At 64.3% G+C, this 113,399-nt stretch carries 92 protein-coding genes, 1 other RNA gene and 1 pseudogene (1 of these 94 running past the window's edge); 37 read left to right on the forward strand and 57 right to left on the reverse strand.

Annotated elements, in window-relative coordinates:
- Positions 1–202: 202 nt before the first annotated feature.
- Positions 203–1,036 (reverse strand): L,D-transpeptidase family protein, encoded by an 834-nt coding sequence (locus tag DESFRDRAFT_RS08720; RefSeq protein WP_005993104.1) that lies wholly within the window; start codon positions 1,034–1,036, stop codon positions 203–205.
- Positions 1,037–1,259: 223 nt separating this feature from the next.
- Here DESFRDRAFT_RS08720 and DESFRDRAFT_RS08725 point away from each other — a divergent pair, with 223 nt between their 5' ends.
- Complete coding sequence (locus DESFRDRAFT_RS08725) at positions 1,260–1,667, forward strand: bacteriohemerythrin (protein WP_005993106.1); 408 nt, start codon at positions 1,260–1,262, stop codon at positions 1,665–1,667.
- A 128-nt stretch (positions 1,668–1,795) separates the two neighbouring features.
- Here DESFRDRAFT_RS08725 and DESFRDRAFT_RS08730 read toward each other — a convergent pair whose 3' ends face one another.
- The 5 genes from DESFRDRAFT_RS08730 to DESFRDRAFT_RS21640 form a co-directional block, all read right to left on the reverse strand.
- The gene (locus tag DESFRDRAFT_RS08730) at positions 1,796–3,007 is read right to left on the reverse strand and encodes a GAK system CofD-like protein (RefSeq protein ID WP_005993108.1); all 1,212 of its coding nucleotides are present in this window, start codon (positions 3,005–3,007) and stop codon (positions 1,796–1,798) included.
- A 68-nt stretch (positions 3,008–3,075) separates the two neighbouring features.
- Positions 3,076–4,179 (reverse strand): HprK-related kinase B, encoded by a 1,104-nt coding sequence (locus DESFRDRAFT_RS08735; RefSeq protein WP_005993110.1) that lies wholly within the window; start codon positions 4,177–4,179, stop codon positions 3,076–3,078.
- Positions 4,180–4,207: 28 nt separating this feature from the next.
- Positions 4,208–4,873 carry a phosphate signaling complex protein PhoU gene (gene phoU / locus DESFRDRAFT_RS08740; RefSeq protein WP_005993112.1) on the reverse strand — a complete coding sequence of 222 codons (666 nt, stop codon included), beginning with the start codon at positions 4,871–4,873 and terminating at the stop codon, positions 4,208–4,210.
- 92 nt (positions 4,874–4,965) lie between these two features.
- Entirely contained in the window at positions 4,966–5,727 is a 762-nt protein-coding gene (gene pstB, locus DESFRDRAFT_RS08745; RefSeq protein ID WP_005993115.1) for a phosphate ABC transporter ATP-binding protein PstB, read from the reverse strand.
- 209 nt (positions 5,728–5,936) lie between these two features.
- Complete coding sequence (locus DESFRDRAFT_RS21640; protein ID WP_005993117.1) at positions 5,937–6,119, reverse strand: hypothetical protein; 183 nt, start codon at positions 6,117–6,119, stop codon at positions 5,937–5,939.
- A 223-nt stretch (positions 6,120–6,342) separates the two neighbouring features.
- Here DESFRDRAFT_RS21640 and DESFRDRAFT_RS08755 point away from each other — a divergent pair, with 223 nt between their 5' ends.
- Positions 6,343–8,814, forward strand: coding sequence for a glycosyltransferase (locus DESFRDRAFT_RS08755; protein WP_005993119.1), 2,472 nt, complete (start codon positions 6,343–6,345; stop codon positions 8,812–8,814).
- 202 nt (positions 8,815–9,016) lie between these two features.
- Positions 9,017–9,712 carry a class I SAM-dependent methyltransferase gene (locus DESFRDRAFT_RS20720; protein ID WP_005993121.1) on the forward strand — a complete coding sequence of 232 codons (696 nt, stop codon included), beginning with the start codon at positions 9,017–9,019 and terminating at the stop codon, positions 9,710–9,712.
- A 124-nt stretch (positions 9,713–9,836) separates the two neighbouring features.
- Here the strand turns inward: DESFRDRAFT_RS20720 and ligA are convergent, their stop codons facing one another.
- Genes ligA through uvrB form a run of 5 tightly spaced genes read right to left on the reverse strand, consistent with a single transcriptional unit; the run spans position 9,837 to position 17,336 of the window.
- Positions 9,837–11,918 (reverse strand): NAD-dependent DNA ligase LigA, encoded by a 2,082-nt coding sequence (gene ligA / locus DESFRDRAFT_RS08765; RefSeq protein WP_005993123.1) that lies wholly within the window; start codon positions 11,916–11,918, stop codon positions 9,837–9,839.
- Positions 11,915–13,483: a glycosyltransferase family 2 protein gene (locus DESFRDRAFT_RS08770; RefSeq protein WP_005993125.1), complete on the reverse strand. Its 1,569-nt coding sequence runs from the start codon at positions 13,481–13,483 to the stop codon at positions 11,915–11,917. The genes ligA and DESFRDRAFT_RS08770 overlap by 4 nt, the downstream gene beginning before the upstream one ends.
- Before the next feature lie 13 nt (positions 13,484–13,496).
- Positions 13,497–14,246: a glycosyltransferase family protein gene (locus tag DESFRDRAFT_RS08775; RefSeq protein ID WP_005993127.1), complete on the reverse strand. Its 750-nt coding sequence runs from the start codon at positions 14,244–14,246 to the stop codon at positions 13,497–13,499.
- Positions 14,243–15,295, reverse strand: coding sequence for a potassium channel family protein (locus tag DESFRDRAFT_RS08780; RefSeq protein ID WP_005993129.1), 1,053 nt, complete (start codon positions 15,293–15,295; stop codon positions 14,243–14,245). Before DESFRDRAFT_RS08780 ends, DESFRDRAFT_RS08775 begins: the two co-directional genes overlap by 4 nt.
- A 1-nt stretch (position 15,296) precedes the next feature.
- Positions 15,297–17,336 carry an excinuclease ABC subunit UvrB gene (gene uvrB / locus DESFRDRAFT_RS08785; RefSeq protein ID WP_005993131.1) on the reverse strand — a complete coding sequence of 680 codons (2,040 nt, stop codon included), beginning with the start codon at positions 17,334–17,336 and terminating at the stop codon, positions 15,297–15,299.
- Between the two features lie 118 nt (positions 17,337–17,454).
- On the opposite strand from uvrB, the gene DESFRDRAFT_RS08790 reads away from it, so the two are divergent.
- The 3 genes from DESFRDRAFT_RS08790 to DESFRDRAFT_RS08800 all read left to right on the forward strand — a co-directional run bounded on the left by DESFRDRAFT_RS08790 (position 17,455) and on the right by DESFRDRAFT_RS08800 (position 19,665).
- Positions 17,455–17,940, forward strand: a complete 486-nt coding sequence (locus tag DESFRDRAFT_RS08790) for a hypothetical protein (RefSeq protein WP_005993133.1) — start codon at positions 17,455–17,457, stop codon at positions 17,938–17,940.
- 72 nt (positions 17,941–18,012) lie between these two features.
- The gene (locus DESFRDRAFT_RS08795; RefSeq protein ID WP_005993134.1) at positions 18,013–18,597 is read left to right on the forward strand and encodes an LOG family protein; all 585 of its coding nucleotides are present in this window, start codon (positions 18,013–18,015) and stop codon (positions 18,595–18,597) included.
- Between the two features lie 309 nt (positions 18,598–18,906).
- A complete protein-coding gene (locus DESFRDRAFT_RS08800; protein WP_005993136.1) occupies positions 18,907–19,665 on the forward strand; it encodes a Rossmann-like domain-containing protein in 759 nt (252 codons plus the stop codon).
- Between the two features lie 18 nt (positions 19,666–19,683).
- Here the strand turns inward: DESFRDRAFT_RS08800 and DESFRDRAFT_RS08805 are convergent, their stop codons facing one another.
- Both DESFRDRAFT_RS08805 and nhaA read right to left on the reverse strand, forming a co-directional pair.
- The gene (locus DESFRDRAFT_RS08805; protein ID WP_005993138.1) at positions 19,684–20,907 is read right to left on the reverse strand and encodes a C45 family autoproteolytic acyltransferase/hydolase; all 1,224 of its coding nucleotides are present in this window, start codon (positions 20,905–20,907) and stop codon (positions 19,684–19,686) included.
- 474 nt (positions 20,908–21,381) lie between these two features.
- Positions 21,382–22,785: a Na+/H+ antiporter NhaA gene (gene nhaA / locus DESFRDRAFT_RS08810; protein WP_005993140.1), complete on the reverse strand. Its 1,404-nt coding sequence runs from the start codon at positions 22,783–22,785 to the stop codon at positions 21,382–21,384.
- Positions 22,786–22,983: 198 nt separating this feature from the next.
- Here nhaA and DESFRDRAFT_RS21240 point away from each other — a divergent pair, with 198 nt between their 5' ends.
- The 11 genes from DESFRDRAFT_RS21240 to DESFRDRAFT_RS08860 all read left to right on the forward strand — a co-directional run bounded on the left by DESFRDRAFT_RS21240 (position 22,984) and on the right by DESFRDRAFT_RS08860 (position 35,243).
- Entirely contained in the window at positions 22,984–23,127 is a 144-nt protein-coding gene (locus tag DESFRDRAFT_RS21240; protein ID WP_005993142.1) for a DUF3096 domain-containing protein, read from the forward strand.
- Between the two features lie 57 nt (positions 23,128–23,184).
- Positions 23,185–24,180, forward strand: a complete 996-nt coding sequence (locus DESFRDRAFT_RS08815; RefSeq protein WP_005993143.1) for a tRNA dihydrouridine synthase — start codon at positions 23,185–23,187, stop codon at positions 24,178–24,180.
- Positions 24,177–25,046, forward strand: coding sequence for a 4-hydroxy-3-methylbut-2-enyl diphosphate reductase (gene ispH / locus DESFRDRAFT_RS08820; protein ID WP_005993144.1), 870 nt, complete (start codon positions 24,177–24,179; stop codon positions 25,044–25,046). Before DESFRDRAFT_RS08815 ends, ispH begins: the two co-directional genes overlap by 4 nt.
- A 28-nt stretch (positions 25,047–25,074) precedes the next feature.
- Positions 25,075–26,064, forward strand: coding sequence for a chemotaxis protein (locus DESFRDRAFT_RS08825; protein ID WP_005993145.1), 990 nt, complete (start codon positions 25,075–25,077; stop codon positions 26,062–26,064).
- Positions 26,065–26,299: 235 nt separating this feature from the next.
- Positions 26,300–27,820, forward strand: coding sequence for a hypothetical protein (locus DESFRDRAFT_RS08830; RefSeq protein WP_005993146.1), 1,521 nt, complete (start codon positions 26,300–26,302; stop codon positions 27,818–27,820).
- A gap of 128 nt (positions 27,821–27,948) precedes the next feature.
- Positions 27,949–28,611, forward strand: a complete 663-nt coding sequence (locus tag DESFRDRAFT_RS08835; RefSeq protein WP_005993147.1) for a tetratricopeptide repeat protein — start codon at positions 27,949–27,951, stop codon at positions 28,609–28,611.
- A gap of 191 nt (positions 28,612–28,802) precedes the next feature.
- The gene (iorA, locus tag DESFRDRAFT_RS08840; protein WP_005993148.1) at positions 28,803–30,644 is read left to right on the forward strand and encodes an indolepyruvate ferredoxin oxidoreductase subunit alpha; all 1,842 of its coding nucleotides are present in this window, start codon (positions 28,803–28,805) and stop codon (positions 30,642–30,644) included.
- Positions 30,641–31,243, forward strand: coding sequence for an indolepyruvate oxidoreductase subunit beta (locus DESFRDRAFT_RS08845; RefSeq protein ID WP_005993149.1), 603 nt, complete (start codon positions 30,641–30,643; stop codon positions 31,241–31,243). The genes iorA and DESFRDRAFT_RS08845 overlap by 4 nt, the downstream gene beginning before the upstream one ends.
- Positions 31,240–32,847 carry a sigma 54-interacting transcriptional regulator gene (locus tag DESFRDRAFT_RS08850; protein WP_005993150.1) on the forward strand — a complete coding sequence of 536 codons (1,608 nt, stop codon included), beginning with the start codon at positions 31,240–31,242 and terminating at the stop codon, positions 32,845–32,847. Before DESFRDRAFT_RS08845 ends, DESFRDRAFT_RS08850 begins: the two co-directional genes overlap by 4 nt.
- Positions 32,848–32,923: 76 nt before the next feature.
- Positions 32,924–34,657, forward strand: a complete 1,734-nt coding sequence (locus DESFRDRAFT_RS08855) for a phosphoenolpyruvate carboxykinase (ATP) (RefSeq protein ID WP_005993151.1) — start codon at positions 32,924–32,926, stop codon at positions 34,655–34,657.
- A 106-nt stretch (positions 34,658–34,763) separates the two neighbouring features.
- Complete coding sequence (locus tag DESFRDRAFT_RS08860; RefSeq protein ID WP_005993152.1) at positions 34,764–35,243, forward strand: hypothetical protein; 480 nt, start codon at positions 34,764–34,766, stop codon at positions 35,241–35,243.
- A 216-nt stretch (positions 35,244–35,459) separates the two neighbouring features.
- Here DESFRDRAFT_RS08860 and DESFRDRAFT_RS08865 read toward each other — a convergent pair whose 3' ends face one another.
- From DESFRDRAFT_RS08865 to DESFRDRAFT_RS08935, 15 genes are all read right to left on the reverse strand, one after another.
- A complete protein-coding gene (locus tag DESFRDRAFT_RS08865; protein ID WP_005993155.1) occupies positions 35,460–35,849 on the reverse strand; it encodes an OsmC family protein in 390 nt (129 codons plus the stop codon).
- 118 nt (positions 35,850–35,967) lie between these two features.
- Positions 35,968–38,604, reverse strand: a complete 2,637-nt coding sequence (locus tag DESFRDRAFT_RS08870) for a M16 family metallopeptidase (RefSeq protein WP_005993157.1) — start codon at positions 38,602–38,604, stop codon at positions 35,968–35,970.
- 95 nt (positions 38,605–38,699) lie between these two features.
- On the reverse strand, positions 38,700–41,273 hold the full coding sequence (locus DESFRDRAFT_RS08875; RefSeq protein ID WP_005993159.1) for a TIGR03960 family B12-binding radical SAM protein: 2,574 nt from the start codon (positions 41,271–41,273) through the stop codon (positions 38,700–38,702).
- A 158-nt stretch (positions 41,274–41,431) separates the two neighbouring features.
- Positions 41,432–41,779 carry a hypothetical protein gene (locus tag DESFRDRAFT_RS08880; protein ID WP_005993161.1) on the reverse strand — a complete coding sequence of 116 codons (348 nt, stop codon included), beginning with the start codon at positions 41,777–41,779 and terminating at the stop codon, positions 41,432–41,434.
- Between the two features lie 86 nt (positions 41,780–41,865).
- On the reverse strand, positions 41,866–42,957 hold the full coding sequence (gene gmd / locus DESFRDRAFT_RS08885; RefSeq protein WP_005993162.1) for a GDP-mannose 4,6-dehydratase: 1,092 nt from the start codon (positions 42,955–42,957) through the stop codon (positions 41,866–41,868).
- Positions 42,954–43,934: a GDP-mannose 4,6-dehydratase gene (locus DESFRDRAFT_RS08890; RefSeq protein WP_005993164.1), complete on the reverse strand. Its 981-nt coding sequence runs from the start codon at positions 43,932–43,934 to the stop codon at positions 42,954–42,956. Before DESFRDRAFT_RS08890 ends, gmd begins: the two co-directional genes overlap by 4 nt.
- A 60-nt stretch (positions 43,935–43,994) precedes the next feature.
- On the reverse strand, positions 43,995–44,489 hold the full coding sequence (locus tag DESFRDRAFT_RS08895; RefSeq protein ID WP_052303462.1) for a Fur family transcriptional regulator: 495 nt from the start codon (positions 44,487–44,489) through the stop codon (positions 43,995–43,997).
- Between the two features lie 7 nt (positions 44,490–44,496).
- Entirely contained in the window at positions 44,497–45,315 is an 819-nt protein-coding gene (locus tag DESFRDRAFT_RS08900) for a metal ABC transporter permease (RefSeq protein ID WP_005993168.1), read from the reverse strand.
- The gene (locus tag DESFRDRAFT_RS08905) at positions 45,312–46,103 is read right to left on the reverse strand and encodes a metal ABC transporter ATP-binding protein (protein WP_005993170.1); all 792 of its coding nucleotides are present in this window, start codon (positions 46,101–46,103) and stop codon (positions 45,312–45,314) included. The genes DESFRDRAFT_RS08900 and DESFRDRAFT_RS08905 overlap by 4 nt, the downstream gene beginning before the upstream one ends.
- A complete protein-coding gene (locus DESFRDRAFT_RS08910) occupies positions 46,100–47,053 on the reverse strand; it encodes a metal ABC transporter solute-binding protein, Zn/Mn family (RefSeq protein ID WP_005993172.1) in 954 nt (317 codons plus the stop codon). Before DESFRDRAFT_RS08910 ends, DESFRDRAFT_RS08905 begins: the two co-directional genes overlap by 4 nt.
- Before the next feature lie 162 nt (positions 47,054–47,215).
- On the reverse strand, positions 47,216–48,370 hold the full coding sequence (locus tag DESFRDRAFT_RS08915) for a glycosyltransferase family 4 protein (RefSeq protein ID WP_005993174.1): 1,155 nt from the start codon (positions 48,368–48,370) through the stop codon (positions 47,216–47,218).
- Positions 48,367–49,254 carry a glycosyltransferase family 2 protein gene (locus DESFRDRAFT_RS08920; RefSeq protein WP_005993175.1) on the reverse strand — a complete coding sequence of 296 codons (888 nt, stop codon included), beginning with the start codon at positions 49,252–49,254 and terminating at the stop codon, positions 48,367–48,369. The genes DESFRDRAFT_RS08915 and DESFRDRAFT_RS08920 overlap by 4 nt, the downstream gene beginning before the upstream one ends.
- Positions 49,248–51,839, reverse strand: a complete 2,592-nt coding sequence (locus DESFRDRAFT_RS08925) for a glycosyltransferase (RefSeq protein WP_005993177.1) — start codon at positions 51,837–51,839, stop codon at positions 49,248–49,250. Before DESFRDRAFT_RS08925 ends, DESFRDRAFT_RS08920 begins: the two co-directional genes overlap by 7 nt.
- Before the next feature lie 365 nt (positions 51,840–52,204).
- Positions 52,205–53,590 (reverse strand): ABC transporter ATP-binding protein, encoded by a 1,386-nt coding sequence (locus DESFRDRAFT_RS08930; RefSeq protein WP_005993178.1) that lies wholly within the window; start codon positions 53,588–53,590, stop codon positions 52,205–52,207.
- Entirely contained in the window at positions 53,580–54,446 is an 867-nt protein-coding gene (locus DESFRDRAFT_RS08935; RefSeq protein ID WP_005993179.1) for an ABC transporter permease, read from the reverse strand. Before DESFRDRAFT_RS08935 ends, DESFRDRAFT_RS08930 begins: the two co-directional genes overlap by 11 nt.
- A gap of 112 nt (positions 54,447–54,558) precedes the next feature.
- Here DESFRDRAFT_RS08935 and DESFRDRAFT_RS08940 point away from each other — a divergent pair, with 112 nt between their 5' ends.
- The 3 genes from DESFRDRAFT_RS08940 to DESFRDRAFT_RS08950 all read left to right on the forward strand — a co-directional run bounded on the left by DESFRDRAFT_RS08940 (position 54,559) and on the right by DESFRDRAFT_RS08950 (position 59,598).
- On the forward strand, positions 54,559–56,553 hold the full coding sequence (locus DESFRDRAFT_RS08940) for a glycosyltransferase (protein WP_005993180.1): 1,995 nt from the start codon (positions 54,559–54,561) through the stop codon (positions 56,551–56,553).
- A 4-nt stretch (positions 56,554–56,557) separates the two neighbouring features.
- Positions 56,558–57,664 carry a glycosyltransferase family 4 protein gene (locus DESFRDRAFT_RS08945; RefSeq protein WP_005993181.1) on the forward strand — a complete coding sequence of 369 codons (1,107 nt, stop codon included), beginning with the start codon at positions 56,558–56,560 and terminating at the stop codon, positions 57,662–57,664.
- A 239-nt stretch (positions 57,665–57,903) separates the two neighbouring features.
- Entirely contained in the window at positions 57,904–59,598 is a 1,695-nt protein-coding gene (locus DESFRDRAFT_RS08950; RefSeq protein ID WP_005993182.1) for an FAD-dependent oxidoreductase, read from the forward strand.
- 137 nt (positions 59,599–59,735) lie between these two features.
- Here the strand turns inward: DESFRDRAFT_RS08950 and DESFRDRAFT_RS08955 are convergent, their stop codons facing one another.
- The 12 genes from DESFRDRAFT_RS08955 to DESFRDRAFT_RS09010 form a co-directional block, all read right to left on the reverse strand.
- On the reverse strand, positions 59,736–60,152 hold the full coding sequence (locus tag DESFRDRAFT_RS08955; protein WP_005993183.1) for a secondary thiamine-phosphate synthase enzyme YjbQ: 417 nt from the start codon (positions 60,150–60,152) through the stop codon (positions 59,736–59,738).
- 173 nt (positions 60,153–60,325) lie between these two features.
- On the reverse strand, positions 60,326–61,972 hold the full coding sequence (locus DESFRDRAFT_RS08960; protein WP_005993184.1) for an alpha-keto acid decarboxylase family protein: 1,647 nt from the start codon (positions 61,970–61,972) through the stop codon (positions 60,326–60,328).
- 86 nt (positions 61,973–62,058) lie between these two features.
- Positions 62,059–64,674 carry an ATP-binding protein gene (locus DESFRDRAFT_RS08965; protein ID WP_005993185.1) on the reverse strand — a complete coding sequence of 872 codons (2,616 nt, stop codon included), beginning with the start codon at positions 64,672–64,674 and terminating at the stop codon, positions 62,059–62,061.
- Complete coding sequence (gene ehuB, locus DESFRDRAFT_RS08970) at positions 64,671–65,510, reverse strand: ectoine/hydroxyectoine ABC transporter substrate-binding protein EhuB (RefSeq protein WP_005993186.1); 840 nt, start codon at positions 65,508–65,510, stop codon at positions 64,671–64,673. The genes DESFRDRAFT_RS08965 and ehuB overlap by 4 nt, the downstream gene beginning before the upstream one ends.
- 238 nt (positions 65,511–65,748) lie before the next feature.
- Positions 65,749–66,192, reverse strand: coding sequence for a DUF3795 domain-containing protein (locus DESFRDRAFT_RS08975; protein WP_005993188.1), 444 nt, complete (start codon positions 66,190–66,192; stop codon positions 65,749–65,751).
- A 114-nt stretch (positions 66,193–66,306) separates the two neighbouring features.
- Positions 66,307–67,515: an acyltransferase family protein gene (locus tag DESFRDRAFT_RS08980; protein ID WP_005993190.1), complete on the reverse strand. Its 1,209-nt coding sequence runs from the start codon at positions 67,513–67,515 to the stop codon at positions 66,307–66,309.
- A gap of 4 nt (positions 67,516–67,519) precedes the next feature.
- Positions 67,520–68,167 (reverse strand): TetR/AcrR family transcriptional regulator, encoded by a 648-nt coding sequence (locus tag DESFRDRAFT_RS08985; protein WP_005993191.1) that lies wholly within the window; start codon positions 68,165–68,167, stop codon positions 67,520–67,522.
- 178 nt (positions 68,168–68,345) lie between these two features.
- Positions 68,346–68,864 carry a DUF2867 domain-containing protein gene (locus DESFRDRAFT_RS08990; RefSeq protein WP_005993192.1) on the reverse strand — a complete coding sequence of 173 codons (519 nt, stop codon included), beginning with the start codon at positions 68,862–68,864 and terminating at the stop codon, positions 68,346–68,348.
- An 8-nt stretch (positions 68,865–68,872) separates the two neighbouring features.
- Positions 68,873–69,637 (reverse strand): enoyl-ACP reductase FabI, encoded by a 765-nt coding sequence (locus DESFRDRAFT_RS08995; protein ID WP_005993193.1) that lies wholly within the window; start codon positions 69,635–69,637, stop codon positions 68,873–68,875.
- Positions 69,638–69,786: 149 nt separating this feature from the next.
- Positions 69,787–70,422: a TetR/AcrR family transcriptional regulator gene (locus tag DESFRDRAFT_RS09000; RefSeq protein WP_005993194.1), complete on the reverse strand. Its 636-nt coding sequence runs from the start codon at positions 70,420–70,422 to the stop codon at positions 69,787–69,789.
- Between the two features lie 10 nt (positions 70,423–70,432).
- Positions 70,433–70,852 (reverse strand): MauE/DoxX family redox-associated membrane protein, encoded by a 420-nt coding sequence (locus DESFRDRAFT_RS09005; RefSeq protein WP_005993195.1) that lies wholly within the window; start codon positions 70,850–70,852, stop codon positions 70,433–70,435.
- The gene (locus tag DESFRDRAFT_RS09010) at positions 70,849–71,349 is read right to left on the reverse strand and encodes a rhodanese-like domain-containing protein (RefSeq protein WP_005993196.1); all 501 of its coding nucleotides are present in this window, start codon (positions 71,347–71,349) and stop codon (positions 70,849–70,851) included. The genes DESFRDRAFT_RS09005 and DESFRDRAFT_RS09010 overlap by 4 nt, the downstream gene beginning before the upstream one ends.
- Before the next feature lie 113 nt (positions 71,350–71,462).
- On the opposite strand from DESFRDRAFT_RS09010, the gene DESFRDRAFT_RS09015 reads away from it, so the two are divergent.
- From DESFRDRAFT_RS09015 to DESFRDRAFT_RS09025, 3 genes are read left to right on the forward strand one after another with little or no spacing between them, the layout of a single operon-like run.
- Positions 71,463–72,305 carry a rhodanese-like domain-containing protein gene (locus DESFRDRAFT_RS09015; RefSeq protein ID WP_005993197.1) on the forward strand — a complete coding sequence of 281 codons (843 nt, stop codon included), beginning with the start codon at positions 71,463–71,465 and terminating at the stop codon, positions 72,303–72,305.
- A 15-nt stretch (positions 72,306–72,320) separates the two neighbouring features.
- A complete protein-coding gene (locus DESFRDRAFT_RS09020) occupies positions 72,321–72,728 on the forward strand; it encodes a YccF domain-containing protein (RefSeq protein WP_005993198.1) in 408 nt (135 codons plus the stop codon).
- Positions 72,729–72,743: 15 nt separating this feature from the next.
- Positions 72,744–73,184 carry a DMT family transporter gene (locus tag DESFRDRAFT_RS09025; RefSeq protein WP_005993199.1) on the forward strand — a complete coding sequence of 147 codons (441 nt, stop codon included), beginning with the start codon at positions 72,744–72,746 and terminating at the stop codon, positions 73,182–73,184.
- Positions 73,185–73,685: 501 nt separating this feature from the next.
- Here DESFRDRAFT_RS09025 and DESFRDRAFT_RS09030 read toward each other — a convergent pair.
- From DESFRDRAFT_RS09030 to DESFRDRAFT_RS09045, 4 genes are read right to left on the reverse strand one after another with little or no spacing between them, the layout of a single operon-like run.
- Complete coding sequence (locus DESFRDRAFT_RS09030) at positions 73,686–74,282, reverse strand: NAD(P)H-dependent oxidoreductase (RefSeq protein ID WP_005993201.1); 597 nt, start codon at positions 74,280–74,282, stop codon at positions 73,686–73,688.
- 11 nt (positions 74,283–74,293) lie between these two features.
- Positions 74,294–74,515, reverse strand: coding sequence for a helix-turn-helix domain-containing protein (locus DESFRDRAFT_RS09035; RefSeq protein WP_005993203.1), 222 nt, complete (start codon positions 74,513–74,515; stop codon positions 74,294–74,296).
- An 8-nt stretch (positions 74,516–74,523) separates the two neighbouring features.
- Complete coding sequence (locus DESFRDRAFT_RS09040) at positions 74,524–75,069, reverse strand: DUF2975 domain-containing protein (RefSeq protein WP_005993205.1); 546 nt, start codon at positions 75,067–75,069, stop codon at positions 74,524–74,526.
- Positions 75,070–75,084: 15 nt separating this feature from the next.
- Positions 75,085–75,690, reverse strand: a complete 606-nt coding sequence (locus tag DESFRDRAFT_RS09045; protein WP_005993207.1) for a hypothetical protein — start codon at positions 75,688–75,690, stop codon at positions 75,085–75,087.
- Positions 75,691–75,915: 225 nt separating this feature from the next.
- Here DESFRDRAFT_RS09045 and DESFRDRAFT_RS09050 point away from each other — a divergent pair, with 225 nt between their 5' ends.
- Complete coding sequence (locus DESFRDRAFT_RS09050; RefSeq protein WP_005993209.1) at positions 75,916–76,797, forward strand: AraC family transcriptional regulator; 882 nt, start codon at positions 75,916–75,918, stop codon at positions 76,795–76,797.
- 260 nt (positions 76,798–77,057) lie between these two features.
- Here DESFRDRAFT_RS09050 and DESFRDRAFT_RS09055 read toward each other — a convergent pair whose 3' ends face one another.
- Positions 77,058–78,062 carry a metal-dependent hydrolase gene (locus tag DESFRDRAFT_RS09055; RefSeq protein WP_005993211.1) on the reverse strand — a complete coding sequence of 335 codons (1,005 nt, stop codon included), beginning with the start codon at positions 78,060–78,062 and terminating at the stop codon, positions 77,058–77,060.
- Between the two features lie 138 nt (positions 78,063–78,200).
- Between DESFRDRAFT_RS09055 and DESFRDRAFT_RS09060 the strand changes: the two genes are divergently transcribed.
- From DESFRDRAFT_RS09060 to DESFRDRAFT_RS23105, 4 genes are all read left to right on the forward strand, one after another.
- A complete protein-coding gene (locus tag DESFRDRAFT_RS09060; protein ID WP_005993213.1) occupies positions 78,201–79,727 on the forward strand; it encodes a 30S ribosomal protein S1 in 1,527 nt (508 codons plus the stop codon).
- 236 nt (positions 79,728–79,963) lie between these two features.
- Positions 79,964–81,649, forward strand: a complete 1,686-nt coding sequence (gene ettA / locus DESFRDRAFT_RS09065; protein ID WP_005993215.1) for an energy-dependent translational throttle protein EttA — start codon at positions 79,964–79,966, stop codon at positions 81,647–81,649.
- A 223-nt stretch (positions 81,650–81,872) separates the two neighbouring features.
- Entirely contained in the window at positions 81,873–82,154 is a 282-nt protein-coding gene (locus DESFRDRAFT_RS22105; RefSeq protein WP_144004987.1) for a hypothetical protein, read from the forward strand.
- Between the two features lie 99 nt (positions 82,155–82,253).
- On the forward strand, positions 82,254–83,999 hold the full coding sequence (locus DESFRDRAFT_RS23105) for a methyl-accepting chemotaxis protein (protein WP_005993217.1): 1,746 nt from the start codon (positions 82,254–82,256) through the stop codon (positions 83,997–83,999).
- Between the two features lie 89 nt (positions 84,000–84,088).
- On the opposite strand, the gene DESFRDRAFT_RS09075 is transcribed toward DESFRDRAFT_RS23105, so the two are convergent.
- From DESFRDRAFT_RS09075 to argF, 4 genes are all read right to left on the reverse strand, one after another.
- Positions 84,089–85,648, reverse strand: a complete 1,560-nt coding sequence (locus DESFRDRAFT_RS09075; protein ID WP_005993218.1) for a sigma-54-dependent Fis family transcriptional regulator — start codon at positions 85,646–85,648, stop codon at positions 84,089–84,091.
- Positions 85,630–87,012 carry an argininosuccinate lyase gene (gene argH / locus DESFRDRAFT_RS09080; protein ID WP_005993220.1) on the reverse strand — a complete coding sequence of 461 codons (1,383 nt, stop codon included), beginning with the start codon at positions 87,010–87,012 and terminating at the stop codon, positions 85,630–85,632. Before argH ends, DESFRDRAFT_RS09075 begins: the two co-directional genes overlap by 19 nt.
- 326 nt (positions 87,013–87,338) lie before the next feature.
- Complete coding sequence (locus DESFRDRAFT_RS09085; protein WP_005993222.1) at positions 87,339–88,532, reverse strand: argininosuccinate synthase; 1,194 nt, start codon at positions 88,530–88,532, stop codon at positions 87,339–87,341.
- Between the two features lie 20 nt (positions 88,533–88,552).
- Positions 88,553–89,461: an ornithine carbamoyltransferase gene (gene argF, locus DESFRDRAFT_RS09090; protein WP_043794354.1), complete on the reverse strand. Its 909-nt coding sequence runs from the start codon at positions 89,459–89,461 to the stop codon at positions 88,553–88,555.
- A 240-nt stretch (positions 89,462–89,701) separates the two neighbouring features.
- Between argF and DESFRDRAFT_RS09095 the strand changes: the two genes are divergently transcribed.
- The 3 genes from DESFRDRAFT_RS09095 (at position 89,702) to DESFRDRAFT_RS09105 (ending at position 92,651) form a co-directional block, all read left to right on the forward strand.
- Entirely contained in the window at positions 89,702–90,073 is a 372-nt protein-coding gene (locus tag DESFRDRAFT_RS09095; protein ID WP_005993226.1) for an SH3 domain-containing protein, read from the forward strand.
- A 303-nt stretch (positions 90,074–90,376) separates the two neighbouring features.
- Complete coding sequence (locus tag DESFRDRAFT_RS09100) at positions 90,377–91,531, forward strand: SGNH/GDSL hydrolase family protein (protein WP_005993227.1); 1,155 nt, start codon at positions 90,377–90,379, stop codon at positions 91,529–91,531.
- On the forward strand, positions 91,497–92,651 hold the full coding sequence (locus tag DESFRDRAFT_RS09105) for a DUF459 domain-containing protein (protein WP_005993229.1): 1,155 nt from the start codon (positions 91,497–91,499) through the stop codon (positions 92,649–92,651). The genes DESFRDRAFT_RS09100 and DESFRDRAFT_RS09105 overlap by 35 nt, the downstream gene beginning before the upstream one ends.
- 8 nt (positions 92,652–92,659) lie before the next feature.
- Here the strand turns inward: DESFRDRAFT_RS09105 and DESFRDRAFT_RS20725 are convergent, their stop codons facing one another.
- The 3 genes from DESFRDRAFT_RS20725 to DESFRDRAFT_RS09120 form a co-directional block, all read right to left on the reverse strand.
- Positions 92,660–95,653 carry a PAS domain S-box protein gene (locus DESFRDRAFT_RS20725; RefSeq protein WP_005993232.1) on the reverse strand — a complete coding sequence of 998 codons (2,994 nt, stop codon included), beginning with the start codon at positions 95,651–95,653 and terminating at the stop codon, positions 92,660–92,662.
- A 347-nt stretch (positions 95,654–96,000) separates the two neighbouring features.
- Complete coding sequence (locus DESFRDRAFT_RS09115; RefSeq protein WP_005993234.1) at positions 96,001–97,368, reverse strand: sigma-54-dependent transcriptional regulator; 1,368 nt, start codon at positions 97,366–97,368, stop codon at positions 96,001–96,003.
- A complete protein-coding gene (locus DESFRDRAFT_RS09120) occupies positions 97,361–99,106 on the reverse strand; it encodes a PAS domain-containing sensor histidine kinase (RefSeq protein ID WP_233489590.1) in 1,746 nt (581 codons plus the stop codon). Before DESFRDRAFT_RS09120 ends, DESFRDRAFT_RS09115 begins: the two co-directional genes overlap by 8 nt.
- A 347-nt stretch (positions 99,107–99,453) precedes the next feature.
- On the opposite strand from DESFRDRAFT_RS09120, the gene DESFRDRAFT_RS09125 reads away from it, so the two are divergent.
- Entirely contained in the window at positions 99,454–101,523 is a 2,070-nt protein-coding gene (locus DESFRDRAFT_RS09125; RefSeq protein ID WP_005993237.1) for a HAMP domain-containing methyl-accepting chemotaxis protein, read from the forward strand.
- A gap of 93 nt (positions 101,524–101,616) precedes the next feature.
- Here DESFRDRAFT_RS09125 and DESFRDRAFT_RS09130 read toward each other — a convergent pair whose 3' ends face one another.
- Together DESFRDRAFT_RS09130 and DESFRDRAFT_RS09135 are read right to left on the reverse strand one after the other, a co-directional pair.
- Positions 101,617–102,618, reverse strand: a complete 1,002-nt coding sequence (locus tag DESFRDRAFT_RS09130) for an Lcl C-terminal domain-containing protein (RefSeq protein WP_043794316.1) — start codon at positions 102,616–102,618, stop codon at positions 101,617–101,619.
- A 106-nt stretch (positions 102,619–102,724) separates the two neighbouring features.
- Positions 102,725–103,015: a YciI family protein gene (locus DESFRDRAFT_RS09135; RefSeq protein ID WP_005993241.1), complete on the reverse strand. Its 291-nt coding sequence runs from the start codon at positions 103,013–103,015 to the stop codon at positions 102,725–102,727.
- 172 nt (positions 103,016–103,187) lie between these two features.
- On the opposite strand from DESFRDRAFT_RS09135, the gene DESFRDRAFT_RS09140 reads away from it, so the two are divergent.
- Positions 103,188–103,667, forward strand: coding sequence for a cyclic nucleotide-binding domain-containing protein (locus tag DESFRDRAFT_RS09140; RefSeq protein WP_005993243.1), 480 nt, complete (start codon positions 103,188–103,190; stop codon positions 103,665–103,667).
- Between the two features lie 159 nt (positions 103,668–103,826).
- Here DESFRDRAFT_RS09140 and DESFRDRAFT_RS09145 read toward each other — a convergent pair whose 3' ends face one another.
- Entirely contained in the window at positions 103,827–105,437 is a 1,611-nt protein-coding gene (locus DESFRDRAFT_RS09145; RefSeq protein WP_233489593.1) for a methyl-accepting chemotaxis protein, read from the reverse strand.
- A 1,014-nt stretch (positions 105,438–106,451) separates the two neighbouring features.
- Here DESFRDRAFT_RS09145 and DESFRDRAFT_RS09150 point away from each other — a divergent pair.
- From DESFRDRAFT_RS09150 to DESFRDRAFT_RS23250, 3 genes and pseudogenes are all read left to right on the forward strand, one after another.
- On the forward strand, positions 106,452–106,697 hold the full coding sequence (locus DESFRDRAFT_RS09150) for a hypothetical protein (protein WP_005993247.1): 246 nt from the start codon (positions 106,452–106,454) through the stop codon (positions 106,695–106,697).
- Between the two features lie 52 nt (positions 106,698–106,749).
- Positions 106,750–107,106, forward strand: a transfer-messenger RNA (tmRNA) gene (gene ssrA, locus DESFRDRAFT_RS21250).
- Positions 107,107–107,278: 172 nt separating this feature from the next.
- Positions 107,279–108,091, forward strand: a pseudogene (locus DESFRDRAFT_RS23250) (tyrosine-type recombinase/integrase).
- Between the two features lie 280 nt (positions 108,092–108,371).
- On the opposite strand, the gene DESFRDRAFT_RS09160 reads toward DESFRDRAFT_RS23250, so the two are convergent.
- Both DESFRDRAFT_RS09160 and DESFRDRAFT_RS20740 read right to left on the reverse strand, forming a co-directional pair.
- On the reverse strand, positions 108,372–109,796 hold the full coding sequence (locus tag DESFRDRAFT_RS09160; RefSeq protein WP_005993253.1) for a sigma-54-dependent transcriptional regulator: 1,425 nt from the start codon (positions 109,794–109,796) through the stop codon (positions 108,372–108,374).
- 26 nt (positions 109,797–109,822) lie between these two features.
- Positions 109,823–111,769: a hybrid sensor histidine kinase/response regulator gene (locus DESFRDRAFT_RS20740; RefSeq protein ID WP_005993255.1), complete on the reverse strand. Its 1,947-nt coding sequence runs from the start codon at positions 111,767–111,769 to the stop codon at positions 109,823–109,825.
- Positions 111,770–112,130: 361 nt separating this feature from the next.
- Between DESFRDRAFT_RS20740 and DESFRDRAFT_RS09170 the strand changes: the two genes are divergently transcribed.
- On the forward strand, positions 112,131–113,399 hold the 5' portion of the coding sequence (locus DESFRDRAFT_RS09170; RefSeq protein ID WP_005993257.1) for a CoB--CoM heterodisulfide reductase iron-sulfur subunit A family protein. Its footprint extends 756 nt past the window's final position; the window shows 1,269 of its 2,025 coding nt (coding positions 1–1,269); its start codon is at positions 112,131–112,133; its stop codon lies beyond the right edge, outside the window.

Consider the following 113,399-nt stretch of genomic DNA (forward strand, 5'->3'; position numbering starts at 1 on the left):
AAACCTTTTGAAAGGGGACTCCGGGGCATTCCCTGTCACATCAGAAAAAGCCCCCGGCATTTCCGAAGAAATGCCGGGGGCTTTTTTCAGAAGGGCAAGACGTCGCGGCTGTACGCTCCAGGGAGGTCTTCGCCGGCCAGGCAAAAGAGGCTCTTCGCTTTCGGCCAGCCAGGATCGCGTTCCCCTCCGTTTCTCGGCGATTTTAGGATGCATCCCCGAAAGCCAGTTCCGGCGCGCCCCAGATCGGGGCCAGCCTTTGCAGCTCCGCCCTGGGCAGTTGGACCACCACCGGCTTTTTCGCGGCGTCGATCCAGCCGAGCAGGGTCAGCATGGACGACTCCCGCATGGCCGTGCAGCCGACGGTCGGCGCGCCCGGGCGTCGCCAGAGATGGAAAAAGATGCACGAGCCCGCGGCGGGCTTGGTGTCGGGCGCGTTGTGCTCGACCATAAGGCCGTAGCGGTACAGGCCGTCGGGCCGCAGCATCCGGTCCGGACTCGTCCAATCGTGCACGGGGACGGTATTTTCATCCACGATCCGATTATACGAGGCGGAGGTGACGGTCTCCACGCACACGGTCTGGTCGGTGACCCGGTGCATGGGCATCTTGACCGGACGGGGCAGCGTTTCCGGCTGGTAGGCAAAGGCCGTGCCAAAGGCGAAGACGCCGGCCGGAGAACGGCCGTCGCCTTCGACCTTGATCGGGCCCTCCGTCGGCGTCTCGACGAGAAGCCCCCTGCCCCAGGCCATGCCGTTTTTGCCGATGGTCACAGGCACGGCCGCTCCGACCGGTCGCCAGAGGCCGTCACCGGATCGTTCGAAGCGACGCATGGCGGCCTGGTTGTCGTCGAAGCCGTCGGTCACGACCAGTACAAGTTGTCGTGCGCCGGCCAGTGGTGAAACGGTTTGCCCGGTCACCGGGGCCTTGGGCGGCATCCGGGAAGAAATCACCTTCGGGCCGGGAGCGGCGGCCTGGCAGGCCGCCAGTAGCAAGCAGGAAAACAGGCAGGCAAGCAGGGAAACGTACGCACGGGGCATAAAGGCTCCAATTTTTTTGGGGTAGCGGCGAAAAACATGCGCCAATCCCGTTGCGAAAAAAAACGCGCCGGCGCGGAAAAACCGCCTTGCCCTGTCGGATGTGTCTCACGGACAGGGGCCTTGACTTGGGACGCGTCCCCGGCGACAACATTAATGTCTGCTCTTTTCTCCGCCAATGGGCGGCCCGGCAACGACACCACCAGTCCACCACAGGGAGCACCGCATGATTGCATGGGACCCGGCCCTGGCCCTTGGCCTCCAGGAAGTCGACGCGCAACACCAGAACATCATCCGGCTGATCAATGAGTTGGACGCCAACCGGGGCGGCGGGAAAACGCAGCTCGCCGCCGAGACGTTACGATTTTTGCACGACTATTTAAACAGCCATTTCGTCCTTGAAACCAAACTGATGCGGGATGTCGGCTATCCCGATATCGAGAGACACCGGGAAAACCACGAGCTGTTCGCCAACCATGTTATTTTTTTCGAAATCGAGAAGGAATTCGGCGTGGTGACGGACCAGATGCTCGACGACATCCTGGCTTTCCTGTTGGAGTGGTTCCTCCACCACATCACCACCGAGGACAGGGAGCTGGCCAATTTCGTGCGCACCCGGGCCGCCGCCAAGTAACGACGTGCTGCCGCCCCTATAAGGAGCGATGCAACCGCCCTTGCGTGTTGGAAATTTGAGGAAAGGGGGCGCGAGAGGGAAATCCTTTCCCTCTCGCGCCCCCTTTCACGCTTGTCCCCTCGTTCCAATCACGTCAGGGACAGCAGCAATTCGCACACCCGACGGCTGTCGGCCTTGCCCGGTTCATCCTCCCGGGCCATGGGCACATCCACCACCTCGACGCCGAGCTTGCGGATGGCGGTGAGGTCCAGCGGATTTTCGTAACGGCCTTTTTTGCTGTCCACCAGCACGAACCGCAGCAGATCCTCGGTCCGACAGGACCTGGTGCAGCCGGCGCGAAGCGTTTCCAAAAGCCGCTCCACCTGCCCGGCCACGGTCATGCCGCGCTGTTCCGGGTCGTGGCCGAGGTTGGGGATGTAGACCTTGGGACAGTGGGTCGCGGCCACGGCATCCCCCACGCCCTGGGGAAGCAGGTTGGCGAGCAGGCTCGAATAGAAGCTGCCGTACGGGTAGCAGATCACGTCGGCCTGCCGGATGAGGACTTCGGTTTTTTCCCGGATGCGCACCGAGGCCGGTGTTGGGTCATGCAGGTTCGCCACCAGCCACTGTCGCGCGATGGGCGCATCGATGGGCGCGGTCTCCTTGCCGGTCATGAGGTGCTGGCCCAGGAGCACGCGGCCGTTTTCCAGCTGGCAGGCCAGATGCAGGTCGCAGTTGACGATGGGCCGCACCACGCCACGCGCCTCGACCAGCTTCATGAACAGGTAGATGACCGGGTCGAGCATGCGGTTGTAGTTGAAATAGCCGCCGGTCAGGATGCAGTTGCCGATGCTGGCCCCACGCAGGTCGAAGGCATCGGTCCGTTTCTGCTCGAAAAAGCGCAGATGCGTGCGGATGATCTTGCGCATGGGATCGGGAATGTGGCGCACGAGCGGATCGTCGCCGGTGAGCATCCTGCCGAGCCGCGCCGCCAGCTCTTCCTGGGAGGCATCCTTGGGCAGGCGGTAGGCGAAAAGCTCGAATACGGCCGGGTTGCCGGTGATGGAACGATCGGCCAGGGCCATGATGCGGTTTCGCAGGTCGCCCACGGCCGGCATGTGGAAGGCCTTGCGCAGCACGGCCGAGGAACCGCCCGAGTCGAAGGGCGTGATGAGGTGGATGGAATTGGAAGTGTATTCAATGAGCGTTTCGCTTAAGTGTCGCAGCGCCGTGCCGCCGCTGAAAAAAAGGATTTTGGGCCCCAGTTCCGGGGCGCGGCGGTAAAGCGCCGCCTTGGACAGATCGGGCAGGTTGACGGAATGGGAGATGTTCACGCGCGGAAAGGATTTCGAGTCGGCCACTGGTATTCCTCTGTCCCGATGGGAAACGGATCGATGACGTCGTCAGGCGGGCGCGGGGGCGTCGCGCCTTATACACAACAGGGAGCGTCGACCGGCTCGGCGGCCGAAGCGGAAAGCGGACCCAGCACGTCCAGGCACAATGCGGCGGCCCGCTTGAAATCCACGCCGCCGTGGATGACCAGCACCGGACAGTCCCCGAGCAGGACGCGGTAGGCGTCCGCCTTGGCCCGGCGCGGCCCTTGCTCGAAAAACACGCCCACATCCTTCGTAAAGGCCGGCAGCAGATGCGGGGCGGCGTCGATGTCGGTCCAGGTGGCGCGCAGTTCGCCGCCGCCGCGCCGCCAGCCGAGGACCACCAGCGCCCGCAGCCCCGCCCGGAGCCGAAAGCGGCCGGGACCGAAACAGTCGCGGATGCGCACGTCGTACTTGCGCTCGACCCGCCACAGCGCGTCGGGCGTAAGCCCGGCATAGGCCTCCCGCTCGGCTTCGGTCAAAATCGGGGCCAAGGCCTCGTTATGGAGCAGCGTGCCCGGGTTGATCCGGGGCATGCGGGCGATGCCGGTCATGGTGAGCCCGGCGTCCCCGGGGCCGATAAGCAGCCGGTCGTTGGAGACGAACGAGGCCCCGTGGCGCATGATCTCCAGGGCGAGCGTGGATTTCCCGGCCCCGGCGAAACCGGACAGGGCCAGCCCCCGCCCGTCCAGGCACACGCCGGCGGCGTGGAAGAGCAAGGCTCCGGCGCGCATTTCCCTGTCTTCGCAACGGGCGTTCACGGCGTTTACGACTTGATCGACGTTTTGGCGGCAGGGGCCGAGCACGTAGTTCCCGCCCCGGCCGAACACCAGCCACAGGCCCGTGCGGCGCTTGCGCACCACGCGGCCGTCCGGCAGGTCGACGTACTCTTCCTTGGCGTCCTCCTCCCCTGCGCGCAGGGCGAAAGCCAGGGCGTTAGCCACCGGACCGCCATCCAGGGCCGTGACCACGATGTCGGGATCGCCGCCGTCGTCAAGGAAATCCTGGTAATGGACGGTCAGGGCGTCCATGAGTTCGCGGGAATTCGAGCGCACCGCGACACGGGTATCGGCAAGATGCAAACCGAGCGTGAACGACGGCGTCATGTTTTGCTGATAGGCCGCGACAATGTCGCGGCAGGTGACTCCACCGGCCCCCATGCGTTCTCCAATGGTCCTCAACCGAACTTTAGCGGGGTTGGCACTGCTGGCTCAGCGTGGCCCCTTTGAGAATGAAAACGATAGTTTCCGCGAGGTTGGCGGCGTAGCCGCACATCCGCTCGAAACAGCGGGCGGCCAGGATGGCGCGCACCGAGGCCTCGGGCGCGACGTGGGACTCGGAAAGCGCCGCGGTGATGGCGCGCATGGCCGTGACGACCAGTTCGCGGCCTTTCTCCTCAATATGGCAGACTTCCAGGGCGTCGTCGATATTGTCGTCGCTAAAGGCTTTGGAGGCCAGCTTGAACATACGGGCGGCATGCCCGGCCAGCTCCTCCAGGGACTTGTCGCAATCCCCGGGGAGTCCGGCGCCCGTCAGCGCCCCTTCGGCCACCACCACGGCCTCGTCGGCCAGCCGCTCCAGATTGATGACCGCCCGGGCGTAGCCGACAATGCGGCGCAGGTCCAGGGCCACCGGCTGTTCCAGGGCCAGCATGTGCAGGCAGGCCTCGTCGATGTCGCAGGTCGCCTGGTTGATTTCCCGGTCGCCGTCGATGACCTTGCGGGCAACGCTCGTGTCATGGCGCAGATAGGCGTCCGTGGCCCCCTTCCTGGACGCCTCGACCAGTTCGAACAGGGCGATGACGCGCCCCTTGAGGGCATCCAATTCGGCGTGAAAATGTGCTCTGGTCTCCATTGTGTCTCCCGCGCCCGGTTTCGGGCTCGTCGTTGCGTCTTGTTTGAGTGTTGCTCACGTAACCGGCATACACGTGTTTCGAAAACAGGGCACTAACCGAAACGGCCGGTCACGTAATCCTCGGTCTGCTGGTTGGCGGGGCGTGTGAAAACGTCCTCCGTAGGGCCGACCTCCACCAGCTTGCCCATGAAGAAAAAGGCGGTCCGGTCCGAGACGCGGGCTGCCTGCTGCATGCTGTGGGTGACGATGACGATGGTGTAGCGGCGCTTGAGGGCGGCGATGAGCTCCTCGATCTTCTGGGTGGCGATGGGGTCGAGGGCCGAGGCCGGCTCGTCCATGAGCACCACTTCCGGCTCCAGGGCCACGGCGCGGGCGATGCAAAGTCGCTGCTGCTGGCCGCCGGAAAGGCCCAGGGCCGAATCGTACAGCCGGTCCTTGACCTCGTCGAAAAGCCCGGCGGCGATCAGGCTCTTTTCCACTTGGCTTGAGATATAATCCTTGTCGCGCACGCCGTTCACCCGCAGGCCGTAGCCCACGTTTTCAAAGACGCTTTTCGGAAAGGGATTGGGCTTTTGAAAGACCATGCCCACCTTGCGCCGCAGTTCCACCACATCGAGTTGGGGGGTGTTGATCTTGACCCCGTCAAGGAGCACGTCGCCGGTGGTGCGCGCTCCCGGAATCAGGTCGTTCATGCGGTTGAGGCAGCGCAAGAACGTGGACTTGCCGCACCCCGACGGCCCGATCAGGGCCGTGACCCGGTTTTCCGGGATTTCGAGGTTAATGCCTTCCAGGGCCTTGAATTCTCCATAGTAGAAATCGAGGTGGACAGCGGCCATTTTGAGGTCGTGCTTCATATCGCCTTCTTTGCCTGACGCATGGGACGGCTAATCCGCCGGATTGCGCTCGTTGCTGTGGCAAACCCCCATGACGATCGCGCCATGGAGACGTGGCGAACCCGTGACAAATCACGTCCGACCGATGGCAACCGCTTGAAAATCTGTAAGTTACGAAAATGACGCCACCGCGCCAAGGCGGCTTCTTTGGCGCGGTGTCTCTCGTTCGGCTATCGGACGCGGCGTCTGACGATGCAGTCCAAAAGCGCCGCGACAAGCGTCTCCCGGTCCGATGCGCTCCCGGCCAGACGACAAAATTCCCGGGCCAACCGCCGCTCGCCCAAAGCCATGAGCACGGCCCTGCCCTGTCGCGTTAGGCCGTCGCGGCCGGCGGCCTCCGGCAGATCGGGCATGGCAAGGAGCGGCCTAGTATCCATCACCGCACCATGCGCGGCCGCCCTCATCGAAACAAGCGACGTTTGCGTGACAATACCCTCCGCCGCGTCAACAAAAGTGTGGCCAAACGCAATCCGACCGCAACAGGCTCGGAGATAGAAGGCCCAAACGCCGCCCGACGCCAGCCCCTCCCTTTCGGCGTCCCCGGCCGCACCGCCAGCCTTCGCCGAAGGAGAGACCATGAAGATCGATATGCACGTGCATTCCAAGTATTCCACCAGGCCCTCTCAATGGGTGCTGCAGAAGCTCAATTGCCCGGAGAGCTTCACGGAGCCCATGCGCATCTACGAGGAAGCCAAGCGCAAGGGCATGGGGCTGGTCACCATTTCCGACCACAACCGCATCGAAGGCGCGCTTTCCATCGCCCACCTGCCGGACACCTTCATCAGCGAAGAAGTGACCTCGTATTTTCCCGAGGACCGGTGCAAGGTCCACGTGTTGGTCTACGACATCAATGAAGCCATCCACCGCGAGTTGCAGCGCATCCGGGAAAACGTCTACGATCTGGTCGACTACCTGCGCCGGGAAAAGCTCCACCACGCCGTGGCCCACCCGCTTTTTGGGGTCAACGACCGGATCACGGTGCCCAATTTTGAAAAGCTGTTGCTGCTCTTTCGCAATTTCGAGATCAACGGCGCGCGCGACGCCTGGCAAAACGAGTGCCTGCGCGAGATCATCCCCTCGCTTGGCGAAGAGACCCTCTGGCGGCTGGCGGAAAAATACAAGATCGATCCCGGCTACGAACAGCCCTGGCGCAAGAACCTCATCGGCGGCTCCGACGACCACAGCGCCCTGTATATCGCCTGCACCCACACCCAGGTGGAAGGGGCGGGCAATCTCCAGGAGTTTCTCTCCGGCATGGAAAACGGCGCGTCCCGGGCGCTTGGCGTCTCTTCCACCCCGCGCACCATGGCCCGCACCCTCTACAGCATCGCTTACCAGTTCTACAAACACCGCTTCAGCATCGACCGCTTCCTGGACAAGGACGTGACCCTGAAGGTCATCGACCGCTTCCTGGAACCGGAGCATCAGGGCAGCGCGGGGCTGGCCTTCAAGCTGCGCACGCGCATCGTCCGCACGCTGACCCGCCGCCGCCCGCGCGCCAACACGCCGCTTAAGGACCTCATCCGCTCCGAGACCGAATCGCTGATCCGCTCCGATCCCATGCTCATGGAATTCGCCCAGGCCGGCGTCCTAAACGGCGAGAACCTGGAAACCGGCTGGTTCTCCTTCGTCAACCGGGCCACCAACCGGGTGGCCTCCCATTTCGCCCGCACCCTGCTCGACCATGTCAGCGGGGCCAACGTGTTCGACATCTTCGGCACCCTGGGTTCGGCCGGGGCGCTCTACACCATGCTCGCCCCCTACTTCGTGGCCTATTCCATCTTCACCAAGGAACGCCAGTTCAGCAGCGAGGCGCGAAAGGCCCTGATCGGCAAAAACGGTCACGGCCACGACATCAAGGTGGCCCACTTCACCGACACTTTCCACGAAATAAACGGCGTCTCGGGCACCTTGCGCCAGCAGGCGGAGCTGGCCATCCGCACGGGCAAAGGGCTTTCCATCATCACCTGCGACCACGGCCAGCGGGTGTTCGAGCCCGGGGTGCAGAACTTCAAGCCCATCGGCGTCTACCACTTCGACGAATACCCGGACCAGAAGCTCTTCTATCCGCCGCTGCTGGAAATGCTCCATTACGTCTACGCCGAGGGATTCACCCGCATCCATTCGGCCACGCCCGGCCCCATCGGCCTGGCCGCGCTGTGCATTGCCAAGACGTTGCGCCTGCCCATCTACGGCACCTACCACACGGCCCTGCCCCAGTACGCCCAGATACTGACCGGCGACGAAGCCATGGAAGACCTGACATGGAAATTCATCATCTGGTATTATAACCAGATGGATTTGGTCTACATCCCCTCCCGCGACACCGGCCGCGAGCTCGAGGAAAAGGGACTCGACCCGGCCAAGCTGCGGCTTTTCCCGCGCGGGGTCGACGTCGCCCGCTTTCATCCCGACAAGCGCTCCGACGACGTCGCGGCCAAATACAACATGGGCGACGGCGTGCGCCTGCTCTACGCCGGCCGGGTTTCCCGGGAAAAGGACCTGCACTTGCTGGCCCAGGCGTTTACGGAACTGTGCGCCAGGCGGCCGGACGTGACCCTGACCGTGGTCGGCGACGGTCCCTACCTCGACGACCTGCGCGCCGCGCTTGCAGGCACGCCGACGACCTTCACCGGCTACCGCGAGGGCGAGGAACTTTCCGCCCTTTTCGCCACCTGCGACCTGTTCGTCTTCCCCAGCGCCACCGACACCTTCGGCAACGTGGTGCTGGAGGCGCAGGCCTCGGGCCTGCCGATCATCGTCACCAACCAGGGCGGGCCCATGGAAAACATCCTGCCCGGCGAGACCGGGGTGGTCGTTCCGGCCGGGGACGGTACGGCGCTGCTGTCCGCCATCGAAGGCATGCTGGCCGACCAGGAGCTCATGCGGGCCATGGGCCGGGCCGGCCGGACCTATGCCGAGGCGCGCACCATCGAAAAGGCCTTCGAGGCCTACTGGGACATGTACTCGGACAGCATGCCGACCGCGATGGAAGAACCCGCCGCCGCCAAGCCGGAAAAGTCCCAGCGCATGGTGTACGCGGCCTAAGCCTTTCCCGGACGCTCCTCCTGACGTCCGCGCGCCGGGGCCCATTGCCGAGGGTTCCGGCGCGCGTTTTTTTTGCCCGTGCGCCCCTCCCCCCACACCGGAATCGCGGGCCATGCGTCCGGCGTTGACCCTGCGGCAAGGCGCGCCTATCCTCGCGGCAACACCCGGCTTTTCAACCTCCCGATCAAGGAGCATCGCCGACATGACGCGACAGGGAGCCTACAGGAATCCGATCGCCAAGTACGTCCACGAGTATATGTTCTGGAAAAAGGAGCTGGCGGAGAAGGGATTCTTGCCGAACGGGCATTACGAAGCGCTTTTCACCACGCTTTTCGGCCTGGAGAAGACCTTTTACGACGGCAAGCGCCTGCTCGACATCGGCTGCGGCCCCTGCGGGTCCCTGGAATGGGCGGAGAACGCCGCCAGACGCGTCGGGCTCGATCCCCTGGCCGAGGCCTACCGGTTTCTCGAAACCGACCGGCAGCAAATGGAATACACGCCGGATTTCGTGGAAAGCATTTCCTTTCCCGACGCCTCGTTCGACGTGGTGACCTCGATCAATTCCCTGGACCATGTGGACGACCTGGCCAAAGCCACGGCTGAGATGGCGCGCGTCGTCACGCCGGGCGGCCACGTCCTGATCGCCTGCGAAATAAGCCCCGCGCCCAAGCCCTGCGAACCGACCCTGGTCGGCTGGGACCTGGCCGCCCGCTTCCCGGGGACATGGCGCATCCTCGACGTCTCACGCTTCCCCTTCACCGGGAACGTGTCCGCCTCCATCCTCCAAGGGCGTCCCTTCGCCCCCTCCGCCCCTATCCCCACGCACGGCGTCCTGCGCTTGATGCTGCAAAAGGGAGGGGAGAGCTTTGAGAAGGATGCCGGGGGGAAACCTTTCTGAAGAAAGGTTCTCCCCCCGGGCCCCCTTTCCAAAGACTTTCCCCTTGGGAGGGGGCAGATTTGTAACCCATCAAAAAAGTAAAAAGTTTAGGAAGGGGAGAGCGCGAGAGGGGCTACTGCCCTTTTCAAAGGGTTTCCCCTCTCGCATTCTCCTCTCCCAATAATTCCTGAAACGCCTCCGCATCGAGAATCGTGATGCCGAGGGATTGCGCCTTGGCCAGTTTGGAGCCCGGGTCCGCGCCGACGACGAGGTAGTCGAGCTTTTTGGAAATTGATTTCATTACCCTTCCTCCAGCCGCCTCTACTAAGGCCTCAGCCTTTTCCCGGGACATGCCGGGCAGCGTGCCGGTGAAAAGGAACTTCTTGCCGCCAAGGGGCGTGGCTTCGGGGGGAACGGCCGTTTTGGGCTCGCTGACGGGCCACAGGCCGATCTGCCGGAAGCGTTCGATGAGTTCGCGGTTGGCGGCGTTGTCGAAGAACTCGCGGATGGACCCCGCCACTTCCGGGCCGATGTCCGGCAAGGCGGTCAGATCCTCGGACGTGGCTGCGGCAAGTCCGTCGAGGTCGCGGAAATGTTCGGCCAGGGTCCGGGCCGTGCGCGTGCCGACCTGCCGCATGCCGAGCGCGGCGATGAGCTTGGCCAGGGTGGCGTTTTGCTGGGCTTTTTCCACGGCGGCCACGAAATTGGCGGCCGACTTCTCGGCCATGCGCTCCATGGGAATAAGGTCCATCTCGGTCAGGTTGAAGAGATCGGCCGGAGTTTTCACCATGCCCTTGTCGATGAGCGTTTTCACCCACTTGTTGCCGATGCCTTCGATGTCAAGGCCCGACTTGGACACGAAATAGGCGATGCCCCGGCGCAGCATGGCCGGGCAGGCCAGGTTGACGCAGCGCCAAGCCGCCTCGCCCGGAGCGCGCACGGCGGGCGAATGGCACGACGGGCAGATGTGCGGAAAGGGGAAAGGCTCGGCGTCCGCCGGCCGCTTTTCCGGCACCACCCGGACCACCTCGGGGATGACGTCCCCGGCCCGGCGCACCACCACCGTGTCGCCCGCGCGCAGGTCCTTGGCCTTGATCTCGTCCTCGTTGTGCAGCGTCGCCCGGGACACCGTCACCCCGGCCAGGGATACCGGCTCGAGAATGGCCACCGGGGTCAAAACGCCCGTGCGCCCCACCTGCACCTCGATGCGCTTAAGCACCGTCTCGGCCTCGTGGGCCGGGAACTTGAGCGCGATGGCGAAGCGCGGGGCCCGGCCGGTGAATCCGAGCGCCTCCTGGTCGGCGAGGCTGTCCACCTTGACCACCACGCCGTCGATCTCGAAGGGCAGGTCCGGCCGGCGCACGCCCATGGTCTTGAAATAAGGATAGACCGCGTCTTCCCCGGCGACCTTGCCTTCCCTGGCCACGGGCAGGCCGAGCTTGCCGAGCCCGGCCATGATGCCGGAATGGGTGGTCCAGCCCGGGTCCGCGCCGGCCCAATCCTGGGCGCCGATGGCGTAGGCGAAAAAGGTCAGGGGGCGGCTGGCGGAAATTTTCGAATCGAGCTGACGCACCGAACCGGCGGCGGCGTTTCGCGGGTTGGCGAAAATCTTCCCCCCCTGCTCCCGCTGGCGTTCGTTGAGTTCGTAAAAATCCTGGCGCGTCATGACCACTTCGCCGCGTACCTCGAGCAACGCCGGCACGGGCAGGTTGGCCCTTACCGCATGGGGCCGCAAATCGAGCGGCACGTTTTTGACCGTGCGCACGTTTTCGGTCACGTCTTCGCCCACTTCGCCGTCGCCGCGCGTGAGCGCCCCGGCATAGACGCCGTTTTCGTAAATGATCTCCAAGGCCAAGCCGTCGAACTTGGGGTCGACCCAAAAGGTGCGCGTAAAGGGTTGCCCTTCCCTTTCCAGCTTGTTGGCCGCCCGGGTCACGAAATCCCGCCACTCCTCCTCGCTCATGGCGTTGTCCAGGCTGTACATGGCCAGCCGGTGCGGCTTGGAGACAAAGGCCGGCAACACCGTGCCGCCGACGCGCTTGGTCGGCGAATTGGGGTCGTCGAGTTCGGGATGGGCCGTTTCCAGTTTCCTGAGCTCCCGGTAAAGGGCGTCGTAGGCCGCGTCCTCGATGACCGGGTCGTCCAGGACGTAATAGCGGTAGTCGTGTTCGTGGATTTGCGCCCGAAGCTCGCGCAGGCGCGCGGCGGCGTCTTTTTCCTCGCTCATAAACCCCCATCCTTTGGCGTTTCACCGTCGCGCGCGGTCTCGCGGCGGGAGAGCCAGATGGCTTTTTTGCGGATATCGGTCAAGAGCCGGATGCGCTGTTCCCGGCGCAGCCGCTTGATCTCGCCGGCGTCGTACTTGCCTTGGAGTTTGAGCATATTGCCGTGGGCGTTGGCCCCGGCCGCGCGGTTTTTGCGGGTGTCGGTCCCGCTTTTGCGGGCATGGCCCACGGCCAGATGCCCCTGGCACACGGCGAAACGGCCGGCCAGGGCGGCGCGCAGGTCGCGGTCGAAATCGTCGAACTGGGACGGTGAAAAGCGGATGTCGAAATCCCCGCCGGCATCGAGGGCTTGCCGGGAAAAGAGGTGGCAACAGCCGGTGACGCTCAGGCACGGCCGGCAGGAGGTGAACTGGCCCAGGTCCGGGCCTTGCAGATGCAAGTCCGTGGCGGCAAAGGGCTGCCCCGGGGCTCCAGGCGCGAGATGCAGTTCGGCCGCCTGGAGCACGGCCGGGCTGCCGGCGTCGCTGATGCGGCAGCCGTAGACCCCGGCTTCGGGATAGGCGGCCACGGCCGCGCCGAGGCGAAGCGCCCAGTCCGGCGGAAGTGTCAGGTCGTCGTCGAGATAGGCCACGAAATCGGCCCCTTGCGCCTCGGGCAGGTGCCTCAGCCAATTGCGGCCGGCCGGCGCGCCCACATTGACCGGCGCGCGTTGGGTGAAAAACCGCTCCGGCCCGATACGGTCGCCAAACGCGGCCAGCACCTCGGGCGTGGCGTCGGTGGAGCCGTTATCCAGCACGAAAATCCGGTGCCGGCCAAGGTCGCTCGCCAGCACCCCGTCAAGGGTCCGGCCCAGGTCGTCGGCCTTGTTGAACGTGTAGAGGAAAATCGCCAGTTCGCCGGGGAGCGGCACAAGCGCCGTGTCCAGGCCGCGTGCCAAGTCGTGCAGGGCAAGCAACGCTCCCACGTTCCAGGGCCAGCGGCCGAGATGGTCGCGAAGCGCCCGCATGCCGGCCTCCCGGCCGCCCAGACGCATGTCGGCCTGGACCGCAAGCCAGTGCAGCCCCGGCGTGGCCGCGGAAGCGAGACCCTTTCTCCAAGCTGCGAGACGGTCAGGGTCACCGCTGGCCACGGCGGCCAATCCCAGCACCCGCGCGGCCAGCGCCGCGCCGTCCGTCGGCCAGGAGGCGTCGTAGCGCGCGAGAAAGCCAGCCCAATCCCCGGTCCGGCCGGCGTCGTCCAGCGCCTGTCGCCACATCGCGGCCCACGACGCATCGGCCGCCGCGCCAAGGGCGGACCGGTCGGCCTCGGAGAGAAACCCTTCCCTACCGGCGGTCATGGCGAGGATCGCCCGGGCCAAGTCGGCATTGAGCGGATCGAGATCAAAGGCCAGTTGCGTCAGTTCGAGGCCCAGCCGGACCACGACGGCATTGTCGCCGCCGGCGCGCAGCGCGGCCAGCCCCAGGGAGGCGGCCTGATTGCGGGCCAGACAGCCGAAGAGCAGTCCTTCGGCCACGGCTTCGGGCAGGGCGTCGAATGCCGGCGGCAAAAAAAAGTCGTACGGCCCCATGGCGCGCTCCCTCCTACAACCTGTCCACGTCCTGAAAGTCCGCCTGCCAGCTTTTGACGCGCTCGCGCCAATCCGGCCCCAGCCGCTTGCGCAGATAGGCTTCCTCGGCCCGGGCGGCGGTCTCCAGGAAACCGTCCACCGCCCTGGCGGCGGTATGGTGGCGATGGCGCACCGTCACGGCCTGGTCCACCACCAGTTCCCAGCCGGCCTGGCGCGCCCGCGCCGACAGCCAGACGTCCACGCCGTAGCCGTAGGGATTGTCATCGACATCCAGGCCGCCGATTGCGTCCAGGCAGTCCAGGGCAACAAGCGGAGCCACGCCGTCCATGACGCGCGCCAGACGGTACTGGAAGCCCGGAGACGCCACCATTTGCGGATGGTAGGGGCTCGCGGCAAAAGCCGGGGAATAAAGGCCCACGCGGCCCACGGTCGCCTCCAGCCGGGCCAGACGCCCAAGCGCCCGGGACAGATGCGGCGGCCTGCTCGTAAACAGGATGTCGTTGTTGCAAAACCACAAATGGGTTTTGCCCATGTCCCTGGCCAAACCGGCGGCTTTGGCCAGCGCGCCGGCCCAATAGATGTTTTCGGGCAGCCGCTTCCAGGCGTCGGGATAGGGCTCGGGCGCGGCGTTGTCGAGCACCAGGGCGGCAAGCTCCGGATCGGGATCGCTTTGGGCCAGCTGGTCCGCCAGACGCTTGGTCACGGCCGGGTTGCCGTAGTGCAGGATGACGACCAGCGGCCGGATGGCGGCCGCCGGGGTCAAAGGACCTCCCGCAGGCCGTCGAGGCCCTCCGTGCGGCCGACCAGGATCATGGTGTCCCCGGCTTCGAGGATGGCCTGGGGCAATGGATTGAAGATCATCTCCCCGGACACCTTCTTGATGGCGATGATGATGAGGTTGAAGCGGGGACGGATGCGGGCCTCGATGAGGTTCTTGTTGACGAAATCGGACGTCTCCGTCACCTGCAGCTCTTCCATTTGCAGGTCGACTTCGCTGCCCCCTCCGGCCAGTTCCAGAAAGGAGGTGACCGTCGGCCGCAGCACCGACTGGGCCATGCGCACGCCGCCGTACAGGTGGGGCACGAGCACCTGGTCCGCCCCGGCCCGCTCCAGGCGCTGGGTATGGCCCAGGGCGTCGGCCCGGGCCACGATGCGGATGGCCGGATTGAGCTGGCGCGCGGTCAGGGTCACGTAAACGTTGGCCGCTTCCTGGGTCAGGGCCGCGACCAGGGTCCGGGCCCGGGCCAAACCGGCGGCGAGAAGCGTCTCGTCGGCTGTGGCGTCGCCGAAAACATGGGGAATGCCCTGCTCGTCGAGGAGCCGGATGACTTCCTCGCTGTTCTCCACCACCACGGCGGGCATGTTTTCGGCCAGGATCTCCCGGGCCACGATGGAGCCGATGCGGCCGTAACCGCAGATGATGACGTGCTCGCTCAGGCCGTCGATGATTTTCTGCATGCGCCGTCTCCCGAGATACTGTTGCAGCCGGCCTTCCACCAACACCTGGGTAAAGGAGCCGACGAGATAGGCGAACGCCCCCACGCCCGAAACGATGAGCAGCATGGTGACCACGCGGCCGTCATGGGACAGGGGATAGACTTCCTGGAACCCTACTGTGGAAAGGGTGATGACGACCTGGTAGAGGCTGTCGAAAAAACTCCAGCCCTCCACATACATGTAGCCCGTCACGCCCAGGCAGAAGACCAGCGCCAGGGCGAGGAAACCGCCGAGCAGCGGCCCCCAGGCCCCCAGCCTATGGTGCAGCCGCACGGCCCGGCCGTGCATGCGCATAAAATTGCGGCCGTCCGACATTTCAGCCCATCTCCAGCAAGCGCTCCCGCAACGCCGCCACCTGGTCCCGCAACGCCGCCGCCTTCTCGAATTCCAGCGCCTTGGCCGCTTCGCGCATTTCCCGCTCCAGCATCCTGATCTTTTTTTCCAGGGCCTTTTTCGACATGCCGCCGTAGGCCGAGGCTTCCTCGCGCACCGACGCGGCCCGCGAACTCCGCCCGGGCGCGGCGACGGACGCGGCGGCCGCCGCATCGGCCCCCTGGCCGTACAGGCTGTCCAGCACGCTGTCCATGGCCTTGATGATGGTGCTCGGCGTGATGCCGGCCTCGCGGTTGAAGGCTTCCTGCTTCTCCCGCCGTCGGGCCGTTTCGTCCATGGCCGCCTGCATGGAGCCGGTCTCCGTGTCGGCGTAGAGGATCACCCGGCCGCCGACATTGCGGGCCGCTCGGCCGAAGGTCTGGATGAGCGAACGGGTCGAACGCAAGAAGCCTTCCTTGTCCGCGTCCAGGATGGCCACCAGGGACACTTCCGGGATGTCGAGCCCCTCGCGCAGCAGGTTGATGCCGACCAGCACGTCGAATTCGCCCTGGCGCAGGGCCTTGATGATGGCCACCCGCTCCAGGGTGTCGATGTCGGAATGGAGATAGCGCGAACGCAGGCCCATGGAGTTGAAGTATTGGTTGAGCTCCTCGGCCATACGCTTGGTGAGCGTGGTGACGAGCACCCGCTCCCCGGCATCCGCGCGCACCCGGCATTCGGCCATGAGGTCGTCCACCTGCCCCTTGGTCGGCCGCACCTCGATCTCCGGGTCGAGCAAGCCCGTGGGCCGGATGATCTGCTCCACCACCACGCCCTCGGACCGGTTCACCTCCCAGTCGCCGGGCGTGGCCGAGACGTAGACGGCCTGGCCGATGCGGCAGAGGAATTCCTCGAAATTGAGCGGCCGGTTGTCCAGGGCCGAGGGCAGGCGGAAGCCGTAATCGACCAGCGTCTGCTTGCGTGAGCGGTCCCCGGCGTACATGCCGCCGATCTGGGGCACGGTGATATGGGACTCGTCCACGAACAGGATGAAGTCCTCGGGAAAGTAGTCGAGCAGCGTGTACGGCGGCTCACCGGCTTTCCTGCCGTCCAGGTGGCGCGAATAGTTCTCGATGCCGTTGCAGTAGCCGAGCTCCTCGATCATCTCCAGGTCCTGCATGCAGCGCATTTCCAGGCGCTGGGCCGCCAGCAGGTCGTTTGCCGCCCGAAGCTCGGTCAGGCGCAGGCGCAGCTCTTCCCGGATGTCCGAAACGGCGCGATTCAGGTTGTCGCGGTCGGACACGTAGTGGCTGGCCGGAAAGATGATGGCCTTTTGCATGGACCCCAGGACCTCGCCGGTCAGCGGATCGGTCTCCAGGATGGATTCCAGCTCGTCGTCGAAAAATTCCAGGCGCATGGCCCGCTCCCGGCTGTAGGCGGGAATGAGCTCGATGACGTCGCCGCGCACCCGGAACACGCCCCGGTGGAAATCGTAATCGTTGCGCTCGTACTGGATCTCCACCAGCCGGGAAATCACCGCCTCCATGCCGGTCTTCTGGCCGACCTCGAGGGAAAGCACCATACGCTCGTAGTAGTCGCGCGACCCGAGGCCGTAGATGCAGGATACCGAGGCCACGATGAGCACGTCGCGCCGGGTCAGAAGCGAATGCGTGGCGGCATGGCGCAACTTGTCGATGTCGTCGTTGATGGACGCATCCTTCTCGATGTAGGTGTCCGTGCGCGGCAGGTAGGCTTCCGGCTGATAGTAGTCATAATAACTGACGAAATACTCCACGGCGTTGTTGGGGAAAAGCCCCTTGAACTCGCTGTAGAGCTGGGCGGCCAGGGTCTTGTTGGGGGCCATGACCAAGGCCGGACGGTTGAGCCTCGCTACCACCTGGGCCATGGTGAACGTCTTGCCCGTGCCGGTGGCCCCGAGCAGCACCTGGCTTGGCACGCCCTGGGACAAATTGGCGGCCAGGGCCTCGATGGCCCCGGGCTGGTCGCCCTGCGGGCTGTATTCGGATTCAAGCTGGAAAAGCATGGTGTTTTTTTGTACATCCCCGGTCAACGTAACGAAAGCGAAAACCCCGTGGCGTTTCGACCGGCACTCGCGCCGCGCCGCAGCCGGGGTCAGCCTGCCGTGTCAAGGAGACGCTCCCATGGAAATCGACGTCGTTCCGGCTGATTTCAGCCTTCCCGTACACCGGGCCTGGACCGTGTCCATGGTCATCAAAAGCTTCAAGGGCCGCAAGGACGTCACCGTCCACCTGTTTCGTCCGGAATGGGACCCGGCCGAGGAAGGAATCTACGACTGGGACGCCCTGATCGGGGACCCGGTGGACCCCGATCTGCCGGTGAGCATCGAAAGCTGCCGGCGCATCCTGCTCGAATCCTTTACCGAGGAGGAGCGCGACGCGCTCGTCAACTACCTCAAGACCCGGTACAAGGACAAGCTGTCCGAGATCCACGCCTGCGCCCTGAACCTGCCCATTCCGCTGGGGCTCACCGCCCTGTCCGAACTGACCGAAGGCAAGTCCGTGGGTTTTATCCGCTTCGACAAGATTCCCAATTACACCTTGCCCTTCCCCGTGCGCGGCTATTTCGACCTGAGCCAGCACAAGCCCATCATCGAAGGATTGGATTAGCGGCGTATTCCTCGTTCATGTAGCACCATCCGCCAGACCGGGGCCGTGCGTATCGGCCCCTCGGAGCGCCCCATGCAGAGCGTTTGTATTTTTTGCGGTTCATCGTCCGGGCTCGACCCGGCGTACGTGGACGCGGCCACCCGGCTGGGCCGGGTGCTGGCCGAGGAGCGTATCACCCTCGTCTACGGCGGGGCCTGCGTCGGGCTCATGGGCGCCGTGGCCGACGCGACACTCGCCGCCGGCGGCAAGGCCATCGGCGTGCTGCCGGATTTTCTGCGGCGCAAGGAGCTGGCCCACCCGCGCCTGACAGAACTCCATGTGGTGACTTCCATGCACGAACGCAAGGCACGCATGGCCGAGCTGTCCGACGGGTTCATCGCCCTGCCCGGCGGTATGGGCACCCTGGAGGAATTCTGCGAGATCATCACCTGGGCCCAACTCGGCCTGCACACCAAGCCCTGCGGCCTGCTCAACGTGCAGAACTACTACGAGCCCTTGCTGCATTTCGTCGACCGCATGACCACGGAAGGCTTCATCAAGGAAAAGCAGAAAGGCCTCGTGCTGTCCGCGGAAACCCCCGAGGAGATGCTCGCGGTCATGCGCGCCTTCGAGCCGATCCGGGTGCAGAAATGGGTGGACACCCGCGCCCGGGCGTAGGATGCGCGAAGGGGAAAGAGTTGCGAGAGGGGAACCCTTTTTGAAAAAAGGGTTCCCCTTTCACGCTCTCCCCTCCCCAAAACTTTTAGCTTTTGCAGCTGGTTAACGATCTTATTTCCTTGAGAGAAGTCCCGGGAAGAGGAACAAGGGAAGACCCTCCTTTAAAAAATTTCCCGGAGGCCTATCAGTCCCTATATGTTCCTGCGACTTTACACCCGCCGCCGTGACGACTATTGAGAACTGGCCGTTGCGGCTGCGCTTTTTCTTTTTTTTACTGAAAATGATATTCTCTTTCAAAAGGAGTATGGCATGTCCCAGCCCCTCTCCCAACAGGATATCCTGCGGGCCATCGTGGACGACATCCGCAGCGTTGCGGATGCCTCCATCACCGACGTGACCACCGGCAACTGTCTGGCCGCCGTCTCCGCCCGCCATTGCGGTCTGGCCTCCCTCGTCTCCCACATCGCCGCGGGCCTCGATCCCGTCAGCCCGGCCCGGGAAGATCTGCCCCAGAGCGCCAAGGAGCTGGCCCTCACCCTGGCCGATCCCGAGGTTTCCAACACCGACAACGCCTCCCTGGCCATGGCGGCGGTCAACGCTCTGCTGCCGGCCCCGGAAAACGTCACCGAACACCACGGTCAGGAACTGATGCTGGCCCGGGGCAAAGGCAGGAAAGTGGCCGTGGTCGGTCATTTTCCCTTTGTCGACGCCCTGCGCGGCGTGTGCCAGGAACTCTGGGTATTGGAAAAGCGGCCCCGGCCCGGAGACGTGCCCGCTTCCAAGTCCGGCGAAGTGCTGCCCCAGGCCGACGTCGTGGCCGTCACCGGCACCACCCTTTTAAACGGCACCCTGGCCGGACTGTTGGCCAGCTGCCGCAAGGACGCCTACGTGGTCATGCTCGGCCCCACCACCCCGTTTGCCGCCTCGCTCTTCGACTGCGGCATCGACGTGCTGGCCGGTTGCGCCGTGCCCGATCCCCAGGCGGCGCTCGCCGGCATTAGGGCCGGGAAATGCTTCAAGGGACTCTCCGGCGTGCGCCAGACGGCCTGGACCCGTGCGGGCGCATAAAGTCGGTTCTGGCCTTTTTTACGAAGGAAACGGGTTGGAGGCAAAAACCTGGACGTACTGCGGATACGGCGGATTGCCGCTGGTCGGCCCGAAACAGGCGACAAGCTCCAAGGACCCCATATCCAAAGCATAGGATTGGTATGTCGGATAATCGTCTATCGAACGGTAGATGGCGCCTGAACTTTTGGCGATCCCGTCCGTCCCGGTGTAGGAAATGATATCCTGCACATCCTGCAGGCCAAGGGTACCGCTGGATTCCAACTTGGATGCAATAAGTGTCGTGTAGCTCTCGTAGCGTTTCTCATTGGACGCCGCCCCGGGGAAATTATCCGTCGTCCCGGGCAACATGAAGGAATTCACCGCGACAAGGGTATCGGGGAAAGCCCACGTGGAACCGTCGCGGAGGATCGAGTCGTCGTACCGAAGGCCCTTAGCTTCCGGGTGCTCGATGTCATTCTCGAGAACGGCGGCACTGTTTTCATCGGCCAAAAAGGCAATGTAGGAATGCGTGTTTTGTCGCGTGGCAAGATAATAACCGACGCTGTCCAAGGTGTCGGCATGTTCAAAGGCATACCGTAGATCGGCGATATACGAGTCGGCCCCGACGGTCGTATAATATCCGCTTTGCATGTCGCTATCCAGGACGGCCCCGGAAAGATGGTTCTCACTGAAAACGGACAGGGGAAAGATCTGGCCGAGGATGCCGATACTTACGATGTCATAAGCGGCATCACCATTTCGATAAAGCTGGATATTATGCAACTCCGAGATTCCAGGCATATCGTACCAGTCCAGATTGCGACCGACAATGGTCGAACCGGTCGCCGAGGCCTGGCCAAAGACCGCGGTGGCCGAGCAGCTCCCCGGATCTATGACGTCATGCACGACTTCAAATAAAAGCAATTCATCGGACGACAGGATTCCATCACCGAGTTTGTCGACGGGAGAGTTGAAGACGGTCGTCATGCCGCGCAATTCATCCTGGTAGGCTTGCGGCATGTCCGCGACGAGATTCTTGGCTTCCGCGACAAGGGCCGACAGGTCCTTATGATCCGGCGCTGATTCGACGGAAAGAAGCAAAAAGTTGTCGATGGTGGCGCCGTATGTCGGCATGATGCTGAGAATTTCTTGCGCGTAGGCCTGTCCGACTTCGAAATGTGATCCACTTTCGAAGTCGAGAACCGTCTTGTAATAAAGATCATCAACTCTTTCAATCGTAGCAAGCGAAGCATTCGTCGACATGACAACCTCTGCAAGGGATTGCGGCATCCTAATTTTTATTTTCAACCGCAGTATTCATAGACACGAATATTTTGTCTACACATTCACGTATTTAAAGTGAATTGTCCAGAAATAAAATACGTTAGCCAGCCGGATGCCATCGGACAAAATCAAAGAAGCCTTCTCCGTCCGCAAGGGTATGATCAGCATATGGGGAACGTTTGGATAGGGCACCCTTTCCATTGCGGCACAATACCGTCTTGAATATTGCCCACAGCACCAAGCAGTATTTGCTCCTATCCTATATCGCTCAGGATAGTGCCTCCCCCCTGCCATCTCGCCAATACGCATTTCTTGCAAAGAATGTCTTACATTTCCTCCACACTTTCTCTGCACAGAAATAGTCCATAAAAAAATTGAGGAAGGGGAGAGCGCGAGAGGGGAAACCCTTTTTAAAGGGTTTCCCCTCTCGCATCATCCTCCCTCTTTCCTGTTTCAGTACTTCGACGGACACGTGCCGTCGCCGCCGGAGATGCCGTCGTTGTTCGATGCCGGGCTGTTGCCCGGGCCGACGGCGCGCAGGATCAGGTACCCGAGCACACCCGAGATCGTCGACGCGGCCAGGATGGCCAGCTTGGCCTTGGCGTCCAGGGCGCTCTGGTCGCCGAAGGCCAGCCCGGCGATGAAGATGGACATGGTGAAACCGATGCCGGCCAGACAGGCCGCGCCGTAGTAATGTCCGGCGCGCAGCCCTTCCGGAATGGCGACCAGGCGCAGCTTGAACATGGTCCAGCAGGCGAGAAACACGCCGGCCTGCTTGCCGATGACCAAGCCGGCCAGGATGCCGAGCGAAACGGGTTCGGCCAGGCCGCTGCCGGCCCCGGCCGCCAGCGGCACCCCGGCGTTGGCCAAGGCGAAAAGCGGCATGACGGCATAGGCCACAAAGGGATGCAGCCCGTGCTCGATGCGCGGCAGAGGAGGGCTGGCCTTGTGGCAGGCGTCCTCCACAGCCCCGATGGCGGAGAGCCTCGCCTTGTCGGCCAAAAGCGGCAGGCCGGACCCGTTGGCGTGTTCGAAACAGCCGAGCAAGCGCCGGACCTTGGCCACGAAAGCCTCGCCAGGAATGCGGGTCCGGGCCGGGATGGTCATGGCCGCCAGCACCCCGGCGATGGTGGCGTGCACGCCGGATTTGAGAAACGCCAGCCACAGCACGGCCCCAAGGAGCAGATAGATCGCGGGATGGCGCACGCCGGCCACGTTGGCCCCCAGCATGCAGACGAACATGGCCCCGCCCACAGCCAGACAAATAAGCGAGAGGTCGCCGCTGTAGAAAACGGCGATGACCAGCACGGCCCCGATGTCGTCCACAATGGCCACGGCGGCCAGAAACACCTTGAGACCGGACGGAACGCGCCGGCCGAGCAGGGACAGGATGCCCAGGGCGAAGGCAATGTCCGTGGCCATGGGGATGCCCCAGCCGGCGACGGACGGCGTGCCGGCGTTGAAAAAAGCGTAGAGCGCGGCCGGCACGGCCATGCCGCCCACAGCCGCCGCCACGGGCAGGACCGCCTGGGCCGGGGAATTGAGTTCGCCAACCAGGGCCTCGCGCTTGATTTCCAGGCCCACGGTAAAGAAGAAAACGGCCATGAGGCCGTCGTTGATCCAATGAAGCAGCGTCTTGGACAGGACCATGCCCCCGAAGCCGAAGGTGACATGGGTATCCCACAGGGCGAAGTAGGACGGGGCGAACCGGGAATTGGCCCAGACAAGGGCGATGATCGTGCAGGCGATGAGCACCAGCCCCCCGGAGGATTCCACCCGGCTGAAGCGCACGAAAGGGGCCAGGGCCTGCTCGATCAACGGTATCGCCTCGTGTTCCGTGGCGTCGGATGTGTTCATGGATCTCCTTGCGGCATGGTTTGCCATTGATGCCTTCAGGGTAACGGAAAACGCATGCTCCGCGCAACCGCCCGTCGCATGGCGCGCGGTTATGCAACACTGTTTGCGCTTGTTGCCGGGTGCCCATCGCGCTATAGGCCGTAACGTGGGCAACCGCCCGTTGCCGCATTCGCGGCCAACCGCAGCCCGGGAGGCATTATGCAGATGTTCGTTTCGTTGCAGCCCGTCATGGCGCTCATCGCCGGCATATTGATCCTGATCATGCCGCGCCTGCTCAACTATATCGTGGCCATCTACCTCATTATCGTGGGCATTTTGGGCCTGACCCACGGCCGATTCTGATCCGGCCCCGGTTGCCCCCGCCCCGGCCTTGGGATACAGGCGGCCAAGGATTTTTCCATGCCGTCTCTTCCCATTGCCCATAACGCCCCGTGGCTGGCTCCGCTGGCCGGGTTTTCCGATCTGCCCTTCCGGCTGCTGTGCCGGGAGTTGGGCGCGGCCGTGGCCATGACCGAAATGGTCAGCGCCAAGGGGCTCTTCTATGATTCTCGCAACACCAAGCGGTTGCTGGCCACCCTGCCTCCGGATTCGCCGCTGGTGGTCCAGCTGTTCGGGGCCGACCCGGACTACCTGTCCCGGGCCGTGACCGCGCTGTCCGGGGAGGGCTACGGCTTTTTCGACCTCAACTGCGGCTGCTCGGTGCGCAAGGTGGTGAAAACCGGGGCCGGGGCCGCCTTGCTCGGCGATCCGGACAAGCTTGTGGCCTGCGCCCGGGCCATGGTCGAGGCCGCCGGAGACGCCCATGTGGGCGTCAAGCTGCGCCTTGGCCCCAAGCCGCCCGATTTTTGCGCCCTGGCCCTGCGCGACCGGCTGACCGAAGCCGGCGTTGCCTGGCTGACCCTGCATCCCCGCCATGCCAGCCAGGGCTTTTCGGGCCGGGCGGACTGGGACAGTCTGGCCGCGTTCACAGCCGATGCCAAAGTGCCGGTCCTGGCCAGCGGCGACCTCATGACGGCCGGGGACGGGGCGGATTGCCTGGCGCGCACCGGCGCGGCGGGGCTCATGTACGCCCGGGGGGCTTTGGCCGATCCGCGCATTTTCACGCGCCACGCCAATCGCCTGCGTAGCGCCCAGGGCCTGCCCGAGCTGCCCCTCCCCCCCATTTGCGACGTCATCCGCCGCCATGCCGCCCTGTGCCGGGGATATGCCGACGACCGGCGGGCGCTTCTGCGCATGCGCACGGCCGTGCCCCGCTATCTGCGCGATCTTCCTGGCTGCCGCGCCTTGCGGGACAGGCTTTGCCACTGTACATCCTGGGAAGAACTTGACGCCATCATCGACGCGGCCGAGGGCTTGAGCCACGAAACGGCCGCGACAAGCGGAGACGCCTTATGAAATTGTTGCGCGCCGAAACCGCCGGCTTCTGCATGGGCGTGGACCTGGCGCTTAAAAAGCTGGCCGCCCTCATCGTCCCGCCGAAAGGTCCGCAAAGGACCGGCCAGGCCACAGCCCTCCTCACCTTCGGTCCCATCATCCACAACCCGCAGGTGTTGGCGGAATACGCGGCCAAAGGCGTGGGCGTGGTCAACGATCCGGCCGACATCCCGGCCGGGGCCACGGTCGTCATCCGCGCCCACGGCATTCCCGAGCCCGTGCGCCGGGAAATCGCGTCCCGGGGGGCCAGGATCGTGGACGCCACCTGCCCCAAGGTGAAAAAGGCCCAGACGCTCATTTCCGCCCAGGCGACCCAGAGCAAGGTGCTGCTCCTTTTCGGCGAAGCGGACCATCCCGAGGTCAAGGGGCTTTTGAGTTACGCCACGGCCGGGGCCCATGTCTTCGATTCCATGGAGGAACTCGAACGCATGGACCTGGGCGAAGGGCCGACCTATTTTCTGGCCGCCCAGACCACCCAGGACGAAATGGAGTTCATGCGCATCCGCGACTTCCTGAAAAAACGCTTCGGACCGGGGCTCACCGTGTTGTCCACCATCTGCAACGCCACCATGAACCGCCAGCAGGAGGCCATGGATCTGGCGGCCGCGGTCGACTTCATGGTTGTGGTCGGCGGGCGCGAATCGGGCAATACGCGACGTCTGGCCCAGGTGGCCCGGACCGCCGGCACCCCCTGCGTCCATGTGGAGACGGCGGACGAGCTTTCCCCGGACATGGTTGCCGGCAAACGCATAATCGGCTTGACAGCGGGCGCTTCAACCCCCAAGAAAATCATTGACAGCGTGCAACAGGCGCTGGAAGCTTTTTGATTGAAACGGCCTACGCGGGGAGACGACCATGTCCCAGACCAACATTCTGCTTGAAGCCGGCACCAATGAGCTGGAAATCGTCGAGTTTTTCATCGACGAGCCCGCTCCTTCCTCGTTCACCGGCGATACGCCGGAAGTCTCGGGCATGTATCGCGGCTACTACGGGGTCAATGTGGCCAAGGTGCTGGAGATCATCCGCTTGCCCAAGATCACGGCCATGCCGGAGGTTTCCCATCCGAGCGTGCTCGGCGCGTTCAACCTGCGCAACCACATCATCCCGCTGGTCGATCTGAGCGTGTGGCTCGACAAGACGCGCCAGGAGACGGACTCGCCCAAGGTCATCGTCACGGAATTCAACAACGTCACCACCTCCTTTCTCGTCTCGGGCGTCACCCGCATCCACCGCATGAGCTGGGAGGCGGTGGAGCCGCCCAACCGCTACGTGTCCAAGATGAGCGGCGACTGCATCACCGGCGTGGTCAAGCTCGAGGACCGCATCGTGTTTCTGCTCGACCTGGAAAAAATCGTGGCCGACCTCAACCCGAACCTGGGGTTGCGCCTGGACATGAGCATCGAATGGGACGCGACCAGCCGCTACCGGGCGCTGGTGGCTGACGACTCGGTGCTGGTGCGCGAGATGTTAAAGGACCTGCTGCAAAAGGCGGGCTTCGACGTCACGGCCGTGCAGAACGGCCGCGAAGCCTGGGAACTGCTGTTGCAGATCAAGGGGAAGTCCGAGGCCGAAAGCCGGCCTCTCAGCGACTACATCCACGTCATGGTGGCCGATATCGAGATGCCGGCCATGGATGGCCACAACCTGACCAAACGCATCAAGGAAGACCCCTCCCTCAAGCAATTGCCCGTGATCCTTTTCTCTTCGCTCATTACGGACAAGCTGCGCCACAAGGGCGAGGCCGTGGGCGCGGACGACCAGATTTCCAAGCCGGACGTCAGCCAGCTGGCCATGCGCGCCAAGGCGCTTATCGAACAGAAACTCGGGGCCAAGACCGCCGCCTGAGCCCTCCGGTACGCCCTTGCGGCGTGACCTCCTTTCTTCCTTGCCTCGGTGAGGTCGTCCGTACGCCGGGGCAAGAGTTGCCTCCAGCAGAGGCTCCCTTTCCGCCATTATGGACTGCCGGCCGTCCCCTCTTTATTTTCTTTCTTCCGTCCGGTAACCACAGCCCCTTCTGACATGATATTCCTGTCATGACCGGCGTGTAAGGACTGTCCCGCGCGACCGGCAAGGACCGCCCATGGACACGCCCATACGCCTTTTCCCGCCGGGACAGGGCATATCCCCCTATCTGGCCGATTGGCGCAAGGCCTTCGCCGACCTCGACCCCACGCGCGCCGTCACCGTCTCCTTTTGTTTCGACCGGGGAAAACTGCCTCCCGTCATCGAAACCGTTTGCCTGCCGTGGCCCGTCGATGCCGCCGACAGGCCGCGTGTGGAGCTTTTTAGCGCCGCCGTGGTCAACAATGTCCTGTGCCTGAGGGGAGCCCGTCGCGTAAGCATATTGGCCGATGACGCCGCCTTGGCCAGAAACTTGGCCGAGGCCATACGACGCCTGTTTATCCTGGGGCCGGACGATTTTTCCGATATGTCCTTGATTTTTCTGCTCCGCCTGGTCGAACGGGTCTTCGGCGCCGATTTCACCATCGACGCCGACCGGGATCATGCCTTGGCCCTGCTCCGAGACCACTGCCGCCTCGACGCTTCGGACGAAACGCCCCCAGCCGGCCCGACCGATATCCGACCGGGCACGGTGCTGGCCGTCAACATCGGCCAGCACCTGACAAGCCAGGCGCTCGTCAGGTGCGACGGGGCCGGCGGCTATGCCGTGGAAAGCTTTTCCCGCCGCCCTACCAGGGACGACCAAGGGGAACGGATGTGCCTCAACGCGGTCCTCCCCTCTCTTCGCGCCGAGGCCAAGGCTCTGGCAAAACAGGCCGGGCGGCCCATCGACGCGGTGGGCGTAAGCCTCTCGGCCACGGTCGTTGCCGGCAAGGTCCGCCCGGTGCCGGAATTCGGCCTTTTCGCCGAGTGCGGCGAGACGGAAATCCACGACGCCGACGCGACGTTGCGCCGGACGTTCGGGGACATCTTCCCCGGCCGGCCGGTGGCGGTGGTAAACGATGGCGAGGCGCAGGCCCTTTTCGCCTTCCATTACGGTCGGCCGGAGGCCCCGCTTGCAGCCGGAGCCGCGCGTCCGGGGGGAGTGCTGTCGGTGCGCCTGGGGAGTTGCCCGGCCATCCATGTCCTTGACGCTTCGGGCCACGCCGGGCCGGGGTTCCACGAATATGGCTGGCTGATTACCCGCTATGCACCCAACCCGGCCCAAAGCAGGCTTTTTTCCACCTCCCGCTTTCACCTTTCCCATTACGGCGTGGCCTTGGCGGCCCATGAATTGGGTCTCCTGGCCCGATACGGCCAGGACATCGAGACGGCCATTCCCTTTTTCCATGACGCCCTTGTCGGGGACGACCTCGCTCTGCGCCTCGAGGCCGCCGGCGTGTACGGGGTTCTCGGCGCGCATCTGGCCATGCTGGCCGAGGAAGTTTCCCGGCAAACGCCCCTCGGCTCGTTGCGCCTTTTGGGCTCGCGGGCCAATCACGTCGATGCGCCCGTTTTCGCGGCCATGGCCAAGGGATTCGCCGCGTTCGCGTCCGGCCATGCGCTGTCCGTGTCCGGCTTGCCGCTCAGGTTCATTGAAGACGCCTCTTCCTTCGCCGGCTTGGTCGGCGCGGCCCATGCCGCCTTGCGGCTCGCTTGAAATATTCCTTGCCGCCCCATGCGCGCCCCGGGCTTCTCGCCGGCTCGTCCCTTTTGACACGTCCCCGCCTTTATGCTTATCTGATGCGCCTTTTTTCAGAAAACCCATGCGCTTCGGAGGCGTTCTGCATGACTGATTCTCCCGCGTCGCAAGACGGCAACACCGTCAACGACATCAACTCCTTGTTGGAGCTGCCCATCCGTTATTGGAAGCAATGTCTGGCGGCCGTGATCGTCGTCGTCGCCGCTGCCGGCGGCTACGCCCTGTACGGCACGTACCAGAAGAGCCAGATCGCCAAGGCCGAAAACGAGCTTGGCGCCATTGTCACCGCCAAAAGCGGGGCCGAACGCTTAAGCGCCCTGGAAGCCCTGGCCAAGACCGCCCCGGCCGGCGCCCGCGACGGCATCAACCTGGAAATCGCCAAGACCGCCCAGGATCTGGGCGACTACGCCAAGGCCGCCGCCGCCTGGCAAACCGTGTCGCAAAACGCCCCGGCCGGCATGAAGACCGTCGCCACCCTGGGCTACGCCGCCACCCTGTCCAAGGCCGGCCAGAACGCCAAGGCCGTGGAAGCGCTCGAAAATCTGAGCGTCACCGCGCCCAAGGCCTTCACCTCCACCGTGGACCAGCAGCTTGCCGTCACCGCCGAGGCCGCCGGGCAGTGGCAAAAGGCCGTGTCCGCCTATGAACGGCTCAAGGCCGGCGGCCACATCACCAACGCCGCTTTCATCGATACGAAGATCAGCGAGCTCAAGGCCAAGGCCGAAGCCACGGCCAAGAAGAAAAGCTGATCTCGCGCCCTCGAAATACGTCCAGAAGATGTTTCGGGGATAATGCGTTTGGCTTCTATTGTTTCGTTAAAAGAACGACCAGAACTTGTAAGGCATGAACACGGGCCGCGTTTGGCGGCAACCCGCTTCCCGGCGCGCCGGGAATGGCAAGACGTCGGCGCGGCGTCCATTTTTCCGTCGGAGGTTTGTACGTGGGTAAGGAATTATTGACCGCGGCGGCCGGAGAAACGCTGCTTCTGCTCGGCAACGAGGCCATCGCCCGGGGAGCCCTCGAGGGAGGGGTCCGGTTCGTGACCTGTTATCCGGGCACGCCCTCGTCCGAGGTGCCGGACACGTTTTTTCGCCTGTCCAAGGACGGACCTTATTACTTCGAATATTCGGTCAACGAGAAAGTAGCCCTCGAGGTGGCCGGCGGCGCGACCCTGGCCGGGCTGCCCACCCTGGTGACCATGAAGCACGTCGGCGTCAACGTGGCCGCCGATCCCCTCATGACCCTGGCCTACGTCACGGCCCCGGGCGGGTTGGTCCTGCTTTCGGCCGACGACCCGGGCTGCCACTCCTCGCAAAACGAACAGGACAACCGCCTCTACGCGCGCCTCGGCGGACTGCCCTGCTTCGAGCCGGCCACGGCCCAGGAATGCAAGGACATGGCCCGCGACGCCCTGCTCCTTTCGCGCCGTCTCGAAGCGCCGGTGCTTTTGCGCACCACCACCCGCGTCAACCATGTGCGCGGCCCCGTGACCTTCGGCGCCCTGCCGGACACGCCGGCCGAAAAACCCTTTGCGAAAAATCCGGCCAAGTACGTGCCACTGCCCGCCTCGGCCCGGCTCATGCATGTGCGCCTGCTCGAACGCCTGGAAAAGGCGCGCGAAGCGGCCGAAACCTCGCCCTACAACACCGAGCGCGGCGCGGGCGACGTCGGCTTCATCGCCTCGGGCGCGGCCCGCAATTACCTCGCCGACGTGCTGGAAGAAGACGGGCTGGAAGGCGCGGTGCGCGTGCTCGAACTGGGCATGAGCTACCCGCTGCCGGAAAACCGCATCGCCGACTTCCTCGGCAAATGCCGCAAGGTGGTCATCGTCGAGGAACTGGAACCGGTGCTGGAAAACGAAATCCGCGCCCTGGCCCAGAAACGCGGCGTCACTGTGGAAATCGTCGGCAAGGGGCCGCATCTGCCACGCCTTGGCGAGTACGCCACGGTCAACGTGCGCGCGGCGGTCAATGCCGCCCTCGGCCGTGAGACCGCCGCCGTCGAAACCCTGTCCGTGCCGGCCGACCTGCCGAAGCGCCCGCCGAACCTGTGCGCCGGCTGCCCCCACCGGGCCGCCTACTACGCCGTGCGCGAAGTCTTCGGCGACGACGCCGTCTATTCCTCGGACATCGGCTGCTACACGCTGGGTTTTCTGCCGCCGTTTCGGGCCGCCGACTTCCTTTTGTGCATGGGCTCGTCGATCTCCGCCGGCGCGGGTTTCGCCCGGGCCTCGGGCAAGCCCGTGGTGGCCTTTATCGGCGACTCCACCTTCTTTCATTCCGGCATCACCGGCCTGATTGACGCCGTGGCCTACAACCACGACATCCTGATCGTGATCCTGGACAACCGCACCACGGCCATGACCGGCCACCAGCCCAACCCCGGCGTCGACACCACCATCTTCGGGGAAAACCCCAATCCGGTGGACCTGTCGGCGCTGATCAAGGCCTGCGGCATCACCCCGGTCAAGGTCAACCCGCTCAACCACAAGGCGACCATCGCGGCGCTTACGGAATTCGCCGGCCAGTCCGGTCCCCGCGTGCTCATCGCCGAGTACCCCTGCCCCATCCATGCCCGGCGCGTGGGCCAGGCCAAAAAGACCCCACCCGCCCGGGTGACCGGCGATCCGGCAGCCTGCCTCACCGTGCGCGACAATCTGGCCTGCCCGGCCTTCGCCATGGTGGAGGGCGTTTTCACCATCAACGCCGAACAATGCGACGGCTGCATGTACTGCGTGCAGCTCTCTGCCGACATCAAGCCCGGCAAGAAGGAGGCCCGATGAACCGCGCGCGCATTTTCCTTACCGGCGTCGGCGGCCAGGGAACCCTCACCGCCACCACCCTGCTCGCCCGAACCGCCCTGGACGCGGGACTGCCCGTCACGGCCGGCGAGATCCACGGCATGGCCCAACGCGGCGGCGTGGTGGAGTCGACCATACTGATCGGCGGCTACAAAAGCCCGGTCATCTCCAAGGGCGAGGCCGACGTGCTGCTCGGCTTCGAGCTGCTCGAAACCCTGCGCGCCCTGCCAATGCTTAAGCGCGGCGGGATCGTGGTCGGCAACAGTGAATCCGTCCAGCCGGTCGGCGTTTGCCTCGGCCGGGAATGCTACCCGCCCCTCGACGCCGTGCTCGAAACGGCTCGCGGCTTCGCCGCCCGGGTGGTCATGGTGCCCTGCATCAGCCTGGCCGAACAGGCCGGCACGGCCAAGGCCGCCAACATGGTGCTGATCGCGGCGGCGGCGGCCTGCGGCGCGCTGCCCTTCGGCGTCGACGCCCTGGTCCGGTCTGTGGAGAAATATTTGAAACCCAAAATCGTCCCGCTCAACCTCAAGGCTCTCGAGCTTGGGGCCGCGGCGGCTGCTACGGGTCAGGCGGCGTGATCGATCCGCTCACTTCCTTCGACAGCGCGGGCCCGGCCTTCTATCGGGCGCTTTCGCGCATCGCGGCCGTAACGGGTCCCGGCCGGGCCGTGCGCCGGGGGCTCGAAAACGCCCTGGTCATCCTGGTCGAGACGCTTGGCTATCGGCGCGCCTGTCTGGAGCTGCACGACCTGCCCCAGGAAGGCGCGCGCATCATCCTGTCCCACGGCAAGGACCAGGGGCTGGACCATCTTTATGGCCCGGCCCCGTTGTCCACCGGACAGGTCATCGGTTCCGGGCGGTCCCTGGTCCTCCAGGACATCAAGGACCACCCGGACTTTCTGGGCCGCCCTCCCGAGGAGTTGACCAGCCTGTCCTACATCTGCGTGCCCGTAAGCGTGCCCGAGCCGGACGGACAGGTCGAGGGCTTCGAACCGGTCAGCCGCACCGGCGTGATCGGGGCCTTGAGCGTCGACCTGCCCAAGGCGCCCATGGTCTTTCTGGAAGCCCAGCGGGAATTTTTGACCGTGGTCGGCGCGGTCATCGGCAACGGCGCATTGCGTCTTCGCGACGAGCTGGACCGGTCCCGACGCCGTCCGTCCGTCGTCCCCCAGGCCTTGGAGACCAAACCGGAAACCGGGGAAGCTCCGGCCGCAAGTGAAATCATCACACCTGTGGCCGCGTCCAAGAGCATGCGCCTGGTGCTGCGCCAGATCGCCCAGGCGGCCGATGCCGGCGATCCGGTGCTCCTTCGCGGCGAGGAAGGCACGGGCAAGGAGACCCTGGCCCGCTACCTGCACGCCCAGGGCGACCGTCGCCATCGTCCCTTCGTGCGTCTGGCCTGCGGCGACAAACCGGCGGAGGCCGTGCTGGAAGCGCTTTTCGGCGTGCAAAAAGGCGAGCGCTCCAAGGCCACCCGGTCCCGCCGGGGAATCTTCGAGCTGGCCGGCGGCGGCATCGTCTTTCTCGACGACATCGACGAGCTGCCCGTAAGCGCCCAGAAGCAGGTGCTGCGCATCATCCAGGAAGGCTTCGTGGAACGGCTCGGCGGCGAAGCGCCGGTGCCCGTGGATGCCCGCGTGGTGGCCGCGACCCGCACCTCCCTGGAAGACGCCCTGGCCAGGGGCGAATTCCTGGAAGACCTCTATTACGCCCTGGGCGTTTTCTCGATTTTCGTGCCGCCGCTTCGGGAACGCACCGGCGACATCCTGCCCCTGGCCGAATGCTTTCTGGAAGAGTTTTCCCGCCGCACGGGCAACAGCGTGCGCCGCATCTCCACTCCCGCCATTGATCTGCTCAACCAGTACCATTGGCCGGGAAACGTCCGCGAACTGGCTCACTGCATGGAGCGGGCCGCCACCTTGTGCGACGAGGCCGTGCTGCGCACCTACCACCTCCCCCCCACGCTGCAGACCGGGGAATCCTCGGGCACGGAACCCTCCCTGTCCTTCGGCGAGGCCGTGGCCGATTTCGAGACCGAACTGCTGGTGGAGGCTCTCAAAAAGGCCAAGGGCAACATGTACCAGGCCGCGCGCAACCTGCGCGAGAGCTATCGGGTGGTCAACTACAAGGTCAAAAAGTACGGTATCGACCCCAAGCGATTCACCCCGGGCCGCCACGGCTGACAGGCCAGAAAACGGTTTACCCGGCTCCTCCAACCGCGTACGATCATATACCAATCCATCTCCCATCGGAGGTTTCATGGCCAGCCGCGCCAGTCACGACTACTACCGCGACGACATGACCAGGATGCCGCCGCTGCGCTCCATCGCCCAAACCCTCTGCCTGGACCGCCGCGTGCGCAAGGTCACGGCGGCCGAGGCCTATGCCTTGGCCAGGAAGCAGCATGACGTCATGGATACGGACCTGCCGGTCTATCCTCCCGCGGCCCGGCGTCTCGGGCTGCCCGAAGGCGCGACGGTCATCGACAACTGCCACGGCCGCATCGTCGGCCGCACGGCCAAGGCCCGGCGTTTTTACAACCGCATGGAGCCGAGCGAACGACGCAAGGTGGAGGCGGACCTGCGCGAGGCCGTCTACGAGATGCAGCGCTATCCGCTGATCAAGGCCGAGGCGATTCTCGGCCTCGACGCCGATCTCATGATCAAGGCCACCATCGTGACCACCGAGGATGACGCGGTCAACGTCTTCAACTGGCTGGCCAACTTCACCCCGTACGAGGAACTGGCCGAGGTCTACGCCAAGAGCCCGGTCCTGCCGATTCCCGACATCCTGGTCGTGGGGTTCAACCATTGGACCACGCGCGACCCGTATTATCACAACGAGGGCGGGCCCCAGCTGGCCCTCGTCGACGAGGAAGCCAACGTCATTTTCAACCTCGGCATGCGCTATTTCGGCGAGCGCAAAAAAGGCACGCTCACCCTGGCCTGGACCTCGGGCATGCGGCTCGGCATGGCCGCCTGCCACGGCGGCATCAAGGAAATCGATTTTTCCGGCTGCCAGGACGCGGAAGTGCAAGCCAAGGGCAAGCGCTCCATCGCCTTTTTCGGCCTTTCCGGCACGGGCAAGTCGTCCCACACCAATTCCCACGACAACGGCGGCACGCTGCCGGCGGGCTTTTCCAAGGTGGTGCTCCACGACGACGCCTTCCAGATCGACTGCGCCGGCAAGGTCTGCCGGGTCTGGGAGCCCACGCTGTTCGACAAGACCGATTCCCGGCCGCTGGGGCATCCGGACTGGCGCTACACGATTTCGGCCATGAACCTGGCCTTGACCGAGAATGACGGTAAGGTGCTGCCGCTCGGGCAGGACGTGCGCAACCCCAACGGCCGGGCGCTCATCGACCGCGACCTGCTCGGGGCCTACGTCAACCGCTGCGCCTTTCCCGACATCATGGTCTGGCTCATGAAGGACACCTGCCTGCCGCCGGTGGTGCGTTTCGCCGACCGGGGACTGGCCGTGGCCATGGGCGCGTCGCTGATGACCCGGCGCAACCTGGCCGAGAACGTCAACGAGGACGAGCTCAAAAAGCTCGTGTTCGAGCCGTTCGCCAATCCCTTCCGGGTCTATGAGCTGTGGAAGGACGTGGAGGCGTTTTTAAACGTGTTCGTGGCTGGAGCCGTGGGCTACGCCTTCAATTCCGTGGGCTTTTGGAAGTCCTCGGACCGGGACCTGCGCAATATCCCCCTGGCCACGTCGCTGACCTTGCAAACCGCCTTGCTTCTCGATCAGCTCGAGTGGCGCGACTGGGACCTGCTCCCCGGAGCCCAGATTCCGGAAAAGGAAAGCGTCGAGCGGCTCCTGCCGGGCTATGCCGCGACCTACGACCCCGAAAATGTGGAAAACCGCGAACGCTATCTGGAAACCCTCAAGGACCGCTTTCACCAGCGCCGGGTGTTCCTGCAGAATTCCGATCTGCACAACCAGCCGGAACTGCTTATGAAGCTTGTGAATGCACTTATGGCCCGGGCGTAATAGCCGGTAAGAACCACCCCATGCGCGCCGCTGCCGGCTTTTCGTTCTCTAGGCCGTCCCGGATCGGGGACGACAAGGAAGCACGCACCAAAAGGCATGCCGCGTCATGAGCCTTCGCTCCATTCTCGGACTGATCGGCCTGGCCGTATCCCTGCCGTTTCTGGTCTATCTGGTCTACTTGAGCCAGGCCAAGACCACCACGCCCGATCAGGTCATCTTTCTGGCCTTCGCCTTTTCCATCACCTTCCCGACACTGATCCTGCTGTCGCTGGTGCTCTTTCGCAGCCTCGTCGTCCTGGCCGTGTCCCTGCCGGTCTATGCCGCCTGCATCGTGGCCGGCTATGCCCGGACATTCATGGCCTTCCAGATCGTCTGCAACGGCCGGCTCACGGAATCCTTCAGGGATTGCCTCTACTTAAGCGTATCCCTGTTCACGAATACAGGCTGCGCCGACTGCATTCCCACGCCGAGCCTGCGCCTGCTCGCGGCCTCGGAAGCCTTCTTCGGCTACCTGACCCTCGGCGTCTTTTCCGCCTGCCTCATCGTCATCCTGGTGCGGCTCATCACCGCCAATAATTTGCGCTAGGGAGTAGGGAGTGGGGAGCCGCCGGGGGAGGGGCTTTTTTGAAAAAAAGCCCCTCCCCCGGACCCCCTCCGCAAAAAACTTTCACGGTGACAGGGGGCTTCACAATTCAATTGCATACCGACCGTGCTTTTTGACGAAACAACAGCTGAAATCCTTAAGGGATTCCAAAGGGCGCTAGCCCTTTGGCCGCCGGAGGCATCCCTTGCCCCGATCCTCCTATCCTACCTCCCCTTTCTCTCGAAAGATCAGCTTGGCGGAAAGCGTCTTGCGCACCGGGCAAGCCCTGGCCGCGCGCAAGAGGCGCTGTCGCTCCTCGTCGGTCAGGTCGCCGGAAAGCGTGATGGCGCAGTCGAAGGCCGTGATCCCGGGTTCGCTGCGATCGAGCGTTACGCTGACGCCGACGCCCGTAAGGGCGATGCCGTGATTTTTGGCGTACATGGTGATGATCATGGACGTGCACGAGCCCAGGGCCGCTTCGAGCAGTTCGTGGGGTCGAAAGCCCTGGCCTTGCCCGCCCTTGTCCGGCGTCGCGTCGCACACGCCGGTATGCTCGCCGCTTGAAAACTCCACCTGTAACGGCGTCTCGAGGGTGCGGCATCGTATCATGCAAGTCCCTCCCCGTTGTGTCTGTATTTTGGGAACTGGCACAAATTGTTTGCGAATTCAAGAGAAAGGCCCCGGTCGTGAAACCGGGGCCTTGGCGAGCTCGGGTTGTAGCGCCGGGTCAGGGCTGCACTTTTAAGATGTAGGCCGCTTCGGGCTTCAGGTATTTCTCGGCCAGCGCCTTGAGGTTTTCCGGGGTGAGCGACTGGGCCGCCTCGACCACCCGGCGGTCGTTATCGAGCGGCAGGCCCTGGGACAGCGACCGGGCCGCCTCGGCGCTGCGCGAGGAAAGCGCCTGCCGGTCCCGGTAATAATCCCCGGACAGGACGTTCTTGGCCCGCAACATCATCTCGTCGGGCAGTGGCGTCTGGCGCAGCTGGGCCGCCACGCGCCTGAAGCCGTCCAAGGCCGCGTCGGCCTTGTCGGGCGACGTGCCGATGTAAAAGGCCAAGAAGCCGGTGGTATCCGCCTGCCAGAGAAACGAGGTCACGGAATACCCGAGGCTTTCGCTTTCGCGCAGGCGCGAAAAAAGCAGCCCGCTTTGCCCGGCCAGGACGTTGTTTAGGAGTTCGAGCCCCGGGGTATCCGGCGAACGCAGCCCCGGCACCGGGAAGACCATGAGCAGATGGGTCTGGTTGCGACCGGGGAGATGCAGCGCATCCTCGCGCTTCCCGCCCCACTTGGGCGTGGCGAAAGTAAAGGGCTTGGCCGTTCCGCCGGCCTTGGCCAGCTTGTCGGCCAGGGCGCGCACGGCGGCGGGATCGAAATCGCCGCACACGGCCATGACCCAGGGCCGCTCCTTCTGGGCCGTCCAGAAGCCGGCGACGTCCGCAGCCGTGAAGGTCCGCACCGTGTCCGGTTGGCCCAGGCGCATATAGGCGTAGCCGGTGTCGGTGAAAAGGAACGGGAAGAGCTTGCGGAAGGCGAGCCCGAGCGGCTTGTCCTCCTGGGATTTGATGGCCGCGAGCTGGTCCGACACTTCGCGCGATACTTCGGAGGGCAAAAAGGCCGGGGTGAGCAGCACATCGGAGACGAGGCCGAACATGTCCTTCTGGAAGCGGCTGGGGAACTTGGCCGACACGGAAAAGGCGTCGCGGCCGGCCGCGGCGGAAAGATCGGCGGCCCGGTCGGCCAGAAAATCCTCCAGGGCGTTGGCCGAAAGCTTTTTCGTGCCCGTGGTCAGGCTGTTGGCGACGAGTTCCGCCAACCCCTGCCTGTTTTTGGCCAAAAGCGCGTCCCCGCCATTGTAGACCAGGGACACGGACACGTAGGGCAGCGTCTTGTCGGGCAACAGCACCAGCGTGTGCCCGCCGCCGAGATCCGCCACCTCGGGCGCGGCCACGCCCCCGGCGGCCCGGGTCGTCGTGGTGCCGGGAGCGGCCTTGGGCGCCGGCCAGGCCTTGTCGGCCAGGGACGTCAATTCCTCGGCCGTGACCGTCTTCTCGTCGGCCTTGGGAACCAAGGCGGCGACCAGCCGGCGCCCGGGACGCAGCGTGGCCTCGATGACCGCCTGCAGGGACTTCTGGTCCACCAGCCGCACGGCGCGCAGATAGTTGGCCTCGCCGTCGGGATCGTAGCCGTAGAAACGGAAGTAGCCGGCCTTCATGGCCATGCCGGCCAAAGTCTCCTTGGTTTGGTACAGGCCGTCCTCGATATTGAGCTTGACCCGGGCCAGTTCACGGTCGGTAAACGACGCGCCCCGCAAATGGGACAGTTCCGTGAGCAGCCCCTGCCAGAAGGCGGCCACGTTTTTCGCGTCCAGTGAAACGTCGATGATGAAAAGCCCGCCCCGCTCCAAGGTCATCGAGGCGCAGGAAATATCGTCGACCAGCTTCTTCTCGTACTTGAAGGTGCGGTACAGCCGGCTGGTCTCGTCGCCGGCCAGAAGCCGGGACAACACGTCCAGCGAGGCTTCGTCGGCGGCGCGGATGCCGGGGGTGGGAAAGGAAAGTTGCAGGCGCACCTTGTTCCACTGTCCGTATTCCACCTTTACCAGGGGCTGGCCCACGGCAAGGCCGGGTTGGACATAGGGCAGAACCGGCGTCTGGGGCCGGTCGTTGGCCAGGGAGCCGAAGAGCGCCTCGACCTCCTGCACGACGTCCTCGGTCCGCACCTTGCCGGCGACCACAAGCAGCATGGATTGGGGCTGGTAGCGCTCTTTGACGTAGGCGCGCAGGTCGTCGGCGGTGAATTTGGAAACCGTCTCGGGAAAGCCGATGATGGGCCAGCCGTAGGACTGGCCGGGCCAGGCCATGGCCTGGGTCATCTGAAACAGCCGGTTGTCGGGATTGTCCCGGCCCCGGGCCAGTTCCGACAACACGACCTTGCGCTCGGAATCAAGTTCCTCGGGCACGAACTTGGCCCCGAAAATCATGTCCTTGAAGACGTCGAGGCCGAGCTTCCAGCGGTCCGCCGGCATATCCACCCGATAGACCGTGCTGTCGAAGCTGGTGGAGGCATTAAGCTCTCCCCCCGCTCCTTCTACGTCCGAAGCCACCTGTCCGGCCGGGCGTTTGGCCGTGGATTTGAAGACCATGTGTTCGAGCAGGTGGCTTAAGCCCGCCTGCTTGGGCGTTTCGTAGCCCGAGCCGGCATGGACGAAGAGCCGCTCGGCCACCAACGGAAAACGATTGTCCTCGATGACCATGACGGTCAGGCCGTTCGGCAGGCGCACGACATGCGGCGGTTCGGCGGCGGCCGCGACGGCGGCCAGGGCCAAAAGCAACGTGAGCGGGAGAAGGGAAAAACGCCAACGCATCAGGGATACTCCTTTGCTTCAAATGGGGCGCCAGGCCGGGTACGACAGTCGCGGCCTGGCGCTTAAAGCATAGGTATTTTGCGCAGCAAGGGAACTTAATTCTGGTTCATCAAACCGGCCGGGAAGCCCGCCCCGCCCGCTTCGAAGGCCACGGAGGCCTTGGTCAGGACGTAGCGTCCGCGCACCAGCCCCGGACAGACGGCCTCGACCAGCCGCAACGGGCTCACGTAGGCTTCTGCGAAAAGACAGGTGATGCGCACCGTATTTCCGGGCTCTTCCAGGGCGACGCCCGTGACGAGGGGCCGGGCGTCGATGGAGCGCGGGCCCTTTTTCGATTCCCAGGTCACGGGAAAGCTGTCAGCCGCCGCGAATGCGCCCCAACACTCCAGGCAGTCCTTGGCGTTGGCGGCGGGAATGACAAGTTCGAAAGTCTCCTCGATGGGCTGGGGCACCTTGCGACCAGGGGGGAGTTCTTCCACGGCCACCATGGCGAGGCCCTCGGGGAGATTGGGGTTGAGTCTGGCCGGGATGTCCCCGGGGGCAACCGGCTCACGCAAGAAAAGGCCCATCCATTCGGCCGTACTCGCCACACCCACCGGTAGGGCCCGGCCGAAGGACATCTGGGGCAGCGGATGGTAGCCGGCGGAAAAACTGGGCTTGAGCCCGGCCCGGCGCAAGGCGCGCTCAAAAAGGCGCGTGAGCTCCAGTTGGCTCAGGTAGACGGCGCTGCCGGTTTTTTCAAACCACAGGCGCACGTGCACGGCCTTTCGGGTCAAGTCTTCCCTGGGCGGAGCCGGAGGCGCGGCCACAGCCTCGTGCTCGCGTTCGGGGCGGTTGCAGCGCGGACGGATCACCGCCTCTCCGGCGGCGCGCAGGTCGCTTTTGCGGCCCTCGAAGTCGCACACGCCGCAGCCCGAACATTCGCCGTAGCGGCAATCGGTCGTGATGCGCCCGGCCAGGGCCTTTTGGCGCTCCCGGCGCAAAAAGCCCGGGGTGACGCCGCAGGACAGATGATCCCAGGGAAGCGGCGCATCCGGGTTGCGCGCGTCAAGCCATTTGGCCGGGTCAAGCCCGGCTTCTTCGAACACCCGAAGCCAGGGAGCCAGATCGAAACGGTCGACCCAGGAGCAAAAAAGCGCGCCCTGGTGGTAGGCGGCCTCGACCAGCGGCGCGAGCTCCCGACCGGCCCGGGAAAAAACGCCCTCGAGAAAACTCATCTCCGGCTCGTGCCAGCGTAGCGTCAGTCGCCGGTCCGTGGCGAAAAGATCGCGCAGATAGCCCACCCGCGCCCTGGTCTGTTCCAGGCTGATCTGCGCTTCCCACTGAAACGGCGTGTGAGGCTTGGGCACGAAGGGTGAGATGGCGGCCGTGACCTGCAAGCGCTTGGTCCCGGGCGGGGCCTGGGCGAGGACCTTTTTGGCCAGTTCGTAAATGCCCCGCACGTCCTCCTCGGTCTCGGTCGGCAGGCCGATCATGAAGTAGAGCTTGACCTGCTGCCAGCCGTGGCGAAAAAGCTTGGCCACGTGGGCGAGGATGTCCTCCTCGGTGATGCCCTTGTTGATGACGTCGCGCAGGCGCTGGGTGGCGGCTTCCGGGGCCACGGTCGCGCCGGTGCGGCGGATGCCGGCCATCATGTCGAGGATGGAGTCGGAGAGCGTGCCGGCCCGAAGCGACGGCAGGGACACGGCGATCTGGTCCCGGCGGCAGCGGTCGATGCTGTGGGCGAAAAGGCTCTCCAGGGCGGAGAAATCGCCGGTGGAAAGGGAAAGAAAGGACAGCTCCTCGTAGCCGGTGCGCGACAGTCCCTCAGCCACCAGTTTCTCGAGCTCCGGCAGGCTGCGCTCACGCACCGGCCGGTAGATCATGCCGGCATGGCAAAAGCGGCAGCCGCGCGTGCAGCCCCGGGCGATCTCCACGGCCAGGCGGTCGTGCACGGCCTGGGCAAAGGGCACGACCTGGCAGGTGGGAAAGGGAGCCGTGTCGAGATCGGCCACAATGGCCTTGGTCACGCGCTCGTAGCCCGGCACCAGCGGTACCGGCGCGCCGTCCGGGCCGATATCGAAAAAGGACGGCACATAGACGCCCGGGATACCGGTCAGGCGCAGGAGCAGGTCGCGCCTGGAGACGCCCCCCTCCTCCCTGGCCGTGGCCACGGCGTCCAAAATGGCGGGCAAGGCCTCTTCGCCGTCGCCGATGACCATGAGGTCGAAAAACGGGGCCACGGGCTCGGCATTGAAGGCGCAGCCGCCGCCGGCGATAACGAGCGGCCCGTCATCGCCCCGGTCGGCGGCGCGAAAAGGGATACCGGCCAGATCCAGCATGTACAGCACGTTGGTGTAGCACAGCTCGTGGGTGAGGTGGAACGCCACCACGTCGCAGGCGGCCAGCGGCGTATCGGACTCCAGGGTGCAAAGCGGCGCGCCCTGGTCACGCAACAACGCGGCGGCCTCGTCGGCCGGGGTGAAGACGCGCTCGGCGGCAAGGCCAGCAACACGGTTGACGGTCTCGTAAAGGATGCGCCCGCCCACATAGGACATGCCGACTTCATAGAGGTCCGGGAAGGCCAGGGCGACCCGGGCGCGCACCGAAGCGGCGTCCTTGGCCGTGCGGCCCCATTCCGCGCCGAGATACTGGGTGGGCTTTTGCAGCCAGGGAGCGAATTCGCGCATGTGTTTAAAAGAAAATGCGAGAGGGGAAACCCTTTTGCAAAGGGTTCTCCCCTCTCGCGCTCTCCCTTTCCTAAACTTTTTAATTGTTGCGGGCGTACCGGAACGCTGGGGAAGCCACGTTACGGAGAATGGTGTATCCCCCAGTATAGAAATAGGCCCTATTTCTTTAGGATGCTGGAGAGATTACCCTTGCCGCCGCCCAGGTTGGACAGGGTTTTGAGGTCGCCGGGGGTGGACAGGGTGAGATTGCTCGTGGCTTCCAGATAGCGGGTCTTGAGCTCGTCGGGAAACTTCTTGAACTGATAGAGCACGTGGGTCAGCTCGATCTCGCCGCCGACCTCGGTTTCGAAGGGATAGCCGAAGGGCAACAGCAGCATCTGCACGCCCTGCTGGGAAGGGATGGTCTGAAGCAGGGCCACGTCGGTCAGCTTGCCGGCGGCCTCGTCCCATTTGCCGAGCACCGTTTCGCCGTTTATCAGCTTCACCAGGCGGATGTCATAAGCCATGTGATATCTCCTTGGGGAAAATTGGCGGCGCAACGCGCCGACTGTATGAGCTAGACACGGGAGCGGGCCTGTCAAGGCCGACGCTGTCATTCATTATAGTCGAAAACGGCAAATCCCTGGCTTTTACAGAGCGCGTCCCGCTCTGCTTCGCGCAGGTCGCTGCGCACCATTTCGGACACCATCTGCTCGATGGTGATTTTTGGCTGCCAACCCAGGCGTTCCCGGGCCTTGGTGGGATCGCCGAGCAGCGTTTCCACCTCGGTCGGCCGGAAATAACGGGGATCGACGGCGATAAGGCATTTGCCCGTCTCGGCGTCGTACCCCTTCTCGTCCGCGCCCTCGCCCTCGAAACGCAGGGAGATGCCGAGTTCGTCGGCGGTCATCATCACGAAGTCGCGCACCGAGGACTGCCGACCGGTGGCGATGACGAAATCGTCCGGAGCGTCCTGCTGGAGCATGAGCCACTGCATTTCCACGTAGTCCTTGGCATGGCCCCAGTCGCGAAGCGCGCTCATGTTGCCGAGGTACAGGCAGTCCTGCAGCCCCAGCTTGATGCGGGCCATGGCCCGGGTGATCTTGCGGGTGACGAAGGTCTCCCCGCGAAGCGGCGACTCGTGGTTAAAGAGGATGCCGTTGCAGGCGTACATGCCGTAGGCCTCGCGGTAGTTGACCGTGATCCAGTAGGCGTAGAGCTTGGCCACGGCATAGGGGCTTCGCGGATAAAACGGCGTTTTCTCGGTCTGGGGCGTTTCCACCACCTTGCCGAAGAGTTCCGAGGTCGAGGCCTGGTAAAAACGGGTGTGCTTCTCGAGCCCCAGGATGCGGATGGCCTCGAGCAGGCGCAAGGTTCCCAGGGCGTCCACATCGGCGGTGTATTCCGGCGACTCGAAGGAGACCTTGACGTGGCTCTGGGCGGCCAGGTTGTAGACCTCGTCCGGCCGGACCTCCTGCATGATGCGGATGAGGTTGGTGGAATCGGACAGGTCGCCGTAGTGCAACATCAGTCTGCGGCCGGTGTCGTGCGGGTCGCTGTAGAGATGGTCGATGCGCTGGGTGTTGAAAAGCGAGGACCGGCGCTTGATGCCATGCACCGCGTAGCCCTTTTGCAGCAGCAATTCGGCCAGATAGGCACCGTCCTGCCCGGTGATGCCGGTGATCAGCGCGACTTTGTTCTTCATGGAACGGTCTTCTCCGGTTGTGGTTGTCCCATTTCGTGGGCGACCATGGCCCGGGCCACGTCGGCGGGACTGAGCGTCGCCCGCCAGCCCAGGCGCTGCGCCGCCTTGGACGGATTGGCCCGGCTTACGGCAATGTCCGATGGACGAAAAAGGGAAGGATCCACGTCGACGTGGTCGCGCCAGTCAAGCCCGACGGCGTCGAAGGCGTGGGCGGTAAAATCCCGCAAGGTGATGGTTTGGCCGGTGGCGATGACGTAATCCTCGGGCGTGTCCCGCTGGAGCATGCGCCACATGGCCTCCACGTACTGCGGCGCGTAGCCCCAGTCCCGGGCCACATCGATGTTGCCCAGGCGCAGGCGTTCCCCGGAGCCTTGCGCGATGCGGCAGGCGGCGGAAACGATCTTGCGGGTGACGAAACGCGGGGGCCGCAGCGGCGACTCGTGATTGAACAGGATGCCGTTGCAAGCGAAAAGCTTGTAGGCCTCGCGGTAGTTGGCCACCTCGAAGTGGGCCGCCGCTTTGGCCACGGCATAGGGGCTTCGTGGGGCGAAGGGGGTTTCCTCGGTGGCCGGCTCGCCCCCGGTATCGCCGAAGCAGTCGCTCGACGAGGCGTTGTAGAGCCTGACCGGCGCGTCGAGAAACCGCACCGCCTCGAGCAGGTTGAGGGTGCCGAGGCTGATGGAGTGGAAGGTTTCCACGGGCTGCTCGAAGGAGAGCCCGACCGAGGATTGGCCGGCCAGGTGATAGATCTCGTCCGGCACGACCTTGGTCAGCACGGTCAGCACGCTACGAAAATCGGTGAGCGTCACGGAAAAAAGCGCCACCTGGTCGCGCACGCCGAGGGCGGCCAGATTACGAAACGAGGTCATTTGGGCGTCGCGGGACGTCCCGGTCACCTGATAGCCTTTGTCCAGCAGCAACCGGGCAAGATAGGCCCCGTCCTGGCCGGAGACTCCGAAAATGAGCGCTTTTTTCATGTGGATGGCATCCGAACGGCCCCTGGAAAATCATAAGGCCATCGTAAGGAAGCAATAAGGCTAGTTGTTTCCCGGCCCGGCGTCAACCGGCCCGTCCGTCTCGCCGCCCTCTCCCGCGGCCTTGCGGCAGGCGGCGCAGACGCCGTCGATGCGCACCTCCACCCCCACCACGTCCATGGCCATGCGCTCGCCCAGGGCGGCCACGTCCACAAGCGTCTCCGGGGCGGGCAGGCACTCCATGCGGCCGCAACGCACGCAGTAGGCATGGCAGTGGGCCCGGCTGGAAAAACGCGGCCCCAGGCAATAGCGAAAGGCCCTGTCGCCGGAACTGTGGCGGAAGGCCAAGCCCTTTTCCACAAAGAGATCGAGAATGCGGTAGAGCGTGACCTTGTTGGCCCGGTGGCGCTCCCGCACCCGGGCCAGGATATCGGCCGCCGGCAGGGCCTGCCCTTCCCCGGACAGCACGTCGGCCACGCACAGGCGCAGGGGGGTGAGCTCGATGCCCGCCCGGGTCAGCATGGCCGCCGCCGACGTCTGGTTTCCCTCTCCCGCCATGGCCTTTCTATACACCCTTCCGATGGGGCAGGAATCCCACGGCCAGGGTCAGGCAGAAGGTGGTCGCGGCCACGGCGATAATGGCCGCGCCGGAGGTCAGGTCGAAGCGATAGGCAAGCATGAGTCCGGCCAGGCAAAAAAAGATGTTGAGCAGGGAGGCGACGACCATGGCCCGGCCCAGGGAGGCGACGCGGCGCATGGCCAGACTCGGGGCCACGGATAAAAGCGCGATGATCAGGATCAGGCCGGCCACGCGGATGAGAAGCACCACCGTCACGGCGGCGAGCCCGGTGAGCAGATAGTGCAGGAACCTGACCGGCGCGCCGCGAACGGCCGCGAACTCCCGGTCGAAGGCCATGGCCACGAACCCGTTGTAATGCCGCAGCGTCAGCCCGACCAGGACCACGGCCAAGCCGACCAGGGCATAAAGGTCGGAGACCGGCACGGTGATGATGCTGCCGAAAAGATAGCTCATGAGGTCGGGCTTGTAGCCCGGGGTCAGGTCGAGCAGGATGATGCCGAAGGCCATGCCGGCCGCCCAGAGCACGCCGATGACCGTGTCCGTATCCTCGAGACGCCGCAGCGTCACGGCGGCCATGAGCAGGGCCGCGGCCACGGTGAAGGCCACGGTAACGGGCAGCACGGGCAAGGCCAGGAAATAGGCCAGCCCCACCCCGCCGTAGGCGGCATGGGCCGCGCCGCCGGCCAGAAAGACCATGCGGTTGGCCACGATCAACGTGCCCATCACGCCGCAGCAGACGGCGGCCAGAAGGGCGGCAATAAGCGCGTGCTGCAAAAACGGCAAGGTCAGGAAATCCGCGATCATCGCGTCTCCAGGGAGGTAAGGCCGGCCAGTTCGGGCGTGATGCGGCGTAAATAGGCGTCCAGGGGACAGGTGTGGCTGTGGACGCCGTAGAGCAGGTCCACCATCTCCTGGGTGAGCTTCGGTTGCGGGGCGTAGAGCACCCGGGCGTTGACGCAGGCCACGGCCGTGACCCCGGCGGCCAGGATGCTGAGATCGTGGCTGACGACCAGGGAGGTCACGCCCTGGCCGATGCGCGACAGCACCTCATAAAGGCAGAACTTGCCTTGGGGGTCGATATTGGCCGTGGGCTCGTCGAGGATGAGCAGGTCCGGATCGGATACCAGGGCCCGGGCAATGAGCGTACGCTGTTTCTGGCCACCGGAAAGCTCGCAAAAGCGCTTGTCGGCCAAAGGCAGCATTTCCACGCGGGTAAGCGCGGCATCGGCCCGTCGCATTTCGTCACGACTGAACCGAAAGCCGAACCTGCCCGAGGCAAGCAGGCCCATCAGCGCCACCTCGCGCACGCGTATGGGCAGGTCCTTGCGCTCGGCCACGCCTTCCAGGCGCTGGGGCACGTAGCCGATACGGGCGCTTTGGCGTCCCGGCTCCCGGCCGAAAACGCGGATGGTGCCGGAAGTTGGCTGCAGGATGCCGAGGATGAGCTTTAAAAGCGTGGTCTTGCCGCCGCCGTTGGGGCCGAGCACGGCCAGCCGGTCACCAGGGGCAACGGCCAGGCTGACCCCCGAAAGGGCCGCCTGACCGTTGTAGGCAAACGTCAAGTCGCGGATGTCGACGACGGGTTCGGTCACTTGGCCTCCGTCGGACCGGCCATGCCCTGGCGTATGGCAGCTGCCGCCTTGGTCAGGTTGTCCGACCAGTCGGCGGCCAGGGGATCGAGGGTGACCACGGTCCCGCCGATGGCCTGCGCGACGGTTTCGGCCTGCTTGGCGCTCATTTCGGGCTGCACGAAAATCACTTTGACGTTATCCTTTTTGGCTTCCTTGACCAGCCCGGCCAGGGCCCGGGGGCCGGGTTCGCGGCCGAGCTGCTCGATGGGCTCCTGGGTCAGACCATAATCCCGGGCAAAATAGCCCCAGGAAGGGTGGAAGACCATGAAAACATGTTCCCCGGGGGGCAGACCGGCAAACTCTTTTTTTATCGCGGCGTCAAGGGCGTCGCACGAAGCGGCGAAGCGTTCGTAGCCGGCCCGGTAGTCGGCCGCGCCGGCGGGATCGGCGGCAATCAGGCCGTCGCGCATGTTGGCCCCGATTCTCTTGGCCAGCTTCGGGGACAACCAGATATGGGGATCGGGCTCTCCCGCGTGGTGGTGATGACCGTGGGCCTCGGCGTGGCCAACCTTGTCGTGGTCCTGGCCTTCCCCCGCGTGCTCGTGTTCGTGTTCCTCACCCTCGTGCTCATGGGCGACCATGGGCATCTTTTTGATGCCCGCGTCGGTATGCACGATGACCATCTTCGGGCTGGCGGCCTTGAACCGGGGCAGCCAGGCGTTCTCGAAGTCCATGCCGATGCCGAAATAGGCGGCCGCCTTGCCGAGTTCGGCCAGTTGGCGTGGTTTGGGCTCATAGGTGTGGGCGTCGGTCCCGGCCGGGACCATGACCAGGGCGTCGGCCCGATCTCCGGCGATCTGTTTGAGGAAATAGGCCTGGGGCGCGATGCTGACGGCGACCAGCATTTTGGCCTGGGCCGGTACCGCGGCCGCGAAAAGCAGTCCCGCCAGCAACAACATGATGCGTTTCATGAAAGCTCCTTTTCCCTGCGCGGGCAGGGCAGAAGCAGATGCAACAGAGTTGCATGGCAAAGTCAAGCCACAAAGCGCCGCAAAAGCAATAAAGTTGCATTTAGAGAAATTCATTGGGAAAGCAAGAGGATGCAGGAAATGGCGTTCCCTGGTCGTATCCCGCTAGGCACCCAATCGCGGCAGCGTGGCACAGGCGGCGTAAGCGTCGCGCACAACCCGCGCCGTACGCTCCCAGGAAAAAAGCTTGGCCCGGACCAAGGACTTTTGCCGCAGCGCTTCCCGCAAGACGGCATCGTCCGCGAGCTTCGCCATGGCCTGGGCAAGTCCCGCCACATCCAGCGGATCGACCATGAGGGCCGCCTCCCCCGCCACCTCGGGCAAGGACGTGGCGTCGGAACAAACGACCGCCGCGCCAAGGCTCATGGCCTCCAGCACCGGCAGGCCGAAGCCCTCGAAAAGCGAGGGATACAGAAATGCGTGGCAGTTGGCGTAGAGCCAGGCCAGCTCGGCGTCGGAGACATAGCCCGTGAAAACGAGGTGGTCGGCGATGCCGAGCTCCCCCACCGTGCGGGCCACGTCGTCCATGAGCCAGCCCTTGCCCCCGGCCAGGACCAGCGGCATGCTCCCGCCCGTTTCCTTGCGCCAGGCGGCGTAGGCGGCAAAGAGCCGCTCATGGTTCTTGCGCGGTTCGATGGTGCCCACGCACAGCCAATAGCCCCCGGACGCGATAGCGTCGGCGATGCGTGGCCGGGCCTGGGGCGAAGCGGTCGAAAAACGGCTGGCCAGGGGCGCGACAACCGTCCGGGAGCGCGGGTAATGGGGAAAAATCCTCAAGAAGTGGTCGAGGGAATATTCGGAGATGGAAACCACGTAATCCGCCGTGGTCGCGGCCCGGAACACGCCGTCGAAACAGCCGGTGCGGTTGCCCTCGGTGGTCCAGGCCGGATTGTCCAGAAACGACAGGTCATAGAGCGTGTAGACGAGCTGGGCGCGGGCAAGCCCCGTGGGACAGAAAAAATTGTTGGCGTGGACAATGTCCGGATTGCCGAGCCTGGCCTCGAAATCGGCCGGGGGCTGGCGGAAAAAGCGCTTCTGGCTCCAAAACCGGCGAAAGGTCGGCCCCAGGCGAAAGCGGCTTCCGGCCGGGCGCAGGCAGGCCTTGGGCCAGGGCTCCCACCAGAAATCCCCGAAGGCCGGATAGAGCAGGTAATCGTTGTCCCGGTCGACGGCGGCCAGGGCGGCAAGCAGGCCGGCGGCGAAATAGCCGCAGCCGGCCTTGCCCGCGCCGGTCTGGGACACGTCGAAGCCGATTTTCATAGCGCCCCGCCGGGACGAATGAGCCCGCGCGTGAGCCACGACAGCGTGGTGCGGGCAAGCGCTCCCGAAACGCCCCGGTTCCAGCGCACGGACGCGCCAAGGGAGGCCAGGGCCACGGCCGGAGTGAAGGCCCGGCCCTTTTCGGCAAGCTTCCACTTCTCCCGGACCAGAGCATGGGCGTAGTTGCACAGCCAGCGGTCCGGCACCCGGCCGAAGGTGGCGGCCATCATGTCGTTGATCTCGGCATGGACTGTAAGCTTGGCGCCCGAGGTCTTGGTCTGGGGATAAAAGCGCGACCCGGCGAGTTTTCGCGGCAAATAGGCGAAGACCGCCCCACCCTTGGCCAGCCGCAGCCAGAACTCGTAATCGAGGGTGTATTGCCAGCGCAGGTCGAGGGCCCCGAAGCGCTCCACCACCCGCCGCCGAAAAAACGCGGCCGGCTGGCAGATGATGCAGCGATCCTTCAGCCGCTCCAGACGGAACGGCTCGGCCGGATAGGGCTCGATGACGGCGTCGTCCACATCGATATGGTCGCCGTCGCCGTAGACCACATCCACGTCCGGCCGGGACGCAAAAACCTCAAGCACCGCTTGAAGGGTTCCGGGATAGTAGACGTCGTCGGAATTGAGCCAGGCAATGACCTCGCCCGAGGTCGCGGCAATGCCCTTGTTGACGGCGTCGGGCTGCCCCTTGTCGCGCTCGGAACGGTAGCGCAGCCGGCCGCCGTAACTGTCAAGAATCGAGACCGTCTCGTCCGTGCTGCCGCCGTCCATGACCACGTATTCCAGGTCGCACGCGCCCTGCTGGGACAGCACGCTCTCGATGGTGCGGCCGATGAAACGCCCCTGGTTGTAGGACGGCGTGATGGCGCTGACGCTTAGCATGACCTGCCCTCCTCGCCGTAACGCAGGTCCACGTCCCGGGCCCCGTCGGTCAGGCGCAGCTCCTGGCAGCGCGCGGAGAGCTTGCGCCGGTCCGCCCCGGGACCGACGGCGTCGCCACGCCGCGCCCCGTCGAAGAGAAATTCCACGTATCCGCCATGGGGCGGCACGTCCGGATCAATGGCGGCCGATTTACCCGAAGCGAGCGTCACCGGCCGGCCGTAGGGCTTGCCGTTGACCAGGGTCGCGATGCGCACCTGTCCCGACGGCGCGCCGGCCGGCAGATCGAAGCGTGCCCGCAGCCATTGGCGATGGGCGGCCGGGCCGCAGGCCACAAAAAGCCGCGAACCGCACCAGCCGTCGCCATAAAGCCCGCGCACGGCCGTGCTCTGGGACACGGGCCGGGCCAGCACGTCCTCGAAGACGCGAAGGTACTTGCGGGCCATGTCGTCCGGACCGCCGAAGACGCCGAGGCGCTCCCGGCCCTTGCGCACGAGCTCCTCGGCCAGCCCCTCTTCGTCCAGCAGGCGGGTGAGCGCCGCCACGATGTCGTCGGGACGCCGGGGATCAAAATAGAGCGCCGCGTCGCCGCCCACCTCGGGCAGGCTGGTGACGTCGGAGCAGACGATGGGCGTGCCAACGGCCATGGCCTCGACCAGCGGCATGCCGAACCCCTCGAAAAGCGAGGGAAAGACCAGCGCCCGGGCCCCGGTCAGAAGCGCCGAGAGGTCCGCGTCCGACACGTAGCCGGCAAAGACCGCCCGCCCCTCCAGGCCAAGGGCGGCCACGGCCTGTCCCAGTTCCTGGCGCAGGCCCGTATCCGCGCCGGTAAGGACCAGACGCAACGGCTCCGGACGCCCGGCGGCCAGCATGCCAAAGGCGGTCAGCAACATTCTATGGTTCTTATGGGGCCAGAAATTGGCCGGATAGAGCAGATAATCGTCCCTTTCGAGCCCCAGTCGCTCCCGAATGGCCGCGACAGCCGCCATATCGGTGCGCGTGAGCCGCCTGGGCAGGGAGATATGCACCGTGGCCGTGCGCCCGTCCGGCACGTTGCCCTGTTCGAGCACGGTGCGGCGCGCGAATTCGGAAATGCACACCAGCCGTTCGCAGCACCGGGCGGCGGTCAGAAAGGTCCGCTCCCGGCCGGCCTCTTCGTCGGGGCTGAAAAACTGCGGATAATAGGCGTATTGCAGGTCATAGATGACCGAAACGGCCGGCACGTCGGGATGGTGGAAATAGGGCATGGTGAAGGGACAAAAAAGCAAGTCCACCTTTTTCCCCTGCCAGTGCGAAAGCGCCTTGCCCGGCCCGACCGCTCCCGCCTTGGCGCGCTCCATGTTCGGCGCGTCCAGGTGCGACAGTTCGTCGTACGCCGCCTCCGAAACAATGCAGACGAAGCGCCAATGCGGCCGCATGTCGCGCAGGGCATGGAGCAGGAGAATGGTCATGAGCTTGGCCCCGCCGTTGTCCCCACCGGGGAGCACCGGCGTCAGGTCCACGACCACCAGGATATCGCCGGCCGTATCCCGCGCCGGAAGTTCCCGGCGCAGCCCGGGCGCGGCCAGCACGTACTTGACGGCCTTATTGAACGCCCAGGCCGCCCGGCCCCAGCGCAAAAGCACCTTGTTGACAAGGCGCGGCAGCCGCCCCTGGGCTGTCCAGCCCGAGGCCGTCTCGCGAATCACCCCTTCCAGGCCGCCAAGGCTCGTCGCCTCGGCCCCGGACAACTCCACGGCCTGCTTCTCGGCCGCCTCGGCCCGGTCGGTCAGGTCCAGCATGGCCTGGATCATACGACCGTCCGGCGTGGCGCAAAGGGCCTTTTCCACGGCCGACCGGCCATGTTCGGCAATCTCCTGTCGTCCGGCCACGAACAACATGTCGTAGGGGAAAAGCGGCGTCTCGAAGCGGAAATGATCCAGCCCGGCAAAGGTGAAAAGCTCGCGCACGGCCTTTTCGCTGTACAGATACAGATGCTCCGCTGGCAGCAGCATGCGCGAAAACGGATTGCCCTCGGCCAGAAGCCGTTCATGGGCCATGCCGGCCGGAAACCGGGGCGTCTGCACGAACACCACGCCGCCCGGAGCCAGAAGCGCGCCCACACGGCGCAGCATCTCCACCGGATCGGGCAGATGCTCCAGCACGTCCATGAGCACCACGGCGCGAAGGCTCCCCGGCGCGATCTCCTGCTCCTCCAGCGGACCGGACAGCATCGTCACGCCGAAAAGCCCGCCGGCAATCCCGGCAATGGAGGCGTCCAGCTCCAGGCCGCGCGCACGGAATCCGGCCTTGCCCAACAGCGCCGTAAAACCGCCATGGGCGCAACCCAGCTCCAGCACGTCGCCGGGCGGCAAACAGGCTTTCAAGAACCGCCGCAGCCAATAGACGCAGCGTTCGGGCAAATCCAGCCGCGCCCGGGTCTCGATGGTTGGCTGGCCCAGATCGGATTCCTGGTGCCCGAACCAATAGTCGCGGCCATAGCCTTCTTCCCGCTCTTCCCGCGATACCAACGTGCCGCAGGCCGGACACAACATGTACCCGTCGCTATAAGGCTCCAACCCGCCCGTCCCGCACCAACACTGCCGCATTGTGGCTCCTTGGGACTGGGAGAGGAACCGGGGGAGGGAACCCCTTTTTGCAAAAAGGGGTTCCCTCCCCCGGACCCCCACCCTCCCCAAAAACTCTTAAAAGTATGAGGGCAACGCTATTCTTTTCTTTCCATGCGGCGCTTCGCCGCTGGCGCACCTTGTCGCCGCAATCGCGTCCGGCGTCGAGGGGCCCCAAGCCCCTCGTGCCGCCGGGCCGATTGCGGCGACAAACGTCGATGCCCCGCCGCCCAAAGCAAGTCACCCCACCACCGCACGCACAAGTCAGGGGGGTCCGGGGGGCCCTCGGCCTCCCGGCGGGTCCAGGGCAGCGCCCTGGCCGGGCCCGGGGCGGAGCCCCGCGTACCCTATCCCTTACCGCCACCATACAACCGCATGGCCGCCTGTCCGGGCAGGTTGGCCACGCCGTGATGGGTGAGCTGCACGGGCGTGGTGTCGCGGCTGCGGAAGGTGACCATGAAATCCCCGGCCTTGGTCAGGATGGAGATGACGGTGATGCGGCTCTCCAGTTCCTGATGGGAAAGGTTCGAGCGGCGGTTGAAGTCCGCAAGGCTCAGAGTCGAAAAACCGAGATTGAAGGTATATTCGCCTGGAGCCAGGTCCAGATTGATATCGAAGCGCACGCGCAAGCTCGCTCCGGCCGGGGTGGCGGTCGGGTGTTCGCAGTTAAATTGCAGGGTGTTCTTGCCGAACACGATGATGCGCTTGTCGTTGATGATTTCCACTCCGGCCACGGCCACTTCCAGGTCATGGGCGACGACGTAGCGGCAAAAAATGGAGACGGTCTCGCCCTGCTCGAAGCTGCGGCAGACATGGCCCGAGGCGTCGCAGACGGCCACGTGGGTGCAGGCGGCCCAGTCGTTGCTGGCCGCGGCGACGTCCGTAAGGTCGAGAAAGGCGTCGGGCTCCGGCCAGAAGCCGTCGGCGTCCTCCTCGGCGGGAAGCTCCGGGCACAAGGGTGTATTTTCGCCGGAAGAGCGGGGGACAACGCCGCCGCCGTCGCCGACCATGTAGCGTTTGACCGCCGCCGCCGCGTCGCCGAGAAAGGCGGCCCGGCCGCGCTCGATGAGAAGCGCCCGGTGGCAGAACTGGGCCACGTCGTTCATGGCGTGGGACACGAGCACCACCACCGTGCCGCGTGACAGCAGTCCTTCCAGGCGCTGATAGCATTTCTGGCGGAAAAAGACGTCGCCTACGGCCAGAGCCTCGTCGATGATGAGCACTTCCGGCTCGAGGCTCGTGGTCACGGCGAAAGCAAGACGCAAAAACATGCCGCTGGAGTAGGTCTTGACGGGCTGGTCGAAATGGGGGCCGATATCGGCGAAGGCCGCGACTTCCTCCATGCGTTCGTCGACCACGGCCCGGGGAATGCCGAGCACGGCGGCGTTGACGTAGACATTCTGGCGGCCGGTGAATTCCGGCTTGAACCCGGAGCCGAGTTCCAAAAGCGCGGTGGTGCGCTCGGGCAGGACCACCTCGCCGGCGGAAGGTTCGAGGACGCCGGCCAGGATTTGCAGCAAGGTGGATTTGCCGGCTCCGTTTTTGCCGATGATGCCGAAGGCCTCGCCGGGCATGACTTCGAATGAGATGTCGCGAAGCGCCCAGTGCTCGCGGTAAAGCGGCTTGCCGCCGGGCCAAAGGAGCTGGCGCAACCGGTCCTGGGGCCGGTCGTAGAGTTCGTACATCTTGGAGACGCCCCGGGCGTCGATGACGGGGGATACGTCAGACGGCATCGGCAAAGAGCCTCTTGACGCTCATGAAAAAGGCGTATCCGGCCAGCATGACCAGGGCGCTGGCGAGCGTGACCAGGGCGAGCGCCGTCCAGTCGGGCATCTGTCCCCAGATGATGGTGCGGCGCAGGTGGTCGACCACGGGGTGCAGGGGATTGAGCGCCAGCAGTCGGCGGTAGGGTTCGGGCACGGCGGAAAGCGGATAAAGGATGGGCGTGGCGAAAAAGTAGAGCTGCACGGCCACGGCCACCATGTTGCCGAGGTCCTTGAGAAAAACGCCGACCGGGGCCAGGAGCCAGCAGATGCCGAGGGTGAACATGGTCAGCGGAATATAGGCCAGGGGCGCGAAAACGATGGTCCAGGAAAGCGAGCCGGTGGTGATGAGCACGCCAAGGGCCACCAGCCCCAGGCTGATAAAGGATTCGAGGATGGCGGCGCACAGGATGCCGACCGGCAGGATTTCCAGGGGGAAGAGCACCTTTTTGATGAAATTGACGTTTTCCGTGAGCAGCCTTGGCGTGCGGTTGACGCTGCCGGCAAAGACCTCGAAAATCGCCAAGCCCGTGAAAAGGATCAAGGCATAGCCGGTGATGCCCCCGTCATGGCCCGCCCCGCCGGCCCAGCGAGCCTTGAACACGACCGAAAAAACAAAGGTATAAACGGCCAGGGTGGCCAGGGGGGAAACCAGCCCCCACAAAAAGCCGAGCTGGGCGCCGTGGTAGCGCGACAGGAATTCGATGCGGGCGAAGGTGGCAAGCACCTCGCGCCGTCGCCCGAAATGCCGCGCGAAAGCGACCGGCGAAAGGCCGGCCAAAAGGCCGGACCAAAACGATCCGGCACGGGGCCTTCGCACGACCATAACCATTTGAGACGTCTGCATGGAGCCGGTTGCATATTCGATGGAATTGACGCATGTCAACGCATCCGCCGATACGGTCGTATCGCGGTTTTCATTCCCTGGAACACGATTCATGCGCATCACCATAGACGCCAGTTCCCTTTCCCATCCCCAGCGCACCGGCATCGGCCGCTGCCTGGAATCCATTTTGCCGCATCTGGCGCGTCTGGCCGCCGGCCGCGACGAACTCATTCTCGTCTCGGGCAAGCCTATCGTCAACCGCACGGCCCTGGAGGTTCTCGCTTCCGGCGGCGCGCGGGCGCGCACGGTCAACGTGCCCTCGCTCTACGCTTGGCAGCAGACCGGCATGGCCTGGCAGATCCGGGCGGCCCGGGCGGACGTGCACTACGCCCCGGATGGGCTGCTTCCCTTGGCTTTTTGGGGGCGTAGCGTGGGCGTGGTCAATGACGTGCTCTACAAACGCCTGCCCCTTACCCTGCCCTGGCATATCCGGGCCGTTTTCGCCGCCCGCCAGAAGGCGAGCCTTTCCCGCCTGACTATTCCCCTGACGCTTTCGGCCTTCACCCGGCGGGAGCTGATGCGGGTCTACGGGCCGATGGCCTGCCGGGTGCGGCCGACGGATCTTTGCGCCGTGGACCATGACCGGTTCCGGCCGCTACGTCCCGAGGACGGGCCGGCCGTGGCCGCGTTTCGGGCCGCGCATGGCCTCACCGACGACTACGTCCTTTGCGTGGGCAACCTCATGGCCCACAAAAATCTCGGCGTGGCGCTGCGGGCGATGACCCGCCTCAATGCCGCCTCGCCCGAGCCCCCCCTGCGCCTGGCCCTGGTGGGGCACGGCGACCCGGCGGCCCTGGCCAGGCTCGCCCCGGAGGCGGCGGGCGCGGACTGGCTCACCTGCCTGGGCTACCTTTCCGATGCGGATGTGGGGCTTGCCTATCGGGCGGCGACGGCTTTCGTCTTTCCCTCGCGTTATGAGGGCTTCGGCCTGCCCATTCTGGAGGCCATGGCCAGCGGCATTCCCGTGGCCTATGCCGACGCGGCCTCGCTGCCCGAAGCCGCCGGAATCGCCGGCCTGCCCTTCCCTCCAGGCGACGACGCGGCCCTGGCCGATATCCTGACCCGCCTGCGAGGCGACGCCGACCTTCGCAGCCGACAAATCGCCTGTGGCGTCGACCGGGCCTCGGATTTTTCCTGGGCGGCCTGCGCCGGGCACGTGTACGACGCCCTTCGCGAAGCCTCGGGCAAGGGGCCGCTTCGCCTGCCCAAGGTCAGTATCGTCACGCCGTCTTTTAATCAGGCTAAATTCCTCCCGGAAACACTTGCCAGCGTGGCCGGGCAAAAAAGCATCGCCGTGGAGCATATCGTGCTCGACGGCGGCTCCACGGACGAAACGCCGGATATCCTGCGGCAGTGGAACAAAGAACTCGCCTATTGGCGCAGCGCCCCGGACGCCGGCCAGACGGCGGCCCTGGCCGAAGGTTTCGCCATGGCCACGGGCGAGGTCATGGGCTGGCTCAATTCCGACGACATCCTCTGGGACGAGGGCGCGCTCGCCGCCGTGGCCGAAGCCTTTGCCCGTCATCCCGAGGCGGTCATGGTCACCGGGGACACGGTGCTCACCGACCCGGACGGCAGGCCCGTCATGATCGACATGGTGCTCGCGCCCTCGGCCCGGCAGATGCGCCACACCATGGCCGTGCCCCAGCAGTCCACCTTTTTCCGGCGAGAGGCCTACCTCGCCGCCGGCGGCATGGACAGGCGCTTCACCTACTGCATGGACTACGACCTGTTCGAGCGGATCAGCCGGCAAGGGAAAATCGTGCGCATCCCGCGCGTGATCGCTTCCTTCCGGCTGCACCCATCGGCCAAGACCGCCACCTGGCGCGACGTGTTCCGCCGGGATCTCCACGCCTGCCAGCACCGCCACGGCAGCGGCACGCTTCACGAACTGGCCATCAAGCTCGTGACCCTGGAAATCCGGCTGGAATCGGTCCTGGCCCAGCTCGGCGCGCTCCTTGGCGGCCGCCGGCTTCCGACCCAGGTCAACGCCCGCCTGGAACCCATGCGGGCCTACGCCCGCAAAAAACACGGGCTGGCCGGCTAAAGTTATGCGCATCGCCATAAGCGCCCGCAGCCTGGACTACCCTTCCGGCGGCCCCAAGGAATACCTGCTCGGTCTGGTGCGGGCGCTGCTCGATCTCGGGGGAAACGAACTCATCCTCTATTATCCGCATAAAAGCCACCTGGGCACCTTTCCCGAGGTCACGGAAACGGTGTTGCCCGTGCGAAACCGCCTGGCCTTCGACTGGCTGGCCCTGCCCTCGGCCCTGCGCGGAAGCAGGCCGGACGTGATCTTTTTCCCGTCGTCCAACATGCCGCCGAACATCCCCTGCCCGGCGGTGACGGCCATGCTCGACCTCGGCTATTTCCACCCCACGCTGCGCATGTACAAGCGCGCCGACACCCTCTACATGCGCCGGGCCATCCGCTACAGCGCCAGACGCGCCGAAAGGCTCGTGGCCATCTCCGAGCACACGCGGGCCGACGTGCTGCGCCTGACCGAGGCCCGGCCCGAACGGGTGAGCGTCACGCCGCTGGCCTGTGATCCGGCCTTCCGCTGTCCGGCGTCGCGGGAGGCCCTCGACGCCTTTCGCCGCGAGCATGACCTTGAGCGCGATTTCATCCTCTACGCCGGCAACATTTCGCCGCGAAAAAACCTCAATACACTGCTGGCCGCCTTTGCCGTCGCCGGCGACCGCCTCCCCTGCGACCTCGCCGTCACCGGCGGCTACGCCTGGAGCGAGGACTTCGCGGCCACGGTGGCGCGCCTCGGCCTCTCCGGCCGGGTCAAGCGCCTTGGCCATGTGGCCCCGGCGGCTATGCCGCTTCTATACCAATGCGCCAGGGCGCTCGCCTTTCCCTCACTTTTCGAGGGATTCGGCCTGCCGGTGCTCGAAGCCCAGGCCAGCCGCACGCCGGTCGTCTGCGCCCGGGCCACGTCCCTGCCCGAAGTGGCCGGCGACGGGGCGCTCCTGGTCGATCCGACCGATGTCGCGGCCTGGGCCGAGGCGCTCGTGCGCATCGCCACCGACGAAACGCTTCGGGAAGCGCTCATCCGCAAAGGCTTGGCCAACGAGGCCGGCTACACCTGGGAACGCACGGCCCGTCTTACCCTCGACGCGTTGACGGCGGCGGCCGGCATCCGCCGACGATAACTTCGCCTTTTTCTCTCCTTTCGAAGGACAGCGCACCTGTATTTTTGCGAGATACAAACGTATCTCGCATCCATTCCCACGATTCCCCCTTCCCTTTCCCCTGCAAATATTTATTGTTGAAAGAATGCTTGCGTCCCATTTTAGTTTACGGTATGAACTGTATCGAAATTAAGAGCGAGCGCCCCAGGCCGCGGACGCGGCCGGACTATACAAAGCGAACCCACAAGGAGCATTTCTTCATGAGTACCGCACGGATCGTCGTCATCGGCGGCACCGCCGCCGGCCCCAAAGCCGCTTCCCGAGCCAAGAGACTCAACGAGGAAGCGGAAGTCACCCTGCTGCAGAAAGCCCCGGAATTGTCCATGGCCTCCTGCGGTTATCCGTACTATGTGGCCGGCGAGGTCAAGGGCCGCGACATGCTGCTCGCCACTCCCGCCGGCGTGGTGCGCGACCCCGCCTTTTTCGCCGGGGCCAAGGGCATCACGGCCAAGGTCTCGACCGAAGTCATGGCCATCGACCGCAAGGCCAAGACCGTTGCCTGGAAACGCGTGGATACCGGCGAGACGGGCCATCTGCCCTACGACAAGCTGATCGTGTGCACAGGCTCCCGGCCCAAAGTGCCGCCCCTCCCGGGACGCGAGCTTGATGGCGTAACCACGCTGACGAGTCTCGAGGACGCCGACGGACTGCGCGCCCTGGCCGCGAGCAGCAAAGGCGGCAAGGCCGTCATCGTTGGCGGCGGGCTCATCGGCATCGAGACCTGCGAGGCCCTCATCGAGGCCGGCATGGACGTGACCGTGGTCGAAGCCCTGCCCCAGATCCTGAGCTTTCTCGATCCCGAACTGGCGCTTCTCGTGCAAAAACACGCCACGTCCAAGGGCGCGAAGATCATCACCGGCGTGGGCATTTCCGCCATCAACGGCCAGGACGGCAAGGTTTCGGGCGTGACCCTGGCCGACGGCCGGGAACTGCCCTGCGGGCTTGTGGTCATGGCCATCGGCGTGGCCCCCAACACGGCGCTGGCCAAGGACGCCGGGCTGGCCCTCGGACCCACGGGCGGCATCGTCACCGACGAATACATGCGCACGTCCGATCCGGACATCTACGCCGCCGGCGACTGCGTGGAGATCAAAAACCGGATCACGAACGCGCCCATGCTCGCCCCCTTCGGCGACCTGGCCAACCTGGAAGGCCGTGTGGCCGGCGAAAACGCGGTCCTTGGCGATACGGCCACCTTCCCCGGCACCATCGGCAGCGGCATTTGCAAAGTGTTCGATTTCGCCGCCGCCTCCTCGGGGCTTTCCGAGCGCAAGGCCCGGGAAGCCGGCTTCGACGTGGTCACGGCAATAAACGCCAGCCCGGACAAACCCGGGTTCATGGGCGCCAAGCCGGTGGTGTCCAAACTCATCGCCGACGCCAAGACCGGCCGCATCCTGGGCTTTGCCTGCGTGGGCCTCGGCAACGTCAACCGGCAGGCGGCGGAGATGGCCATGGCCATCCTCGGCGGCCTGACCGTGGACGACGTGGCCATGGCCGACCTGCCTTACGCCCCGCCCTTCTCGCTGGCCATCGACCATTCCATCGCCACGGCCCACGTGCTGCAAAACAAGATGCGCGGGCTTATGCGCGGGGAACCGAGCACCGTCGTCAAATCCTGGCTCGACAACGGCAACAAGCCGTTTCTCCTTGACGTGCGCGGCCAAAAGGAATTCGACGAGATGCGCCTCGGACTCGGCGAAAAGCTGGTGCCGCTCGGTCAGCTGCGCAAGCGCCTCGGCGAGATGCCGGCGGACAAGCACGCGCCCATCGTCACCTACTGCAAGGTGTCCATGCGCGGCTACGAGACCCAGCGGGTGCTTGAGGCCAACGGTTACGACAATGTGACCGTCATGGAAGGCGGCCTTGTCGCCTGGCCGTTTCAATTGGAGAAATAAGAAGTTATAAAAAAAGATGACGCGAGAGGGGAACCCTTTTAAAAAAAGGTTGTCTCCTCTCGCGCTCTCCCTTTCCCGAATTTTATTGACGGGAAGGGTGATATAAACGGAGTGGCGGCGGCTGCGAAGCAGACGCGCTATTCGCCGATGATCTTGACCAGCACCCGCTTTCTGCGCCTGCCGTCGAATTCCCCGTAAAAGATGCGCTCCCAGGTGCCGAAATCCAGCCGACCTTCGGTAATGGCCACCACCACCTCGCGGCCCATGATCTGCCGCTTCATATGCGCATCGGCGTTGTCCTCACCGACGTTGTGGCGATAGCCGGAGACGGGTTCGTGGGGAGCGAGCTTTTCCAGCCAGACCTCGTAGTCGTGGTGCAGGCCTGATTCGTCGTCGTTGATGAAGACCGAGGCGGTGATGTGCATGGCGTTGACCAGACACAGCCCTTCGCGCACGCCGGATTCGGCGAGGCAATCCTCGACCTCGTGAGTGATGTTGATAAATCCCCGCCGGGAAGGGACGTTGAACCAAAGTTCCTTGCGATAGCTCTTCATGCCGCGACTCCGAAGTTGCTCCAGCCCCCACATTTTCAAAGTCTTTAATGTAGAGTGCGTTACGGGCAACAAGTGCCAGATAAAAAAATTGAGGAAAGGCAGAGCGCGAGAGGGGCTACGGCCTTTTTGAAAGGGTTTCCCCTCTCGCATCGCACATCCTTCTCCACACTCCCCTACTTGCTGTACAGCGTCTGGATGGATTCCCCGAGCTTTTTGGCCAGGGGCGAGGCCGCCATCTGGTCCATGACCACCTCGATATAGGCTCCGGTGCCGCAGGTCTCGGCCTTGGCCATAACCGCTTCCAACTCGGCATTGGTCGAAGCCTTGGCGCAGTACCAGTCGGTCATGCCGAAGGCGGCGGGAAGCTGGGTGTAATTCCAGGGCGCGAGGTCGTTGTAGGAACTCTTGGGATCCTTGCAGAGCAACCGTTCGATCAGATACCCGTCGTTATTGAGGCAGAAGATAATGGGCTTCAGGTCATAGCGGCCGAATTGGCCGATGTCCTGGGCCGTCATCTGATGCGAGCCCTCGCCGGTGAAAAGGAGCGTGCGGCGCTTTGGCGCGGCCATGGCCGCGCCAAAGGCGGCCGGCGTGGCCCAGCCGATGGAACCCCACAGGGTCTGGTTGAAAAATTCCGCTCCGGTCGGCATCTTGGCAAACCCCAGCCCCATGGAGATGGTGCCGGTTTCGGCCATGACGATGTCGCCCTCGCGCAGGAATTTCTCGAAGCGCGGATACAGGTAATCCGGGCAGATCGGATCGCTCGGCGCGCCCTTGGGCTCGCCGAGGCCGGCCGGATTTTTCACCTTCGCCGGCTTGGCCGGCAACACCTTGGCCAGGCCCTCCAATACGTCGCGCATTTCCACATCAAGGAAGGTGGCATGGCCCACGCGCACCTCGTGCTGCATGACCGCGATCATGCGCGCGGGGTCGATCTTGGCGGTAAAGGCGCCGGTGTTGAAATCGCTCCACAGCGCGCCGATATTGAGCACACAGTCGCAGCCCTCGACGAAATCGCGCACCTCGGGGTTCATGATCCGGCCGTCGTAGAGCCCGATGTAGCCGGGCAGGGTCTCGTCCAGGGCGGTCTTGTCCATGAACATGGTGGCGAAAGGCAGTCCGGTGCGGGTCAAAAGCCCCTTGGCCACCTGGCGCAGGCCGAGCCGGGCAATCAGGTAGCCGGCCAGGACCACAGCCGATTGCGCCGCGCCGATCATTTCGGCGATAGCGTCAATGGCCGCGGCCAAAGTCCCGGGATCGCTCTGCGGGGCTTCGGGGGCGCAGACGAGTTCCCCGGCCAGTTCCTTGTCGGCATAGTCCTGGGGCAGGGCCATGTAGACGGGCCGGTTGCGGGCCACGGCCGCTTCCAGGCAGCGTTCGATCTGGCAGGCGGCGTTTTCCGGCGTCAGGATGGCGCTTGCGGCCACCACCGGCTTGGTCATGTCGGCGTAGGCCTCGAAATTGCCGGTGCCAAGCGTGTGGTGCACGATGCGCCGGGCCTTCTGGGTGGACACGCTCGGCATGCCGACCAGATGGATGACGGGCAGATGCTCGGTATACGAGCCGGCCACGCCGCACAGGGCCGAAAGCTCGCCCACGCCGTAGGTGGTGCACAGGGCGGAACGCCCCTTGACCCGGGCATAGCCGTCGGCGGCGTAAGCGGCATTGAGTTCGTTGCAACAGCCGATCCAACGCATGTCCGGATCGTTGTCCACGGCGTCGTTTAGGGCGAAGGAAAAATCCCCGGGCACGCCGAAGACGTCCGTCACGCCGATCTGCTTCAGGCGCGTCATCAAATGTTCCACTACAGTCGCGGTCATGAGCAAACCTCCCGCTTGATTACATCGTTAACGATCAAACACGTACGCCCCCCCGAGTCAAGACGACCGGCCGGCGGAAAGGAATGTCAATCCAGGGCCGTGAGGCTCCGACGCAACGCGGCGGCCCAGGCCACGGCCCGGCCGAGCGCCGCGATGTCCACCGGTTTGGAGAGATAGTCGTTCATGCCGCAGGCCAGATAGCGATCCTTGTCGCCGTCCATGGCGTGGGCGGTCAGGGCGATGATGGGGATGAGCGGATCGATGCCGGGTCTCTCGCCGCAACGGATGCGGCGTGTCGCCTCTTCGCCGTTGAGCCTCGGCATCTGGATATCCATAAGCACCACATCGTAGTTCTCGGCGGCCAGGGCGTCGAGGGCCTCGTCGCCGTCCGACACGGCGCTGGCGTCAAACCCGAGCTTGCCAAGCATGGAAACCGTGGCCATGCGGTTTATGGCCTCGTCCTCGACCACGAGCACGCGGGCTGGCGCCGTCGTGCCCGCTTCGTCGTGCGGCGAGGCGGCTTTGGGCGCCGGCGCGGCCGTCTCCTGGCAACGGATGGTAAAGGCGAATTCCGTGCCGCCGCCCGGTTCGCTTTCCACGGTGATATGGCCGTCCAAAAGCCCCACCAAGCGTTTGACGATGCCGAGTCCCAGGCCCGTGCCGCCGTATTTGCGGGTCAATGACCCGTCGATCTGGGTGAAAGGCTCGAAGATGGCTTCAATCCGGTCTTCCGGAATGCCGATGCCGGTATCGCGCACGGCAAAAAGCAGGTGTGTCTCCTCGCCCCGGCGCGAAGCCAGGGACACGCTCAAATGCACCGTGCCGCGCGGGGTGAACTTGACGGCGTTGCCGACCACGTTGAACAGGATCTGCCGCAGCCGGGCGGCGTCGGTGGCAATGAAAGCCGGCACGTCCCCGGCCACGTCAAGAGTGGCGCACAACTCCTTTTTCTCGCACTCCAGGGAAAGCACGCCGAAAACGTCCGCAATCACGCTTCGGATGTCGCAGGCGTCCCGGCGCAGGACAAGCCGGCCGGCCTCGATCAGGCTGAAATCGAGGATATCGGCCAGCACACGAACAAGGCCGCGCCCGCAGGCAAGCGCCGTGGCCACGTGCTCCGCGTCCTCGGCCGACAGGCGGGAGGTCTCAAGCAGTTGCAGCATGCCGAGCACGCCGTTGAGCGGCGTGCGGACCTCATGGCTGATGTTGGCCAGAAATTCGCTTTTGGCCAGGCTTGCCGCCTCGGCTTCGGATTTGGCCAGACGCAGGCTATCCTCGGTGCGCTTTTGCCCGGTCACGTCGAAAAGCAGCCCGTCGAAAAGTACGCCGCCGGCCGCCGTGCGCCGGGGAGCGGCCCGGAATTGGCCCCAACGCAACGTCCCCTGTCCGTCCGTGAAGCGCGCCTGCACGTCGATGACCGCCAGACTGTCCATGGCCCGCATCTCGGCCTGGCGCAGGGCGTCAAGTCCCTCGGGCTCGATGCGGGACAAAACCGAGGAGGCATCGGCCAGGGCATCGGGCACGGTCACGTGGAAAAGCCGCTCCACGCCCTGGCTGACGTACAGGAACCGCCGCGTCCTGTCCGCCAGGAGCTCGTACTTGTAGATCACGCCGTCGGGCAGGTTGTCCCCGAGTCCGCGCAGCATGGCGGCGCGTTCCTTGAGCGCGGTTTCGTCCTTGTTGCGCTCCGTGACGTCGCGGAAGATCTCGAGCCTGACCTGCCGCCCGCCGAAGGTGAAAAAACCGGTCCGAACCGAGGCGTTGCGCACCTCTCCAAAGTGTGTGACGAGGCGGGTTTCACGCATGACCACCCGGCGACCGTCGGCATAGCGGATCTCGGTCGCGACCGGGGAGGCGCGGCGCGGCGGCAGACGCAGCCTGGACGGCTCACGACCGATAAGCTCCTCCCGGTCATAGCCCCATTCCGTGGCCACGGCCTGGTTGCAGTCGAGGATGCGGCCCGTTTCCTCGTCCACGAGCAAAATGACGTCCATGACCTGGTCGAAGAGCAGCCGGTACTTGCCCTCGCTTTCGGTCAGGGCCTTTTCGGCCTTGCGGCGTCTGGCCCCGGCCAGGGCGAGGCTTATGCCCAGAAAAGCGAGAAAGGACAGCCAGACGAAAAAAAGCACCTGGTTGAGCCTGTTCTGCTGCCGGGCCACGTTCGCGATACGCCGCCCAAGCATGGCGTCGATGGCGTCGGCCAGCTTTTCCATGATCGCGTAGGACGCCTGCCGCTCCACGCCGAAATAGCTCTTCCGGGTGGCGACGGCCTTGAGACTGTCCTGGGACAGGGCCCCGAAGCGCAGGATTTCCTGATGATAATCGCCGAGCCTGAGCTCGAGCTTCGAGAGATTGTCGGAGAGTTCGCTCATCGTGGACACGGAGCGCAGCTGGGCCTGGATGTCGGCCACACTCCGGGCGGCCTGCTCGAAAAAGGCGTCGGCATCCGCCAGCCGGATATCGCGTTCGCCGGCCAGATGACGCTCCACAGCCAGATAGCCCCGGACGATATCGGCCCTGGTCTGGCGCAATTTCTCGATGATCGGGGGATAGAAGGCAAAATTGTCCCGCCACGAGGCATTGGTCCACCACAAAAGCGCGCCGGAAAGGATGGCCACCGAGGCCATGGCGTACAGGTGCAGGTCGATCCAACCTCTGGAGCCGAAACCGATCCATCGGCCCTTTTCCGATTCCCGCCTCATGGGCGGCTCCAGGCCGGCAGGGAGTGCGGGCCGAAGCCGAACATCTCCACCCGCTTCTCATGTTCCGGCGTGCCGATGTAGGATCGCAGCGCGGCGTTGACCCGGTCAGCCAGATCGCGATCGGCCGCACGAAAGGCAAAAGCGCTCTCTCCGGGCACGGCATCGGGCGCTTCGTAAAAGGGCTCGGCAACGGCGACTTCATCCGGGGATTGATGCGCGAACCAGGAGACCGTCGGCGAACTCAGGGCCAGACAGTCGGCCCGGCCGGCGCGTACGGCGGCAAGTCCGGCCATGGGATCGGGAACCACGAAAAGGCGTCTCGGCGGCATGCCGAGAGCCGTCAATTCGGCCTGCTCCACCGACCCGTCCAACACGGCGGCCGTGACATCGACCTTTCTTGCCACCTCCGCATAGGAATGCAAATCACGGGGATTGCCCCGCCTGACCAGCAGCCCGGGAAGAACCCGGCTGTAGGGCAGGGAAAAAAGGACCTTGGCCGCCCGGTAAGGGGTGATGAAAAGGCCGTTGGCGATCATGTCGATGCGGCCGGCAAGCAACTCCGGAATGGCCTTGCCGAAATCGAGCAGCACCCAGCGGATGGGGCCGACGCCGATTTTCTCCAGGACGGCCTTGGCGATCTCGGGCGACTGGCCGGTGACGTCGCCATCCTTGGCGCGAAACGAGTACGGCGCTTCGCTCGAATAGCCGATCCGTATTTCCGGCCCGGACCATACGGGCCCGGACGCTTGGTCCGCGCCCCGGATGTAGAGCAGCGCGACGATCACGCCGCATGCCGCAAGCGCCGAGACGGCGAGATAGCCCCAAAGCTTGCCCATGCCTTGCCGCCGGTTGCCTTTTGCCGAAATTGCCACGCCGCCGTTGCCGAGCCGTTAGGAGGCCTGTTGTTTCAGCATACCCCCTCTTCACGGCCATAGCAACGGAAGTCGATTTTTCCTGGAGGCAAACGGCGAAACGTCGATCGATACAAAACAAGAGCCGTATTTTGTCCGGGCGGGCGAGAGGTCGGTTCTCTCCCGGCGCGAAGCGCCACGGGGCCTTGCCCGAAGAGGAGGATCAATAGCGGGGCTGCCCGGCAAGCCAGTCCGCATAGGCGCTTAGGCCCAGCGTATGCAACAGGCGGTTGTTTTCCCGCCAACGCCTGGCCAGGGTCGGCGACAATCCCGGATCGCAGGCATCGAACTCCGGGCAGTCGCTGCAAAAGTCCAGGCCGCGTTCGCGGACACAGTCCTTGACCCGGCAGGCGGCGAACAGGCACTCCCCTGCCCGGCAACCCCGGCAGGAGCCGGCGGCGAGCCTGTCCAGCACGCGTTCGAAATCGGCATAGGCGGCAAAGGCCGGATCGAACCCGGCAAACATGGCGGCCCGCTTGGCAAAACCGCCCAAATCCTCCTTGAGCGCCCCGGCATGGCGCGCAATGGGGCTTTCGGGATTGTCCAGGCAGCGGCCGCAATCCAGGCCGCAGGGGGCGATACGGCGCAGCAGTTCGGGGTGTTGCATCGGACTCCTCGGGCGACGAGCGTCAGGATCGGTTTGCGGCGTTGCCCTTGCCGGGCGGCCGGCGTTTCGTCGCCTATAGGCTTTTCCGCGTCCGCCCGGCAAGAGACCGGCCGCCTATCGCCACGGCATCAGGCACAGGGCGACGCCCCCGACGATAAGCGCCGCCGCCCAAGTCAGGCGCAACGGCCTGACGATCCGGCTCGCTCCCCAACAGACGCAAAGCCCCCCGAAAAAAACGATCGCAAACTTGAGCAGGGCCGCTCGATCGCTTCCCGCCAACAGGTATTCCAACACGATGACAAGAGGAAAATGAGCCAGATAAATGTCGTAGGAAGCGACGGAAAGACTCCCGCTCACACCACCCGGCCGGTTCCAGCGCCGCAGCCCGAATCCGGCGAGAAAAAAAAGGACGCTCACGGCGAAAAAGGTCCGGGCCAAGCCATAGCCCGCCAGAATCAAAACGGAATGCCGCGTCGCCAGGCTCCCGCCAATACCCGCCATGACCAGAAAGGCCAAAAGCGCCGCCACACCCCACAGCCATGTCTTCCCGCACACCCGGTGTACCGTGAACCAGCCGCGATCCCAGGCATAGGCCCCGAGCAGGAACATTCCCAGATACAGCGGCAACCGCGCCGGCTGCCACAAGAGAAACGGACCAAAGGCGAACCAGGCGATGTCGGGAACGAGGACCTGGGCAACGGCCTCGGCCACGCCAACAGCCAAGACCAGCCAGGCGAACAGGCCCAATCCGGAACCCGAGGCGGCGTCACGCCGGCCCTGCCCACGCCCGGGGACAAAGACGCGGGAGACGGCCAAAAGCCCGCAAAAAAGCAGCAGCAGACTCAGGAACCACAAATGAAAGGGCAACATGGCGCGCGTCATGGCCTCAGGGACGAGGCGGATGTATTGCCAGTCCACGGCCGTTGGCAACAGGCCGAGCCAATAGCGCAAGTAGGACTCGCTCCCCCCCTGGCCGCGATAGATCACGTAGGAAATGATCGGGCAGGTAAAAAGGGTCAGCACGACCAGCGGCAGCCCCAACCGCTTGAGCTTGGCGGCCAGGAAAGCGCCGGCCCCCTGGCGTCGCAGGGAGGCCAGGGCAAAGTAGCCGGCAATGAAAAAGAGGGTCGGCATGACGTAGCCGTCCGTCGCGACCAGAACGATATCGAACACGGCGTTCTTGCTTCCGTCTAGGACATACCACCAGGGTACGACCGGCGCATAAACGATGGCGGCGTGCAGCGCCACGACGCTTACGACCGCGAACATCCGCATATTGTCCAGGAAATGGATTCTCCCGGGCTGTGGCGTCAGGTTTCGCATGGCGTCATTCTCCAAGCGTTTCACGCACGGCCGCAAGCCCGGCCATGCAAAAACGGTACAGGTGGTCGGCCAGATGGGGCCAATGCTCCGTCATGGGCGGATGCTCCGGGAACATCCGCTGCAAGGTCGGCCAAAGCAGCGCCTGGTAAACGGCCGGGCCGAGCACGCTCATCATGCATTCCACAAGCACTTCCAGCGATGCCCTCGGGCCGAGGATACCGGAAAGGATATCCAGCATGGCCAGCGTCTGGGGACGGCTGTGACGTTCGATCATGTCGCCGAAAAAGGGCGTCGGATTGGCCAGTTCCATGGCCCACAGGCGCAAAAAGGCATCCCCGATTTCGCTCTGGGAAAAGAGCACCTGGCAAAACACTTCCAGCAGCAGCTTAAGACGCGTCTCGGGAAGCGCCTCTTCGTCGGACTCGAGCCGCTGGCGCACACGGCGGTCCCCTTCGGTAAAAAGCACCTCCAGCACGGCTTGGTACAGCTTGTCCTTGCCTCCGAAATAGTACTGTACGGAATTGAGGTTGGCTCCCTCCGCCTCGCGGCAGATATCCCGAACCGTGGCGCCCTTGTAGCCCTTGGCCGCAAAGACCCGCACCGCCGCGCAAAAAAGTCGTTCCTTGACGCCACTTGTCGTGCCGCTGCCCATGCGTTCTCCTATACAACTGTTTTATGCATTTGTTTAGAACACATGTTTCAGAAACTATCCGGCCTGTCAACCGCTCCAGGGCGACAGGACAAAAAAAGAGCCGGATCGCTCCGGCTCGAAAGAAGGTTTCGGCACGTCGGCAACTACCTTGCCAACAACGGATAATGCCGCGAAGACGTCAGCCTTTGGCCGCGTTTTGAGCCTGCCGCCAGACGACGAGATGATGGAACGGGCGGATAAGGTTGAAATACACCGGTCCGGTCCAATGCAGATAATCGACCACGGTCACGAGATCGAAGCGGTTGCGACCGTCGGGCTCCGGCGTGGCCAAAACGGCCAGCACGGCCCGCAGGTGTTTATCCTCGCCGACGGCCACCCAGTGGCTGTCCGCGTCGGCCGCCACGACCGTAAACACGGACAACCGGCCGCCCGGCTGCATGGGGACATCCGCCGGGCTCACGTCGGCCAGCAGTCCCTCGGCCTGCTGCAGGCCAAGAAGCCGGGCCAGCACCGCCCGCGCCCGGTAGAGCAGCCGCAGCCAGCCGGGACGGCGACCCAGCAGCCCGGCCACGAACGGGCGCAGCCCGATCGCGCCGCGCACCCGATGGATGTCGACATGATCCGGCTTGCGCCCGTTCGTGGCGGACAGCGCCCCAAGGCGCTCCAGCCGGTCCAGCGCCTCGCTTCGGGCATCCATGCCGTGCCCTAGACGCCCATGATGTTGTAGCCGGAATCCACGAAGACCACCTCGCCGGTGGTGCCCGAGGACAGGTCCGAGGCAAGGTAGAGGGCGCATCGGCCGATGTCTTCCAGGCCGATGTTACGGCCGAGCGGCGATCGCTTCTCGATGGTTTCGAGGATGGAGCGGAAGCCGCTTATGGCCGAGGCGGCCATGGTGCGCACGGGACCGGCGCTGATGGCGTTTATGCGCACGCCGGATTTTCCGAGATCCACGGCCAGATAGCGGACGCTGGCCTCCAGGGCGGACTTGGCCACGCCCATGGCGTTGTAGTTGGCCACGACCCGTCCCGAGCCGTAATAGCTCATGGTGATGACCGACGCGCCCGGAGAAAAAAACGGCTCGAAGGCGCGGCAAAGGGCCACCAGGGAATAGGCCGAAACATCGAGGGCGATCCGGAATCCTTCACGGCTGGTGTCGATGAACCGGCCGGCCAGGTCTTCGCGGTTGGCATAGGCGATGGAATGGACCATGCAATCCACCGTGCCCCATTTTTCGCGGACGAGCTCGGCCGCTTTGCCGATCTCCTCGTCGGTCGACACGTTGCACTGAAAGACGAAATCCGCCCCCAGACTGGCGGCAATGGGTTCGATGCGCTTACGGATGGGCTCGGCGGCATAGCCGAGCGCCAGGTTCGCGCCCTGATCGCGCAGGGCCTTGGCAATGCCGTAGGCGATGCTGCGCTCGTTGACCACACCGAAAACCAGCGCTTTTTTTCCCGACATCAACATCGCAAACTCCTTGATCGGCGCGTGTTCCGTCCCCGCCGTCCAAACTTGCGGACCGCGAAGGCGGCATAGGCGACCATGTATGCTTTTCTTTAAAAACTGGCGAGGCATTTTGCCCGGGATCGGATTGCCCGGCCTCTCGCGACGGGGATTCAGGCGTCCCCGGCCCCACGCAGGATGCCAGCCACAAGCTGGTCCAACACCTTGTCCACCCGGTCGCGGTCCTCGTCGTCGTAAAGGTTGAGTCCGCCGAACACCCCGCTTTGCCGCGAGCGCACGGCCAAAAACATGGCCGCGCCGCCAAGCACGGCCACAATGGCGGTCAGGTCCAGGGATTCGGGCACATCGCCCGTGACGGATTCGAAAAATTCCAGGGAACAGCGCACCCGGGGATATTCCAGCAGCCGGGAATAGCGGTTTCGGGACAAAAGCTCCCAGGCCATGATGTCGAGGGTGCGCGGCCGGGCCAGTATTCCTTTGATGGTGGCCTTGAAAAAAAGGGCCAATTGGGCTTGGGGCGGCATGGCCGCGAACCCGCCCGATACTCCGGCCAGCAGTTCGGACACCGGCGGCCAGAAGCTCGGGCTTTGGCCGAAAGCCGTCACCATGTCCTCGAGGCTTGAAAAATGGCGCAAGAGAACGGCCCGCTCCAGCCCGGACTCCCGGGCCACGGCGTCGAGCGTCAGCCCGTCGAAGCCCTGCCTGGCGAGTATGTCGCCGAGCGATTCCAGCAGCCGTTGCCGCACAGAGCGCGGCTTGCCGATGGGAATGACCTTCACCCCGGACATGGGGCCCGCCTCAAACGCGCCTGGCCCGCACGAAACTCTCCACGGTCACGAGCACGGCCAGGGCCAACAGGCTCCCGTCCCGCACAAACGTCCGCGCGGAAATGGCGTCGTCGGCCTTGGTGGTGAAGCAACCGCACTGGGTGCTGATGCCCTTGTGCTGCGTCCAGGCCATGGCCGCGAGAAAAACGGCCATCATCAAGGCTGCGGACAGGCTCGCCCCGCGCGAAAGAAAGCCGGTGATGAGGCACATGCCCACCACGACTTCGATCCAAGGCAGCACCAGCGCCACCCCGGCGACAAGCTGGTCGGGGACGATCTGATAGTTGCGGATGATCTTGGCAAAGGCCATGGGGTCGACGATCTTGTCCCAAGCGGCGGCCAGAAAGATAAGCCCCAGCGCCACGCGCAGCACCGCGCCGACAATCCTCATATGCCCCCCTCCGTGGGACCGCCCGCGACCTGCCAGCCGTCAAACCCGTCCGTGACCACCGTGACGTAGGGAAAGCCGGCCGTACGCAACGCCTCGGCCAGCTCCTTGCTCTTTTCGCACAAGATATTGCCGCAATAAACGATCAACCTGTCCTCGTGGGTCAGCCCCAAGGCGCTCGTCGCCTGGTCCAGGTCGCCGTACATGGCTTCCTGTGGCAGGTTCTTCGCCCCGGGCACATGGCTTACGGCGAATTCCCCGGGCGTGCGGGCGTCGATGAAGACGACGCCGGGCTTGCCCAACAGAATCCGGGCCCCGGTGGCGTCAATGGTCTCGAGCCCGCGCTGCAGCGCCTCGCGCCGGTCCTGCGCCGCGAAATCGATCACCCACGGCACGGGTTCGGCCCGGGCCATGTTCATGGCCACCGCCATCCCGCCGCCAAGAAGGCCGATCAACAGCAATTCGGCCCACAAAGGGGTCAGCCCCCGCCCGTGCCTCATACCCGCCCGCCTTGACAAGATTTCCCGCCCACGCGCATATGCTATGGGCAAGGTTGGCAGTTTCGTACCCTACCCGCCAACCAAAGCGCAACCCGTAACCCCGGAGACGCCCCATGTCCCACGCCCCCGACCGGTCCGGCCCCGCCGGCGTGGTCAACGCTTCCGCGGAAGACGTCCGGGAACTGCTCGCCAAAAGCCGCCCGGAGGACCTGACCCTGCTCGATGTCCGCATGGAGCCGGAATACGAGGAGTTCCACCTGCCCGGCGCGAAACTCCTTCCCCTACCCGACCTGCCCGATAAAATCGACGCCATCGTCCGGGACAAGCCGGTGGTGGTCTACTGCCGCTCCGGAGGCCGCAGCGCCGCGGCGGCCAAGCTTCTGTCCGGCGCGGGATTCCCTCGCATCATCAACATGCTCGGCGGGGCCATGGCCTGGCGGGGCGCGGCCGCCACGGGAAAACCCGACGCCGGCATGACGCTTCTTACCGGTAACGAATCGCTCCGGGAAATCCTCCTGGCCGCCATCGGCATGGAAGCCGCCCTGGGCGGATTCTACACGAACCTGGCCAGGGACGCGGACGCCGAAACCAAGGCCACCTTCGAACGCCTGGCCGGATTCGAACAACGCCACCTGCACCGCGTCCACGGCCTCTACCGCAAGGAAACAGGCGACGAGACCGCCCTGCAAGCCCTCCTTGCCGGAGCCTCTCCCGAACTCGAAGGCGGCCTCCCCGGAGCAGTGTTTCTGGAACAACTCGGCGGCGCGCCCGCCTCGGCCCGGGAAGCCCTGGAACTGGCCTCCTCGGTCGAAGCCCAGGCCCTGGACCTCTACGCCCGGCTCGCCGTCAAAACCGACGACACCGAATCGGCCAGCCTCTACACGACCCTCGCCCAGGAGGAAAAAGCCCACCTGCGCGCCGTGTCCAACCTCCTGGCCAAACTCCCCACCAACTAAATCAAAGGAGCGCCCATGCAGCCCGTCAACTTCCTCATGAACATCCTCTGGCTCATCCTCGGCGGTTTCTGGATGGGCATCGGCTGGTACCTGGCCGGCATCCTCATGGCCATCACCATCATCGGCATCCCCTGGACCCGCGCCTGTTTCGTGCTCGGCAACCTGTCGTTCTGGCCCTTCGGCAAGGAAGTCGTCGACCGCCGCCACGTTTCGGGCGAGGACATCGGCACCGGGCCGTTCGGGCTTCTCGGCAACATCATCTGGTTCGTGCTGTGCGGCGTGTGGCTGGCCATCGGACACCTGCTCGCCGCCGTGGCCAACTTCGTGACCATCATCGGCATCCCCTTCGCCCTGCAACACCTCAAGCTGGCAACGCTCGCCCTGGCCCCCATCGGCAAGACCGTCGTCGACAAGCAATACTGATCACGGAGCACCCCGATGCAAACGGCTTTTATCATCCTGGCCATCGTCGCCGGCATGCTCATGCCCGTCCAGGCCGGCATCAACGCCAAGCTCGCCGACGTCATCAACGGCGCCATCCCCGCCGCCTTCGTGTCCTTCCTCGTCGGCACCCTGGTCCTTGGCCTGGTGCTCGCCGTCATGAGCCAAAGCGTGCCCGTCTCCCGCGCCCTGCCCGTCGCCCCCTGGTGGTACTGGGTCGGCGGTTCGCTGGGAGCCTTCTTCGTCACCGCCACCGTCATCCTGGCCCCGCGTATCGGCGCGGGCGCCATGATCGCCCTGACCCTGGCCGGCCAGATGGCCGCCTCCATGGCCTTGGATAACTACGCCCTCCTCGGCTACCCCCACATCCCCTTCGACGGCAAACGGCTGCTCGGAAGTGTGCTGCTTTTGGCCGGGGTGTATCTGATTCGGATGTAAACGCCAGGGGAGGCTCCGCCTCCCCTGGACCCCTCCGCCGGGGGACTTGATGTCCCCCGGACCCCCTTTTACCGGGTTGGGATGGTGGGCGGAGGTGCGGTTGGTGGGGTCTTGTTGCCGCAATCGGCCCGGCGACACGAGGGGCTTTCGCCCCTCGACGCCGGGCCGATTGCGGCAACAACCGCGCCAGCGGCGAAGCGCCGCATTTTAAGAACAAGCAGTTTTTCTGAATGTCGCCCCTTTGGGGCGACCGGCGTGGTGGCGGCGGAATTTGCTTGGGGCGAGCTTGTCGCGAAGCGACATGCATCGTCCCGACAAATTCCGACTCCATCTTCTCCACTCTCCGCCTGACCGCAAGCCAGCCAAGCATTCGCCCGGCAAAGCACACCGGAAGGGGGGGCCGGGGGGCCCTCGGCCTCCCGGCGGGGTCTGGGGCGGAGCCCCAGCCGGTGGGGTGGCAGGGGAGGCAGCGCCTCCCCTGCCAGGGCCGACGTCACGACATCAGGAGACGGAAAAGGTTTCCAGGATGAGGGCTTCGGTTTGGCGCAGCCATTCCTGCCTGGTCCCGGGGCTGCTGGTGACGACGGTTTCGAACATGCGGCGACGCACGTCGGCCACGCCGCACAAGCCGAAGACGCAGTCTTTCCATATACGTTCCAGCGGATCGCCGAAGACGCGCACTTCGCGTTCCCGGGCCGTATTGGAGGTGTTGAGGACCACGGCCCCCCGGGCGGAAAGCAGTCCGCGCGGCACGCCTTCTCCATTGTCGCCTTCCAGGAATTCGTAAGCAACGCCCGGGCGCATGACGCGATCCACCCAGCCGGTGAGAATGGCCGGCGGCATGCCCCACCAGTTGGGATGCACGATGACGATGCCCTCGGCGGCGGCGATCTCCCGGCAATGCAGCGAAAGGGAGGGAGACAACGGCGCATCGCGGCCCATCTCGGGCGCTTCGAGCAAGGGATCGAAGCCCTCGGCATAGAGGTCGTGCAAGCGGACCTCCGCGCCCAGACGCCCCAGGGCGGCGCAGGCGGCGTGGGCCAGGGCATGGTTGAAGCTGCCGGGACGGGGATGGGCCAGAATGACGGCGTATGGCATGGGATTCCTTTTTATTCCACCGTGGCGACATCCGGCCGGTATTCCAGAATGTCGCCGGGTTGGCAGGCGAGCTCCCGGCAGATGGCTTCCAGGGTGGCGAAACGGATGGCCTTGGCCTTTCCGGTTTTGAGGATGGAAAGGTTCTGGGCGGTGATGCCCACGGCCTCGGCCAGATCCTTGGAGGCCATCTTGCGACGGGCCAGCATGACATCGAGGTTGACGATGATCGGCATGGCCGGGCCTATACCGTCAGGGCTTGTTCTTCGTCCAGGCGTCGGGCCTCGTCCATGACCCGCGAAATGACGACGGCCAGGGTGGCGATGAAAAAGAGCTCCACCTCCGTGGAGCCGATGCCGAGGGTCAGCAAGTGCCGCCCGGGCGGATTGGCGGCGGTGACGGCCAACCCGTAAAGCGGCGTATGGATGATGGAGGCAATGGCCCACCACAAAAGCGCCCTGGCCACGGAACGAAAGCAGACCACGTTGGCCAGGGTGAAGATGCGGCCTTCCTTGTACAGGGCAAAAAGATGGCGCAGGCGCAACAGGGTCAGCATAAGCGCCGTGCCAGGGACCAGGGCCGTAAGGAAACACAGCCCCCGCACCCAGGCCGGGAGCACCGGAGAGGCGGCCTGCCTGACGGCCTCGGCGGTCATGGTGGACGGCAGGCTGTTGAACGCGGCCCAGAACAAGGCGGTCAGCGGCACGAACGATACGGCGGCGATCAGGCAGACGCGTTCAAGTATGCCGCCAAGGCGGCGGATACGGTCCAGATTGCTTTTCGATTCCATTGCGTGCTCCAGGGATTAATGCGTTTCCAGAGTCGCCTGGGGTGTGGCGAAGGTCAGCACGGACGCCAGGTCCGCGTCAAAATCGCGCATGAGCGCATCGAGGCCCCGCACGGTATAGGCCCCGCCGGTTTCCCTGCCGCGCATGGCGCTTTGCACGAGCCTGCCGGATTGCACGTCGAGCAGCCGCAGCCGGTAGGAGAACCGCGTGGTCACAGCCCAGACCGGAAGCGGCGTGAGCCCGATGCTCAGCTCGCCGCCGCAGGCGGCCACCTCGACCAGGGCCACGCTGTCGCAGCCCGCCTTGCGTGCCGCGGCCAGCAGTTCCACGTCGCCCGCGTCGCGCCAGGCAAGGGGTTCAAGCGCCTTGACCAGGGCGTCGTCGCCGCCGAGCGTCGTCCCCGGCAACCGGGTGAACCGGGTCGTGATGATCTCCCGAACTTTCTCGATTTTCTTTTTCCCCTTGGCGTCGTTCGCCTCGAAGCCGAACCAGACCAGCACGGCGGTCCTGCCCAATTGCCGGCCCGCGACAAGGCCTTGACCGGTCGCGAGATTCGTGGACACCGTCTTGGCGCAGCCGGCAAGCAGCGCGAAAGCCAGGAACAGGGCGATGCAGCATTTCATGTACCGACTCCTTGTGTTGTCAAGGGCGCGGCCGGCCGTGCCACGCCCTTGCCCTCCCCGTCGCACGGCGGCGGGATCGTCCGGACAAAACCCTGATAGTCGAGATTGAATTATCGTTCAACAATAATTTTATACCACAAAACAACAATCGATGGTCTTCAAAAAAGAGCAAGGATCGTCAGGCGAAGCGCCACGGGAACGGCTAATCAGGGAAGCGGAGGGAACATGGGCACGGAAACGAGGAAGGAATGGCAGAGGCGGATCATGCGGGCCATGCGGTTCATGGAAGCGCGGCTTGACGAGGAACTGAGCCTGGATGACATCGCGCGCGAGGCCCATTTTTCGCCCTACCATTTCCACCGCATTTTCACCGGGATGACCGGAGAAAGCGTCAGGGCCTACCTGCGCCGGCTACGGCTGGCGCGGGCGACGCACCGGCTGTCTTATGGGAAATGCTCCGTTACGGAGGTGGCCTTGAGGGCGGGATTCGAAGCGCCGGAGGCTTTCACGCGCGCCTTTCGCGCCGCCTACGGCATGCCCCCCTCCGCCTGGCGTAAGGCGTTCCGGGGACGGTCGCGCCCCAGGGAACTGTCGGAACTGTTGCCCCCTATTATCATGAAGGAGAGATGCATGGAACTTGAAGTGACGATCAAGCGTTTGCCGCCGCTGCGCGTGGCCTGCGTGCGGCATGTGGGACCCTATGACCAGTGCGAGGCGGCCTGGGTGAAGCTGTGCGCCGAGGCCGGCAAACGCGGCCTTTTCGGGCCTGACACAAAATTCCTGGGCGTGGGGCACGACGATCCCCAGATCACACCGCCGGAAAAAATCCGCTACGACGCCTGCCTGACCGTGCCGGAGGGTTTTGCCGGCACGCCGGAATTGCCGGTTGCGGTCGTTGGCGACGGCGACTACGCCACAGCCGTGATCAAAGGGCCGTATACCCTGCTCGCCGGAGCCTATGCCTGGCTGTGCGGCGTATGGGGACCGGACTCGGGCCGGGAGTTCGCCGGCGCGCCGAGCCTGGAGTTCTACTTGAACGATCCCAAGACCACGCCGCCCGAGGAGTGGTTGACGGAAATCTGCGTGCCGTTGGAAGCGGCCCGATAGACGCGAAGAGATGCCACAGGGGCGGCATGTCGCGCGCCGCCCCTTGACCCCGATCCCCAACCGGCGTTTACCAGCCTTCATGTCTTACCGCATTATCCCCGCCCAGCCCGGGCATATCGCAGGCATCCGCCAAGCCCATCGGTAAGCCGTCCTTGGCCTGGCAGGAGACTGCTACACCGGAAAAGAGCTGACGGCCTGGGCCGCTTGCATGGGTCTGGAAGCCGTCAGGCAGGCTCTGGCCGATGCCGGCAAGACCTTCCTCATCGAAGCGCCATAGCGGGCAAGATCACCTCCGCCTTGCCCACCTGGGAAAAGAGCGCCCGCACCAGCTTGCCGGCCGGATCGAGATAGGCCGTGAGCGTAAAGGGCACGGCCGGACCGCGCACCTCGGCCACCAGGGGGTTTATGGCCATGAATCGCAGGTCCTTGAAGGTGACGGTGGAGCCTTGCGGGGTGGTGTTCGCGGATTTGACCGGAAAATCGGTGAACCAGACGTACTCGGAAAAAACAGGAGCCTGCCGGCCCAGGGCCTCGAGTTCGGCCCGGTCGGCCTTGTGGAAGCGGCGCACGGGCAAGAGCGTATCCGGCGAGGTCAGGGTCAGCCCCGTGAGCAGATACGAATCCCCCTTGTCGGCCACGACCTTCCACCATAGCGGGGCAAAGGCGTCGGGTTGGACGGTGACGGACGCGACGCGCTCCCCCTGCCCGGCCAAAAGCGCCTGGGCCCGGGCGGCCACGAACTGGCCCACGCCGAAGCTAAACGCCGGCCAGGCCAGCAGTACGACCAGTCCGGCCGTGGCCAGCTTCTTGCGGGCCATGGGACGAAGCGCCCCGACCACCCCCAGCGTCACCAGGGTCAGGGTGTAGATCGGGTCGAGGATGAAGACCGAGGGAAAGGAGACGCGAACATCGGAGAACGGCTGAAAAATCCCGGTGCCGTAGGTGGTGATGCAGTCGAGAAAAAGGTGCGACAGCACGCACAGGTAGAAAAGGACAAAGAGCCGGGCCAGGTTGACCTCGCGCCAAAACCGGCTCACGATAAAGGCCAAAAGCCAGGCCATGACCGCGCCGCCGAGAAGCGAATGGGTCAGCCCCCGGTGGTAGCGCATGTAGGCTTCCGGGCCGAACAGCGTGACAACGTTGTCGATGTCAGGCATCCAGGCGGCAAAGGCGGCCAGGGGCACGAGCGCCCGGCCGGCCGGAAAGCGGTCTTTGGCGGCCTGTCCGATAAGCACGCCGGCCGCGACATGGGTGACTGGGTCCATGGAGCCTCCCCAAAAAAACCTTGCAGACCAATTTTCCTCATATAGGGCCGAATTGGCATTTGACAAGGAGCGCCGCTGCGCTACAGTGCGCCCCGGCGCGTTCGCGCCCAAATCATCCTCTTTTATCTCGGAGCGATCATGGCAGACAAGACGCCGGACACCAAGGACATGCCGGCCGAGGGCGAATTCGCCGCGCTCATGGAGGCCTCTTTGGCCGAACGTGGCGGCGAAATCAACGTTGGCGACCGTATCACCGGACCCATCATCACCATCACCGACACGACCGTGGTGGTGGACACCGGCACCAAGCTCGACGGAGTGGCCGACAAGTCGGAGTTTCTCGACGAGGAAGGCACGCTGACCGTCAGCGAAGGCGAATCCGTGACCCTTTACGTCGTTTCCCTGCGCGGCGACGAGGTGCTGCTGTCCAAGGCTTTGACCGGACAAGGCGGCGCCGAGGCGCTTCGGGCGGCGTTCGAGGCGGGCGTGCCCGTGGAAGGCAAGGTGACGGCCTCGCGCAAGGGCGGCTTCGACGTGGAGATCCTGCACCGCCGGGCGTTCTGCCCGGTCAGCCAGATCGACATCGCCTTCACCGAAAACCCCGAGGCCCATGTCGGTCAAACCTACAGCTTCGCCATCACCACCTTCGAACGCGACGGCCGCAATATCGTCGTCTCCCGGCGCAAGCTGCTCGAAGAGGAACGGGCCGAATCGGAATTGCGGTTCCTGGAATCGGTCAATCCCGGCGACGTCATCCCGGCCGTAATCACCCGCTTCGCCACCTTCGGTGCCTTTGCCGAAGTGGCTCCGGGACTCGAAGGGCTGGTCCACCTGTCCGAGCTGTCCTGGTCCCGGGCCGAAAAGCCCGAGGACGCCGTGTCGCTGGGACAGGCCGTCACGGTCAAGGTGCTGGCCTTCGACCGCGACAAGAAAGGCCGTCCCCGCATTTCGCTTTCCATCAAGCAGGCCGGACCCGATCCCTGGGACAGCGTGAGCGAGAAGTTCGCCGTCGGGGACAAGGTCGAGGGCAAGGTGACGCGGCTGGCCGACTTCGGCGCGTTCGTGGAACTCGCCCCGGGCATCGAGGGGCTTATCCACGTCAGCGAGATGAGCCACACCCGCCGCATCGCCAAGCCGTCCGACGTGGTCAACCCCGGCGACGTCGTCACGGTGTCCATCAAGGACATCGACCTGGCCAAACGGCGCATTTCCTTAAGCCTCAAGGAAGCGGCCGGCGATCCCTGGGAAAAGGTGCCCGAGACCTTCACCGTTGGCGCGACCGTCGAGGGCATCGTGGAAAACCGCCAGCAGTACGGCCTGTTCATCAACCTCGCCCCCGGGGTCACCGGCCTTTTGCCGGCGTCCAAGCTGCGCGACGCTCTGGAGCCGGCGACCTATGAAAAGGTCAAATCCGGCGACACGGTGCCGGTCATCGTTTCCGAGATCGACACGGAAAATCGCAAGATGACCCTCGCCCCCGTCGGCGGCACCAAGGAGCGGGATTTCAAGCGGGACAACCGCGATCACCGCGGCCACGGCGACCGTGAGAACGACGACTGGCGGCAGTACGCCAAAAAGGAAAAGTCCGGCGGCGGCTTTTCCGGCGGCGGCCTGGGACTCCTCGGCGAGAAGCTCCAGGAAGCCATCTCCCGTAAAAAGGGATAAGTGTATTGAGAAATCATGCCGGGGGAAGAACCTTTCTGAAGAAAGGTTCTTCCCCCGGGCCCCCTTTCCAAAGACTTTGCATCATAACGGCATGTTTTCGCCCGACATCCGTTCCAAGTAGCCTTTAAAACCCGTTAGAAAATTTAGGAAAGGGAGAGCGCGAGAGGGGAGAACCCTTTTTAAAGGGTTTCCCCTCTCGCACTGTCTTTTCATTATATTCCTACGCAGGAGGTTTCATGGCCGCCGAGCCGAATAAGATCATTTATTCGATGATCCGCGTCAGCAAGTTCCATGACAAGAAGCCGATCATCAAGGACATCTCGCTGTCGTATTTCTACGGCGCCAAAATCGGGGTGCTGGGGCTCAACGGCGCGGGCAAATCCACGCTGCTCAAGATTCTGGCCGGGGTGGACAAGGATTTCCAGGGCGAAACCGTCCTGACCCCGGGGCACACCATCGGCTATCTGGAGCAGGACCCGCTGGTGGACGTGCAAAAGACGGTGCGCGAGGTGGTCGAGGAAGGCGTGGCCGACACGGTGGCGCTTCTCAAGGAATTCGAGGACATCAACGCCGCCTTTGCCGAGCCCATGGACGATGACGCCATGAACGCGCTGATCGAACGCCAGGGCGAGGTGCAGGAAAAGCTCGACGCCTGCGACGCCTGGGAACTCGACAGCCGGCTGGAGATGGCCATGGACGCCCTGCGCTGCCCGCCCCCGGACACGCCCGTGTCCGTGCTCTCCGGCGGTGAGCGTCGCCGCGTGGCCCTATGCCGCCTGTTCCTCCAAAAGCCCGACATCATGCTCCTCGACGAGCCCACCAACCACCTGGACGCCGAAACCGTGGCTTGGATGGAGCATTTCCTCCACGGCTATCCGGGCACGGTCATCGCCGTCACCCACGACCGCTATTTCCTGGACAACGTGGCCGGCTGGATCCTGGAGCTCGACCGTGGCCGGGGCATTCCCTGGAAGGGCAACTATTCCTCGTGGTTGGAGCAGAAGCAGGAACGGCTGCGCCAGGAGGAAAAGTCCGAAAGCGAACGTCAGAAGACGCTGGCCCGCGAACTCGAGTGGGTGCGCATGTCCCCGCGCGGCCGTCACGCCAAGTCCAAGGCCCGCATCACCGCCTACGAATCCCTGGCCTCCCAGGAAAGCGACCGTCTGGCCAAGGACCTGGAAATCTACATTCCGCCCGGACCGCGCCTGGGCAAGAACGTCATCGAGGCCGAGGGCGTGTCCAAGGGCTTCGACGACAAGCTGCTTTTCGAAAACCTGACCTTCACCGTGCCGCGCGGGGCCATCGTCGGCATCATCGGCCCCAACGGCGCGGGCAAGACCACCATGTTCAAGTTGATCACCGGGCAGGAAACGCCCGACGCCGGCAGCTTCAAGCTCGGCGAGACGGTGCAGCTGGCCTACGTGGACCAGAACCGTGAATCCCTTGATCCAGAAAAGACTGTGTTCGAGGCCGTGGGCGAGGGCTACGACACCATCCGGCTGGGCACGAGGGACGTCAACGCCCGCGCCTACGTGGCCCGGTTCAACTTTACCGGCCAGGACCAGCAAAAGAAGGTCAAGGTGCTCTCCGGCGGCGAGAAAAACCGCCTGCATCTGGCGCTGATGCTCAAAAGCGGCGCCAACGTGCTGCTGCTCGACGAACCGACCAACGACCTGGACGTCAACACCCTGCGGGCCCTGGAAGACGCCCTTTTGTCCTTTGCCGGCTCGGCCCTGGTCATCAGCCACGACCGCTGGTTCCTCGACCGCGTGGCCAGCCACATTCTGGCCTTCGAAGGCGACAGCAAAGCGGTCTTTTTCGACGGCAACTTCACGGAATACGAGGCCGACCGCAAGGCGCGCCTCGGAGCCGACGCCGACATTCCCCACCGCATCAAGTACCGCCATTTCAGCCGGGCCTAAGGCTGAAGAGATGCGAGAGGGGCACCCCTTTGAAAAGGGTTTCCCCTCTCGCGCTCTCCCCCTCCTGAAACTTTTTATGGTGTTAACCACCTCACCTTTCTTCCAGAAACGCTTATACGTCACCCCAAAGACCGCCCGCGCATCGTGTGGGCGGCCTTTTTCATTCTGCCCCGAAGGAATGCAAAAAGCCTCTCCAGACTGGCTGCCCGCAATAACTTGCGCTATGAAAGCAATCGAGATTTCCGCCCGCAACGGCGGGCGTCAATTGAGCAATTGCCCCCCGCCCCAAGGCGGCGGAAAGCGGAACAAGGAGGCGTATGACGGAGGATCGAAAACTCGGACATTTTGGTCCTCAGCGTTCGGCGGCGGCAACGAACGCTTCAAACGGTGGGGACAGACGGATGACGCCGGGGCCACGCGGCGGATCGGCATCCACCCTCCTCTCTCTCCTTACTGGCAGCAGATGGACAACGACGACATCAATCCGAAACCGGTCGTCTGGTAACCGACCGTCCCGACAGGACACGCGTTTTGCCGAGGCGATACATCTCTCCGGCATTCCCCGTTCTTTCCGCAACGCCCCATTGCACTCGAGGAGACATCCATGCCCCGCCCCGCCGTCATGCCCGTATTTTTCCTTCTTGCCGGCCTGCTGGCCCTTGACTGGTGCCTGACGCTCATCGCCGCGTTCGTGCCAGCCACTTCCTGGCTGCCGCCCACCCTGGCCATTGGCTGGACCGTTTTCGCCGTCTGCGCCGTCTGGTTCGCCTGCCGCCGCCTGCTGCCGTTGCTCCGGCGGCAAAAGAAAAACCAGGAAGCGCTGCTGCGCCTTGCCGCCGGGGATTTGCGCGGCTGCGTCGACCCCGAGGCGGACTGCCCGGCCGTAACGCGGCTGCGCACGTTTTGCATCAACGACCGCAACGCCGTGAACACCATCGCCGCCTATTCCCGGGAATTCGAACACCACTCCGACCAAGCATGCGCCATGGCCCAGGAAGCCAAGGCCGAGGCGTCCGGCATCGACGACGAGTCGCACCGGCTTTCGGGCGAGATGGAGGCCGTCAACGCGGCCGCCGGGGAAGTCGCCGGCCACATCGGCAGCATCGCCGCGGCCGTCACCCAGATGCGCCAAGCCAGCGACGACATCGCCGGTAACATGGAGCGAGCCCGGGACGCCGTCGACCGGGCCTCCCGGACGGCCCGGGAAAACGCCACGCGCATCGAATCCCTGGGCACACAGGCCTCAAGCGGCGTCGACGGTCTGCGACAGGTCACGACCTCCATCGAAAGCGTTCGTGACCGGGCCGTGGCCCTCAAACACGACATGGACGCCCTGGGACGCGACAGCAAATCCATCGGCGCGATCCTCGGCGTCATTGCCGACATCGCCGACCAGACGAACCTGCTCGCCCTAAACGCGGCCATCGAAGCGGCCCGCGCCGGCGAATCCGGGCGCGGCTTCGCGGTGGTGGCCGACGAAGTGCGCAAGCTTGCCGAAAAAACCATGGCCGCCACCAAGGATGTGGAGACGGCCATCCACTCCATCCAGACCATGGCCGGCAACAATCTGGCCGCCACGGAAAGCGCTGTCGCCGCCGTCGAGGACAGCATGCGCCTTGCGGAAGAGCAGATCGGCGAGACGGACGCGCTCATGGAGTCCATGATGGCGGTCAGCCGGGAAGTGGGCGGCATCACCGAAATCGTGGACGCCCTCAAAGATATGGTCTTCGCCAGCTCCAGCGCCGCCGCGCAACATTCCCAAGCCACGGCCGCAATCGCCCGGAACCTGGCCGCGACATCCGAGAAAGCGACGGACATGCGCGACCGGGCCAGAAGCGGGCATATAGCCGTGCAGGGCATCTCCGAAAGCGCGGCCACCGTTGCCCAATCGGTGGCCGATATGGCCGCCGGCGTCCTGCAGGTCAATTCCGCCGCCCGGGAGCTGACGCGGCTGACCGGCCATCTGGCCCGGGAGATCGAGGGGTTTCGACTGGGTGACGCGCCGTTTGACATCGCGGCCATCAAGACCGCCCATCTGGCCTGGCGGGCCCGCCTGGAAGCCGTGCTGCTGGGCCATGCGCGCCTGGAGGCCTCGGAAGTGGCCGATCACCACCAGTGCCAATTCGGCCGTTGGTACGACGACGAGGGACAAAGCAAATTCGGCGATGCCGCGACGTTTCAGGAAATCGGACAGCACCACGAGCGCGTGCACGCCCTGGCCAAGACCATCGCCGGCCTGGCCGGGCAAGGAAAAAACGAGGAAGCCGCGGCCCGCATGGACGCATTCGAGGACGCCCGGGTCAAGCTGTTTGACGCGCTCAACCGCCTCTACCTGGAAATGACGCGCTAGTTGCAGTGAAAGTTCCGAAAAGAAAAAACGCGAGAGGGGGAACCCATTTCAACGGGTTCCCCCTCTCGCATATTCCTCTCCAACCACGCCTAAGCGCGGCTCTTGACCCGCTGCACGGCGACCAGGGATTCGAGATTGAATTTTTTGACCCGGTAGCCCATCTGGCGCGGCGTGATGCCGAGTTCGCGGGCCGCCTTGTGCTGGATGCCGCCGCTGCGGCGCAGGGCGTCGATGATGACGGACTTCTCCAGGCTTTGCAGCGACGGAGAGCTTTCGCCGCCGAACTCGAGCTCCTGGCCGCCCTCTTCCCGGGGCTGGATGGTCAGGTAGGGCCGGATGAGGTCGGCGTCGATCCGCTCGTTCTCGGCCAAAATCACCAACCGTTCGACAAGGTTCTCCATTTCGCGGACATTGCCCGGCCAGTCGTATTGCTTGAGCACGGCCAGGGCCTCGGTGGAAAAGGTCAGCTTGCGGGCGTATTCCTTGGAGACCTTGTTGAGAAAATGGATGAGCAGGCTCGGGATGTCTTCCTTGCGGTCCCGAAGCGGCGGGGCGTTGAGCGGAAAAACGTTGAGCCGGTAGTAGAGATCGGGTCGGAAGGAACCCTCCTCGGCCAACGCGGCCAGATCCTTGTTGGTGGCGGCCAGGATGCGCACGTCCGCCTGCCGGGTTTTGTTGCTGCCCAGGCGCTCGAACTCCTTGTCCTGGAGCACGCGCAGCAGCTTGGCCTGGAGCCCGAGCGGCAGTTCGCCGATCTCGTCGAGAAAAAGCGTGCCCTTGTTGGCCTCTTCGAACCGGCCGGGCTTGGTCTGGTCCGCCCCGGTGAACGCACCCTTTTCATAGCCGAAGAGTTCCGATTCCAGCAGGGTTTCCGGAATCGAGGCGCAGTTGACCTTGATGAAGGGATAGTCTTTGCGCTCGGAAAGATCGTGGATGATGCGGCCGATAAGCGTCTTGCCGGTGCCGGACTCGCCAAGGAGCAGCACCGTGGCCCGGGTCGGGGCGACCTTTTCGATCTGGCGCTGCACTTCCTGCATGGCCAGACTCTTGCCGACGATATAGAGCCCCTGGGATTCCTGGGACAGCTTGTATTTGAGCGAGATGTTTTCCCGCTTGAGATTCTCGACCTTGGCCTCGTATTTCTGGTTGAGGCTCATGAACTGGGCAATGAGCGTGGCCACGACGGTCAAAAAGGCCACGTCCTCCCCGTAGTCCACTTCGTCGCCGAAAAGCCGGTCCACATTGAGCACGCCGATGGCCTGGCCGTGCAAAATGATCGGCACTCCGACAAAGGAGATCGTATGGCGCTCGATCTTGCGCGACTGTGTTTTATCCAGGAAAAGCGGCTCGTTGCGGATGTCCGGCACCACGTAGGGCTGGGCCGTCTGGAAAATGAGCCCGGTGACGCCCTCGTCGAGGCCGTACACGCCCCGCCGCTTTTCCTCGGTGGAAAGCCCCTGGGAAACGCTGATGACAAGCTTGCCCGTGGAGCGGTCGACCAGGGTGATGGTGGCGCGCTTCATGGAGAGCGTCTCGGCCAGGATGCGCAAAATATCCTGGAGGGACTGCTCGAGGTCGAGCGCCTTGTCGATAATGCCGCTTATGGCGGAAAGGCAGGAGAGCTGCAGATTTAGCGTTTTTGAAGCCATCGGGTAAGTTCCGCCATCTGTGCGGTCACGGATTCGGGACCCGTGCCGCCGGGTCCGTTACGTCTGGCCACGGCGGTTTCATACCGCAGGGCCTCGAAAACATCAGCCTCCATGGCCGGTGAAAACACACGCAATTCGTCAAGGGTCAATTCTTCGAGCGCCTTGCCCTTGGATTCGGCAAAGGCCACGGCATGGCCGGTGATGTGGTGGGCCTCCCGAAACGGAACACCCTTGGCCGCCAGATAATCCGCCAGCTCCGTGGCGTTGAGATAGCCCTGGGTCAGGGCTTCGCGCATACGTTCGGGACGAAAGGCCAGTGCGCCAAGCATCCCGGCCATGACCCGAAGCGAGGCCCGCACGGTGTCATCGGCGTCGAAAAACGGCTCCTTGTCTTCCTGCAAGTCCCGATTGTACGTCAGCGGCAACCCCTTGACAACTGTAAGCAGCCCCATAAGCGAGCCATACACCCGCCCCACCCGGCCGCGCATCAGTTCCGCCGCGTCGGGATTTTTTTTCTGCGGCATGATGCTCGATCCTGTGGCGTAGGCATCGGGCAGCGCAACATAGCCGAAACGCGGGTTGGCCCAGAGAATGATCTCCTCGCAAAAGCGACTCAGATGCGCCATGACCAGCGAGGCGCAAAAAAGGGGCTCCAGCACGAAATCGCGGTCCGAGACGGCGTCCATGCTGTTGGCGAAGGCCTGGGAGAAGCCCACCGTCCGGGCCACCATGCCCGGATCGAGGGGATAGGTGGTGCCGGCCAGGGCGGCCGCGCCAAGAGGCGACACCTTGACCCTTTTGAGCGCATCCTCGGCCCGCTCGCAGTCGCGCCGCAGCATCCAGGCATAGGCGAGCAGATGATGGGCGAGGCTCACGGGCTGGGCCGGCTGCATATGCGTGCAGCCCGGCAGCAACGTGTCCTTGTGCTCTCCGGCCCGGTCAAGGAAAACGCCGATCAGCTCCCGCAAAAGCTTTGTCCAGACATCCAGACTCTCGGCCACGTAGAGCCTGAAATCCAGCGCCACCTGGTCGTTGCGGCTGCGGCCGGTGTGCAGCTTGCCGCCAAGGGGGCCGATGAGTTCGGTCAGACGTTGCTCCACATTCATGTGCACGTCCTCGAACTCCCCCCGCCAGGGGAACCCGCCCACCTCGATCTCGTCCAGCACCTGATCCAGACCGGCCACGATGCGTTCGGCCTCGTCGCCGGTCAAAACGCCGCGCTTGGCCAACATCCGGGCATGGGCCTTGGAACCGGCAATATCCTGCCGGTACATGCGTCGGTCATAGGAAACCGACTCGCTGTACGCCTCCATCAAGGCCCCGGTTCCTTCGCCAAACCGCCCGCCCCACATTTTGGTGGACATGGTGTGTATCCTCCGGAGGAGGGGAAGAGGAACCGGGGGAGGGAACCCCTTTTTTGCAAAAAAAGGGGTTCCCTCCCCCGGACCCCCACCCTCCCCCAAAAACTCTCAACGGAGTTGTATAATCCCCTGGTCCTAACGTTCTTCCATGCGGCGCTTCGCCGCTGGCGCACCTTGTCGCCGCAATCCGTCCGGCGTCCCGCTTCCCCGCCATGGTCTCGCCCGACCAAAGCCGAAAAAGGGGGCCCGGGGGGCATCAAGCCCCCCGGCAGGTCCAGGGCAGAGCCCTGGCGGGGTCAGGGGCGGAGCCCCTGCGCTTCCCCCCTCCCCTACTTCCCGAGTCCGCGCAGGCGCAGGCCGACCAGTTTGATGAAGCCGGACGCGTCGGCCTGGTTGTAGATCTCGTCCTTTTCGAAAGTGGCGAGCTTGGGGTTGTAGAGGCTATTGGGCGACTTGCGGCCCACCGGATAGGCCTGACCCTTGTACAACTTGACGCGCACGGCACCGGTGACGCGGCTGGAAGCTTCGTCGATCATGGCTTGCAGGGCCTTGCGTTCCGGACCGTACCAGAAGCCGTTGTAGACCATCTCGGCATACTTGGGGATGAGCCCGTCGCGCAGATGCATGACCTCGCGGTCGAGGCAGATGCCTTCGAGGTCGCGCTTGGCGATATGGAGTATGGTGCCGCCCGGGGTCTCGTAGACGCCGCGCGACTTCATGCCGACAAAGCGGTTCTCGACCATGTCGATACGGCCGATGCCGTGTTTGCCGCCGAGCGTGTTGAGAAGCTTTATGAGCGAGGCCGGCGAGAGTCTCTCGCCGTCAACGGCCACCGGGTCGCCGTGCTCGAAATCGATGGTGACGACGTCCGGGGTGTCCGGGGCCTTCTCGACGGGCACGGTGAGGAGATAGGTGTCGGGGCCGGGCTCGTTCCAGGGGTCTTCCAGCTCGCCGCCCTCGAAGCTCAAGTGCAGCAGGTTGCGGTCCATGCTGTGGTCCGAGCCTTTCTTGTCCGAGGGTACGGGGATGCCGTTTTGCTTGGCGAAATTGATGAGGTCGGTGCGCGAAGCGAAGTCCCATTCACGCCAGGGGGCGATGGTGCGCAGATCGGGAGCCAGGACGCCGGTGGTCAGCTCGAAGCGGACCTGGTCGTTACCCTTGCCGGTCGCGCCGTGGGCCACGGCCTGGGCGCCTTCGGCCCGGGCCACATCGACCAGGCGCTTGGCGATAAGCGGCCGGGCGATGGAGGTGCCGAGCAGGTAGCGGCCTTCGTAGACGGCGCCGGCGCGCAGCATGGGGAAGATGAAATCCTTGGCGAATTCCTCGCGCAAGTCGTCGATGTAGGCCTTGGACGCGCCGGTGCGCAGGGCCTTTTCCTCCAGGCCGTCGAGTTCCTCTTCCTGGCCCAGGTCGCAGGTGACGGTAATGACTTCGCAGTCATACGTCTTCTTGATCCATTTGAGGATGACGGAGGTGTCGAGGCCGCCGGAATAGGCGAGCACGACTTTCTTGATGGCGCTCATGGCTCGTTCCTTTTGCGGGGTTATTTCCCCTTGGTGAAAATCCATTCGAGAATGGCTTTCTGGACATGGAGGCGGTTTTCGGCTTCGTCCCAGACCACGGAGTGCGGCCCTTCCATGACGGAATCGGTGATCTCCTCCCCGCGATGGGCGGGCAGGCAATGGAGCACCCTGACGTCGGGCTTGGCCAGGGCGACGAGGGCGTCGTTGATCTGAAATCCGGCGAAGGCCCTGGCCCGAATGGCCTGCTCCGATTCCTGGCCCATGGAGGCCCAGACGTCGGTATAGAGGTAGTCCGCGCCCTTGGCCGCTTCTGCGGGATCGTCGACCACCGCCACATCGGCCCCTTCTTCCCGGGCGCGGGCGACCACGGCGGGATCGGGCTGATAGCCCTTGGGCGCGGCCACGACCACGCGGAAGGGGAAGCGTGCGGCGGCGTTGATAAGGGAATGGGCAATATTGTTGCCGTCGCCGACAAAGGCCAAAGTGAGCCCTTCCAGGCCGCCGGAGTGCTCGCGCATGGTGAGCAGGTCGGCCATGATCTGGCAGGGATGGTATTCGTCGGACAGGGCGTTGACCACGGGGATGGAGCCGGCCGCGGCCAGTTCCTCCAGCTTGTGGTGCCCGAAGGTCCGTACGATCAGGCAGTCGGCGTAGCGGGACAGCACCCGGGCGGTATCGCGGATGGGTTCGTCGCGGCCGAGCTGGGAATCGTTTTGGGTCATGAAAATGGGCCAGCCGCCGAGATGCCGCACGGCGACCTCGAAGGAGACGCGGGTGCGGGTGGAGGCCTTTTCGAAGACGAGGATGCAGGTTTTGCCGTCGAGCAGGTCCGAGCGGTAATCGACGGCCTTCATGGCGGCGGCCCTGTCGAGCAGGGCGGCCGCCTCTTGCTTGGAGAAATCCAGAATGGTCAGGAAGTGTTGGGGCATGACGATATCCTTGCGACGCGACTTGCCGGAAATTGTAGAAAAGATAATATATAGTCTTATCCTGTGCATCTTGTAAAGGCCCATGGCGGCGCGCGGCCGTCCCGAATGCGTTGACCCGGCCGCCGTCAGGGTGGTAGCAAACTCCATGCTCATACATCCCATCCGTCGCCGGGCCAGCGATACGGCCTTGCGCGGAAACACGGGCCCGGCGGCCCATAATCCAGGCGGGAGGAGGCACTTATGAAGGCAATGCGCGCGGTGTGCCTGTTGGTTGGTTTCACGGCCCTTGTGGCCCTGTCCGGATGCGTGGTCGCGGCCGGCCCCACGGTGTACGTGCCGACGCCGCCGCCCGTTTGCCCGGACGGCTACTACTGGTCGCCGGGATACGGCTGCGTGGCCACACCTGTCGTGGTCGCCCCGAGCGTCGTCTACGCCCAGGTCAATACCCAGTATCTGAGCCTGCGGTCCTGCCCGACCACCAAGTGCGGCATCATGGCCTCGCTCGATCTCGGCGAGCAGGTCCAGGTGCTCTACCACCAGGGCGGTTGGACCCATGTTTTTGTCCCCGGCCGGGGGCTGGAAGGCTGGGTCGCCACCAAGTACCTCGATTAAAGCTTTTTTCGGACCATGCGGCGGGCGATCGGCCAGACCGCCCGCCGCCGACCCGCTCCCCGTCTGGACAAAGCGCCCCGCCGGCTCTATAGTTGACCGGATGCGACATTTCCCGCCGACAGCCGCACGCCGGCACATCCTCTGGTTATACGAACGCCTCTTTACCGCCGCAACGCCGGTTCGGGCCGCCGCCTTCCATCACGCCCCGACCCCGCCCGCAAACGAGAATGCCCGGGCCTAAGCCGACCGATGGCTTGCGGCGAATCCCCCATTCCTCCTAACTCCCGAGCACAGTCAAGGCCCATGAGCTGGAAAAAAGCCTGCCTGATTTTTTATATCGCCGTGGTGGTGACGGCCATGGCCAACATTGAAAAGGTGTCGGTGTGGGTCGATGAGCGGCTGGCCGACGGCCCCGCCCCCGGTGTGGCCCGCGAAGTGCGGCACGTGCGCAACCTCTGGCGCGAAACCGGCCTCGCCGCCGTCTCCCGGAAAATGGACTGTGACCTGGCTCCTTATTTCGACGAGACCTACAAGAACACCCTGGCGTGTCGGGACGCGCCGGCCACGGCCAAGGCGGCCCAGGCCCTGCATGACCGCCTGGACCCCAACCAGCCGGTGCTCAAGGGCGATATAGCCGTGGATACGACCGGCTTGCTGGCCGCCCTGGCTCCGCCCCATCCTCTGGGAACGGGCGATGAAGAGGCCACCGCCCCCGTTGCGGGCGCACCCGCAACGGAACACCAGGAAGGCCCCAAACTGACGGCCGCCAAGTTGCAAGCCCCGCATCGCATGCTGGTGGTGGGCGATTCCCTGGCCATCGGCCTATCCCTGTCCCTTCGCCGGTCCGTGGCCGAACTCGACGGCGTGCAGCTTTTCGAGGAAGGCAAGGTTTCGAGCGGCCTGGCCAATCCCAAGTATTACGACTGGGGCAGGGCGCTGCGCGTCTTCCTCGACAAATACGATCCCGACGTCGTGGTCGTCATGATGGGGGCCAACGACGCCAAGTACATCAACGTCAACGAAAAACCCCGCCCCCCCGGAAGCACCAACAAGACCTGGCCCGAGGTCTTCGCCATGCGCCTGGAAAACCTTCTTGGCGCCCTGCAGGACAAAGGCATCCGCAATTACTGGATCGGGCTGCCCATCATGGGCGATCCGGCCTTTGCCAAGCAGGCCCAGGTCATGAACGAGATTCTCAAGACGGAATGCGCCAAATACTCCACCAGTCGCTTCCTCGAAACCTGGAATCTGCTCACCGACGCCCAGGGCAATTATTCGACGTTTCTGCCCAATGAAAAAGGCGTCAAGATCAAGGTCCGGGCCAACGACAAGATACATTTCACCGTGGCCGGGGGCGACATCCTGGCTCAATCCTTCCTGGCCTCCCTGGCCAAGGACATGGAACTGCGGCCCAAGAAATCCGATGCGACCAATACGACGGCTTCCAACAAGCCATGATCTCCGCACCAAGGCGCCAAACGCCGGCCTAGCCCGCGCCCGACACGTCGGGACGGAGCGCGTTCTCCCGCTGCTTTTGGCCTGTGCCCTGTGTCTGACGGCCGTCTCCTGCAAAGGCGAGAGCGGCGAGACGACCCAACCCGACGGCCAGCTTACCCCGTCGGACCTTTTTTCCCGTCGCGCCCCCAAGCCGCCCCACGCCAAGCCCCTGCGCGTGCTCGCCGTCGGCGATTCGCTCTCCATAAGCCTTGGCGAGCAGATGGAGCATGCCCTCGCCGGCGCGACGGGCATCGACTTCACCCGCGACGGCACGCGTTCGACCGGGCTGACCAGACCCGAACTTCTCGACTGGCCGGCCAGGCTGCGCGAACGCGTCGCCGGCGACGATCCGCCGGATGTCGTGGTCATCATGATCGGGGCCAACGACGTCATGCCCGTGGATGGGCCGGACGGCAGCCGCGTCTTCTTCGACAATCCCGACTGGCCCAAGGCCTATGCCGCCAAGGCGCGCGAGATGGTGGCCATCTGCCGCGCGGCCAATCCGAACGTCCGGGTCTACTGGGTGGGTGTGCCGGCCATGGGCGAGACGGAGCTGGCCAAGGGCGTCGGGCAAGTCAACACAGCGCTCGCGGCCATGTGCGCCGCCGCGCCTGGCTGTCGCTTCATCGACACCCAGGCCGCCTTCAGCGATCCCGACGGCCATTACAGCCGCCATGGCCGCGACGGCGCAACCGGCGAGCACCTGACCCTGCGCACGGCCGATGGCGTGCATATGACGGAATCCGGGGCCAAGCTTCTCGGCGGCGTCGTTCTGGCCGGCATCGCCAAGCGGGAGCACCTGCCCCCCATCGCCGGCGTGGACGAACTGCGCGCCTACGCCCGGGACGTACACCCCATCCCCGACCAGATCGTCGCCGCGCCCCAGGAGACAAAGCCCCCAAAGAGCAAGGCCAGGCCGTCGGGCAAGGTCTATACGGTAAAAAAAGGGGACACCATCCGCGTCATCGCCCGCCGCATGGGGATCTCCGCCGACGATCTCATGGCGATCAATCCCAACGTGGAGGCGACCCGCCTGTCGCTCGGGCAGGCCTTGCGCCTCCCGGTCAAACACAGACAGTAGTCCCTTATTTAGGTCGCCATCTTGCCCCGGGCCCGCAGCAGCGCCGCGACCAGGGCATTCTGATCCACGGGCTTGGACACGTAGTCGTCCATGCCCGCGGCCAGCAGGTTTTCCCTGTCCCCGGCCATGGCATGGGCCGTCATGGCGATGATTGGGACGGGCTCTCGCCCCGCTTCCCGGTTCCGCTCCCGGATGCGCGCCATAGCTTGGACCCCGTCGAGAACCGGCATGCCCACGTCCATGAAAATACAGTCGGGTTGGACGGTCAGCGCGAGGTCCACGGCTTCACGACCGTTATGGGCCACGGTCACGACATGACCGAGTTTTTCCAACATGCGGCTTATGGCCATGGCGTTTATGGCGTCGTCCTCGGCCACCAGAATGCGCATGTCGGCGGCGGCTCCCGATGCGGCGTCAGCCGCAAGGGCCGCCCGCTCTTTTTGATGTTGCGGTTGCGGACGGATGAGCGGCAAAGCACACACACAACGCGTCCCCCGGCCGACCTCGCTTTCCACGCTGATGGTCCCCTGCATGAGGTCGAGCAGGCGGCGCACGATGGCAAGACCGAGTCCCGCCCCCTGAAAACGCCTGGAAAATGACCGCTCCACCTGGTGAAAGGCTTCGAAAATCCGTTCCAGTTCCGGTGCCGGGATGCCGACCCCGGTATCGGTCACGGCAAAAAACAGGCTCCCGCAGCCCGAGGCGTCGACCGGCCCGGCCCAGACCTCCAGGCGAACGCCGCCGGTCTTGGTGAACTTCACGGCATTGCCGACCAGATTGTAGAGAATCTGGCGCACCCTGCCCTCGTCGCCGAAAAGAATCTCGGGGACGCCCGGGGCGACTTCCGTGCCCCAGTCGATTCCCGCCTCGAGGCAGGCCGGCATGAAGGCGGCCGCCACCGCGGACAGAAGGTCCGCCAACCGGAACGGTTCGGGGAGCAAGGTGAGCTTGCCGGATTCCACTCGGGACAGGTCGAGGATATCGCCCAGAAGACGCGTCAGCCGGCGGCAGGAAACCAGGGCGGCGCGCACGTATTCGCGCTGTTCGGGCGTCAGGCTGGTCGCGGCGAGCAGTTGGGTCATCCCTTGAATGCCGTTTAAGGGTGTGCGGAGTTCATGGCTCATGTTGGCCAGAAATTCGCTTTTGACCCGGCTGGCGCGCTCCGCCGCCTCCTTGGCCGAAAGCAACGCCGCCGCATCGCGTCGTCTGGCCACCATTCGCCATACGGCATCCATGAAAAGAGAGGTTATGCGGATGTCGGAAGCGTCGTAGGGTTTGCGCTTGCCGGCAACGACCAGCATTGCCGCCACTTCCTTGTCCGATACGATGGGCACGCACAGGGTCTCCCCGTCTTGGCCCCCCGGTCCGCCATCAAGGACAATGGGCCGGCGGCCTGTCAGCGCCTCGGACCATTGTTCCGGAACTTGCCGCTCAAACGGTCCGCCCGGCCAATGGCGCAGGCATTGACCGTCACAGGCCTCGGCCACGCGCGACAACCGGCCGTCCGCCCCGTCCTCGACAAACATGCAGCCGAAAAGGCTCCCCGTCAGCCGCCTGGCCTCTTCCACGGCATGGACGAGCAGTTCGTCGAGGCCGGCCGCCTCCATCTGGGTGACGGCGAAAAGGCTTTGCATTCGGGCTTCGCTTAGGCGCAGGCGCTCCTCGTCGCGCTTGCGCTCGGTGATGTCGTGGAAAAAGACCAGGGAACCTTCCTTGCCGTCCCACTCGACGGGAACCGCCGCCACTTCGGCCAGAAACGCGCCCCCGTCCATGCGCAGCATGTTTTCCTCGATCATGGGCACGGCGCGGTGGAGAACGTCGGTTTCATGCATGCGCGCGCGCACCATGGCCCGGTCTTCGGGGGCAATGCGCTCCAACACCGGGCTGCCGACCAAAGCCCCGGGCGTATCCACGTCCAGCAAGCTGCGGGCATGGGGATTGACGTAGGCGAAAAGCCCCCCGGTCTGGACGAAAACACCGCTTGGGGCATGCTCCACGAGTTGGCGAAACCGCTTCTCGCTTTCGATCAGTCGACGCTGGGCCTCCAGGCGATCCGTCACATCAATGACCACGGAATACAGCAATTCCCGGCCCATGAGGCGAATCGGCCCGGCATTAACCTCGACCTCCCGGATGCGGCCGTCGGCCAAACGATGGCGGAAACTGAAGGTGGTGACACGCCGATTCCTCGCGTTCACCATGGCGGCGCGCACGGCAGCGGGCGGCAGCGTGTTGATGTCGCGCATCCGTTTTTGCCGGATCTCCTCGCGGGTCCAGCCGTAATAGGCGCAGGCCGAGGGATTGGCGTCGACCACGGCGCCATCCTCGGGATCGATCAGCAACATGACGGCGTGGCTATTTTCAAAAAGGCTCTGGTAGCGCGACTCGCTTTCGGAAAGCCGCATGACAAGCTGGTTTCGGGCCAGCCGCCTGACCAGCAAAAGCCCCAGGGCCGCCGTGGCTACGGGGTAAACGGCAAACACCGGCAGGGCGATGCGACGCAGCGTCATCAGGGCATAGTCGCCCGGCAACAGCAGCATGCAGGCCAGCATGGCCGCATGGACGGCCACACCGAAAAGATAGAGTTCGCCAAGGGTTATCGTGGCCAGCCGGTCCTTGCGCCAGCGCCGCCAGAGCAACCCGATCAGACTCGAGACAACGCTGACGGCAACGCCGACATACATGCCGACGCCGCCTTGGGCCAAACGCAGGCCGGCCACCATCACCGTGGCCACGACCGTGGGCATAAGCCCGAAAAAAAGCCCGGCCACGCCGAGCAAAATGGAACGGGTATCGAAGAAAAGCCCCGGCTCCAGCTCCCATGGGTTGAGCATCACGGCCATGGCGATGCCGCCCAGGCAAATCGCCGTCAGCACGCGCCTTGGACCGGAAGGATGGGGTCCTTCGCCCCTGGTGAACGAATCGTAAAGAAAGGCGAGCGCCAGCAGCAGCGCCGCGTTGTTGACAAGACCAAGGAGCATGGTCTTTGGGAACAAATTCATGGATGCTCCTTGCCGGGGCATGAAGGATGTCCACCCGATTGCTGCGCCTGCCTGACGCGGGAGGCCCACATGCGCCGTGCGCCCGCAAGCGGCTTTTCGCCATGCCGTTACGCCCGTGCCGTGTCTCCCCGGGGCATTTTGTCTGGAGAGGCATTTCAAGGCCCCCGAAAGGAAAATCCCCTTAAAATATGCTCGGATTTCTTCCGGGATGCAACAAGGGCATGGCTTGCGCGGGGAGAAAGCGCCCCCCTTTTGCCGGCAGACGGGGCGACAAAAAACGCCCGCCAAGCCCCCCAGACGGGCGAAACGGCGTGGCCGGCATCGCGACCCGGCCGCGGCAAAAGGGCCTAATCATCACCGTATTTCTTGAGCTTTTTATGCAGGGTCGCCCGGGTGATACCGAGCACGCGGGCCGTCTCGCTCTTGTTCCCGCCGCAGGATTCGAGGGTGGCCAGAATGACCTCGCGCTCCACATCGTCGAGGGCGCGTCCGGTAAGCCCACCCACATCGCCAGCGCCCGCCCCGGCGTCCGCCTTTGTCCCGATGGGATCGCAAAGGGGCAGCTCGCGCTCGGAAACATACTCGCCGACGGACAAAATCACCGCGCGCTCCACGGCGTTTTCCAGCTCGCGCACGTTGCCGGGCCAGGGGCAATGGATGAGATTGTCCATGGCGGAAGGGGTGAACCCTTTGATGCGCTTACGGTTTTTCTCGGCGAAACGGGCCAGGAAAAACTGGGCCAGGAGCGGGATGTCCTCGGCGCGTTCGCGCAGGGGCGGCACGGTTATGCTCACGACATTGAGCCGGTAATAAAGGTCCTCGCGAAACCGCCCCTCCTCCACCTCTTTTTTGAGGTCGCGGTTGGTGGCGGCCAGGATGCGCACGTCCACGCCCACCGGCTTGTCGCCGCCCACGCGCTGGATCTCGCGTTCCTGGATCACGCGCAGCAGCTTGGCCTGGATGGGCTGGGCGATCTCCCCGATCTCGTCGAGGAAGATGGAGCCCTTGTTGGCGGCCAGGAACCGTCCTTCCCGGCGGCGCTCGGCCCCGGTGAAAGCGCCTTTCTCGTGGCCGAACAGCTCGGACTCGAGAAGCGTCTCGCTTAAAGCCGCGCAATTGACGGCCACCAGCGGCCCCGAGGCCCGGGGGCTGCCGGCGTGGATGGCCTTGGCCACAAGCTCCTTGCCCGTGCCGGATTCCCCGGTAATGAGCACCGTGGCCTCGGTGGGGGCGACCAGGCCGATCATGTTGAACAGATCGCGCATGGCCTTGGACTTGCCGATGATTTCCTGCCCCCCGGCCGAAGGGCCGAGCTGTTCGCGAAGCGAGGCGTTCTCCGCCGCCAGACGCATGTGGTCCAGCGCCCGCTCGAGGGTCAGGCGCAACACGTCGAGGTCAAGCGGCTTGGTCAGGTAGTCGTAGGCTCCGGTCTTGAGCGCCGCGATGGCCGTCTCGACCGAGGAGTAGGCCGTCATGATGATGACCGGCACCGAAGGGTTGTACTCCTTGATGCGCGAAAGGGCCTCCATGCCGCCCATGCCGGCCATGCGCACGTCGAGCAGCACGGCGTCGTAGGCTTTCTCCCGGACCATGGCCACGGCCTGCTCGCCGTCGGACGCCCCCTGGGGGACGAAACCCCAACCGGAAAGCACCGTGCGCAGCATGGACAGGTGCCCGGCGTCGTCGTCAACCACAAGTATTTGCGCCTTATTCATGATGCTCCGTCTTCGTCCGCCGAAAGTCGGACGGCAGGTACACCGTGGCCACGGTGCCGCCTTCCGGCCGCGCGGCCAGGACGATTTCGCCGCCGTGGGCCGCCACGATCTTGTGGGCGATGGGCAGACCCAGTCCGGTCCCATGCGGCTTGGTGGTGTAATACGGGTCGAAAATCCGGTCGCGCTCCATATCGTCGATGCCGCCGCCGGTATCGGCCACGGACAGAAACGCCCGTCCGTCAGGGGCGGTACCCGTGGCCAAGGTCATGACGCCGCCGGCCTGCATGGCCTGGATGGCATTGAGGCACAAATTGAGCAGCGCCTGGGTGAGCCTGTCCGGATCGGCCAAGATTTCCGGGCCTTCGACCGCGCCGGCAATGTCCACGGACACGCCCCGGGCCGTGGCGTCCGGCAGGGTCAGCCGGGCGGCGTGGGACGCCAGCTCGGACAGGCGCACAGGCCGGCGCTTGATGTCCGAGGGGCGGGCGAATTCGATCAGTTCGGAAATGACGCGGTTTAAGCGGTCCACCTCGCGGACCATGACCTCGGCCGCCTGCCGGTCCTCGCTGCCCGGGGCGAACTTGGCCCCGAAATAGGCGGCGTAGCCCCGGATGGAGCTCAAGGGATTGCGGATCTCGTGGGCCACTCCGGCGGCAAGGTTGCCGACGGCGGCCAGCTTCTCCCGCCGCCGGATCTCGGCCTCCAGGCGGCGCATCTCGCGTAGGTCGCGCAGGACGACCAGCGACCCCACCGGAGTCCCCTCCTCGGTGCGCACGGCGGAAACCGCAACGCCAAGGGCAATGGGCCCGCCGCCGCCGACAATCACGTCCATCTGGCGTTCGCCGCCCTCCTCGTTTTCCAGGATATCGGGCGGCAGCACCTCGCCGACCGGCCGGCCGACGAGATCCCCGGAAGCAACGCCAGCCAGGCTTTCGGCCGCGCCGTTGGCCATGGCCACCCGGCCGTCCGGAGCCACGAGCAACAGCCCCGCCGGCATGGCGGCCACCACTTCCGAAGCCAGGGCCGTGGTCTGGCGCAAAGCCCGGCGCTGTGCGCGGTAGCTTTGGGCCCAGAAAAGGGCCAATACGCCGCCAAGTCCGAGCACCAGCAGCACGCCGGCCGTGGTCAGGGTGTTTTGCAGATCGACCCGGCGGGCGGCCTCGATGGGGGCGACGTCGAGGCCCACGAATATGATGAGCGGCATGCCGCGCAAGTCGCGCCGGCCTCCGGGAACGTCGCAGTCGTCGGTGCAGAAAAAACCAGGGTTGTGCATGGAGGAATGATTGCCGTGAAAGCCGTGGAGTCCCCTCCCGCCTCCCCGCGCCGAGGGAATGAAACGCCGGTAGACCAAAAAGGACTCGCGTCCATCGTCCTCTTTGGCCAGTCGCCATTTTTCCGTGGCGTCCGGAGCCAGCTCCCGCATGGCTTTGGGGCTGAAAAGCTGGTCGCCGATGCGCGCGGCGTTGTTGTGGGCCAGAATGCGTCCGTCGGTATCCGTGACGGCGATATAGAAGATGCCGGGCTGGTTGGCCGTTTCCTCGATCAGGTGCTGGAGGCGGATATTGGCTCCGAACCCGCCGCGCATGCCGGTGCGGGTTCCGGCTTCGAAGGCCTTGATCAGGGCCGCGCCTTTTTCCAGCAGCAGCTGGGTGACGTATTGCTTTTCCCGGCCCAGGTCGATGACGGCCATGGCGATGACGACCGCCGCCAGGATCGCGGCCGCACCAATGACCAGCAAGGGCGACGACGCCCCGCGAAAGGGATTTTTTCTGAAAAACGCAAGCGCGCGTTTCCCGCGAGTGGACAATCTATTTTGCATAAAAATCATGCATGTCGATTAAATTTTATACACCAAAGAACCGTATCTGTCCAGAAAGGCGACGGTCCAGAGAGGAAAGGGCCCGCCGGAGCCACGGTTGCATGGAACATTCCAGGGATCATGACGATGGTCACCGTCAGGGCTGTCCGAAATCGTCACAAAACGCAGCGGATAAATTTGACAAGCCGTCACTCGCCGCCGTAGGAAATTTGGGAAATCATCAGCAAGCGTCTTCTGTGGAACAATCCGGCAAGGGGGTGTATTTCATGCGGAATTTGAAGCTCGGGGTCAAACTCATCGGAAGCTTCCTTCTCAGCGCCGCCATCACGCTCGTTGTCGGGCTGGTAGGGCTGGCGGGACTCTCGGCTGTTTCTCATCAATTAAGCACGGTAACAGACGTCAACATGCCGGCCGTGCGTGACCTGCAGCTCATAAAAATCGCCGGCGAATCCGTCCGCGTGGCCCAGCGGACCATGCTCGTGCCCGGCCTGCCCGAAGAGGACCGAAAACGCCAGTACGACAACGTCGCCCGTGTCCGCGACAGCTACCATGAAGCCTGGAACGAATACGAGAAGCTGCCCAAATCCGATGCGGCCAAGCGCCTCTGGCAAGAATTCGTGCCAGCCTGGCAGGAATGGGTCAAAATCAACAACGAAACCTTTGCCGCGGCCAAGGAATGGGATAAATCCGATCTCAAGGATCCCGGCGCGTTAAGCGGCAAGATCGCCAAGTTCCGGGGCGACCACTACAAGCTTTTGGCCAACGCCTGGGCCCTGGCCCTTTCCGGTACGCCCTTTTCCGGCGGGGATGACGCCACGGCTTGCACCTTTGGCCAATGGAGCAACAGCGAAGGCCGCGATATCAAGAACGCCGTCTTTCGGAAAAGCCTGACCGCAATCCAGCCCGTCCACGAGGCGCTGCACAAGGCCGTGGCCAAGCTCAAGGAGCTGGCCGCCCAAAAAGCCCCGCGCGAAGAACAGATCGCCCTCATACAGCACGAAATCGAACCGGCTGTGGAAAAGACCATGCGCCAGTTTGCCGCAATGGCCGACGAAGTGGCCCGCATCGCGGAGGTCTATGCCAAGATGCGCCAGCAGGCCATGGTCACCACACGGGTTAAGCAGATCCGCTGCTTCAAGCTCCTCGACGAACTCATAGCCGACTCCCTGGCCGCCGCCCAGAAAGGCAAGACGGACGGCGAGAAAGCCGCTTCCCGGGCGATGGTCATGTCGGCTTCGGGCATCGGCGTCGGCGTGCTCTTGGCCGTGGTGCTCGGACTCGTCATTGCCCGCATGATCGCCAAACCCATTTTGCTCGGGGTCAAGGCGGCCGAGGGGCTGGCGGCCGGCGACCTCAACCAGACCATCGACCTCGACCAGAAGGATGAGATCGGCGCTTTGGCGGCGGCGCTGCGCCACATGATCGCCAAACTGCGCGATGTCGTGGGACAGGTCCAGGCCGGGGCGGAAAATGTGGCCTCGGGCTCGGAGGAGCTTTCGGCCACGACCCAGAGCCTGTCGCAAGGCGCGACGGAACAGGCGGCCAGCGTCGAGGAAATCTCCTCGTCCATGGAAGAGATGGCCGCCAACATCCGCCAGAACGCCGATAACGCCAAGCAGACCGAGCAGATGGCGCTCAAGACGGCCAAGGATACCGAAAGCGGCGGCCAAGCCGTGGCCCAGACGGTTTCGGCCATGAAGCAGATCGCGGAAAAAATCGGCATTATCGAGGAAATCGCCCGCCAGACCAACCTGCTGGCCCTTAACGCCGCCATCGAGGCGGCAAGAGCCGGAGAGCACGGCAAGGGATTCGCCGTGGTGGCGGCCGAAGTCAGAAAGCTCGCTGAACGCAGCGGCAACGCCGCAGGCGAGATCAGCGAACTGTCCTCCTCGAGCGTGAAAATCGCCCAAAACGCCGGGGAGCTGCTGGCCCGCATCGTGCCGGACATCCAGCGCACGACCGAACTCATCCAGGAAATCGCGGCCTCGAGCGTGGAGCAAAACGCCGGTGCCGAACAGGTCAATAGGGCCATCCAGCAGCTCGACCAAGTGGTGCAGCAAAACGCCTCGGCCTCTGAGGAAATGGCCTCCACCGCCGAAGAACTTTCGGGACAGGCCCTTCAGCTCCAGGAGACCGTCTCCTACTTCCGCCTGGACACGGTGCACCAAGTGCGCCGCGCCGCGCCCAAAGCCCTGGCCGCCGCCAAGCCCGCCAGCCCGGCCGCGCCGGCGGCGAAGCCAGCAAAAACGGCGGTAAAGCCCCAGGCCAATGGCACAAGCGGCGTCTCGCTCAATCTGTCGAGCGAAACGTCGGACGACGATTTCGAACGGTTTTAGAAAGAGAAAGGCCATGCGAGAGGGGAAACTCTTTAAAAAAGAGTTTCCCCTCTCGCACACTCCCCTTCCTAAACTTTTTTAAATTTTAGCCTGTTAGATATTTTCTGGCCCGCAAACCGGCCAGACAAGAAAATCCCAACCGCTTTTGAAGCCCACGCCCACGGCTCCCTTGTGGAGGTAGAGGGCGTGGGCCCAATTTTTTTCAAAGGCGCTGGTGGTCGAAGACCAGTAGGCTTCGCCCACGTGCGTGAAGGGATGCCCGGCGGGCAGAGCCGGAAAGGCGCTCCCGGCATCGACCAGGGATTCCAATTCGTTGATGTTGGGCAGCCGCCAGCCCTCGCCGGAGGCGGCGGCAATGTCCAGCGCCTCGGCCCATGAGACCGTCCCCTTGGCCGCGTCAGCCGCGCGAGCCCAGAGGAGGCCGGTCAGCCGATCGAGCACGTTCGCGTCCCGCGTCTCGAAACGGGGCGTCGGCCAGAGCGTCCCCCGAAGCAGTTCCCCGTCCTGCCCCGTGCCGGCGCAGGTGATCCCCTCCCCGGCTCCATCGAAACAGCGGGTCTGCCCGGTGCGCGGCAAGAGCGTCTCCCCGGCCACGGGCCAACACAGGCAATCCTGGTCCTTGCGGCCGTAAAACATCCGCCCGCCCTCCATGTGGACGTACCAGGCATAGCCCGGCGCGGGAGCGGCGGTGGTCGAAGTCCAATACCAGCCAAGAAACACGTTTTGAAAAGGATGTCCGGGTGGAAGGGCCGGGCGCGCGGCCCCGTAGGAAAGAAGGCTTCGCAGCTCGCGACGGTTGGGCAGCCGCCAGTCGGTCCGGCCGAAGCGCCCATCGCGGGCCCAGCCAGCGGCGAAAGCGAGCGCCTCGGCCCAGGGCATGGGGAACCCGGCAAGTCCGGCGTCGCGGGGCCAGACAAGTCCGGTCAGCGCGTCGGCAACCAGGTCCGGGCCAGACGCAACGAAACGGTCCCCAGCAGGCAGCAAGGGGGAGGCAAACGCCGCATCCTGGCCACTGCCCGAGCAAGGAACGTCCCGTCCGTCCACGTCATGGCAGGTCGTCTGCCCGGTCGGCAGCACTGTTCTTGAAAAAGTCATCCGGCCATTCTACCCGCCAACGGGTCGCATGGCCAGAAAAAGGCCCGCAAAGGCCGCCGCCGCGCGTGGGAAAAGCCGTACGCCGGATACTTGCGAAAACCAGCTGTCAGAAATGCAGCAACGCGTCCAAGCCTGCGCCGGCCATGCTCGGCACGAATTCCACCACCTCATAACGGGCCGCGCCCTCGCGCCAAAACGGGTCCCGGGCCAATATGGCCAGCAGGGCCTCGCGATTTTCGCAGCGGGCCAGGATCACGCCGCCCGTACGCGGCTCCCGGCGTCCGGACAACAAAAAAACACCCGCCGCGTACTGGGCCTCCAGAAAACGGATGTGCTCGGCGAGCAGGGCGTCAATGACATCAAGGCCTTTTTCATAGGTCAGCAAGACGACGAACATGGGGCATCTCCTTTGGCAACAAAGGCCGGATGCGCCGCTTGAATGGAAGGCAAGCCCCCAAACCGGCGCATTCGCCCTTTTTTCTTGCCACAAAGGCGTATAAGGTAGCCCTCGAAAGCTGGCAAGGAAGCAGGCAACACGCCGCCGTCGCGGCCACCGTTGGGAGGGCAAGGTGAACGAGGAACAACGGGAAGCGGAAATCGCGGCCATCGCCGAACGCCTCGACGGACTCAAGCTCGCGGCCGACTTCACCGCCGGGGAAATTCGGGTTCTCGCCGCCTATGTCCAGGAAAGCGCCTTCCCGGCCGGCACGGTCGTCATCCAGGAAGGCCGCAAGGCCAATTCGCTGGCCTTCATGGCCGAGGGCGTGGCGACCATCCAGAAAGAGGACAGCAACGCGCCCGAGCGCCACATTATCGAGCTGGGCCGGGACGCCGTCATCGGCGAAATCGCCTTTTTCGACAATGAACCCCGTTCCGCCACAGTGGTGGCCAAGACCGACGTGCGCCTCCTGGTCCTGACCCGTGACCAGTTCGATGCTCTGGCCGTTGAGCAGCCGCAACTCGCCATCAAGGTGCTTTTCGCCGTGGGCCGCGTCTTGAGCCACCGCCTGCGCCAGGTGACGGGCCGTTTCGTGGGCTTGCTCGCCTAGAAAAAATACTCCCCTACCCCGTTTGCGAGGCTTTTTAAAATATCAACCGCCCTTCTCCTTCCCCCAACGGTATGAACGTGAGGAAGAGAAAAACGCGAGAGGGGAAACCCTTTTTCAAGGATTTCCCCTCTCGTGGATCATGGCATTTTTTCTCTTGCGCTAGGCCATAATGGCTTCCTGACCGGATTCCAGGCCCGAGACCACGCTTTCCAGGCTCCGCGCCTGTCCGCCAAGCTCGGCCACGGCCTTGGCCGAGGCGGCCATGGCTTCCAGGGTATCGACGGCGATGCGGTTGATTTCCTCCGTGGCCCGGCGAATCTCCTCGGACGTGGCGGACTGCTCCTCGGCGGCCGTGGCCATGGAGCGGATCTGGTCCGAGGTCTTGACCACGATGCCCACAATTTCCTGCAACATCTCGCCCGAGTCGTTGGCCTTCTTGGTGCCGTCCTGGATGGCGACGCTGGTCTGCTCGGTTTTTTCGATGTTCTTGCGGGTGCTCTGCTGCATGGTGGTGATAAAACCGGCCACATCCTTGGTGGCGGCCATGGTCTTTTCGGCGAGCTTGCGCACCTCGTCGGCCACCACGGCGAACCCCCGGCCGGCTTCCCCGGCCCGGGCCGCCTCGATGGCGGCGTTTAGGGCCAGCAGGTTGGTCTGATCAGCAATGTCGGCAATGACGCCCATGATCTTGCCGATGCCCTCGGCCTGACCGCCGAGTTCATCCATGTCCCGCCGCAGTTCATCGGCAAGCTTGTTAACGTTGCGGATAGCCTCCACGACGCCGGCCACCATCCCTGCCCCGGTTTCCGCCTTTTCCTTGGCAGTCTCGGCAAGGGCGTCGGCGGCGGAGGCGTTTTGGGCCACTTCCGTCACCGCTTCGGTCATGGCGTCCATGGCCGAGGCGGTCTCGCCGATGCGGTCCTTTTGCTGCATGGCCCCGCTCTCGACCATGTTGACGCGCTGCGTCAGATCCTCGATCTCACGGGCCAGGCTGTCGGCGATGGCCTGGGCTTCCCGGGCCGTTTCGCGCATGCGGCCGGTCTGGGCCAGCATGGCGGCCTCGCCATGACGCAGTTCGGTGAAATCCGAATAGACACAAAGCGAGCCCATCAGCTGCCCGTTAATCGTGTTGTAGAGCGGCGACGCATCAATGAGGACATTGCGCTCGTTGCCCTTGCGGGAGGTGATCACGACTTCTTTGCGGATGTTCCTGTTTTCGGTCATGGCCGTGGCAAGTACGGTCTTGCGCGTGGAATCCCCATAAAAAAAGCCGGCCACATTTTCCCCATAATGCTGCTCCGGGGTGCCGGATTGTTCGATCAGGGTCATGAGGCTGTCGTTGGTGAGCTGCAACTTTTCCTCGTTGTCCACCACGACGTACGGCGTGGCAATGCCGCGCACGATTCCCTGGTAATAGCCCAGCGACGTTTCCAGGTAATGAACCATCTCCTGCAACGACGACGCGATCTGAGCGAATTCGCGCGGCAGGCCGGTTTTCGGCTTGGTGCTGAAATCGCCGCCGCCAATGGTCCTGGCGTAGGTGATGATGGCCGTCGCGCCCCGGCCGAGGCCGCGAATCAAGAAGACGATCAGCCCCGACAGCAAGATCACCGAAACAATGGCCATCGCCAGAAACATATGGAAGACCGAGGTCTCTCCGGCCTCAATGGCCTTGAGGTTGTCCGCCGCGACACGTTGCTGGATAGTGATGAGGGAAAGCACCGTTTTCTTTATGATGCGCCAAAGCGGCGTTTCTTCGGTGTTGAGCATGGCCACGGCTTTTGAAACGTCTCCTGCTGTGGCCATTTCCATCAAGTGTAGCTTGATATCATGACTTTTATTCCATTGTGGTTCTATGCCGGAAAGTTGCCTGGCCATATCACCAGTGGCCAATGACGCGGCGGCAGCGAGAGCTTTACGGAATTTTTTGTCGGCAGCGGCAAAGTTATCCTTGGCTTTTTGATCCTGTGGATTGAGAATAACATTGCGTGTGGCCTGTTCCGTTTGCAAACCTTGGGCATAGACATCCTGAAGGTGGAAAAGCAGCGGGCTATCAACACTTCCGATCGATTCCAGATACCCGAACATCCGTCCCTGTTGTAGATAGAGAAGAAATATGGTGAGCGCTGCACCTATGATGCTGGCTATACCTAGTGTCATCAACAACCACTTAATGCTCATTCGCCCCATACTATTCTCCAATGCAAAATGAAAACATCGTTCACATGACGACAATATCGGGCCCTGCCCGGAACAAGCCGTTCCCTTTCATAAAACTTGACTATATTATTTTGTATATAGCGAAATAGCAAGCAGAAGGCAACGCTTTTGCCTTAAAGCCCAACTTTCGCGAAAAATATCACAAAAAAACACCTCTCGCGCAATAGGAAAATGACTTATTTTGTGATAAAAATAACAAATATATTTCCTGCTATCACCATCCCATAGCGGCAACAACAGTTCTGAACCCGCGTTATTGCTAGGAAAAGAATTCCAGTTCTCATGACGCGGCACTACCGCAAAGGGTGGACACGGCAAGGTGAAAGACTCGCAATGCGCCTCACACAATCTTCAGCAGGGATGACGGACACAGGCATCTTCAAGAAAGCCAGGGAGCCAAATGCCCCGGAAGCGGCCGGAAAAAAGACTTCCCGAAAGCGATGGCACGCGGTAAAGAAAAAGCGGAAGGTTCGGGCCTGTTCGCCGCAGTAACGCCGCGAGAGGGCCTTTTTGTCACTCTCATGCGCCGCGTCGCTTAATCCAGACGACGCGAGGAGACTCGCCATGCGCCCTACCATTCTGGCGTTCCTTGTCTTTTTTGCCCTTGCCGCCGGCTGCACCCGCGCGCCGTATTCCAAGGCTGGCGTGGAACAGGCCACGGTGGAAAACGATTATTCCGATTGCTTCAGCAAGGCGTCGCTTGCGGTCAACACGCCGCCCTTTCCGGAGAGCCCCATCGGGCAGCGCAAACTGGATACGGACGCCTGCATGAAGGAGCGCGGCTACCAGGGGCTTTTGCAGCTGTTTTAGCCGAGAGGCCACTTGCCTTTTGGCCGGTGTGCGTTATACATAGTATCTTGACGGGGGCGCCCTGGTTTCGACGGGGATAGTGAAGCCTTGGTTGCAGGTCGAGGTGCCGCGAGGCCTCGTAAAACACGCGGCAACTGGTTAACTGCCAACGATTACGATTACGCTCTGGCTGCTTAATGACAGCCAGCGTCCCCTCGGCTGACGCCTGATACGCCGAACCGGGACGCCACCCCTATCAGGCTGGCGCAAACCTTCGTCCGTTGGGGGGCGCGCGAGACCTTAGACGGACTGGCCGAGGGCGGCCCGGCCGAAAGGCCTGCCTGAGGCGAGATTGTTTTTCGGTCTAAGCCTGTAGACGCTAGGAGCGGAGCATTCTCGGACGGGGGTTCGATTCCCCCCGCCTCCACCAACTGACCATCCGACACCGTCCGTTACGGTTCAAAAAGTCAGAAATTTCAGCCAAGAAGCCGGTCCGCAAGGTCCGGCTTCTTCCGTTTTGGTTCGTTGACATCCGGACAACTCACCGGATAACTAACCGGACAACACGCCAATTCCTCAACTTTCCGCAAGGAGGTTGTCCGGTGGCTCTTACCAACGTAGCGATTTCTAACGCAAAACCAGGAAAGTCTGTTGTCCGGTTGAAGGACGAGCGAGGCTTGTATTTAGAAATCTCACCACGGGGCGGAAAATGGTGGCGGCTGCGCTACTGGATCGGCGGGAAGGAGAACCGGATTTCCCTTGGCGTCTATCCCGACGTCTCCCTCAAAGATGCTCGGGGGCGGCGTGACGAGGCTCGTAAGCTCATCGCCAACGGCATCGACCCGAGCCAAGCCCGCAAGGAAGAAAAAGCCGAAATCGCCTCCGACGCCGTGACCTTTGAGAAGGTAGCGCGGGAATGGTTCGCCAAGTTCAAGGAGAACTGGACACCCGGCCACGCCGCCCGGACCATGCGGCGCTTCGAGATGGACGTCTTCCCGTGGATCGGCGCGCGCCCCATCCGCGACATCCTGGCCCCGGAGCTACTGACCACCATTCGTCGAATCGAATCCCGGTGAGCCATCGAGACGGCGCACCGGACCTTGCAGAACTGCGGCCAAGTCTTCCGCTACGCCGTGGCGTCTGGCCATGCTGACCGCGACATCTCCGGCGACCTGCGCGGAGCCATGCGCGGAGCCATCCCCCCTTCCAAGGAAAAGCATCACACTTCCGTCATCGACCCCAGGGACGTGGCGTCCCTGCTGCGGACTATCGAGACGTACCAGGGCTCTTTCATGACCATGAGCGCCCTACGCTTGGCCCCTATGCTGTTCGTGCGCCCCGGCGAACTGCGCCATGCCGAATGGACGAAATACACAACAAGCCTTCACTTCATCCTCACAAATTCAATAAAATAACTTGAAGACCAGCTCCATTCAATGGATAAAATTAAAAAAATAGCAACACAAGAGCGAGACGAATTTATAAACAATTTAATCTTGGTTTTATATCAAAGATAGACTGCTTAGCTTTAATGTCAAAAATTGGATGAAAGACACTTCTTTAAACTTTCTTGATTCTATAATAGCTCCAGCCACAACGCTGTCAATACCGTATTCCTGGCCCGTACCTTCATACTCAAGACCCGGTTCCGATTTGACCAGAGGAAATAAGAGCAGAACGCCGCAGAGGGTACTGTCAGGACGAGGAATGGCGCGTCAGCCCATGCTGGCGCAGCAAGGCATAGAGCCTGGCCCGGGACAACCCCGACAGGGCCTCGGCCCGTTCCATGCTCTCCCCGGCAACGTGCAGTAAAGCCTCCAGGTAGAGCCGGTCGATCCGGGCCAGTTCCTTGGCCCGAAAGGCACGAATGGGAGGGAAATGCTCCGGATCGAGGTCGGGACGCGGAGAGGGTTCCCGTTCCGCGATCGGGGCGCTCTCGACCGTGACGGAACGGCGGGCCAGCCAGGCTCGGATGTGCACCGGCAAATGCCGGGGGAGCAGGGTCGTTTCGGCCTCGGCCGCAGCCAGGGCGCTGTCCGTGGCGCTGAAAAGTTCACGCACGTTGCCGGGCCAGCCGTATTCGAAAAGCGCACCCCAAAATTCCGGTGAGCCCTCCCTGGCCGGCTCGTCCTCCTCCCCGGCCCGCATCTGCAGGCGATGGCGGCAAAGTGCCTCGATGTCCACCGTGCGGCCTCGCAGCGGCGGCAGTTCTATGGTCATGCCCCGCAGCCTGAAGAGCAGGTCCTGGCGAAAGGTCCAATCCGCCACCATCCGTTCCAGATCCCGGTTGGTGGCCGCCACCAGCCGAAAATCGCTGCGCACCTCCTCGGTGGCCCCCACCGGGCGAAAGCGATGCTCCTGCAGCAGGCGCAGGAAGGCCTTTTGCACGGCCAGGGGCAGCTCACCGATCTCGTCGAGAAACAGCGTGCCGCCGTGGGCTTGGCGGATCAGCCCCGGATGCTTCTTCTCGGCCGTGGTGAAGGCCCCCTTCTCGTGGCCGAAGAGCATGCTCTCCACCAGCGATTCCGGCAGGGCGGCGCAGTCCACCACCACGAAGGGCCCGTCGCGACGGTCGCTGTTGTCGTGGATGACCCGAGCGAAAAGCTCCTTGCCCGTGCCGGTCTCGCCCACGATCAGGACGTTGGCCCCGCTTCTGGCCGCCCGGGCCGCCATGTCCAGGCAGGCCGCCAGCGCCTTGCTCTCGCCGATGATGCCTTCGCGCCGCAGCGGAGCCCTGGGCTTGGCCAGAGCCTTGTTGTGGTGGTACTCCACGGCCCGGCTTATGGGGAGACGGATTTTGCTCAGGGTGCCGGGTTTGGTGATGTAGTCCCAGGCCCCGCTTTTGATGGCCAACTCGGCCCCGTCCGGGTCGCCCTGGCCGGTGAGGATGATGATCTCGGGCGCGTCCGGCATCTCACGGACGGCCGGGATGTGCTTTAGGCCATTGCCGTCGGGCAGGACCACGTCCAGCACCACCACGTCGAAACCGCCCAGGGCCAGCTTTTCCAGGCCGGTCTCAAGGCTGTTGGCCGCCTCGCTTTCCCAGCCCAGGCCGGCGATGATGGCCTGGAGGGAGCGGCAGAAGCCGACGTCGTCGTCGATGACGAGAATGCGGGGCATGATTGTCCGCCTCCCTGAAAATGTCCTCAGACCGCGACGAAAAGAACCTCCCGAATCACCCGGTCCAGTTCCTCGAAACAAAACGGCTTGGCCAGCACCCGCCTGCCGCCGCAGGCCCGCAGCATGTCCCCGGCCAGGGCCTCGTCATGGCTGGAGAGCATCACCACCGGCAGGTCCGGCCGCAACTCCAGCAGCTCCCGGGCCAAAAGAATGCCGTCCTGGCCGGGCCGCGACAGATCGACCAGGGCCAGATCGAAGCCCCGGGGATCTTCAGATAATGCCCGCCTGGCCTCGCCGCGTCCCGTGCTGGTTTTGACCGCATAGCCCAAACGGGCCAGGGCCATGGTCGTGCAGTGGACCATCTCCGGGTCGTCGCCCGCGAACAAAATGCGGGCCTGCGGCCGGGGCGGCAACTCCCTGGCCGGGACCGACGCGTCCGGTGTCCCGGCAACGGTCGGCCCCTTGGGAAACAGGACCCGAAAGGAGGTCCCGAGCCCGGGATGGCTTTCGACGCTTATGGCCCCGCGCATCTGGGTCACGATGTGCCGGGCCACGGTCAGGCCCAGGCCCGTGCCGTGGCCCTCGCGCTTGGTGCTGAAAAACGGCTCGAAAATCCGTTTCATGACGTCGCTGGTCATGCCCTGTCCGGTGTCGCTGACGCAAAGCCGCAGATAGGCCCCCGGCGGCAGGGACGACTCCTCGGACCAGTCGCCCTCCGTGACCACGGCGTCCTCGATGCGGACGGTCAAAAGGCCCCCCTCCTGGTCTTTCATCGCCTCAATGGCATTGGTCAAAAGATTCATTATCACTTGGTGGCCCCGGGTCGGGTCACCCCGCATTTCGCTGCGCGCCGCCTCGATGCGCAGGCGGATGGACAGGCCGGGGGGCAGGCCCGGGGCCAGGAACTTGAGACATTCCTTGACCAGGGTGCTCAGGCGGAAACGCACGGGCGTGTCGCTTTCCACGCTACGTCCCAGGGAAAGCAACTGTTCGCCGAGCGCCCGGGCCCGCCCCACGGCCTCGACGATCTCCCGCAGGGACTCGGCCTGGGGATCGCCGGCCTCAAGCCGCTCCAGACATAGTTCGGCATGCAGGATGATCGGTCCGAGAATGTTGCGCAGGTCATGGGCGATGCCGCTGGCCAGGGTACCGATGACCTCCATCTTCTGGGCGTGGCGCAACTGTTTTTCCAGGCCGCTGACTTCCGTGGAATCGCGCCAGACAAAGGCGTAGCCCTCCACCAAGCCGTGCTTGCCCCAAACCGGGGAAATGGTCTGGTCGCACATGCGGGTGTCCCCGGCCGCGTCCACCAGCAAAAAACGGCCCTTCCAGACGTCGCCGCGCTCCAGGGCGGCCGCGCCGCGCTCGAATTTCCGGGCCTGCCGGCTGCCCTTGTAAAAGGTCTTGAGACCGCGTCCCCGGGCCTGCCCTTGCGACACCCCGGTCATGGCCTCGAAAGCCTGATTGACGTATTCGATGCGAAAGCGGTCGTCGGTGACGATCACCGCTTCCATGGCCTGCTCGATGGCCGCGGCGAGCTTGTGGCATTGCCTGAAGGCACGCTGTTCCCGGCTGGCGTCGCGCAGGCGCACGGCCACGGCGGTCACCTTCCCGGCCGCGTCCAGAAGCGGCACCAGCCGCGCGTCCGCCACCCTGTCCGGCGGCAACGCCAACCGGTAGCGGCGCGACGTCCGCGACAGCAGGACCTCGGCCACCGCGCCCCGCCAGAACTCCCCGTCGTCGTCCTCGAAACAGGTAGACAGCGAACCGTACCGACCGGCCTTGCGGTCGGCCGGCAGCCAGCCGGCCAGCCCCGGATCGACGGCCAGGACGGTTCCGTCCGGTGCCACGATCACCACGTCCTCCGGCTCCGAAGACGGATCACAGGCCGGTACGGCCCGGGACGGACGCGTCTGCGCGTCCGTGGAAGACGCCATGTTTTCCGGCGTCGGTCCATCCGTATTTTTTCCCATGATACCCGCCTCGTACCATACCGGCACAGCTTGTCAACGACGCTCATGCTGCAAAAACGACGCCGCCCTTAGCAACAAGCGCGCTTCCGTCGGACTTTTCTCTTCAACCCGCATAGAACAGGGATTTATATCCCGTTATGGAGCCGACGTTTCCATAGCAACCTTTCGACAAGGAAATCTTCGTCTTGTCAGGGAAGACTTTTCTTCTTGTTCAAGACGCTTTTCCTGAGCAATCCCTGTCCCAAAACACGGCCCATATCGGCAAATCTCGCGAATTTTCAATCATCCTGGTCCACTGTGCCCCTGGCACGAATATTGGTCATAAAGAGACAAACGACCGGGCAAAAGACAGGGAGGCGACATGGCCAACAGAATCGGGGTCTACGTCTGCCATTGCGGCACCAACATCGCCGGCAAGGTGGACACTGCCGCCGTGGCCGGCTTCGCGGCCGGACTCAAAAACGTGGCCGTGGCCCGGGACTACAAGTTCATGTGCTCCGATCCCGGCCAGGAAACCATCATACGCGACATCAAGGCGTACCGCTTGAATCGGGTGGTGGTGGCTTCGTGTTCGCCGCGTCTGCACGAGAAAACCTTCCAGAACGCCTGCGCCCGCGCCGGGCTCAACCCCTTCCTCTTCCAGATGACCTGCATCCGGGAACACTGCTCCTGGGTGGTGGCCGATCCGGCCGAGGCCACGGCCAAGGCCAAGCACCTCGTGGCCGGAGCCGTGGACCGGGTCAACCACCACGAGGAACTCTACTCGCGCACCGAACCCGTGCACCCCGACGTGCTGGTGGTCGGCGGCGGCATCGCCGGCATCCAGGCCGCCCTGGACATCGCCAAATCCGGGCACAGGGTCCATCTGGTGGAACGGAGTCCCTCCATCGGCGGGCACATGGCCCAGTTCGACAAGACCTTCCCGACGCTGGACTGCGCCGCCTGCATCTCCACGCCCAAGATGGTGGCGGTATCCCAGGACCCGAACATCAACCTCATGACCTATGCCGAGGTGGCCGAGGTCACGGGGTTTGTCGGCAACTTCACGGTCACCATCCGCCGCAAGCCCCGCTACATCGACGAAACCAAATGCACGGGCTGCGGACTGTGCCTGGAGAAGTGCCCGACCAAGGTCCCGAGCGAATTCGAGGAAGGCATCGGCATACGCCGGGCCATCTACCGCAATTCGCCCCAAAGCGTGCCCAATAAGCCCGTCATCGACACCGAGCACTGCCTGTACTTCCGCAAGGGCAAGTGCCGGGTGTGCGAAAAGAACTGCCCCTCCGGGGCCGTCGATTTCGAGCAAAGGGAAAGCCTGCTGACGCTCGAGGTCGGCACCATCGTCATGGCCACCGGGTTTGCCGCCTTCGACCCCACGCCCCTTGGCCAGTACGGTTTCGGCCGCTACCCCGAGGTGTACACGGCCCTGCAGTTCGAACGCTTAAATAACGCCGTGGGGCCAACCGGCGGCAAGATCGTCATGAAAAACGGGGCGCCGCCCGCGTCCGTGGCAATCATCCATTGCGTGGGCAGCCGCGACGCCGCCCATCATCCCTACTGCTCGCGCGTGTGCTGCATGTACGCGCTCAAATACGACCACCTGATAAAAGACAAGCTCGGCCACGACACG

The sequence above is a fragment of the Solidesulfovibrio fructosivorans JJ] genome, assembly GCF_000179555.1.
GTDB classification, from domain to species: Bacteria; Desulfobacterota; Desulfovibrionia; order Desulfovibrionales; family Desulfovibrionaceae; genus Solidesulfovibrio; species Solidesulfovibrio fructosivorans.

What these genes read in the sequence shown, in the direction of transcription:
- DESFRDRAFT_RS08755 (WP_005993119.1), top strand. Translation starts at nt 6,343, where the DNA reads ATGAAGATCGATATGCACGTGCATTCCAAGTATTCCACCAGGCCCTCT.
- phoU (WP_005993112.1), bottom strand. Translation starts at nt 4,873, where the DNA reads ATGGAGACCAGAGCACATTTTCACGCCGAATTGGATGCCCTCAAGGGG.
- ehuB (WP_005993186.1), bottom strand. Translation starts at nt 65,510, where the DNA reads ATGGGCAAGCTTTGGGGCTATCTCGCCGTCTCGGCGCTTGCGGCATGC.
- DESFRDRAFT_RS08735 (WP_005993110.1), bottom strand. Translation starts at nt 4,179, where the DNA reads ATGGGGGCCGGTGGAGTCACCTGCCGCGACATTGTCGCGGCCTATCAG.
- DESFRDRAFT_RS08860 (WP_005993152.1), top strand. Translation starts at nt 34,764, where the DNA reads ATGAGCCTTCGCTCCATTCTCGGACTGATCGGCCTGGCCGTATCCCTG.
- DESFRDRAFT_RS08880 (WP_005993161.1), bottom strand. Translation starts at nt 41,779, where the DNA reads ATGGCTTATGACATCCGCCTGGTGAAGCTGATAAACGGCGAAACGGTG.
- DESFRDRAFT_RS08890 (WP_005993164.1), bottom strand. Translation starts at nt 43,934, where the DNA reads ATGAAAAAAGCGCTCATTTTCGGAGTCTCCGGCCAGGACGGGGCCTAT.
- ligA (WP_005993123.1), bottom strand. Translation starts at nt 11,918, where the DNA reads ATGAGCGAGGAAAAAGACGCCGCCGCGCGCCTGCGCGAGCTTCGGGCG.
- DESFRDRAFT_RS09000 (WP_005993194.1), bottom strand. Translation starts at nt 70,422, where the DNA reads ATGTCCGGGGTGAAGGTCATTCCCATCGGCAAGCCGCGCTCTGTGCGG.
- DESFRDRAFT_RS09040 (WP_005993205.1), bottom strand. Translation starts at nt 75,069, where the DNA reads ATGGAATCGAAAAGCAATCTGGACCGTATCCGCCGCCTTGGCGGCATA.
- DESFRDRAFT_RS09125 (WP_005993237.1), top strand. Translation starts at nt 99,454, where the DNA reads ATGCGGAATTTGAAGCTCGGGGTCAAACTCATCGGAAGCTTCCTTCTC.
- pstB (WP_005993115.1), bottom strand. Translation starts at nt 5,727, where the DNA reads ATGAAGCACGACCTCAAAATGGCCGCTGTCCACCTCGATTTCTACTAT.
- DESFRDRAFT_RS08780 (WP_005993129.1), bottom strand. Translation starts at nt 15,295, where the DNA reads ATGTCGGACGGCCGCAATTTTATGCGCATGCACGGCCGGGCCGTGCGG.
- DESFRDRAFT_RS20740 (WP_005993255.1), bottom strand. Translation starts at nt 111,769, where the DNA reads ATGGGAAAAAATACGGATGGACCGACGCCGGAAAACATGGCGTCTTCC.
- DESFRDRAFT_RS09035 (WP_005993203.1), bottom strand. Translation starts at nt 74,515, where the DNA reads ATGCCGATCATCGTCAACCTCGATGTCATGCTGGCCCGTCGCAAGATG.
- DESFRDRAFT_RS08830 (WP_005993146.1), top strand. Translation starts at nt 26,300, where the DNA reads ATGGACACGCCCATACGCCTTTTCCCGCCGGGACAGGGCATATCCCCC.
- ettA (WP_005993215.1), top strand. Translation starts at nt 79,964, where the DNA reads ATGGCCGCCGAGCCGAATAAGATCATTTATTCGATGATCCGCGTCAGC.
- DESFRDRAFT_RS08825 (WP_005993145.1), top strand. Translation starts at nt 25,075, where the DNA reads ATGTCCCAGACCAACATTCTGCTTGAAGCCGGCACCAATGAGCTGGAA.
- DESFRDRAFT_RS08990 (WP_005993192.1), bottom strand. Translation starts at nt 68,864, where the DNA reads ATGGATGCCCGAAGCGAGGCGCTGGACCGGCTGGAGCGCCTTGGGGCG.
- DESFRDRAFT_RS08950 (WP_005993182.1), top strand. Translation starts at nt 57,904, where the DNA reads ATGAGTACCGCACGGATCGTCGTCATCGGCGGCACCGCCGCCGGCCCC.
- DESFRDRAFT_RS09150 (WP_005993247.1), top strand. Translation starts at nt 106,452, where the DNA reads ATGCGCCCTACCATTCTGGCGTTCCTTGTCTTTTTTGCCCTTGCCGCC.
- DESFRDRAFT_RS08845 (WP_005993149.1), top strand. Translation starts at nt 30,641, where the DNA reads ATGAACCGCGCGCGCATTTTCCTTACCGGCGTCGGCGGCCAGGGAACC.
- DESFRDRAFT_RS09105 (WP_005993229.1), top strand. Translation starts at nt 91,497, where the DNA reads ATGCGACCAATACGACGGCTTCCAACAAGCCATGATCTCCGCACCAAG.
- DESFRDRAFT_RS09130 (WP_043794316.1), bottom strand. Translation starts at nt 102,618, where the DNA reads ATGACTTTTTCAAGAACAGTGCTGCCGACCGGGCAGACGACCTGCCAT.
- DESFRDRAFT_RS21240 (WP_005993142.1), top strand. Translation starts at nt 22,984, where the DNA reads ATGCAGATGTTCGTTTCGTTGCAGCCCGTCATGGCGCTCATCGCCGGC.
- DESFRDRAFT_RS09160 (WP_005993253.1), bottom strand. Translation starts at nt 109,796, where the DNA reads ATGCCCCGCATTCTCGTCATCGACGACGACGTCGGCTTCTGCCGCTCC.
- DESFRDRAFT_RS09050 (WP_005993209.1), top strand. Translation starts at nt 75,916, where the DNA reads ATGGGCACGGAAACGAGGAAGGAATGGCAGAGGCGGATCATGCGGGCC.
- DESFRDRAFT_RS08945 (WP_005993181.1), top strand. Translation starts at nt 56,558, where the DNA reads ATGCGCATCGCCATAAGCGCCCGCAGCCTGGACTACCCTTCCGGCGGC.
- DESFRDRAFT_RS09060 (WP_005993213.1), top strand. Translation starts at nt 78,201, where the DNA reads ATGGCAGACAAGACGCCGGACACCAAGGACATGCCGGCCGAGGGCGAA.
- DESFRDRAFT_RS08995 (WP_005993193.1), bottom strand. Translation starts at nt 69,637, where the DNA reads ATGTTGATGTCGGGAAAAAAAGCGCTGGTTTTCGGTGTGGTCAACGAG.
- ispH (WP_005993144.1), top strand. Translation starts at nt 24,177, where the DNA reads ATGAAATTGTTGCGCGCCGAAACCGCCGGCTTCTGCATGGGCGTGGAC.
- DESFRDRAFT_RS08805 (WP_005993138.1), bottom strand. Translation starts at nt 20,907, where the DNA reads ATGTCGACGAATGCTTCGCTTGCTACGATTGAAAGAGTTGATGATCTT.
- DESFRDRAFT_RS09025 (WP_005993199.1), top strand. Translation starts at nt 72,744, where the DNA reads ATGCAAACGGCTTTTATCATCCTGGCCATCGTCGCCGGCATGCTCATG.
- DESFRDRAFT_RS08925 (WP_005993177.1), bottom strand. Translation starts at nt 51,839, where the DNA reads ATGCGGCAGTGTTGGTGCGGGACGGGCGGGTTGGAGCCTTATAGCGAC.
- DESFRDRAFT_RS08800 (WP_005993136.1), top strand. Translation starts at nt 18,907, where the DNA reads ATGTCCCAGCCCCTCTCCCAACAGGATATCCTGCGGGCCATCGTGGAC.
- DESFRDRAFT_RS08875 (WP_005993159.1), bottom strand. Translation starts at nt 41,273, where the DNA reads ATGCGCGAATTCGCTCCCTGGCTGCAAAAGCCCACCCAGTATCTCGGC.
- DESFRDRAFT_RS08855 (WP_005993151.1), top strand. Translation starts at nt 32,924, where the DNA reads ATGGCCAGCCGCGCCAGTCACGACTACTACCGCGACGACATGACCAGG.
- argH (WP_005993220.1), bottom strand. Translation starts at nt 87,012, where the DNA reads ATGTCCACCAAAATGTGGGGCGGGCGGTTTGGCGAAGGAACCGGGGCC.
- DESFRDRAFT_RS08960 (WP_005993184.1), bottom strand. Translation starts at nt 61,972, where the DNA reads ATGACCGCGACTGTAGTGGAACATTTGATGACGCGCCTGAAGCAGATC.
- DESFRDRAFT_RS08795 (WP_005993134.1), top strand. Translation starts at nt 18,013, where the DNA reads ATGCAGAGCGTTTGTATTTTTTGCGGTTCATCGTCCGGGCTCGACCCG.
- DESFRDRAFT_RS20725 (WP_005993232.1), bottom strand. Translation starts at nt 95,653, where the DNA reads ATGAATTTGTTCCCAAAGACCATGCTCCTTGGTCTTGTCAACAACGCG.
- DESFRDRAFT_RS08870 (WP_005993157.1), bottom strand. Translation starts at nt 38,604, where the DNA reads ATGCGTTGGCGTTTTTCCCTTCTCCCGCTCACGTTGCTTTTGGCCCTG.
- nhaA (WP_005993140.1), bottom strand. Translation starts at nt 22,785, where the DNA reads ATGAACACATCCGACGCCACGGAACACGAGGCGATACCGTTGATCGAG.
- DESFRDRAFT_RS08965 (WP_005993185.1), bottom strand. Translation starts at nt 64,674, where the DNA reads ATGAGGCGGGAATCGGAAAAGGGCCGATGGATCGGTTTCGGCTCCAGA.
- DESFRDRAFT_RS08790 (WP_005993133.1), top strand. Translation starts at nt 17,455, where the DNA reads ATGGAAATCGACGTCGTTCCGGCTGATTTCAGCCTTCCCGTACACCGG.
- DESFRDRAFT_RS08865 (WP_005993155.1), bottom strand. Translation starts at nt 35,849, where the DNA reads ATGATACGATGCCGCACCCTCGAGACGCCGTTACAGGTGGAGTTTTCA.
- DESFRDRAFT_RS08770 (WP_005993125.1), bottom strand. Translation starts at nt 13,483, where the DNA reads ATGGGGCCGTACGACTTTTTTTTGCCGCCGGCATTCGACGCCCTGCCC.
- DESFRDRAFT_RS08900 (WP_005993168.1), bottom strand. Translation starts at nt 45,315, where the DNA reads ATGATCGCGGATTTCCTGACCTTGCCGTTTTTGCAGCACGCGCTTATT.
- DESFRDRAFT_RS09135 (WP_005993241.1), bottom strand. Translation starts at nt 103,015, where the DNA reads ATGTTCGTCGTCTTGCTGACCTATGAAAAAGGCCTTGATGTCATTGAC.
- DESFRDRAFT_RS08920 (WP_005993175.1), bottom strand. Translation starts at nt 49,254, where the DNA reads ATGCTAAGCGTCAGCGCCATCACGCCGTCCTACAACCAGGGGCGTTTC.
- DESFRDRAFT_RS08835 (WP_005993147.1), top strand. Translation starts at nt 27,949, where the DNA reads ATGACTGATTCTCCCGCGTCGCAAGACGGCAACACCGTCAACGACATC.
- uvrB (WP_005993131.1), bottom strand. Translation starts at nt 17,336, where the DNA reads ATGCTTTTCCAGCTTGAATCCGAATACAGCCCGCAGGGCGACCAGCCC.
- DESFRDRAFT_RS22105 (WP_144004987.1), top strand. Translation starts at nt 81,873, where the DNA reads ATGAAAGCAATCGAGATTTCCGCCCGCAACGGCGGGCGTCAATTGAGC.
- DESFRDRAFT_RS08815 (WP_005993143.1), top strand. Translation starts at nt 23,185, where the DNA reads ATGCCGTCTCTTCCCATTGCCCATAACGCCCCGTGGCTGGCTCCGCTG.
- DESFRDRAFT_RS09100 (WP_005993227.1), top strand. Translation starts at nt 90,377, where the DNA reads ATGAGCTGGAAAAAAGCCTGCCTGATTTTTTATATCGCCGTGGTGGTG.
- DESFRDRAFT_RS08935 (WP_005993179.1), bottom strand. Translation starts at nt 54,446, where the DNA reads ATGGTCGTGCGAAGGCCCCGTGCCGGATCGTTTTGGTCCGGCCTTTTG.
- DESFRDRAFT_RS09115 (WP_005993234.1), bottom strand. Translation starts at nt 97,368, where the DNA reads ATGAATAAGGCGCAAATACTTGTGGTTGACGACGACGCCGGGCACCTG.
- DESFRDRAFT_RS09015 (WP_005993197.1), top strand. Translation starts at nt 71,463, where the DNA reads ATGTCCCACGCCCCCGACCGGTCCGGCCCCGCCGGCGTGGTCAACGCT.
- DESFRDRAFT_RS08930 (WP_005993178.1), bottom strand. Translation starts at nt 53,590, where the DNA reads ATGCCGTCTGACGTATCCCCCGTCATCGACGCCCGGGGCGTCTCCAAG.
- DESFRDRAFT_RS08720 (WP_005993104.1), bottom strand. Translation starts at nt 1,036, where the DNA reads ATGCCCCGTGCGTACGTTTCCCTGCTTGCCTGCCTGTTTTCCTGCTTG.
- DESFRDRAFT_RS09095 (WP_005993226.1), top strand. Translation starts at nt 89,702, where the DNA reads ATGAAGGCAATGCGCGCGGTGTGCCTGTTGGTTGGTTTCACGGCCCTT.
- argF (WP_043794354.1), bottom strand. Translation starts at nt 89,461, where the DNA reads ATGCCCCAACACTTCCTGACCATTCTGGATTTCTCCAAGCAAGAGGCG.
- DESFRDRAFT_RS20720 (WP_005993121.1), top strand. Translation starts at nt 9,017, where the DNA reads ATGACGCGACAGGGAGCCTACAGGAATCCGATCGCCAAGTACGTCCAC.
- DESFRDRAFT_RS09075 (WP_005993218.1), bottom strand. Translation starts at nt 85,648, where the DNA reads ATGGCTTCAAAAACGCTAAATCTGCAGCTCTCCTGCCTTTCCGCCATA.
- DESFRDRAFT_RS08910 (WP_005993172.1), bottom strand. Translation starts at nt 47,053, where the DNA reads ATGAAACGCATCATGTTGTTGCTGGCGGGACTGCTTTTCGCGGCCGCG.
- DESFRDRAFT_RS08980 (WP_005993190.1), bottom strand. Translation starts at nt 67,515, where the DNA reads ATGCGAAACCTGACGCCACAGCCCGGGAGAATCCATTTCCTGGACAAT.
- DESFRDRAFT_RS09085 (WP_005993222.1), bottom strand. Translation starts at nt 88,532, where the DNA reads ATGAGCGCCATCAAGAAAGTCGTGCTCGCCTATTCCGGCGGCCTCGAC.
- DESFRDRAFT_RS09005 (WP_005993195.1), bottom strand. Translation starts at nt 70,852, where the DNA reads ATGAGGATTGTCGGCGCGGTGCTGCGCGTGGCGCTGGGGCTTATCTTT.
- DESFRDRAFT_RS09030 (WP_005993201.1), bottom strand. Translation starts at nt 74,282, where the DNA reads ATGCCATACGCCGTCATTCTGGCCCATCCCCGTCCCGGCAGCTTCAAC.
- DESFRDRAFT_RS09145 (WP_233489593.1), bottom strand. Translation starts at nt 105,437, where the DNA reads ATGCTCAACACCGAAGAAACGCCGCTTTGGCGCATCATAAAGAAAACG.
- DESFRDRAFT_RS08915 (WP_005993174.1), bottom strand. Translation starts at nt 48,370, where the DNA reads ATGAAAATCGGCTTCGACGTGTCCCAGACCGGCGCGGGCAAGGCCGGC.
- DESFRDRAFT_RS08955 (WP_005993183.1), bottom strand. Translation starts at nt 60,152, where the DNA reads ATGAAGAGCTATCGCAAGGAACTTTGGTTCAACGTCCCTTCCCGGCGG.
- DESFRDRAFT_RS08725 (WP_005993106.1), top strand. Translation starts at nt 1,260, where the DNA reads ATGATTGCATGGGACCCGGCCCTGGCCCTTGGCCTCCAGGAAGTCGAC.
- DESFRDRAFT_RS08895 (WP_052303462.1), bottom strand. Translation starts at nt 44,489, where the DNA reads ATGGCGGGAGAGGGAAACCAGACGTCGGCGGCGGCCATGCTGACCCGG.
- DESFRDRAFT_RS08940 (WP_005993180.1), top strand. Translation starts at nt 54,559, where the DNA reads ATGCGCATCACCATAGACGCCAGTTCCCTTTCCCATCCCCAGCGCACC.
- DESFRDRAFT_RS08975 (WP_005993188.1), bottom strand. Translation starts at nt 66,192, where the DNA reads ATGCAACACCCCGAACTGCTGCGCCGTATCGCCCCCTGCGGCCTGGAT.
- gmd (WP_005993162.1), bottom strand. Translation starts at nt 42,957, where the DNA reads ATGAAGAACAAAGTCGCGCTGATCACCGGCATCACCGGGCAGGACGGT.
- DESFRDRAFT_RS08985 (WP_005993191.1), bottom strand. Translation starts at nt 68,167, where the DNA reads ATGGGCAGCGGCACGACAAGTGGCGTCAAGGAACGACTTTTTTGCGCG.
- DESFRDRAFT_RS09055 (WP_005993211.1), bottom strand. Translation starts at nt 78,062, where the DNA reads ATGGACCCAGTCACCCATGTCGCGGCCGGCGTGCTTATCGGACAGGCC.
- DESFRDRAFT_RS21640 (WP_005993117.1), bottom strand. Translation starts at nt 6,119, where the DNA reads ATGCCCGATCTGCCGGAGGCCGCCGGCCGCGACGGCCTAACGCGACAG.
- DESFRDRAFT_RS09020 (WP_005993198.1), top strand. Translation starts at nt 72,321, where the DNA reads ATGCAGCCCGTCAACTTCCTCATGAACATCCTCTGGCTCATCCTCGGC.
- DESFRDRAFT_RS09010 (WP_005993196.1), bottom strand. Translation starts at nt 71,349, where the DNA reads ATGAGGCACGGGCGGGGGCTGACCCCTTTGTGGGCCGAATTGCTGTTG.
- DESFRDRAFT_RS23105 (WP_005993217.1), top strand. Translation starts at nt 82,254, where the DNA reads ATGCCCCGCCCCGCCGTCATGCCCGTATTTTTCCTTCTTGCCGGCCTG.
- DESFRDRAFT_RS09045 (WP_005993207.1), bottom strand. Translation starts at nt 75,690, where the DNA reads ATGAAATGCTGCATCGCCCTGTTCCTGGCTTTCGCGCTGCTTGCCGGC.